At 69.2% G+C, this 113,599-nt stretch carries 100 protein-coding genes, 1 tRNA gene, 1 pseudogene and 1 riboswitch (1 of these 103 cut by a window edge); of the genes and pseudogenes, 61 read left to right on the top strand and 41 right to left on the bottom strand.

Going from position 1 to position 113,599, the window contains the following annotated elements; genetic code table 11:
• A pseudogene (locus BLQ50_RS18870) lies at positions 1–226 on the bottom strand (hypothetical protein); the annotation flags it as partial.
• 131 nt (positions 227–357) lie between these two features.
• Here BLQ50_RS18870 and BLQ50_RS14440 point away from each other — a divergent pair.
• The 5 genes from BLQ50_RS14440 to BLQ50_RS14460 all read left to right on the top strand — a co-directional run bounded on the left by BLQ50_RS14440 (position 358) and on the right by BLQ50_RS14460 (position 6,040).
• The gene (locus BLQ50_RS14440) at positions 358–1,776 is read left to right on the top strand and encodes an SLC13 family permease (RefSeq protein ID WP_093185071.1); all 1,419 of its coding nucleotides are present in this window, start codon (positions 358–360) and stop codon (positions 1,774–1,776) included.
• 207 nt (positions 1,777–1,983) lie between these two features.
• Complete coding sequence (locus tag BLQ50_RS14445; RefSeq protein WP_093185073.1) at positions 1,984–2,367, top strand: SHOCT domain-containing protein; 384 nt, start codon at positions 1,984–1,986, stop codon at positions 2,365–2,367.
• Between the two features lie 57 nt (positions 2,368–2,424).
• Positions 2,425–3,960 (top strand): AbgT family transporter, encoded by a 1,536-nt coding sequence (locus BLQ50_RS14450; RefSeq protein WP_093185076.1) that lies wholly within the window; start codon positions 2,425–2,427, stop codon positions 3,958–3,960.
• 39 nt (positions 3,961–3,999) lie between these two features.
• Positions 4,000–5,538 carry a leucyl aminopeptidase gene (locus BLQ50_RS14455; RefSeq protein ID WP_093185078.1) on the top strand — a complete coding sequence of 513 codons (1,539 nt, stop codon included), beginning with the start codon at positions 4,000–4,002 and terminating at the stop codon, positions 5,536–5,538.
• 28 nt (positions 5,539–5,566) lie between these two features.
• Positions 5,567–6,040 (top strand): hypothetical protein, encoded by a 474-nt coding sequence (locus tag BLQ50_RS14460; RefSeq protein WP_093185081.1) that lies wholly within the window; start codon positions 5,567–5,569, stop codon positions 6,038–6,040.
• 63 nt (positions 6,041–6,103) lie between these two features.
• Here BLQ50_RS14460 and BLQ50_RS14465 read toward each other — a convergent pair whose 3' ends face one another.
• Entirely contained in the window at positions 6,104–7,579 is a 1,476-nt protein-coding gene (locus tag BLQ50_RS14465; RefSeq protein WP_093185083.1) for an MFS transporter, read from the bottom strand.
• A 53-nt stretch (positions 7,580–7,632) separates the two neighbouring features.
• Between BLQ50_RS14465 and BLQ50_RS14470 the strand changes: the two genes are divergently transcribed.
• Positions 7,633–8,202, top strand: a complete 570-nt coding sequence (locus BLQ50_RS14470) for a TetR/AcrR family transcriptional regulator (protein ID WP_093185086.1) — start codon at positions 7,633–7,635, stop codon at positions 8,200–8,202.
• A 69-nt stretch (positions 8,203–8,271) separates the two neighbouring features.
• Here the strand turns inward: BLQ50_RS14470 and BLQ50_RS14475 are convergent.
• The 3 genes from BLQ50_RS14475 to BLQ50_RS14485 all read right to left on the bottom strand — a co-directional run bounded on the left by BLQ50_RS14475 (position 8,272) and on the right by BLQ50_RS14485 (position 11,719).
• Positions 8,272–8,345, bottom strand: a tRNA-Pro gene (locus tag BLQ50_RS14475).
• A 135-nt stretch (positions 8,346–8,480) separates the two neighbouring features.
• Positions 8,481–9,416 carry a metallophosphoesterase gene (locus BLQ50_RS14480; protein ID WP_093185088.1) on the bottom strand — a complete coding sequence of 312 codons (936 nt, stop codon included), beginning with the start codon at positions 9,414–9,416 and terminating at the stop codon, positions 8,481–8,483.
• Positions 9,416–11,719 carry a transglycosylase domain-containing protein gene (locus BLQ50_RS14485; protein ID WP_093185091.1) on the bottom strand — a complete coding sequence of 768 codons (2,304 nt, stop codon included), beginning with the start codon at positions 11,717–11,719 and terminating at the stop codon, positions 9,416–9,418. Before BLQ50_RS14485 ends, BLQ50_RS14480 begins: the two co-directional genes overlap by 1 nt.
• Before the next feature lie 121 nt (positions 11,720–11,840).
• On the opposite strand from BLQ50_RS14485, the gene sp36 reads away from it, so the two are divergent.
• On the top strand, positions 11,841–12,008 hold the full coding sequence (sp36, locus tag BLQ50_RS14490; protein ID WP_093185093.1) for a Sp36 family protein: 168 nt from the start codon (positions 11,841–11,843) through the stop codon (positions 12,006–12,008).
• The gene (locus BLQ50_RS14495) at positions 12,005–12,481 is read left to right on the top strand and encodes a RidA family protein (RefSeq protein WP_093185096.1); all 477 of its coding nucleotides are present in this window, start codon (positions 12,005–12,007) and stop codon (positions 12,479–12,481) included. The genes sp36 and BLQ50_RS14495 overlap by 4 nt, the downstream gene beginning before the upstream one ends.
• A gap of 94 nt (positions 12,482–12,575) precedes the next feature.
• On the opposite strand, the gene BLQ50_RS14500 is transcribed toward BLQ50_RS14495, so the two are convergent.
• Positions 12,576–13,211, bottom strand: coding sequence for a Crp/Fnr family transcriptional regulator (locus tag BLQ50_RS14500; RefSeq protein WP_093185523.1), 636 nt, complete (start codon positions 13,209–13,211; stop codon positions 12,576–12,578).
• 150 nt (positions 13,212–13,361) lie between these two features.
• The gene (locus tag BLQ50_RS14505; RefSeq protein WP_139185843.1) at positions 13,362–13,772 is read right to left on the bottom strand and encodes a hypothetical protein; all 411 of its coding nucleotides are present in this window, start codon (positions 13,770–13,772) and stop codon (positions 13,362–13,364) included.
• Between the two features lie 112 nt (positions 13,773–13,884).
• Here BLQ50_RS14505 and nth point away from each other — a divergent pair, with 112 nt between their 5' ends.
• On the top strand, positions 13,885–14,607 hold the full coding sequence (gene nth, locus BLQ50_RS14510; RefSeq protein WP_093185101.1) for an endonuclease III: 723 nt from the start codon (positions 13,885–13,887) through the stop codon (positions 14,605–14,607).
• Between the two features lie 44 nt (positions 14,608–14,651).
• Here nth and BLQ50_RS14515 read toward each other — a convergent pair whose 3' ends face one another.
• Both BLQ50_RS14515 and BLQ50_RS14520 read right to left on the bottom strand, forming a co-directional pair.
• Positions 14,652–15,557, bottom strand: coding sequence for an alpha/beta fold hydrolase (locus BLQ50_RS14515; RefSeq protein ID WP_093185103.1), 906 nt, complete (start codon positions 15,555–15,557; stop codon positions 14,652–14,654).
• The gene (locus tag BLQ50_RS14520) at positions 15,554–16,354 is read right to left on the bottom strand and encodes a response regulator transcription factor (RefSeq protein ID WP_245701259.1); all 801 of its coding nucleotides are present in this window, start codon (positions 16,352–16,354) and stop codon (positions 15,554–15,556) included. Before BLQ50_RS14520 ends, BLQ50_RS14515 begins: the two co-directional genes overlap by 4 nt.
• 154 nt (positions 16,355–16,508) lie before the next feature.
• On the opposite strand from BLQ50_RS14520, the gene BLQ50_RS14525 reads away from it, so the two are divergent.
• Positions 16,509–17,243, top strand: coding sequence for a hypothetical protein (locus BLQ50_RS14525; RefSeq protein WP_093185106.1), 735 nt, complete (start codon positions 16,509–16,511; stop codon positions 17,241–17,243).
• 32 nt (positions 17,244–17,275) lie between these two features.
• Here the strand turns inward: BLQ50_RS14525 and BLQ50_RS14530 are convergent, their stop codons facing one another.
• The gene (locus tag BLQ50_RS14530) at positions 17,276–17,659 is read right to left on the bottom strand and encodes a DsrE family protein (RefSeq protein WP_093185108.1); all 384 of its coding nucleotides are present in this window, start codon (positions 17,657–17,659) and stop codon (positions 17,276–17,278) included.
• Positions 17,660–17,807: 148 nt separating this feature from the next.
• Between BLQ50_RS14530 and BLQ50_RS14535 the strand changes: the two genes are divergently transcribed.
• The 6 genes from BLQ50_RS14535 to BLQ50_RS14560 are packed head-to-tail and all read left to right on the top strand — an operon-like array spanning position 17,808 to position 22,664.
• The gene (locus tag BLQ50_RS14535; RefSeq protein WP_093185111.1) at positions 17,808–18,434 is read left to right on the top strand and encodes a heme-binding beta-barrel domain-containing protein; all 627 of its coding nucleotides are present in this window, start codon (positions 17,808–17,810) and stop codon (positions 18,432–18,434) included.
• A 1-nt stretch (position 18,435) separates the two neighbouring features.
• Positions 18,436–19,551, top strand: coding sequence for a CAF17-like 4Fe-4S cluster assembly/insertion protein YgfZ (gene ygfZ / locus BLQ50_RS14540; protein ID WP_093185115.1), 1,116 nt, complete (start codon positions 18,436–18,438; stop codon positions 19,549–19,551).
• Between the two features lie 50 nt (positions 19,552–19,601).
• Positions 19,602–20,708 (top strand): FUSC family protein, encoded by a 1,107-nt coding sequence (locus BLQ50_RS14545; RefSeq protein WP_245701261.1) that lies wholly within the window; start codon positions 19,602–19,604, stop codon positions 20,706–20,708.
• 27 nt (positions 20,709–20,735) lie between these two features.
• On the top strand, positions 20,736–21,071 hold the full coding sequence (locus tag BLQ50_RS14550; protein WP_093185117.1) for a DUF2516 family protein: 336 nt from the start codon (positions 20,736–20,738) through the stop codon (positions 21,069–21,071).
• Position 21,072: 1 nt separating this feature from the next.
• Entirely contained in the window at positions 21,073–21,525 is a 453-nt protein-coding gene (gene dtd, locus BLQ50_RS14555; RefSeq protein WP_093185529.1) for a D-aminoacyl-tRNA deacylase, read from the top strand.
• The gene (locus BLQ50_RS14560; protein ID WP_093185120.1) at positions 21,522–22,664 is read left to right on the top strand and encodes a glycosyltransferase family 4 protein; all 1,143 of its coding nucleotides are present in this window, start codon (positions 21,522–21,524) and stop codon (positions 22,662–22,664) included. The genes dtd and BLQ50_RS14560 overlap by 4 nt, the downstream gene beginning before the upstream one ends.
• A gap of 212 nt (positions 22,665–22,876) precedes the next feature.
• Here BLQ50_RS14560 and BLQ50_RS14565 read toward each other — a convergent pair whose 3' ends face one another.
• Genes BLQ50_RS14565 through BLQ50_RS18690 form a run of 3 tightly spaced genes read right to left on the bottom strand, consistent with a single transcriptional unit; the run spans position 22,877 to position 23,694 of the window.
• On the bottom strand, positions 22,877–23,335 hold the full coding sequence (locus BLQ50_RS14565) for a hypothetical protein (RefSeq protein ID WP_093185122.1): 459 nt from the start codon (positions 23,333–23,335) through the stop codon (positions 22,877–22,879).
• Complete coding sequence (locus tag BLQ50_RS14570; protein ID WP_093185125.1) at positions 23,311–23,541, bottom strand: hypothetical protein; 231 nt, start codon at positions 23,539–23,541, stop codon at positions 23,311–23,313. The genes BLQ50_RS14565 and BLQ50_RS14570 overlap by 25 nt, the downstream gene beginning before the upstream one ends.
• A 12-nt stretch (positions 23,542–23,553) precedes the next feature.
• Positions 23,554–23,694, bottom strand: coding sequence for a hypothetical protein (locus BLQ50_RS18690; protein ID WP_175559144.1), 141 nt, complete (start codon positions 23,692–23,694; stop codon positions 23,554–23,556).
• Between the two features lie 525 nt (positions 23,695–24,219).
• Here BLQ50_RS18690 and BLQ50_RS14575 point away from each other — a divergent pair.
• Together BLQ50_RS14575 and BLQ50_RS18400 are read left to right on the top strand one after the other, a co-directional pair.
• Complete coding sequence (locus BLQ50_RS14575) at positions 24,220–25,359, top strand: glycoside hydrolase family 183 protein (RefSeq protein ID WP_175559145.1); 1,140 nt, start codon at positions 24,220–24,222, stop codon at positions 25,357–25,359.
• 410 nt (positions 25,360–25,769) lie between these two features.
• A complete protein-coding gene (locus BLQ50_RS18400) occupies positions 25,770–25,979 on the top strand; it encodes a hypothetical protein (protein ID WP_139185844.1) in 210 nt (69 codons plus the stop codon).
• Positions 25,980–26,300: 321 nt separating this feature from the next.
• Here BLQ50_RS18400 and BLQ50_RS14590 read toward each other — a convergent pair whose 3' ends face one another.
• The 4 genes from BLQ50_RS14590 to BLQ50_RS14605 all read right to left on the bottom strand — a co-directional run bounded on the left by BLQ50_RS14590 (position 26,301) and on the right by BLQ50_RS14605 (position 33,072).
• Positions 26,301–27,935: a fucose isomerase gene (locus BLQ50_RS14590; protein ID WP_093185135.1), complete on the bottom strand. Its 1,635-nt coding sequence runs from the start codon at positions 27,933–27,935 to the stop codon at positions 26,301–26,303.
• The gene (locus BLQ50_RS14595) at positions 27,932–30,481 is read right to left on the bottom strand and encodes a GH116 family glycosyl-hydrolase (RefSeq protein ID WP_093185138.1); all 2,550 of its coding nucleotides are present in this window, start codon (positions 30,479–30,481) and stop codon (positions 27,932–27,934) included. Before BLQ50_RS14595 ends, BLQ50_RS14590 begins: the two co-directional genes overlap by 4 nt.
• Before the next feature lie 3 nt (positions 30,482–30,484).
• Entirely contained in the window at positions 30,485–32,002 is a 1,518-nt protein-coding gene (locus BLQ50_RS14600) for an FGGY-family carbohydrate kinase (RefSeq protein WP_342672067.1), read from the bottom strand.
• Positions 32,003–32,082: 80 nt separating this feature from the next.
• Positions 32,083–33,072 carry a LacI family DNA-binding transcriptional regulator gene (locus BLQ50_RS14605; RefSeq protein WP_093185140.1) on the bottom strand — a complete coding sequence of 330 codons (990 nt, stop codon included), beginning with the start codon at positions 33,070–33,072 and terminating at the stop codon, positions 32,083–32,085.
• Between the two features lie 149 nt (positions 33,073–33,221).
• Between BLQ50_RS14605 and BLQ50_RS14610 the strand changes: the two genes are divergently transcribed.
• The 5 genes from BLQ50_RS14610 to BLQ50_RS14625 all read left to right on the top strand — a co-directional run bounded on the left by BLQ50_RS14610 (position 33,222) and on the right by BLQ50_RS14625 (position 39,270).
• Positions 33,222–34,346, top strand: coding sequence for a glycoside hydrolase family 172 protein (locus tag BLQ50_RS14610; RefSeq protein WP_093185534.1), 1,125 nt, complete (start codon positions 33,222–33,224; stop codon positions 34,344–34,346).
• A 430-nt stretch (positions 34,347–34,776) separates the two neighbouring features.
• The gene (locus BLQ50_RS18695; RefSeq protein WP_175559146.1) at positions 34,777–34,920 is read left to right on the top strand and encodes a hypothetical protein; all 144 of its coding nucleotides are present in this window, start codon (positions 34,777–34,779) and stop codon (positions 34,918–34,920) included.
• A 1,051-nt stretch (positions 34,921–35,971) separates the two neighbouring features.
• Positions 35,972–37,342 carry an ABC transporter substrate-binding protein gene (locus tag BLQ50_RS14615; RefSeq protein WP_245701263.1) on the top strand — a complete coding sequence of 457 codons (1,371 nt, stop codon included), beginning with the start codon at positions 35,972–35,974 and terminating at the stop codon, positions 37,340–37,342.
• A gap of 73 nt (positions 37,343–37,415) precedes the next feature.
• The gene (locus BLQ50_RS14620) at positions 37,416–38,387 is read left to right on the top strand and encodes a carbohydrate ABC transporter permease (RefSeq protein WP_093185143.1); all 972 of its coding nucleotides are present in this window, start codon (positions 37,416–37,418) and stop codon (positions 38,385–38,387) included.
• Position 38,388: 1 nt separating this feature from the next.
• The gene (locus BLQ50_RS14625; protein WP_093185146.1) at positions 38,389–39,270 is read left to right on the top strand and encodes a carbohydrate ABC transporter permease; all 882 of its coding nucleotides are present in this window, start codon (positions 38,389–38,391) and stop codon (positions 39,268–39,270) included.
• Positions 39,271–39,872: 602 nt separating this feature from the next.
• Here BLQ50_RS14625 and BLQ50_RS14630 read toward each other — a convergent pair.
• A complete protein-coding gene (locus tag BLQ50_RS14630; RefSeq protein WP_093185148.1) occupies positions 39,873–40,313 on the bottom strand; it encodes a hypothetical protein in 441 nt (146 codons plus the stop codon).
• A gap of 205 nt (positions 40,314–40,518) precedes the next feature.
• Here BLQ50_RS14630 and BLQ50_RS14635 point away from each other — a divergent pair, with 205 nt between their 5' ends.
• The gene (locus BLQ50_RS14635; protein ID WP_175559147.1) at positions 40,519–40,818 is read left to right on the top strand and encodes a PspC domain-containing protein; all 300 of its coding nucleotides are present in this window, start codon (positions 40,519–40,521) and stop codon (positions 40,816–40,818) included.
• Between the two features lie 53 nt (positions 40,819–40,871).
• On the opposite strand, the gene BLQ50_RS14640 is transcribed toward BLQ50_RS14635, so the two are convergent.
• Positions 40,872–42,251 (bottom strand): serine hydrolase domain-containing protein, encoded by a 1,380-nt coding sequence (locus BLQ50_RS14640; RefSeq protein ID WP_093185157.1) that lies wholly within the window; start codon positions 42,249–42,251, stop codon positions 40,872–40,874.
• A gap of 156 nt (positions 42,252–42,407) precedes the next feature.
• On the opposite strand from BLQ50_RS14640, the gene pgi reads away from it, so the two are divergent.
• Together pgi and BLQ50_RS14650 are read left to right on the top strand one after the other, a co-directional pair.
• Positions 42,408–44,066, top strand: a complete 1,659-nt coding sequence (gene pgi / locus BLQ50_RS14645; protein ID WP_093185160.1) for a glucose-6-phosphate isomerase — start codon at positions 42,408–42,410, stop codon at positions 44,064–44,066.
• 133 nt (positions 44,067–44,199) lie between these two features.
• Positions 44,200–45,174, top strand: a complete 975-nt coding sequence (locus BLQ50_RS14650; RefSeq protein WP_093185162.1) for a YwiC-like family protein — start codon at positions 44,200–44,202, stop codon at positions 45,172–45,174.
• 50 nt (positions 45,175–45,224) lie between these two features.
• On the opposite strand, the gene BLQ50_RS14655 is transcribed toward BLQ50_RS14650, so the two are convergent.
• Positions 45,225–45,464 carry a DUF1049 domain-containing protein gene (locus tag BLQ50_RS14655; RefSeq protein WP_093185164.1) on the bottom strand — a complete coding sequence of 80 codons (240 nt, stop codon included), beginning with the start codon at positions 45,462–45,464 and terminating at the stop codon, positions 45,225–45,227.
• A gap of 273 nt (positions 45,465–45,737) precedes the next feature.
• Here BLQ50_RS14655 and BLQ50_RS14660 point away from each other — a divergent pair, with 273 nt between their 5' ends.
• From BLQ50_RS14660 to BLQ50_RS14675, 4 genes are all read left to right on the top strand, one after another.
• Complete coding sequence (locus BLQ50_RS14660; RefSeq protein ID WP_093185167.1) at positions 45,738–48,308, top strand: ATP-dependent Clp protease ATP-binding subunit; 2,571 nt, start codon at positions 45,738–45,740, stop codon at positions 48,306–48,308.
• Between the two features lie 107 nt (positions 48,309–48,415).
• Entirely contained in the window at positions 48,416–49,204 is a 789-nt protein-coding gene (locus tag BLQ50_RS14665; RefSeq protein ID WP_093185169.1) for a Crp/Fnr family transcriptional regulator, read from the top strand.
• Positions 49,205–49,325: 121 nt separating this feature from the next.
• Positions 49,326–49,613 (top strand): heavy-metal-associated domain-containing protein, encoded by a 288-nt coding sequence (locus BLQ50_RS14670; RefSeq protein ID WP_093185172.1) that lies wholly within the window; start codon positions 49,326–49,328, stop codon positions 49,611–49,613.
• A gap of 202 nt (positions 49,614–49,815) precedes the next feature.
• Complete coding sequence (locus tag BLQ50_RS14675; protein WP_093185174.1) at positions 49,816–51,840, top strand: heavy metal translocating P-type ATPase; 2,025 nt, start codon at positions 49,816–49,818, stop codon at positions 51,838–51,840.
• Positions 51,841–51,991: 151 nt separating this feature from the next.
• Here the strand turns inward: BLQ50_RS14675 and fucO are convergent, their stop codons facing one another.
• From fucO to BLQ50_RS14710, 7 genes are all read right to left on the bottom strand, one after another.
• Complete coding sequence (gene fucO / locus BLQ50_RS14680; protein ID WP_093185177.1) at positions 51,992–53,143, bottom strand: lactaldehyde reductase; 1,152 nt, start codon at positions 53,141–53,143, stop codon at positions 51,992–51,994.
• 136 nt (positions 53,144–53,279) lie between these two features.
• On the bottom strand, positions 53,280–53,930 hold the full coding sequence (locus BLQ50_RS14685) for a uridine kinase family protein (protein WP_093185180.1): 651 nt from the start codon (positions 53,928–53,930) through the stop codon (positions 53,280–53,282).
• 49 nt (positions 53,931–53,979) lie between these two features.
• Positions 53,980–54,666: a LutC/YkgG family protein gene (locus tag BLQ50_RS14690; RefSeq protein WP_093185539.1), complete on the bottom strand. Its 687-nt coding sequence runs from the start codon at positions 54,664–54,666 to the stop codon at positions 53,980–53,982.
• The gene (locus BLQ50_RS14695) at positions 54,663–56,285 is read right to left on the bottom strand and encodes a LutB/LldF family L-lactate oxidation iron-sulfur protein (RefSeq protein ID WP_093185183.1); all 1,623 of its coding nucleotides are present in this window, start codon (positions 56,283–56,285) and stop codon (positions 54,663–54,665) included. Before BLQ50_RS14695 ends, BLQ50_RS14690 begins: the two co-directional genes overlap by 4 nt.
• Complete coding sequence (locus BLQ50_RS14700) at positions 56,282–57,103, bottom strand: (Fe-S)-binding protein (protein ID WP_245701267.1); 822 nt, start codon at positions 57,101–57,103, stop codon at positions 56,282–56,284. Before BLQ50_RS14700 ends, BLQ50_RS14695 begins: the two co-directional genes overlap by 4 nt.
• Before the next feature lie 181 nt (positions 57,104–57,284).
• Positions 57,285–58,061 carry an ABC transporter ATP-binding protein gene (locus tag BLQ50_RS14705; RefSeq protein WP_093185186.1) on the bottom strand — a complete coding sequence of 259 codons (777 nt, stop codon included), beginning with the start codon at positions 58,059–58,061 and terminating at the stop codon, positions 57,285–57,287.
• A 200-nt stretch (positions 58,062–58,261) separates the two neighbouring features.
• The gene (locus tag BLQ50_RS14710) at positions 58,262–58,774 is read right to left on the bottom strand and encodes a MarR family winged helix-turn-helix transcriptional regulator (protein WP_093185188.1); all 513 of its coding nucleotides are present in this window, start codon (positions 58,772–58,774) and stop codon (positions 58,262–58,264) included.
• Between the two features lie 124 nt (positions 58,775–58,898).
• Between BLQ50_RS14710 and BLQ50_RS14715 the strand changes: the two genes are divergently transcribed.
• Positions 58,899–59,786, top strand: coding sequence for an alpha/beta fold hydrolase (locus BLQ50_RS14715; RefSeq protein ID WP_093185191.1), 888 nt, complete (start codon positions 58,899–58,901; stop codon positions 59,784–59,786).
• Positions 59,787–59,887: 101 nt separating this feature from the next.
• Here BLQ50_RS14715 and BLQ50_RS14720 read toward each other — a convergent pair whose 3' ends face one another.
• Positions 59,888–60,202 carry a DMT family transporter gene (locus BLQ50_RS14720; protein WP_093185193.1) on the bottom strand — a complete coding sequence of 105 codons (315 nt, stop codon included), beginning with the start codon at positions 60,200–60,202 and terminating at the stop codon, positions 59,888–59,890.
• A 10-nt stretch (positions 60,203–60,212) separates the two neighbouring features.
• A riboswitch (guanidine-III (ykkC-III) riboswitch) is annotated at positions 60,213–60,273 on the bottom strand.
• A gap of 89 nt (positions 60,274–60,362) precedes the next feature.
• Entirely contained in the window at positions 60,363–60,905 is a 543-nt protein-coding gene (locus BLQ50_RS14725; RefSeq protein WP_093185196.1) for a cupredoxin domain-containing protein, read from the bottom strand.
• Between the two features lie 111 nt (positions 60,906–61,016).
• Between BLQ50_RS14725 and BLQ50_RS14730 the strand changes: the two genes are divergently transcribed.
• Entirely contained in the window at positions 61,017–61,286 is a 270-nt protein-coding gene (locus tag BLQ50_RS14730) for an HPr family phosphocarrier protein (protein WP_093185197.1), read from the top strand.
• Between the two features lie 74 nt (positions 61,287–61,360).
• Here the strand turns inward: BLQ50_RS14730 and ptsP are convergent, their stop codons facing one another.
• Both ptsP and BLQ50_RS14740 read right to left on the bottom strand, forming a co-directional pair.
• Positions 61,361–63,034, bottom strand: a complete 1,674-nt coding sequence (gene ptsP / locus BLQ50_RS14735) for a phosphoenolpyruvate--protein phosphotransferase (RefSeq protein WP_093185200.1) — start codon at positions 63,032–63,034, stop codon at positions 61,361–61,363.
• The gene (locus BLQ50_RS14740) at positions 63,031–64,392 is read right to left on the bottom strand and encodes a PTS transporter subunit EIIC (RefSeq protein WP_093185202.1); all 1,362 of its coding nucleotides are present in this window, start codon (positions 64,390–64,392) and stop codon (positions 63,031–63,033) included. Before BLQ50_RS14740 ends, ptsP begins: the two co-directional genes overlap by 4 nt.
• 246 nt (positions 64,393–64,638) lie before the next feature.
• On the opposite strand from BLQ50_RS14740, the gene BLQ50_RS14745 reads away from it, so the two are divergent.
• From BLQ50_RS14745 to BLQ50_RS14760, 4 genes are all read left to right on the top strand, one after another.
• Positions 64,639–65,394, top strand: a complete 756-nt coding sequence (locus BLQ50_RS14745; protein ID WP_093185205.1) for a GntR family transcriptional regulator — start codon at positions 64,639–64,641, stop codon at positions 65,392–65,394.
• Between the two features lie 97 nt (positions 65,395–65,491).
• On the top strand, positions 65,492–65,737 hold the full coding sequence (locus BLQ50_RS14750) for a PTS sugar transporter subunit IIB (RefSeq protein ID WP_093185207.1): 246 nt from the start codon (positions 65,492–65,494) through the stop codon (positions 65,735–65,737).
• Between the two features lie 49 nt (positions 65,738–65,786).
• A complete protein-coding gene (locus BLQ50_RS14755) occupies positions 65,787–66,059 on the top strand; it encodes a PTS sugar transporter subunit IIB (protein WP_093185210.1) in 273 nt (90 codons plus the stop codon).
• The gene (locus BLQ50_RS14760) at positions 66,056–66,517 is read left to right on the top strand and encodes a PTS sugar transporter subunit IIA (protein WP_093185212.1); all 462 of its coding nucleotides are present in this window, start codon (positions 66,056–66,058) and stop codon (positions 66,515–66,517) included. Before BLQ50_RS14755 ends, BLQ50_RS14760 begins: the two co-directional genes overlap by 4 nt.
• 27 nt (positions 66,518–66,544) lie before the next feature.
• Here BLQ50_RS14760 and BLQ50_RS14765 read toward each other — a convergent pair whose 3' ends face one another.
• Positions 66,545–67,591, bottom strand: coding sequence for a LacI family DNA-binding transcriptional regulator (locus BLQ50_RS14765; RefSeq protein ID WP_093185215.1), 1,047 nt, complete (start codon positions 67,589–67,591; stop codon positions 66,545–66,547).
• 137 nt (positions 67,592–67,728) lie between these two features.
• On the opposite strand from BLQ50_RS14765, the gene BLQ50_RS14770 reads away from it, so the two are divergent.
• Positions 67,729–69,246: a UxaA family hydrolase gene (locus BLQ50_RS14770; protein WP_093185217.1), complete on the top strand. Its 1,518-nt coding sequence runs from the start codon at positions 67,729–67,731 to the stop codon at positions 69,244–69,246.
• Between the two features lie 77 nt (positions 69,247–69,323).
• On the opposite strand, the gene BLQ50_RS14775 is transcribed toward BLQ50_RS14770, so the two are convergent.
• From BLQ50_RS14775 to uxaC, 6 genes are all read right to left on the bottom strand, one after another.
• Positions 69,324–70,367 (bottom strand): LacI family DNA-binding transcriptional regulator, encoded by a 1,044-nt coding sequence (locus tag BLQ50_RS14775; RefSeq protein ID WP_175559149.1) that lies wholly within the window; start codon positions 70,365–70,367, stop codon positions 69,324–69,326.
• 33 nt (positions 70,368–70,400) lie between these two features.
• Entirely contained in the window at positions 70,401–71,651 is a 1,251-nt protein-coding gene (gene nagA / locus BLQ50_RS14780) for an N-acetylglucosamine-6-phosphate deacetylase (RefSeq protein ID WP_093185222.1), read from the bottom strand.
• 42 nt (positions 71,652–71,693) lie between these two features.
• The gene (locus BLQ50_RS14785; RefSeq protein WP_093185225.1) at positions 71,694–72,488 is read right to left on the bottom strand and encodes a 6-phosphogluconolactonase; all 795 of its coding nucleotides are present in this window, start codon (positions 72,486–72,488) and stop codon (positions 71,694–71,696) included.
• A 37-nt stretch (positions 72,489–72,525) separates the two neighbouring features.
• A complete protein-coding gene (locus tag BLQ50_RS14790; RefSeq protein ID WP_093185227.1) occupies positions 72,526–73,746 on the bottom strand; it encodes an extracellular solute-binding protein in 1,221 nt (406 codons plus the stop codon).
• Between the two features lie 323 nt (positions 73,747–74,069).
• Positions 74,070–75,311 (bottom strand): D-mannonate dehydratase ManD, encoded by a 1,242-nt coding sequence (gene manD / locus BLQ50_RS14795; RefSeq protein WP_093185230.1) that lies wholly within the window; start codon positions 75,309–75,311, stop codon positions 74,070–74,072.
• A complete protein-coding gene (gene uxaC / locus BLQ50_RS14800; protein ID WP_245701294.1) occupies positions 75,298–76,812 on the bottom strand; it encodes a glucuronate isomerase in 1,515 nt (504 codons plus the stop codon). Before uxaC ends, manD begins: the two co-directional genes overlap by 14 nt.
• Positions 76,813–77,161: 349 nt before the next feature.
• Between uxaC and BLQ50_RS14805 the strand changes: the two genes are divergently transcribed.
• The 12 genes from BLQ50_RS14805 (at position 77,162) to BLQ50_RS14860 (ending at position 96,787) form a co-directional block, all read left to right on the top strand.
• On the top strand, positions 77,162–78,181 hold the full coding sequence (locus BLQ50_RS14805; RefSeq protein WP_245701270.1) for a LacI family DNA-binding transcriptional regulator: 1,020 nt from the start codon (positions 77,162–77,164) through the stop codon (positions 78,179–78,181).
• Positions 78,182–78,276: 95 nt separating this feature from the next.
• Entirely contained in the window at positions 78,277–79,506 is a 1,230-nt protein-coding gene (locus tag BLQ50_RS14810; RefSeq protein ID WP_093185238.1) for an extracellular solute-binding protein, read from the top strand.
• A 12-nt stretch (positions 79,507–79,518) separates the two neighbouring features.
• On the top strand, positions 79,519–80,655 hold the full coding sequence (locus tag BLQ50_RS14815; protein WP_093185241.1) for an ABC transporter ATP-binding protein: 1,137 nt from the start codon (positions 79,519–79,521) through the stop codon (positions 80,653–80,655).
• Positions 80,652–81,623, top strand: a complete 972-nt coding sequence (locus BLQ50_RS14820; protein ID WP_093185243.1) for an ABC transporter permease — start codon at positions 80,652–80,654, stop codon at positions 81,621–81,623. Before BLQ50_RS14815 ends, BLQ50_RS14820 begins: the two co-directional genes overlap by 4 nt.
• A complete protein-coding gene (locus BLQ50_RS14825) occupies positions 81,623–82,570 on the top strand; it encodes an ABC transporter permease (RefSeq protein WP_093185246.1) in 948 nt (315 codons plus the stop codon). The genes BLQ50_RS14820 and BLQ50_RS14825 overlap by 1 nt, the downstream gene beginning before the upstream one ends.
• A 1-nt stretch (position 82,571) precedes the next feature.
• Entirely contained in the window at positions 82,572–84,125 is a 1,554-nt protein-coding gene (locus BLQ50_RS14830) for a mannitol dehydrogenase family protein (RefSeq protein WP_093185248.1), read from the top strand.
• A 161-nt stretch (positions 84,126–84,286) separates the two neighbouring features.
• Positions 84,287–86,020, top strand: a complete 1,734-nt coding sequence (locus BLQ50_RS14835; RefSeq protein ID WP_093185251.1) for a cation:proton antiporter — start codon at positions 84,287–84,289, stop codon at positions 86,018–86,020.
• Positions 86,021–86,095: 75 nt separating this feature from the next.
• A complete protein-coding gene (locus BLQ50_RS14840) occupies positions 86,096–87,412 on the top strand; it encodes an MFS transporter (protein WP_093185253.1) in 1,317 nt (438 codons plus the stop codon).
• A gap of 5 nt (positions 87,413–87,417) precedes the next feature.
• The gene (locus BLQ50_RS14845) at positions 87,418–87,777 is read left to right on the top strand and encodes an ArsR/SmtB family transcription factor (RefSeq protein ID WP_093185541.1); all 360 of its coding nucleotides are present in this window, start codon (positions 87,418–87,420) and stop codon (positions 87,775–87,777) included.
• 385 nt (positions 87,778–88,162) lie between these two features.
• Positions 88,163–94,036 carry a rhamnogalacturonan lyase family protein gene (locus BLQ50_RS14850; RefSeq protein WP_245701272.1) on the top strand — a complete coding sequence of 1,958 codons (5,874 nt, stop codon included), beginning with the start codon at positions 88,163–88,165 and terminating at the stop codon, positions 94,034–94,036.
• A gap of 221 nt (positions 94,037–94,257) precedes the next feature.
• Positions 94,258–95,244 (top strand): aldo/keto reductase, encoded by a 987-nt coding sequence (locus tag BLQ50_RS14855; RefSeq protein WP_093185256.1) that lies wholly within the window; start codon positions 94,258–94,260, stop codon positions 95,242–95,244.
• Between the two features lie 157 nt (positions 95,245–95,401).
• Entirely contained in the window at positions 95,402–96,787 is a 1,386-nt protein-coding gene (locus BLQ50_RS14860) for a PAS domain-containing protein (RefSeq protein WP_093185258.1), read from the top strand.
• A gap of 105 nt (positions 96,788–96,892) precedes the next feature.
• Here BLQ50_RS14860 and BLQ50_RS14865 read toward each other — a convergent pair whose 3' ends face one another.
• Both BLQ50_RS14865 and BLQ50_RS14870 read right to left on the bottom strand, forming a co-directional pair.
• Positions 96,893–97,594, bottom strand: coding sequence for a FadR/GntR family transcriptional regulator (locus BLQ50_RS14865; RefSeq protein ID WP_093185261.1), 702 nt, complete (start codon positions 97,592–97,594; stop codon positions 96,893–96,895).
• A 129-nt stretch (positions 97,595–97,723) separates the two neighbouring features.
• Positions 97,724–99,004, bottom strand: a complete 1,281-nt coding sequence (locus BLQ50_RS14870; RefSeq protein ID WP_093185263.1) for an MFS transporter — start codon at positions 99,002–99,004, stop codon at positions 97,724–97,726.
• Positions 99,005–99,266: 262 nt separating this feature from the next.
• On the opposite strand from BLQ50_RS14870, the gene BLQ50_RS14875 reads away from it, so the two are divergent.
• The 5 genes from BLQ50_RS14875 to BLQ50_RS18405 all read left to right on the top strand — a co-directional run bounded on the left by BLQ50_RS14875 (position 99,267) and on the right by BLQ50_RS18405 (position 104,777).
• Positions 99,267–100,595 (top strand): ABC transporter substrate-binding protein, encoded by a 1,329-nt coding sequence (locus BLQ50_RS14875; protein ID WP_093185266.1) that lies wholly within the window; start codon positions 99,267–99,269, stop codon positions 100,593–100,595.
• Positions 100,596–100,756: 161 nt separating this feature from the next.
• Entirely contained in the window at positions 100,757–101,713 is a 957-nt protein-coding gene (locus tag BLQ50_RS14880; RefSeq protein WP_245701274.1) for a carbohydrate ABC transporter permease, read from the top strand.
• Entirely contained in the window at positions 101,710–102,648 is a 939-nt protein-coding gene (locus tag BLQ50_RS14885) for a carbohydrate ABC transporter permease (RefSeq protein ID WP_093185269.1), read from the top strand. Before BLQ50_RS14880 ends, BLQ50_RS14885 begins: the two co-directional genes overlap by 4 nt.
• A gap of 24 nt (positions 102,649–102,672) precedes the next feature.
• Complete coding sequence (locus BLQ50_RS14890) at positions 102,673–103,326, top strand: hypothetical protein (protein WP_245701276.1); 654 nt, start codon at positions 102,673–102,675, stop codon at positions 103,324–103,326.
• A 1,148-nt stretch (positions 103,327–104,474) separates the two neighbouring features.
• Complete coding sequence (locus tag BLQ50_RS18405; protein ID WP_139185845.1) at positions 104,475–104,777, top strand: hypothetical protein; 303 nt, start codon at positions 104,475–104,477, stop codon at positions 104,775–104,777.
• A gap of 97 nt (positions 104,778–104,874) precedes the next feature.
• On the opposite strand, the gene arfA is transcribed toward BLQ50_RS18405, so the two are convergent.
• Entirely contained in the window at positions 104,875–106,452 is a 1,578-nt protein-coding gene (gene arfA / locus BLQ50_RS14900) for an arabinosylfuranosidase ArfA (protein WP_093185276.1), read from the bottom strand.
• Between the two features lie 443 nt (positions 106,453–106,895).
• Between arfA and BLQ50_RS14905 the strand changes: the two genes are divergently transcribed.
• The 7 genes from BLQ50_RS14905 to BLQ50_RS14935 all read left to right on the top strand — a co-directional run.
• Positions 106,896–108,440, top strand: coding sequence for a Gfo/Idh/MocA family protein (locus BLQ50_RS14905; RefSeq protein ID WP_093185278.1), 1,545 nt, complete (start codon positions 106,896–106,898; stop codon positions 108,438–108,440).
• Positions 108,437–109,663 (top strand): Gfo/Idh/MocA family protein, encoded by a 1,227-nt coding sequence (locus BLQ50_RS14910; protein ID WP_093185280.1) that lies wholly within the window; start codon positions 108,437–108,439, stop codon positions 109,661–109,663. The genes BLQ50_RS14905 and BLQ50_RS14910 overlap by 4 nt, the downstream gene beginning before the upstream one ends.
• Entirely contained in the window at positions 109,660–110,700 is a 1,041-nt protein-coding gene (locus tag BLQ50_RS14915) for a DUF6807 domain-containing protein (protein WP_093185283.1), read from the top strand. The genes BLQ50_RS14910 and BLQ50_RS14915 overlap by 4 nt, the downstream gene beginning before the upstream one ends.
• The gene (locus BLQ50_RS14920) at positions 110,700–111,464 is read left to right on the top strand and encodes a cupin domain-containing protein (protein ID WP_093185286.1); all 765 of its coding nucleotides are present in this window, start codon (positions 110,700–110,702) and stop codon (positions 111,462–111,464) included. The genes BLQ50_RS14915 and BLQ50_RS14920 overlap by 1 nt, the downstream gene beginning before the upstream one ends.
• Before the next feature lie 63 nt (positions 111,465–111,527).
• Positions 111,528–112,526: an acetylxylan esterase gene (locus BLQ50_RS14925; protein WP_093185289.1), complete on the top strand. Its 999-nt coding sequence runs from the start codon at positions 111,528–111,530 to the stop codon at positions 112,524–112,526.
• Between the two features lie 167 nt (positions 112,527–112,693).
• Positions 112,694–113,083: an FHA domain-containing protein gene (locus BLQ50_RS14930; protein ID WP_245701277.1), complete on the top strand. Its 390-nt coding sequence runs from the start codon at positions 112,694–112,696 to the stop codon at positions 113,081–113,083.
• 3 nt (positions 113,084–113,086) lie between these two features.
• Positions 113,087–113,599 carry the 5' portion of a PP2C family protein-serine/threonine phosphatase gene (locus BLQ50_RS14935; protein WP_093185292.1) on the top strand. 342 nt of this gene lie beyond the right edge of the window, so the window shows 513 of its 855 coding nt (coding positions 1–513); it begins with the start codon at positions 113,087–113,089; the stop codon falls past the right edge of the window.

Below are 113,599 nucleotides of genomic sequence, written 5' to 3' on the forward strand. Positions count from 1 at the left end.
AGCACGGGACGTCCCGCAAGAGACGGATCCGGCGTCCATGACTGAGGGCCACCGTCCCGCACCGCCGGCACCCTTGCCGCTCCCAGGGCGTCTCGATAGTCATCGTCAGTTCACCGCCCGAGCGGACGACGGCAACCACATGGACGCCGTCCAGATCGACGATCGTGTCCGAGCGCGAGCAGTACGAATCGGACGTGGTGCAGCAGGTCACAGTAGGCTTGGTCAACGTCGAGGTCCTCGTGGAGCAGTGGCTTAGTCACTACTGATCCTGAGGGCCTCGACCTACGTCACCACGGACCCCGTGCGCATCGGCGCGTCACGCTCCTCCCACCGCAACTCTGATGAGCCCTCAATCAGGTGTTCTCCGGCTTCGGCGACCCGGTGATCGTGTTCATCGCAGCACTCTTTGTGGTCAGCGATGGGCTCGATGCCTCCGGGGTGACGGCGTGGGCGGGTCAGCACCTGGTCGAGAAGGCGGGGGACTCCCGGCGCAAGCTGGTTGTGCTCATCATGGGCTTGGTGGCCCTGGTCACCGCGCTGATCAGCGTGAACGGTGCCGTCGCGGCGCTGCTGCCGATGGTGGTGGTGACCGCCGTCCGGCTCAAGCTCAGCCCGTCGCGATTCCTCATCCCGCTCGCCTTCGGCGCACATGCCGGCTCCCTGCTCGTCATGACCGGGACGCCGGTGAACGTGCTGGTCTCGGAGATGGCGGTGTCGGTCGGTGAACGGTCTTTCGGGTTCTTCGAGTTCGCGTTGGTGGGGATCCCGCTCGTCGTCGGGACGATCCTCATCGTCGTGTTCTTCGGCCCGCGCCTGCTCCCCGAGCGGGTGGCCGACTCGATCCCGCGTGACCTGAGCCAGCACGCCCGGACCCTCGAGCTCCAGTACTCCTTGCCCAAGGACATCGACCTGATCAGCCGGGAGGCGGGCGCGACCGAGGTCGTTGTCGCTCCGCGCTCGGACCTGATCGGGCAGTCGGTGTTCCCGGGCATGGTCACAGAGAGCGGCGACCTGGTCATCGCGGCGATCCAGCGCGCCGGCGAGGACCGTGGCCGCACCGTCCTGGTGGCTGGGGACACCCTGCTGCTGCGCGGCTCGTGGGATGCGCTCGACATCAACACGATCGACTCGGACGTGATCGTGGTGGACGCCCCGCAGAAGATCCGCCGCCAGGCGGTGCCCATGGGCCCCAAGGCCAAGGCGGCGCTGGCGATCGTGCTGGGCATGGTCGTGCTGCTCGCCACGGGGCTGGTTCCCGCATCGGTCGCGGCGCTGTTGGCTGCCTGCGCGATGGTCCTGCTGCGGGTCCTGACCGTCTCCGAGGCGCACCGGTCGGTCTCATGGACCACGTTGTTGCTGGTGGGCGGCATGATCCCGCTCTCGGTCGCGATCGAGGTGACGGGCGTCGCGGACGCCATCGCGACGGGCCTGATCGATGTGATCGGCGCGGAACGCCCCCACCTGCTGGTCCTGGGGATCGCGGTCGTCACAGTGGTCCTGGGGCAGCTGATCAGCAACATGGCGACGGCCCTGATCATCGCCCCGATCGCGATCGCGGTCGCGGTCGACGCCGGCATCTCCCCGCTGCCCCTGCTCATGGCTGTGACGGTCGCCGCTGCGGCGTCGTTCCTGACCCCGGTGGCGACGCCAGCCAACACGATGGTGATGGGGCCGGGCGGGTACCGATTCAGCGACTACTGGAAGCTCGGGCTCCCGCTCGCGGTGTTCTTTGTCGCCGTCGCGACCCTCTTGGTCCCGCTCATCTGGCGCTTCTAGGCGACGACATAGGCGCTTCCAGACGGCGCACCAGCGGCACTTCTAGGTGGCGCCGGTGACACTCGCCGATAACGAGAGGCCAATGCGTCAATTCCGCGCCATCGGGTGCGTAGTATCACGCCATACGGCGTGGGTACCAGGGCGCCCAACGTAGTCTGACGACGATTTGAACAGAGCCCTGTCACACCTTGAAAAGGACGGTCCTTCGTGAACTTCTGGAACTTCTTCTGGCTCCTCTTCGTAGCCTTTGCATTCATCGCCTACCTCTCCATCCTGCTCTCGGTCGTCCGCGACATCTTCCGTGACGACAAGCACAGCGGGCTGTGGAAGGCCGTCTGGTTCCTCTTCCTTGTCTTCGTGCCGTTCCTGACCGCCCTGGTCTACCTCATCATCCACTCGCGTGACATGGCCGAGCACCAGGCCAAGGCGCAGGTCAACGCACAGGCCGAGGTGCAGGACTACATCCGCCGCGCCGCCGGACGCAACGCGGCTGGTGAGCTTGCCGAGGCGGCGCAGCTGCTCAAGGACGGCGTCCTCTCCGAGGCGGAGTTCGCCCAGCTCAAGGCCAAGGTGCTCGCCGACGCATCCTGATTGACCAGTCCCCGCCGGCTTGACTGCGTCGGCTCGCACAGAACGAATGGAGCGGAGATGTCTAAGACTCCGGTGGCCGCGGATACGTCCAAGGCAAAGAGATCCCCGCTGCAGGCTGTGCTCGACGGGGTCGAGGCGGTGGGGGACAAGGTTCCTCACCCCGCGATCATCTTCGTCGTCCTCATCGGGATCGTCATGGCGGGCTCGCAGATCTTTGCGTGGACCGGGGCGAGCGTCACGTACGAGAATGCGAACATCGTCACCGACGAGATCGAGACGATCACGGTCTCGGTGCGCAGCCTGCTCGACGCGGACGGCATCAAGTTCATCTTCACCTCGGCGGTGGACAACTTCAACAACTTCGGCGTGGTCGGCGTCATCCTCGTCGCCATGCTCGGTGTGGGTCTCGCCGAAGAGGTCGGGCTCATCTCCGCGATGATCCGCCGTCTGGTGATCCTCACCCACCCCCGCCTGATCACCTTCATGGTGGTCTTCCTCGGTGTGCTGTCCTCGGTCGCGACCGACGCCGGCTATCTCGTGCTCATCCCGCTCGGTGCGGCGATCTTCCACAGCCTTGGCCGCCACCCGCTTGCCGGCCTCGCGGCCGCCTTCGGTGGTGTGGCCGCCGGATTCGGCGTCAACATCCTCATCACGCCCTTCGACGGGATGGTGACCGAGGTCGCCAACGAGGCACTGCACACGGTCAGCCCACTGACCCTGGACGTCACCGCGAACCTCTACTTCGGCATCGTCTCGACCCTCTTCGTGGCGATCGTCTGCACGATCATCACCGACAAGTTTGTCGAGCCGCGCCTGGGCGCCTACGAAGGCGCCCCGCCCGAGCACACCGACGCGCTCGACGACGACGAGAAGCGCGGCCTGAAATTCGCCTTCCGCGCCATGATCGTCTCCGTGCTCGTCCTGCTCGCGCTCGCCCTCCCGACGGGAGCCCCCCTCAAGGGCTCCTTCCTCAGCGCGATCATCTTCGTCGTCATGGCGGTCTTCCTGGCCACAGGTATCGCCTACGGCTACGGTGCCAAGACGATCAAGAGCTCGACGGACATCATCAACCCGATCGTCAAGACGTTCTCTGGCCTGGCCGGGCTGATCTTCCTGCTGCTGATCATCAGCCAGTTCATCGCGTACTTCAACTACTCCAACCTGGCCACGGTCGGCGCGGTGAACATGGCCGACGCGTTGGAGGAGTCCAACGTGTCGAGCTTCTGGCTGCTGCTCGGCTTCGTCGCGATCGTGCTCCTGGTCGATGTCGTGATGCCGGGCGGGCTGCCCGCCTGGGCCATCCTCGCCCCGATCTTCGTGCCGCTGTTCTGGAACCTGGGAGTAGGCCCGGACGTCGTGCTGGCCGCCTACCGCGTGGGCGACTCCCCGATGAACGCGCTCACCCCGCTCATGCCGTACTTCGCGCTGATCGTGACCTTCGCCCAGAAGTACCGCCCCAAGGCCGGCGTGGGCACGATCGTCTCGCTCATGCTGCCGTACTCCACGGTGCTCATCGTCACCTGGACCGCGCTGTTCCTGGCCTGGTTCGGCCTCGGGCTGCCCTTCGGCCCCGGCGACATCCCGCACCCATAGACATCTGTTTAGCCTTGTCAACACAGTGAGGACGATTCGATGACCGCAGGTCAGCACAGGCTCATCCCGGAGACCTTCTCCCCGGCCCCTTCGCGCGAGGTCCTGGAGGGGCTCGTGGTCTCGGTGGTCGAGGCCGTCGGCGCAGACGTCCAGGCCGCCGGGTACCCGGTTGCGATCGGCGGCGCGATCCCCGCCGAGATTGGCCTGGACTGGGCCGAGCTGGGCCACGTCGGCTTCGAGGGCAAGGTCGGTCAGACCTTCGTCCTGGCTCGCCACGACGCCACCTCGGTCGTCGCCGTGGGCATCGGCGAGGCCGATGCCCTCGACGCGGCTGCCCTGCGCGACGTCGCAGCAGCGTTTGCGCGCGCGGCCGCCCGTTACGAGACGGTCGCCCTCGTGCTGCCGGAGGCGCCCGCGGTGCCCCTCGACGTCGTCGGGCAGGTCGTGGTGGAGGGTGCGCTGCTCGCGCGCTACCGCTACAACGCGCTCAAGACGGCACCCAAGGACGTCGCGCTGACGTCCGTGGAGATCGTGGCCACGACCGACCGCCAGGCGGTCGTCACCGGCGCCGAGCGCGGGATGATCATCTCGGCCGCCGCGTCGCTGTCCCGTGACCTGGCGAACACCCCGCCCGGACACCTCACCGCCGCAGACCTGGGCGACCTCGCCCTCGCGATCGGCCCTGAGCACGGCGTCGAGGTGACCACCTTCGACAAGGCGCAGCTCATCGAGCTGGGCTGCGGCGGGCTGCTCGGCGTCAACGCCGGGTCGACCGACGAGCCGCGGATGATCCAGCTGCGCTACACACCCACCGATGCCGACGGCGTCCGGCTCGCCCCGAGCGGGACGCTCGCGCTGGTCGGCAAGGGCATCATGTACGACTCCGGCGGCATCAGCCTCAAGCCGTCCGACCCGATGCACCTGGCCATGAAGATGGACATGTCGGGTGCGGCCGCGGTGCTCGCGGCCCTGACCGCGCTGCGCGGGCTCGGCTGCACCACGGCCGTGACCGCCTTCCTCATGTGCACCGACAACATGCCCTCGGGATCGGCCACCAAGCTCGGCGACGTGCTCACGATCCGCAACGGGACGACCGTCGAGGTCAAGAACACCGACGCCGAGGGCCGCCTGGTCATGTCCGACGCGCTCGTGCTCGCGGCCGAGGAAGCCCCGGACGCGATCATCGACATCGCGACGCTGACCGGCGCCGCCCTCGTGGCGCTGGGGTCGGCGACGGCAGCGGTCCTGGGCAACAACCAAGACCTCATCGACCAGGCACGTGCTGCCTCGGCCACGAGCGACGAGCGGATCTGGCAGCTGCCGCTCGAGCACCGTTACCGCGAGCAGCTCAACTCCGATATCGCCGATATCTCGAACATGGGCGGCAAGTTCGCTGGTGCGACGACGGCGGCGCTCTTCCTCGCGGAGTTCGTCGATGGCATCCCGTGGGCCCACATCGACATCGCGGGGACGATGCAGTCGGACACTGACGACTCGTGGCGTTCGCGCGGGGCGACTGGCTTCGGTGCGCGCCTGCTGATCGACCTGGCACTCAACTTCCGCGTGCCGACCGCCTGAGAGCTCGCAACACAACTGGAGGACCACGATGAACCGACACCATCTCTCCCGGCTGCTACCGCTCGGCGTGGCGGTCGCGCTGATCGCTCTCGCCGGCTGCGGGAGCGACCACCCGGACGACTCCTCCACGAGCGAGACCAGTGCGGCCACCTCGCTCTTCGTCACGGGTCCGCCCGACGGCGTCTCGGTTCCGGCCGATACGGCCGCCGGAGCGGGATGGGCGAAGGACCGCAAGGGCGAGATCTGGGTCCTCACGTACGGGAGCAGCACCAACCCGCGGATCGCCGTGAGCGCGACCGCAGACGGCCAGACCGTGACCGTCGTGATCGCCGAGGCATACCCGGGGAAGCCGGCGACTGCCGACTTCGTCCCGTCGACGTCATACGTCGCGGTGCCCGAGAGCGTGGACAGCGAGACCCCGGTCACCGTCGTGCTGGGTGATCTGGGCACCGCTGAGATCAAGGACCTCGCGAGGCCCGGTTGGGTCCTGAGCGGCTCCTGAGGCACGACGACGGCCCACCGGATTTTTCCGGTGGGCCGTCGTCGTGCACTGGGAAGGGCTGGATCAGCCCATGTGGACGACGTCGGGTGAGTCGAGGAGGTCCTTCTTGGTCACCTTGATGAGGAAGAAGGAGATCGGCGCAGCGCACAGGATGAGCGCTCCAGCCCATACGAAGGCCACCGAGTATCCGTCCACGAGCGCCTCGAGGGGCTCGGCGCCGGCGGCGACCGAGGTTGTGACCGCAGCGGCGTAGAACGCGGTGATCAGCGCGGTGCCGATCGAGCCGCCGATCTGCTGGGCGGAGGAGACCGCGGCGCTCGCGACGCCGGCGTCGTGCTCGTCCACCCCGGACAGGGCGACGTTCTGCAGCGGCACGAAGAGGCACGCGAGGCCCATGCCGAGCATGATGACGCCGGGCAGCACCTGGGTCGCGTAGCTGCCGTCCACGGTCACGAAGGTGGCCAGGTAGAACAGGCCTGCGGCCGCGATGATCGGCCCGACGGTCATCGGCAGACGCGCGCCCACCTGCGGGAGGACCTTGGACAGGATCGGCGCGCAGATCATGATGGTCACGGTCATCGGCAGCGAGGCGACGCCGGCCATGATCGGGCTGTAGGCCAGGACGATCTGGAAGTAGAACGTCAGGAACAGCAGGCCGCCGAGCAGTGCGGCACCGACCAGCATGGCGACCAGGAACGCGCCGCCGCGGGTCTTGTGCGCCACGACCCGCAGCGGGAGCAGCGGGTGGTTCGTGCGAGCCTCGACCCACACGAAGACGAGGAGCAGCACGACGCCGAGCGCGAGGAAGCCGAGCGTCTCGGCGCGCACCCAGCCGTTCTCGGCCTGGGCGAAGCCGAAGACGAGGGACGCCAGCCCGGCGACCACGAGGATCGTGCCGGGGAGGTCGTAGCGGGTGTCGCCGTGTGCGCGGCTCTCGCGGATGAGCGGCCAGCCGGCGATCACCGCGACCGCGGCGATCGGGATGTTGACGAGCAGGCACCAGTGCCACGAGGCATATTCGGTGAGCACACCGCCCAGGAGCAGGCCGATCGCGGCACCTCCGCCGGCGATCGCGCCGAAGACTGCGAAGGCCTTGATCCGGTCCTTGCCCGAGGGGAAGGTGATCGTGAGGATCGCCAGCGCGGCGGGAGCCAGCAGGGCGGCGAAGGCGCCCTGCAGCCCGCGGGCGGCGAGCAGCATCTCGGTCGAGGTGGCGAGGCCGCCGATCCCGGAGGCGACGGCGAAGCCGATCATGCCGAGCATGAAGGTGCGCTTGCGGCCCCAGTAGTCGGCGATCCGCCCGCCGAGCAGCAGCAGGGAGCCGAAGGCGAGGGCGTAGATGGTGACGACCCACGTGCGGTCGCCGTCGGACATGCCGAGGTCGATCTGGGCGGCTGGGAGGGCGATGTTCACGATGGTCCCGTCGAGGACGACCATGAGCTGGGTGAGAGAGATGACGGCGAGGAGCCACCAGCGGCGCGGGTGGTTGGCCGGGTGATCGGCCGCCTCGAGGGGCGATAGAGGTGCTGCTGAAGTCATGAAGTCGATAATCCTTTACGGAACGAACTAGTTGGTTGGGTTAGAATAACAGCATGAGGATCGACGGCAAGGCCACCAAGGCGCGGATCCTCGATGCCGCGCGCATCGAGTTCGCCGAGCACGGGCTCGCCGGGGCGAGGGTCGACCGTATCGCCGCGGCAGCGCACGCCAACAAGGAGCGGCTCTACGCCTACTTCGGGGACAAGCGTTCTCTCTTCCTGGCGACGATCGAGGAGAACATCGACATGCTCGCCGACGCCATCATCTTCACCCCGGAAGACCTTCCGGGCTTCGCCGGAGCAGTCTTCGACCACGTCAGCGCGCACCCCGAGCACGCCAGGATACTCTCCTGGGCGCGGTTGGAGGGGGAGGGGGATGCGATCGCAGCGGCCAAGCGCATACTTCAGGGCCGCGACGGGCACACGGTCGCGGCGGCGCAGGCCGACGGCGCCGTCGACCCTCGCTGGCACGAGGACGACCTGATCACGATGCTGTTTGCGGTCGCGACGGGCTGGGAGCAGACTCCCGGACTGTTCGCGAGCGAGGGCAGCGGCGACAGCGACATTCGGGCCCGCCGCCGCGAGGGCGTCGTCCTGGCTGCCTGCAAGATGGTCGCGCCGTAGCGCCAGCCCCCGCTCCTGAATGAGAAGAACCCCCGGTCCGTAGGACCGGGGGTTCTTCTCATTAGCTCGTCGGGGTGACAGGATTTGAACCTGCGACCTCGTCGTCCCGAACGACGCGCGCTACCAAGCTGCGCCACACCCCGAGCTGCTTCAGCGCGCACGCCATGACTTCGACGTGTGTGTTGGAGCCTGATCAGAATAGCGGACAACGGGCCCCACACGAAACTGGCTGGTCCGTGTCGGTGCGCCCGGCAGGTCAGCGGCGGGCCGCAGGTGGGTCAGCGCGCCGTCAGAGTGAGCAGCGTCGCCTCGGGGCGACAGGCGAAGCGGACCGGGGCGTAGGGAGAGGTGCCCAGCCCGGCGCACACGTGCATCCAGGTCGACCCGTTCCCGCCGGGGGCGTCCGGGCGCGGCCCGGGCCAGCCGTGCAGGCCTTTGGCCCGCTTGCGGTCGAGGTCGCAGTTCGTCACGAGGGCGCCGTAGAACGGCACGCAGAGCTGCCCGCCGTGGGTGTGCCCGGCAAGGATGAGGTCGGAGCCGTCGTCGTGCATCTGGTCGAGGACGCGTGTGTACGGGGCGTGCGTGACACCCAGGTGCAGATCGATCGCCGGGCCCGACGGCGCGGCCCCGCCGGACAGTGCGGCCGGGAACTCGTCCCGGTCCAGGTGTGGGTCGTCGACTCCGACGAGGGAGATCCGGCGGCCGTCGGCCATCACGGTGTCGCGGCGGTTGGTGAGGTCCTTCCAGCCCGCCGCGGTCATGGTCGCCGCAAGCTCTGCTGCTGGGAGTGGTACGGGCTCGACCGACCGGGCCACCCTGGCGTCGACCCGGAGGTAGCGGGTCGGGTTCTTGAAGGACGGCCCGTAGTAGTCGTTGGACCCCATGACGAAGGCCCCGGGGAACTCGAGCAACGGCGCGAGGGCGAACTCGAGGAAGGGCAGCACGTCGACGTGCGCCATGTTGTCGCCGGTGTCGACCACGAGGTCCGGCTGGAGGTCTGCCAGGGACCGGACCCAGGCGATCTTCGACTCCTGCGACGGGGTCAGGTGCAGGTCGGAGATGTGCAGCACCCGCAGGTCCGGTTGCCCCGGCGGGAGCACGGGGACGGTCACCTCACGCAGGGTGAACATCGAGGTCTCCAGGTGGGCCCAGGCGAGCGCACCGACCCCGGCCGCCGCACCGAGACCCAGTGCGGTCAGCAGGGCACGCGGCATCAGTTGTTGTTCCCGTGGTTCCCGCGGTTCCCCTGGCCGGATGCATCAGCCGGCGGCGCGGCAGGATCAGCCGGCGGTGCCGCCGGGTCGGCCGGCGGGGCTGTGGTCGCGTTGGGGTCGACCGGGGGCACGATCACGGGCAGCTTGCCCAGCTGGGCTTCGGCGATGTCCGGGAAGCCGATGTCGGGCGTGCCTTCCAGGACCGTGTCCATGTACCGCTTCCAGGTGGGGGCGGCGATCGAGGAGCCGTAGACGTAGGAATAGGGCTTCCCTGCGATCGTGATGTGCTGCATCGGGACCTTGCGGTTGGGGTTACCCATCCAGTACGCGGTCGACAGCGCGGGGGTGTAGCCGACGAACCACGCACTGCCGTTGTCGTTGGTCGTCCCTGTTTTGCCTGCGGCCGTGTGGCTGGCCAGGACCGAGGCCTTCGCGCCGCCCTGGGGGGAGAGCACCTGCTGGAGCGCGTAGTTCACGGCGTTGACCGTTGCGGTGTCCAGGACCGGCTTGCAGTTGGCCTGGGGGACCGCGTGGTCGGAGCCGTCGGCGTTCGTCACGGATGCGATCGCGACGGGATCGCAGTATGTCCCGCCCGCGGCGAAGGTCGCGTAGGCGCTCGCCATGGACAACGGAGTGGTGTACTGCGTTCCCAGAACCATGCTCATCACTGTCTCGACGGGGGCGCCGTTCGCAGCCCGGAATCCGACCGCGTCGGCCATCTCGGCGATGTTGCACAGGGAGAGCTTGCTCTCCATCGACGCGAAGGCCGTGTTGATCGAGAGCGCCGTGGCCTGCAGCACCGTGCGCATGCCCTTGCCCACGCCGTCGGAGTTGCGCGGCGTCCACGGGTCGGTCCCGGCGAGATTCATACACGACTTGGGTGTGCCAGTGAAGTTGGCGGCCGTCCAGGTCTGCTGGCTCGCGTTGACCGTCTCGCGGAGGGTGTGGCCCGAGTGGAGCCACTCGGCCAGCACGAAGGCCTTGAAGGTCGACCCGGCCTGGAAGCCGTTTGACCCGCCGTGCTTCGCATCGGTGTTGTAGTTGACGAAGGTCGAGCCGGCCGGAGCGGGCTCGGCGGTCGAGAAGTCGCGGTTCTGCGCCATGGCGAGGATCTTCCCGGTCCCGGGCTCGACGCTGACCATCGCGTTGGCGATCCCGTTCGGGTCGTCGACGGGGACCGCGGTGCGCAGCTCGGTGTCGGCCACGGCCTGCTTTCCCAGGTCGATCGTCGTGACGATCGTCAGGCCACCACGTTCGAGCAGATCCCTGCGCGCCGTTTCGGTGTCGCCGAAGGCTGGGTCCTGCAGGATCACCTTGGTGACGTAGTCGCAGAAGTACGCCGCTCCGGCTGCCGCGACGCAGCCTCGGTTGATCGGCTGGACGTTGAGGGTGTCGACCAGGGGGGTCGCGCGAGCCGTCTCGTACTCCTCCTTGGTGATGTACCCCTCCTTGTACATGTTGGCGAGCACCACATTGCGACGGCGCTCAGAGGCGGCCGGGTCGTTCGTGGGATCGAAGGCCGTGGGGCGCTGGGTGATCCCGGCGATCGTGGCGGCCTCGACGATGGACAGGTCCGCAGCCGACTTGCCGAAGTACCGCTTGGCCGCGGCCTCGACGCCGTTGACGTTGAGCCCGAACTGGGCGATGTTGAGGTAGCCGGCGAGGATGTCTTCCTTGCTCATCCGCTTCTCGAGGGAGATCGCCAGCTTGGCCTCGCGCAGCTTGCGGTCCATCGTGCTTTCTTGGGCCTCGGCAACGCCTGCCTTGTCGCCGGCGGAGTTGGCCTTCTCGATGAGCACGTTCTTGACGTACTGCTGGGTCAGGGTCGACGCGCCCTGCTGGCCGGTGCCCTTCTTGATCTGGTTCATCACCGCGGCGCGGGTCATGCCCTTGGGGTCGATCCCGCCGTGGGAGAAGAACCGGCGGTCCTCGGTCGCGATCACCGCGTTCTGCAGGTAAGGGGAGATGCTTGCGAGCGGAACGACCTCCCGGTTCTCCACGTAGAACGTCGCGAGCAACGTCGTGCCGTCGTTGGCGTAGATGTAGGAGGCCTCCGCGAGCGCCCCCGGCTCGAGGTCGGTCGGCAGGTCGTAGAAGGCCTGGGTGGTCCCCTTCGCGACTGCGCTCGCTCCCGCGGCGACGGGGATCACCAGTCCCGCGGTGAGGACCCCACCGACGCCGGCGAGCATGACGAAGGTCAGCAGCAGCGCCATCGCCTGGAAGACGTTGACCGAGTGCCGGGAACGGGTTGCCGGAGCCCCGGAAGACAGCGGTGTGTCCTCGCCGAGCGCAGAGTTTTCCATGAAGACAGAGTACGGGAGCGGTTTGTGACAAGGCAGGCGGGACCTGGTGTGACGGTGGGTAGATTGTGTGAGCGTGAGACGGGGACTGCCGGGGCGCAGCACGACGTACTACCCTCAGGGCATGGCACAGACGTGGGAGTACTCGACAGTTCCGCTCATGATTCACGCGACCAAGCAGATCCTCGACATGTGGGGATCGGACGGCTGGGAGCTCGTCCAGATCGTGGCCGGCCCGGACGGAAACGGCCTCGTGGCGTACCTCAAGCGGCCCACGGGCGAGGGCGCATGAGCTCGATCGCGGCCCGCCTGGCGGAGCTCGGCATCGTGCTGCCCGGCGTGGCAGCACCCGTTGCCGCCTACGTCCCGGCCGTGCGGACCGGGCGACACGTGTGGACCTCGGGCCAGCTGCCCTTCGTCGACGGTCGCCTGGGCGTCACCGGAAAGGTGGGCGACGGTGAGGGGTTGGTGTCGACCGAGGTCGCCGCGGGCCTGGCCCGCACGGCGGTCCTCAACGCCCTCGCGGCCGTCGCGGCCGAGATCGGTTCCCTCGACAAGGTCACCCGGATCGTCAAGGTCACCGGCTTCGTGGCAAGCGACCCGTCGTTCACGGGTCAGCCCGCAGTGATCAACGGCGCGAGCCTCGTGCTCAAGGAGATCTTCGGAGCAGCCGGGGTGCACGCCCGCAGTGCGGTCGGGGTCGCGGTCCTGCCTCTGGACTCTCCGGTCGAGGTCGAGCTGGTCGTCGAGGTCGCAGAGGGCTGACGCGGCGGCGTCGGGCAGGAAGCTCCGCACACATGAGAAGAGGCGGCGTACCCGGATCGGGTACGCCGCCTCTTCTCATGTGCAAAATGGGCGGCTAGCGGGCGCGGCGTTCCAGACGGTCGATGTCGAGGAGGACGACGGCGCGTCCCTCGCGGCGGACCCAGCCGCGTCCGGCGAAGTCGGCCAGGGCCTTGTTCACGGTCTCCCGGGACGCGCCGACAAGCTGGGCGAGCTCCTCCTGGGTGAGGTCGTGGGCGACGCGGATGCCCTCGTCGACCTGCTCGCCGAAGCGGGTGGACAGGTCGAGCAGCGCCTTGGCGACCCGGCCGGGGACGTCGGAGAACACGAGGTCGGCGAGGGCCTCGTTGGTGCGGCGCAGACGGCGGGCCAACGCGGTGAGCAGGTGCTTGGCCACGCCGGGGTTCTCCTCGAGCGCAGCGACCAGGGCCGAGTGGCCTAGCTCGTAGACGACCGAGTCGGAGACGGCGCTCGCGCCGAGGGACCGGGGGCCCGGGTCGAAGAGGGAGAGCTCGCCGAACATCTCGCCGGGGCCGAGCACCGCGATGAGGTTCTCGCGGCCGTCACCGGAGCTGCGGCCGAGCTTGATCTTGCCCTCACGGATCACGTAGAGACGGTCACCGGGCTGCCCCTCGGTGAAGAGCACATCGCCGCGCGCCAGCTCGACCTTGGTCATCGAGGCCAGGAGCGCGCGGGTCTCGGTCTCTTCCATGGTGGCAAAAAGGGGTGCGGAGAGCACTACATCGTCGTTGTCCACGTGGAACGTCCTTCACGGAGTAGCTGGAGTTCTAGCGCATCACAGTCTGCCTTATGTGCGCTGACTCACGGTACATTGCACGGCCCCGTTGGTCGTACCGCCGCGCTAGGGCGCGGCCGAGAGGTGGAGGGCGCGGAAGTCGGGGTCCTGGCACAGGCGTTCCACGAGTGCGTCGGTGGCGATCATGAGAGCGCGTCGGACCGCGGCCTCGTACGTTGCGAGGGACTCCTCGGCTGTGCGCAGCCGCGGCAGGTCAGTTACCAGCATGGCAGCCCCGGGCGCCTGGGCGATGCCCATAAGGACATTGTGGCTGACGGCCGGCGAGCTCGTGCCGAGGGCTGCGGCGTGCTGGCCCAGACGATCAGGCAGCACGGCGCGCGCTACTGTGAGGTCGAGTCGGGCTCGGACCAGACGGCGCCAGTGCGCGATCTGGGTGATCTCGTGCCGCAGGCTCGCGCAGGCCAGGCGAAGGTCGTCGGCGCCCATCGCGTGGATCGACCGTGGTGTGGGAGTCACGTGGGGGTACCCCTCTCGACATGCCTTTTCGGTACCATGTTTTTCGGCAGCAGTCCGTGGTTTCTTTAGCAACCATGCGCAGGTGGAGGCGGCAGTGGAGGCGGTAAGAGCGGTGCGGTCGGGCAAGACCGCGAGCGTCCCGGCGCGGGACGCCCCCGAGGTGGCGCTCGTGCGTCGTGCCCGGCGGATCGACCGTGAGCTCGCGAAGGTCTACCCGGATGCCCACTGCGAGCTGGACTTCACCACGCCGCTTGAGCTCCTGGTCGCGACAGTGCTGTCCGCCCAGTGCACCGACAAGAGGGTCAACCTGGTCACCCCAGCGCTGTTTGCCCGCTACCCCGACGCGCAGGCCTACGCCGCCGCAGACCCGTCCGACCTGGAGGAGGCGATCCGCTCGACCGGGTTCTTCCGACCCAAGGCGCGGGCCCTCGGCGGGATCGGCGTGGCGCTCGTCGACCGCCACGACGGCCAGGTGCCGACCACCCTCGAGGAGCTTGTGAGCCTGCCCGGGGTGGGCCGCAAGACGGCCAACGTGGTGCTCGGTGATGCCTTCGGTGTTCCGGGGATCACCGTGGACACCCACCTCGGGCGGCTGGTGCGCCGGTGGGGCTGGACCGTGAACGAGGACCCTGTGCGGGTCGAGCACGAGGTCGGCGCGCTCATCGAGCGCAAGGAATGGACGCAGTTCTCCCACCGGACGATCTTCCACGGGCGCCGGGTCTGCTTCGCCCGCCGGCCTGCCTGCGGGGCCTGCCCGATCGCCCGGCTGTGCCCCTCGGTGGGGATCGGGGAGATGGACCCGGTCGCCGCGGCCGCGCTGGTCAAGACCAGCTGAGCAGTGCGCCGGCTGATCAGTTCAGCCGGCCGAGCCGGGAGGGCTCAGAGCGAGCCGAGCCAGTCCAACAGGAGCGAGTTCACCATCTCGGGTGCCTCTTCGGGGAGGAAGTGGCCCGCCCCGGCGACCATCTCGAAGCGTAGGTTCCGGCACAGCGCGGAGCTGTCGACGTCGGCCAGGGCTGGGCGCACGATCGTGTCCAAGGCACCCTGGATCTGCAGCGCGGGGATGGCGACCGGGGTCCGCACAGCCGAGAGGAAGCGGCGGCCACTGACCGACGGCATGGCGCGGGAGTACCACCGGACGGCCTCGAGGGCGCTGTGCGCGGCGAACGGCACCCGCATCGCGTTGGCGTAGGTCTCCACGACGTCGTCGGGCCAGACGAATGCCGGACGGGTCCGCAGGATCTGACCGAGCAGGCCCGCCTGGGTGAGGCTGCGCTCGGGAAGGTTGGGGAGCTGGAGGTAGGCCAGACGGCTCAGCGCAGTGCGGGTCAGTGCCGTGCGCAGCGGCACGTGCATCCGGGCCGGGTGCGGGGAGGAGATGGCCGCGACCGCCTCGGTGAGCGCGGGCTGCAGGGCAGCCATCGACCAGGCGACCGCACCGCCGAGGCCATGCCCGACGACGATCGCCCGGTCCGCTCCCAGGGAGCGGATCACCCCGGCCGCGTCCCGGGTGCGGGTAGGCAGGTCGTAGCCGAGCGGCGGTTTGTCGGACGCGCCGGTCCCGCGCAGGTCCATCGCCGCGACCCGGTACCCGGCCTCGCCCAGCGCCGTGATCTGGTGGCGCCAGGCCCACCAGAACTGCGGGAAGGAGTGCAGCAGCATGATCAGCGGTGCGGAGGCGTCGGACGGGCCGCTCAGGGCGACGTGGAACCGCGCACCGTTCGCCGGGACGAACTCGTGGTGCCAGTCGCCAGGGATCAGAACGTCGGTGAAATCAGTTGTCACGCTGGCGAACCTACCGGAGCGGTCGAGGCATCGCCCAGCCCGTCGGTCGTGATCGCGCCCGTACCGGTTGCCGCGACGCCTGCGGCAGCCCCCACAGCCTCAGCGGCCTGAGCAGCCCGGCGGTCCTTGAGCGGGTCGAAGCGGTAACCGACGTTGCGGACCGTGCCGATGAGCTGGTCGTACTCCGGCCCGAGCTTCGCGCGCAGGCGCCGGACGTGGACGTCGACGGTCCGGGTGCCCCCGTAGTAGTCGTAGCCCCAGACCTCCTGGAGCAGTTGCGCGCGGGTGAACACCCGGCCAGGGTGCTGCACGAGGTACTTGAGGAGCTCGAACTCCTTGTAGGTGAGGTCAAGGGGGTTCCCGCGCAGACGGGCGGTATAGCCGGAAGCATCGATCATCAGCTCGCCCGAGGAGATCTCCTCGGGCTGATCGCCCGATCCGTTGTGGGAGCTGCGCTCGCGGGCCAGCCGCAGTCGCGCCTCGACTTCGGCGGGAGTCGCGTTCTCGAGCAAGAGGTCGTCCGCGCCCCACTCGGCCGTGACGACCATGAGCCCACCCTCGGTGAGGATGAGGATCAACGGCACGGTCAGGCCGGTCGCGCGCAACAGGCGGCAGGTCGTACGCGCGCCGGCCAGGTCGCGGCGGGCGTCGAGCAGCACGACGTCCGAATCAGGGGCGTCGACCAGTGCGGACGGTTCCATCGGGAGGACCCGGATGCGGTGCGTGAGCAGACCCAAGGCCGGGAGGACCTGCGCCGACCCGCCTGCGGAGGGTGTCAGCAGCAAAAGCTCGGCCACGATTCCCACCTTCTCTCAGACTGGCGCTCACGGTACCGCGACCAGACAGATGCTGGATGACCCGACCGGATGGTGGCGAGCTGTCGGGCACGATTGTTCCACGTCGCACGCGGCAGTTGGGGGACGGTGGGGTCCGTCTGGGACACTCTCTGGTGTGAACCTCTCTACGCGCGCCGTCGCCTCCGCCTGCGCTGCCGCTGCGATCGCCGGCGGCGCGTACCTCGGCGCAGTGCCGTTGCTCGTAGTCCTCGGGGCGCTCGTAGTCCTCTTCGCCGCCGGATGGGCGCCGCTGCTAGGGCTGCCGGTGCCTGGTGGGACGTTCTTCGTCGTCGTGCTCCCCGGGCTGGGTGCGCTGGCCGCGGCGCAGGTGACCCAGAGCGAGCCGTGGCTGGCCAACCTCCCGCTCGTCGTCGCGATGGGTGTCCTGCTGGCCTTCATCAACGAGCTGCTGCGCGGGGACGGACGCGAACGTCTTGTCGAGTCCCTCGTGGGCGGCGTCAGCGGCATGGTCGTCGCGGTGAGCGCGGCGGGCTGGATCAGCGCGTACAAGACCGATGACGGCATGTCGCTCGTCGTGCTGAGCGCCGTGTCGCTCGCGGCGGCGTCGGCGGCGTCAGCCGCACGTCTGCATGGCTGGCTGACCCTCGTAGCGACGATCGTCGGCTCCGTGGTGGTGGCCATCGCGGTTGCCCTGGTCATGCCCGACCTCGCGTGGCTCGACGGCCTGTGGACGGGGCTCGTCGCGGGGGCCCTCATCGGGTCGCTCCAGCTGCTCTTCGACAAGCTGCCCGAGCTGCGCCGCCCGCGCGCCGCGCTCGCCGCGATCGTGCTGCCGGTCGCGGTCGGTGGAATCCTCGTCTACGTCGTCGGCCGAATTCTCGTCGGCTGACCGGCGCTGGACTGCGCCAGAGTAGACCGGCGTCAGTAGACGAGTGCCTGCGTCCCCGGTGCCATGATCTCCTCGACGAACTTCGGCGCACCGGCGATGCGGACGCCGGGCAGCAGATCCGCCTGGGTCAGCCCACGCCGCACGGCGCACTGCGTGCAGACCGTGAGCGTGCCGGCCTCGATGATCGCCTCGATGAGCTCGGCCATCGGCGCCGCGTGCTCGAGCACCAGGTCGCCCGCCCGGCCCGGGACGGCGAAGAACGTGGAGTCGCCGGTCAACCACAGGCTCACCTCGACGCCGGCCGCGAGGGCCGTCGCAGCCACCGTGAAGGCCTGGTTGGTCGTCTCGGGCGCCCCGGCCCCCGCGGTCGACTTGATGACCAGGCGTTGTGATGGAGTCGATGAAGGTGCACTCATGCGGTCAGAGTAGCGCGACGTAGGATGCTGGCATGGATGTTGATGTTCTCGAGATGATCTTCCTCGGCCTGCTCGTGGCGGCCACCGTGACGATCACCTGGTTCGCCGGGTTTGTCGTCTACAAGCTCTTCAAGGGCCAGCGTTAGTCATGGCGTTCGCCTTCCCGGAGGGGCTCGCCCCGGAGGTCTACCCGCTGGCCTGGCTCGTGGGGTCCTGGCGCGGGGAGGGCGTGATCTCCTACCCGGGGATCGATGACGCCCCCTTCGTCCAGGACGTGACCTTCGACCACGACGGCGGGCCGTACCTGCGGTACGAGTCGACGATCCGGCTGCTCGAGCCGTCCGTCCCCGAGACCGTCCCGGCCGAGTGGGCCGACGCCGCCGAGAAGGCGAGCGACGCACCCGAGGCTGCCGCGTCGTCGGGCAGCGCGAACGGCGGCGTGACGCCGGAGCTGACGATCTGGTCGACGGAGACCGGGTACTGGCGGATTCCCCCCGAGCGCCCGGACGATCTGCCCGAGGGCAAGACGCCGCTCGAGGTGCTGCTCGCCGACCCGGCGGGCCGGGTGACGCTCTACGTCGGCGCCATCGGCGACGCGCGGGTGGATCTGGTCAGCGACCTCATGGCCCGCACGGCAAGCTCGGTCGAGGTGACCGCCTCGAGCCGGCTGTACGGCCTGGTCGAGGGCGACCTCATGTGGGTGTGGGAGCTGGCCGCCTTCGGCCACCCCCTGCAGTCCTACGCCTCCGCACGGCTCACCCGATTGGACGGCTGACATGCCCGGACCCAGCCCCATCCTCGCTCGCCACGGCGCCGTCGCGGCCTCGGCCGCAGGCATCGACGCCGGCGTGGCCTGGCACTACGGCGACCCTACGGCTGAACAGCGCGCCCTGGAACGCCACGGCGCCTTCGTCGACCTCTCCCACTACGGCGTGGTCACTGTCACCGGCCCGGACCGGTTGACCTGGCTCAACTCGATCACCTCCCAGGACCTCACGACGCTCGGCGTCCGGGAGTCGACCGAGACGCTCGTGCTGTCCCCGCACGGCCACATCGAGCACGCCGCCGGCGTGGTCGATGACGGGGAGACCACCTGGCTGCTGACCGAGGGCAGCCACGCGGGCGACCTCGCCGCCTGGTTGACCAAGATGAAGTTCATGATGGCCGTCGTCATCACCGACGCGACCGAGCAGTGGGCCGTCATCGGGGAACCGGTCGACGCCGAGGGCACCGACGACGAGCCGATCACCTGGCGCGACCCGTGGCCGCGCACCCTGCCTGGCGGCACCCGTTACGGCCTGCCCGACGACGAACACCCCGGCAGCGAGCGTCCGTGGCGCCTCGTCGTGGTTCCGCGCCCGTCCCTGCCCGACGCCGTCGCCGCCCGTGAGGCGGCTGGCTGGCGGCTCGCCGGGACGTGGGCGAGCGAGGCACTGCGGATCGCGGCCTGGCGGCCGCGGCTGGCGACCGAGGTCGACCACAAGACCATCCCGCACGAGCTCGACTGGCTGCGCACCGCGGTCCACCTGCACAAGGGCTGCTACCGCGGGCAGGAGACGGTCGCCCGCGTGCACAACATGGGACGCCCGCCCCGGCGTCTGGTCATGGCGCACCTGGACGGGTCGGGACACCTCACACCCGAGGTCGGCGCCGAGGTCAGCGCCCAGGAGCGGGTCGTGGGGAAGGTCACCTCGGTCGCGCGCCACCACGAGCTCGGTCCGATCGCGCTCGCCGTGATCAAGCGCAGTGCCCCCACCGACGTCGACCTGCTGGTGGCCTGCGACGGCGGCGACGTCGCCGCAGGCCAGGAGGTCGTCGTGCCCGGGGAAGGCGTGTCGGTGGACCGCCCGGCCCCGCGCGGGCCGGTCGCCCGTGGCCTGAACCCGCGGTGACCACGGCCGGGCAGGGCCGGCAGGGTAGGAGCGCTCGCGACGGTCGGTCCATGGAGGACTCCTTCGTCATGTCGCAGCTGTCCCGTGCGGGAGTGCAGGTGCGCAGCCGGGTCCGCCAGGGCAGCACCCGGGTGAGGGCCGGGTTCTGGCCGATCATCGTGGTGGCGGTCGCGGCCAGCGTGTCCTACGGGCTGTCGCTGCAGGTCCTCGGCCACGCCTACCCCTTCTTCGCTCCCGTATGCGTTTGGATCTGCCTCGGCTTCACGACCGACCGCAGCATGCGCCGGGTCGCCGAGCTGGGCATCGGCGTCACCGTGGGTGTCGGCCTGGGCGAGCTCATCGTCCGAGCGATCGGTGCGGGAGCCCTGCAGATCGGGCTCGTGCTCGCGCTCTCCGCCCTTCTCGCCCGGTTCATCGACCGCGGAGCGCTGCTCACCACCCAGGCGGGTGTCCAGGCCATCGTCATCGTCGGGCTTCCGCTCGCCTCGACCGGGGGCGGGTTCGGGCGCTGGACCGACGCCCTCATCGGCGCGGCGGTCGCCTTCCTCGTCGCCGCCTTCACCCCGGGTGACCTGCGCCGCCAGCCGCGACGGATCGGCGGCGAGGGGCTCGTCGAGCTGGCCCGCACCCTCGAGGCGGTGGCCAACGGTGTGCGCAGCGGGCTGCCCGCCGACCGCGAGGCGGCCTTGCTGCGCGGTCGCGCGAGCGAACCGGCCCTCGACGAGTGGCAGTCGGTGACCCGCGAGGCCCTCGAGAACTCCCGGATCACGGCGAACGGACGCAAGTACCGCGCCGAGCTCGTGGAGATCGGGCGCAGCGCGATTCTGGTCGACCGCACGATGCGGACCGTCCGGGTGATCGCCCGGCGCGCACTGTCCCTGCCCACGGGGCAGGCCGTCGAGCACCTCGCCGTACTGCTCGACGATCTGGCAGCCGCAGCGCGCGAGCTCGCCGAGGCGGTCGCCGCGGGCAAGGACACCAAGTCCGCCCGCGCGCACATTCTCCAGATCGCCGCCTCGGCGGACCCGGGGGCGCTGGGCAGCAGCGACTGGCAGGTGCAGTCGCTCATCCTCATCCTGCGGTCGGCGATCGTCGACCTGCACGAGGCGTCCGGCGCCAGCCCAGAGGAGGCACGTGCCGCGCTCGCTCCGATGTGACCGGCCCGCTGCCCTAGGCTGTGGGACATGTTCGCCTCGCTGCAGCAGTTCCTGCTGGCCCTGATCACCGTCGTCCTCCTGGCTGTCGAGGTGTATTCCCTGGTCGATGCCCTCCGCCGCCCCGCCGCGGCGTTCGTGAGCGCTGGCAAGCGCACCAAGAACTTCTGGTCCGCGCTCCTGGCGATCGCCGCGGTGCTCGGCTTCATCGGCCTCACTCCCCCGCTCGGCGGCGGGTTCTTGGGCCTGGCGGTCCTCTTCGCCGTCATCCCAGCGATGATCTACCTCTCCGACGTCCGGCCGGCGCTCGGTGGCCGCCGCCGCCCGCGCGGGGGCGGGCCCTCCGGTTCCCGCGGGGGGTGGTGACATGCGCGCCGTCGTGCAGCGCGCCTCCCGCGCCAGCGTCACGGTCGCCGGCGACGTGCTCGCCTCCTTCGACGGCCCGGGCCTTGTGGCCCTAGTCGGGGTCACGCACGACGACGGCGCGGAGCAGGTCGCCGCGATCGCCCGCAAGATCGCCGAGCTGCGGCTCTTCGCGGCGCCTGCCGACGGGTCCTCCGGGGTCGGTGAGCTCAGCGCCCTCGACATCGGCGCTCACATCATCGTCGTGAGCCAGTTCACGCTCTACGCCGACACGAAGAAGGGTCGTCGACCGTCGTGGAACGGGGCGGCTCCGGGGTCGGTCGCCGAGCCGCTGGTCGACGCTGTCGTGGCGGACCTGCGCGGACGCGGGCTGAGCGTGGGGACCGGGCGTTTCGGGGCGGACATGCAGGTGGAGCTTGTCAACGACGGGCCTGTGACGATCATCCTCGACGCATGAGCGGGGGAGGCGTTCTGCGCGTGGGGCTGGTCATCGACGACTCTCTCGACCGGCCCGACGGCGTCCAGCAGCACGTGCTGACCCTCGGGGCGTGGCTGACCGGGCAGGGGCACGAGGTGCACTACCTCTCGAGCACAACCGTGAGGACCGACCTGGCGAACATGCACTCCCTGGCGCGCAACCTCCGGCTGAAGTTCAACGGGAACCGGCTCGGCATCCCGCTGCCGGCGCCCGCCCGCCCGATCACCGCGCTGCTGGGCTCGGTGGACTTCGACGTGCTGCACATCAACATGCCCTACAGCCCGCTGCTCGCCGGCCGGGTGATCACCCGCGCGCGCCCCGGCACCCGGGTGGTGGGAACCTTCCACATCCTGCCGTGGACCCGGCTGACCCGGTGGGGCACCCGGCTGCTCGGGCTCGTCCAGCGCCGCCAGCTGCGCCGCTTCACCCGCGTCATCGCGGTGTCCGCGCCCGCGGCGGTCTTCGCCGCGGACGCCCTCGGGGTCGCCCCGATCGTCATCGGCAACCCGGTGGATGTTGCGCGGTTCGCGCAGGCGCGGGACGTGGAGCTCGCGCGGGAGGGCGCTGCGAACGAGGCGGCACCCGTGCGGATCGTGTTCCTTGGTCGGTTGGTCGAGCGGAAGGGGGCCGGTGAGCTGCTGCGCGCCGTCGCGTCGATGCGCGCCCTCACCCAGACGCCGGTCCAGGTGGTCCTCGGCGGCACCGGACCGCTGCGGGAAGAGCTGGAGACCTTCGTCGGAGGGCATGGCCTGGCCGACTGCGTCGAGTTCATCGGCTACGTCACCGAGGAGGACAAGGCCGCGCTGCTCGCCGGGGCGGACGTCGTCGCGCTGCCGTCCACGGGCGGGGAGAGCTTCGGCATCTCGGTCGTCGAGGCGCTCGCCGCGAGTCGCGGGGTTGTGCTCGCGGGGGACAACCCCGGCTACCGCACGGTCATGGAGGGCCTTGAGGACCAGCTGATCGACGCGACCGACACTCCCGCCTTCGCCACCCTGCTCACCCGCTATGTGGACGACGCCGCGGCGCGCACGCAGGCGAGCGCGCGTCAGGTGGTCCACGCCGGGCGCTTCGACGTGAACGTCATCGGGGCGCAGGTGCTTGGGGTGTATCGGGGCTGAACGCGAGCCCCGGACGATCAGCTCAACTTCGTCGGGAGCAGGAAAGACGCCAAAGGTGAGTACCCCGTCGGGCCGCTCGCCGCGCTCGCAGCGGGTCGGACCCGGATCTGGCAGCGCCCTCGCCCAAGAGGTGTCGACGGGGAGGGACGGCGATTGAGGTCAGATCCAGGATTCATCGGCTACTGTGGGCTGGCCGAGCCTCACCTAGGGCGTCAGGCCGGCTCAATGGCTGAGTCGTCGCCGGACCTCGTCGCGTCGGCGTCTGCGACGCGACGCATTCGGACGATGCCCCAGCCGACAAGGGCTGCGGCGAGGTCGGTGCGTGAGAGGGCCGCGATCGTCACCGTCTCCCGGAACTGGATGCTCCGCTCGGTGGTCCAGTGTGATCCGGCGATGTCGCCGGTGAACAGCCTTGCGAGGATGGCTCCGGTGACAGCGATGCCGACGGCTGAGGCAACCTCGGTGGCAGTGTCGGTGAGCGCTGCGCTAATCGTGGTCTGGACCTTCCGCAGACCACGGAGCATGTTGGTCCCAGCGATGACGCCGACCACGCGCATCTCGGCGACGACGAGCACGAGCGCAAGAGCGACCCACACGTATCCAAGACGGCCCATCAGCCCGTAGGCGGCGAGGCCGAGCACGACGGTCACGGCGCTGAGCCAGGCCGCCATGCAAGGCCGACCCGACGCACGAGAGGAGTGATGAACGCGCCTCCGGCGACGAGGACGACAACCTGCGGCAACATGTAGCAGAGCCCGGCGGTCGCGACCCCGGCCACGGCCCTGAACGCCAGGCCGCTCGAGACGAGAAGGTGGCGGGCCGCGCGCTCGCGGAGGACGAAGAGGCCCGCCGCGACGACTGCCGCAGCAGTCGTCACCCAAGGGGCCCACTACCCGGTGCCCTCGTTGACGAACAGCGTCGGCGCGACTAGCGCCAGCACGAACACGCACGCCGTCGGGCCGACAACGAGCCCGACCAGCCTCACTGTCGAGATGAGGCGCTGCGCGTCGAGCTCGGCGGGATCGACCAAGCGGAGGCCGAAAGGCTCGTCGCTTTTGCATACCAGGTCTGCCCGTACTCGAACGCTGTTCGTGGGAGCTCCGACATGGAGCTGGAGGTCACCGTGGCCGATGGTGTGTGCGGGAGGCCTGGGCGTGCTTGTCGGTCGTGCCTCCCGCTGCGGTGTGCCGCGGGAGTCTGGTTTCCTCGTCACCATGTGGGACCCCCTCGGCAGGTCCCACTGCTCCATTGTGATTGAAATCGATTTCGGCTAAAGTTGGCCCCAGGCAACGAGGCGCCTAAGCGATCAGGGGGATGGGCCTGGCGCGCATCAGGCGGATCGGCCCAGGTTGGCCCTGGGATCCGGCGCGCGCTCCATCGAGAGACCCGGCGCCGGGAGGTGCGTCGTGTTTGATCGCACGGCACACGCACTCTCGTTGTGAAATCGATTACATCCGGTTCGATGGCGAACAACGCCACGTCGTCGCGCCCATCACAAGGAAGTGAGAGGGGCATGAGGACATCTCGAAGCAGCAGGAGCAGACCCACCAGACGCATGCGCGCAGGCGACGGAGCCGTCGCCGGACTCCTTGCCGTCGGCGTCATGGTGGCCGCAGCCGGATCGTCGACGGGTGAGGCCGACCAGCCGGGACAAGCAGGACAGGCATGGTCCGGGGGATACTCCCATCCGAGCGCGGTCCGTCTCGTGAGCCAGCTCACCGGGGCTAAGGGGCTCACCAATACCATGGACACGTGGCGGATCGGAGGGACCGACCTCGGTCTCATGTGGGACAATGGAGCCGGCGAGGTCCTCTTCGCCGTGGGCGACACGTTCGGAGACTGGAGCGGTGACGGAGGAAGCGGCGGGGACTGGCGGTCCAACGCACTCCTAAGATCCGACAACCAAGACTTCCGGGAGACCGGGATGACGTTCTCCTCAGCTGCGACGACGGAGTCTGGCTCCGCCAAGGAGATCATCCCGTCGCTCAAGGTCCCCGGCGTCGAGCACACGAGCATCCCCACAGGCGGCATCGCCGTCGACGGACGCCAGTACCTCGCGTTCATGTCGGTCAACAGGTGGGGCGACCCAGGGGAGTGGTTCACCAACTACTCCCGCATCGCGTACTCCGACGACAACGGGACGGCCTGGAACGCGACCGACGGCCCGCAGTGGGACAACGACCCGCAATGGGGCGACAAGTTCCAGATGGTCGCGTTCACCCACGGCCAGGACGACGGCTACGTCTACATGTACGGCACCAAGAACGGACGCTTCGGAGCCGTTCATGTCTCACGGGTTCCCGCGGCCTCGATCCTCGACAAGGCCGCTTACACCTACTGGGACGGCACCTCCTGGGGCGAGGACGAGACCGCCGCCGCCGAGCTGGCGCCTGCACCGGTCACGGAGATGTCGGTGCAGTACAACGACTACATCGGCCGATGGATGATGATGTACACGACCGACTCCCAGGAGGAGGGCATCTACGACCTCCTCTTCCGCACCGCGGAGCGCCCTGAGGGGCCGTGGTCCGACGTGACGGTCGTGGGCACGTCAGTCGACTTCCCCGGGCTGTACGCGCCGTACCTGCACCCGTGGAACGACGGGCCCGAGGTCCACTTCACGATGTCCATCTGGGGCCCGTACAACGTGTTCCAGTTCGCCTTCACCCTCGACGAGGACGGCAAGGTCGTCTAGCCGAACCTCATCGAGGACCCGCATCTGGCCAGGTCCGCGGACGTGAGGCACCCGGTGTGGGTCTGCCAGGGCTCGTGCGGCGTCGACACCAACCCCGGCTGGGCGTACGGCGGCATCTTCCAGGCCTGGATGCGCGGGTCCTCGGGTCGGATCGGAATGCACCAGGAGGTCGCCGTCGTCACGACAGAGATTGCGGCCAGCCCAGGTACAAGCGCTACCAGGTCGCCGTCAACTCCGGCGACCGCGAGAGCATCCAAGCCTACGTGGGCGCGAGCCCGCAGGGTTATCGCTGGGTGCAGGCGAGCGGGTTCTCGCTCGTGCAGACAGCTCCAAGCAGTCCTCAGACCGCCACAGTCATCTCTCCGACGAGGCTGGTCACTCCGACCTGCGGTGTCGAGACGAGCGTCGACATGCCGCAGGACGTGGCTGGGGTCGCCTACACGTCCTCGCGGGAGGGCGCGACTGTCACAGCCGCCGCGACACCGACAGCAGGCTACGTGCTCGGAGTAGGAGCGGAGGCGAGCTGGACCTTCGACGTGGTCGCGATGCCGTGCGCCACGCTGGACCCGCAGGAGACCCCGGGCACGACGCCTCCGGCTGCGACGAGCCCAGTGCGGTGAACCCGGCAGCTGCAAATCCTGGCACGACACCACCGGTGACGAGTGCGGGTGGGGCGGCGGGCGGCCTGACAGCGACAGGCGCAGGTGTGACTGCCGTGAGCATCGTCGCGGCGCTCCTCCTGCTGGCAAGTCTGTGGCTGCGACGCCGGGCAGCACGTCCCTGAGGGGCTGACCCGTTCCAGCCCCCTCACGGTCCGGGGAGGGCGCCGTCGTCTGTGTCGGGTCGAGACCCCGGCGACGCCCACGGCCGTCCGACGGGCACGACGAAGCCCCGGATCCATGCGGCTCCGGGGCTTCGCATTGCGGCCTCAGCCCGGACCGTCAGACAGAGACGTCGCCGACCAGGTGGACCTTGATCCCCATCGTGTCGAACATCGCGGCCTTGGCGACGAGAGCCTTGTCCGCAGTCGCGGCGTCGGGGGCGTAGACGAGCTGGGCGTGGTTGGCCTTGTGGCGCGCCATGAACTGGTTGCGGCTGATGCCGTGCAGTACCACGTGCGCGATCGGCCACTCTGGGTTGGTCGCGTCCTTGCGCCGCTGCGTCTCAGCCTCGGGCAGCTCTGCGACGGTTCCGCGGAACAGGTCGGCCTGGAGGACATCGTCAGCGATGTAGACCCGGGACAGGACGATCTCTCCTGGACGGCTCACCCCGTTGACGGTCGAGCCCCCCGCAGGGAAGAACACGGGGTCCTGGCGCCACCCCTCGGCCTTGTCCCAGCCACCGAGGTGCGAGGCAGGGACGGAGCCGGAGATCTCGTAGACCCAGACGAACTCGTCGGCGTAGTCCTCACCCCAGCGCACGTCATGGAGCGTGTTGTCCGGGACCAGGCCCATCGCTGTCCACACCCGGTCAGTGACCAAGGTGTCGACGGCCACGCCCTCGTCGGCTTCGTTGAAGTGGGGGAGGGCGCGTCCCGCGTAGAGCTCTCGCGCGCCGTCGCGCGAGCGGACCGGGGGCCGCTGCGTCGAGTTGAGCATGCCCTCGGCCAGGTCGGAGGCAGGGACGAGGTCCTTGAGCCCTTGCTGGTACTGGATACCGACCGCGTCGAGGCCGAAGTCGTCGGAGATGCGCAGCGCAGCGACGTACATCTTCATCTGCCACTGCACCTGCGTGCGGGTGAGCTCGGTCGCGTCATCGGAGCCGAAGATGAACGTCATGCCTTGCTCGATGAGCCAGTCGAAGGCGGCATCGGCTTCCTCCTCGCTCACGGTGAGCATCTCTGCATACAGCGCCGACTGGGACAGCCGTTCCTTGTAGATGCCTGTCGGGTTGAGCAGCTCGTCGTCGAAGATGCCGTTGTACATGCCCATGCAGCCCTCGTCGAACACGCCGACTATCGCCTTCTCGGCGAGAAGCTGCTCGCCGAGCGCGACGCCCAGCTCCCGCTCCGGGCTTGCGGGCAGGTCGGGGAGCGGGCGCACGTGCGAGGCATCGTGCGTAATGCGACCGGTATCGATCCACTCCGCGAGGCCCGCCCGGAACCAGTCGTCGGTGAAGTCGACCGACCAGATTGTCGAGTACTCGGTGCCCATCTTCGTCATGCCAGCGTTGAGACCGAGCAGGCCGACAAGCCCGGGCCAGTCACCGACGAAGTTGGCGACGGTGAGGATCGGACCCTCGTGCGTGCGCAGGCCTGCCAGGACGTGGTGGGAGTACTGCCAGACCGCTTCGGCCACGATGAGCGGTGCGTCGACCGGGATGTTCCTGAAGACCTCGAGGCCCATGCGCTGGCTCGAGATGAACCCGTGACCCGTCGTCGGGTCGACGGAGTTCGCACGGATGACGGTCCAGCCGAGGTCCGCGAAGGCCGCCGTAACATCGGCCTCCATATGCGACTGGATCGACCAGCCGGCCACGTTGGCCGACTCCCGGAGGTCGCCGCTCGCGATGAGATAGGCGGTCCGGGGCGTCGTCGTGGGACGCGCGGTCCGCTCGGGAAGGACGTAGCTGCTCATGAGTGCTCCTGATGTGTCGGATCGGTGGCCGCACGCGACGCCGAGCAGGCGTCACCGGCCCAGAGGTGGACGGGGCCCGAGATCTCGTGGCCCCGGAGAAGGAGACGGTCTGCCCGGAGCGAGCCGCCGTCGACGTGGATCGTCAGGGTGTCGCCGTCGACGTCGACGCGACCCCAGGCGTTCCCCGTCGTGAACAGCGCGCGCAGCGGCTCAGGGCCGATCGGGTCAAACGACAGTGTGCGGCTGGGCGCGTCCCACTGAGCGCCGGTGAACGCGAGCAGCAACCCCCACGAGGCGAGCGAGCGAGCGTAGTGGTTGCCGCACTCGATCTCGTTCCACGGGCTGCGTGCGTGCCCGTCATAGCGGGCCCGCAGCGTCCGCTCGATCGTGAGCGCGGCGTCGGGCAGGCCGGCGAACGCCAGGGTCGTCGCCACCTGGTGCTCGACCCCGGTCCACACCTCGTCGGAGTAGACGAAGGGGATCGCCGGACGCCCGCCCCGTGGCCAGGACGCGAGCAGGAGGCCCCCCTCGCCGTCGACTGCATACACCCTCTGGGTGCTCTCGTGGCGAGTGAGGTCCTCACGGAAGTTGTGCCTGACGATAGCCTCGAGCGCGCTGCGCACATGCTCGACGGGCAGGATCGGCCCGAGACCGTTGACGTAGGCGTGGAACTGACCGAGCAGCTGGTCCGAGAGCACCCCCTCGCCGTACTGGTAGCGGTGCGCGTCGACGTCCTTGACCACCTGGCGGTAGTACTCGCCGTTCCAGAGCAGCTGGTCCATGCCACGCGCAGTGCGTGCGGCGATCGCGTCCCAGGCATCGGCGCGCTCGATCTCACCGAGGTGCCTCGCCATCCGGACACCGGCTCGCAGGGCTGCGAGGAACATCGAGTTCGCGAGGGGTTCGATCCCGTGGAACTCGATGTCGTACGTGTTGTGCAGCTGGCCGTCCAGCAGCCCGTCGCCATCCCGATCCCACTCGCGGACCGCGTGGTCAAGGGTTTGCGCCGCCGCGGGCCACAGCTCGCGCAGGAACGTGTCGTCGCCGCAGAACCGCCACTCGCGGTGCAGGCGCAGGAACGTCCCGAGCTGGCCGTCTACCGCAGGGTCCATGAACCACCGAGGGCCGCCGAACACGCGGTTCGACCGGAAGGTCTGGGCGCCGTCGGAGCCGGTCTCGAGCAGGAGCTCCACCCGCCTGGCGCTGCGTTCGAGCGACGGGAACAACCATGCGACGGTCTGCGCATAGGACCACACGTGGGTGCACGTCCCCTCGCACGACCCACCGTGGTCGAAGGACCCCTCCCACGCCGCCATGATCGGCCCCTCGCCGAGCTCGGTGTTCGGAGTCTCGACCACGAACACCGTGGTGGACCGGACCGCCGCGATGTTGGCCCCGACGGCATCGGCAACCACAGGGTCGAGAGTCCCGCCGTAGAGCGTCTCGACGAACGTGTCAGTCGCCTGCTCGAGTTCGCGCAGCCCACCGTGCAGGTACGTCGCAGCCGACCACGCGTCGGGCCACAGAGTCGCATAGTGGTTGCGCACGACCTCGTCGCGGTGCGGGTCGTCGAGGACGATGTGCCCCTGCCAGGCTCGGCGCCGGTTCGGGAAACTCCACGCGAGCACGAACTCGAACGCCCTGACCTCACCAGGCGCAAGGGTGTGCACGATCCCGAGAGAGCCTGTGCGTATCCGCGGCAACGTCTCGAAGAGCTCGTCCTCAGTGAGGTCCGTCCGAGTGTCGCCAGGCTGTGCAAAGAGTCCGCGCGGGCGGTCCTCGAGCGTGAGCCGAGGCTCGGCGTCGAGCCGTCCGTCCGCGGTCAGGTCGTCCCAGAACAGTCTGGGCCCGTCGGGCCAGAAACCTGTCACCCACTGCGGTTTGGCAGTGGTCGACGGATCCGTCGTCGTGAGGGAGAGCGTCCCGTACCCGGGGTCGTTCTCAGGGAGCCGGATACCGAAGTCGAGTCCTCGCACGTCACCCTCCTCGTGCCACCGCACGGTCTGCTGGGCACGCATGCCAAAGGGTCCCTCGCCCCGGCCAGCGGTGTGGCTCACGCTCCCCACGACGGTGACGTCGACGGGGACCGGGCTGGGGTTGTGCACGGTGTAGCGCAGCACGGCGCCGGGGATACTCGACGCATCGGGGTCGAGGGGGACGAGCGGTGTGAAGGCCCGCAGCGAGACCTCGACGGGGAGGTCGCCATCGGTGAAGTCAACGTCGACGACCGGGTACTCTCCGCGCATCGTCGACCCTGCGAGACGGGGCAGACCAGCTAGCCTATCGAAGCCGTACCCGGCGTCGAGGTCGTGCGGCCCGTTGAGACGTGCCTCGAGCACGCGTGTGACCGGTGTGCCACCGGCCGGTGCCGCATGGATCGCGAAGAACGAGTACGGATTGAACCGGCCCTTGTCGGGAAGGTTCTCGAGCTCCCAGTCGCGGAGCTCCCCGCGCGCTCCGAGCGAGACGTTGCCCGTCCCGATGCCGCCGAGCGGGAACGCCGCACGGTCGGCCGTGTGGGGGATCGAGCGTGAACGGTCCGTCATGGTCTACTCCTGCCTTTGGTGTGTCGCGAGCTCGTGCACGACGGGGACTGTCGCCTCGTACAGGTGCAGGAACCGGTCGAAGAGCGTGTCGTAGGTTGCGGCGAGGTCGCGGTCGGGGGTGATGCGGGTCGTCACCGGGTTCCACCGGACGATGTCGGGCTCATCACCGGGAGCCGCGACGGCGCTCGCGGCGAGGAACGCCGCCCCGTAGCTCGCCCCGATCGTCGTCGCGGGGACCTCCTGGACCAGACCGGTCACGTCAGAGACGATCTGGAGCCAGAGCCAGCCCTGGGTCCCGCCGCCTACGGCGACGATGCGCCGAATGTCTGCGCCTGCCGCCCGCATCGTCTCGACGTTGTGCCGGACTGCCAGCGCGGTGGCCTCGAGCGCGGCACGGAAGAGGTCGCCGCGTGTGTGGGTAAGCGTGAGTCCTGCGATGACGCCTCGAGCGTCGGGGTCGAGGATCGGCGTGCGCTCGCCAGCGAAGTACGGCAGCACGACGAGCCCGTGGGCTCCGGGTGGGGAGGCAGCCGCCTCGGCGAGCAGCTGGGGGAAGTCGGCGGACGTGAGGTCCTTGAGCCAGGCCGTGAGGGCGCCCGAGGTGGCGAGCCCTCCGGCGAGGTTGCGTGTGCCCGGGAAAGCGCCGACCGTCGTCCACATCGATGGTGTGCGCAGCGTCGTCCGACCCGTCGCGACGAGGAACATGGTGGTTCCGTACATGAGCATGAGGTCGCCCTCGCCGTGCGCGCCGACGCTTACCGCTTCTGTCCATGCGTCGATGGTCCCGGCAATGACCGGGACGCCCGCAGGGATACCTGTCGGGGCCGAGGCCTCAGGAGTGACGGTGCCCGCAATCTCACCGGCCCACATGAGTCGTGGTGCCTCCAGGCCCGGTGCGTACCTGTCCCACCAGGCGTCGTGCCACCCCTCGGAGTCGATGTCGTAGAGCGGAGACATCTGGCTCGCCGACTGGTGGTCGAGCACGTAGGCACCTGTGAGCTTGCGTGCGAGCCAGGACGCAGGCATGAAGAGACGACGTGCCCGCGCGTACGCCTCGGGCTCCTCGTCGTGGACCCAGACGATCTTGGGGCCACCGGCCTGGGACGTGAGCATCGAGCCGCCGACGCGGGTGATCGCGTCCTCGCCGAGCTCAACTGTCATGCGCTCCGCTTGGGCTGTGGCGCGGGTGTCAACTCCGTAGAGGATCGCGGGCCGGACAGGCTCGTCGTGCTCGTCGGCGAGCAGGACGCACGGCCCCATGCCGCTGACGCCGACGGCAAGGAGCTCGACGTCGGCTCCGGTGAGCAGCTCGCGGCAGAGGTCGACGAGTTCGGACCACCACACGGCGCCGTCCATCTCGACGTGACCTGGAGCTGGCCTGGACACCGAGTGCGTGACCGAGGCTGACCGCAGGACTCTGCCGTCCGGTGTGACGAGGACACCCTTGCTACTGGACGTACCGATATCGATTCCGAGAGTGCAGTGCAAGGACACGTCATCCTCCTTGATCAGGTGTCGCACCAACGCCGGTGCAGACTGCCAGATTAGACGAAATCGATTTCAGATGCAATCGCGCTAATTCGCGGTCAGGAGGGGGTAGGTCAGGAGGTGCGAGCGGCCGTCGCCGACTCCAGGGAAGAGGGCAGAACGACGGTGCGGGCAGGCTGGTGATCCCCTGCGATGCGCTCGAGCAGCTGGGTCGCGGCTGTGACGCCCATGTGCCGGGCGGGCAGGCGGACCACTGTCACGGCTGACGGGCTCAGCGTGGTGAAAGGCAGCGAGCCGACGACTGAGACCCCGAAGGCCGGCGGTGTGAGTCCATGTTCGGTGAGAACCTGGATCGCGCCGACTCCCAGTAGGTTGTTGCTCGCGACGACGGAGTCTGGCGGCTCAGGAAGAGCGAGCAGATCCTCCATGGCCTCTCGGCCTCCGTCGACCCGGAAGGTGGAATAGCGCAGCAGCTCGTCAGGGTCGAGGTCAGGCAGCCGCTGGCGAAGGATCGCGCGCCAGCCGTCGGCGCGCTCGTAGGCGGTCTCGACGTCCTGCGGGCCGGTGATGCAGGCGATGCGCCGGAACCCCGTCCGCACGAGGTTCTCGGTCGCGGCCTTGCCTGCGCGGAAGTTGTCCATGATGACGCGGTCGGTGTCGTAGTCGGTCTGTCTGTCGACAGTGACCACAGGCCGACCGGCCGTGAGGATGTCGTCGAGGTCAGATTTGTCTGATGCCGGAGCGAGGATGACGCCAGCCATGTTCTCCGAGAGCGCGATCTGGAGATAGGTCGTCTCCTTCTCGAGGTCGGAGTCGGTGTTGCACAAAACCACCGAGTATCCGGCGCTCTGCGCGACGTCTTCGACGCCGCGGGCGAGCTCGGTGAAGTATGGGTTCTCGATGTCAGGGATGATGAGCGCGATGACCTCAGCGCTCTGCTTGCGCAGCGTCCGGGCTGCTCGGCTCGGGGTGAACCGCAGCTCGCGAGAGGCCTCGCGCACAGCGGCGACCTTCTCGACCGACACTCCGGCGCCGTTGAACACCCGGGACACCGTCGCGGGCGACACTCCGGCGAGCTTCGCGACCTCGTAGATCGTCGCCATGGGAATCCTGCTTCCTCGTCTCGGGCCACGGTTGACACCACCGGGTACCCAGCCTACGATCTTGAAATCGGTTTCAATTTTACGGCAGCCTACTCAATCTGGCTACCGCCAAGCATCGACACGAGGAAGTGCCACTGATGAACGTCCCCATGCCTCCCGACTTGGCCAGCGTATCGCGACTGCGTGGCACTCTCACGCGATCGATCTCACCAGAGAACTTCGACGGCTCCGCCGGAGGCGGCGGCCGTGCGACCGAAGGGACCGGCGCCGAGTGTGCCCGTGACCTCGGCCCCGAGTGGAAGATCTCCCCGAGCGTTGACATCAAGGCCGGGGAGACCTTCGACCTCGCCCGGATCGACGGTCCTGGCCGGATCACCCATATCTGGATCACCACGCACACCGACAACTGGCGCACACTCGTGCTGCGGGCGTTCTGGGACGGTGCGCAGGAGCCTGCGGTCGAGGTGCCCTACGGTGACTTCTTCTGCAACGGCTGGGGAGTGTTCGCCCAGGTCAGCTCTCAAGTCGTCGCAGCCAACCCGCACGGCGGGTTCAACTCCTACTGGCCAATGCCATTCCGCGAGGGCGCGCGGCTCACCGTCGAGAACACGAGCGACGTCGACGTCCGCATCTACTACCAGGTGACGTACGAGATCGGGGGCGACTACTCCGCTGAGGGCTACTTCCACGCGCAGTGGCGGCGCTCGAACCCGCTCGAGGAGCTGGCAACCCACACGATCCTCGAGGGGATCGAAGGGCAGGGGCAGTACGTTGGGACCTACATCGCCTGGGGTGTGAACTCCAACGGCTGGTGGGGCGAGGGTGAGCTCAAGTTCTACCTCGACGACGATACGGATTACCCGACGATCTGTGGGACCGGAACCGAGGACTACTTCGGCGGCGCTTGGAACTTCGACATCCCTGGGCAGGGGTACACCGAGTTCTCGACCCCGTACCTCGGGATGCCTCAGGTCATCAGGCCCGACGGGCTCTATGTGAGCCAGCAGCGCTTTGGCATGTATCGCTGGCACCTGCTCGACCCGATCCACTTCCGTACAGGCATCCCGAAGGTTGACGTCCAGGCCTTGGGCTGGCGCAGCGGATGGCGCTACCTCCCGCTGCGTGACGACATCGCCTCGACGGCGATGTTCTACCTCGACAGGCCCACGGCGCGCCGACCGAAGGCGCCCACGGCCGACGACATGGAGGTTCACCTAGGGACCGCTCCGGTGCCAGACATCGGTGCGACCCCGCCGCGGGATCCTCGGGGCTGACAGAGCCGAAGTAGCTGACATGACCGGACCGAGCTACGACGGAGTGCCCGCCGGGTGAGACCGCGGGCCCCCGCGCCTACGGGTGGCTTGCGTCGACCAGGTGACCACGGTGCTCACCCGCGAGCGACGGCGACCTGGAGCCGAGCTCATGGGTCGGCAACGGGGCGCTGTACGCCACGGCTGTCAGACGGGACAGGGTTCGCCGCGCACGGGTGGAGCGACATCCTCCGAGTCCGAGCTCTGGGACTCCGGACGGGTATCCCAGAGCCAGGGCGCGGAACTGTTCAGGCGCGCGCCGCTGGTCTGGAGCCAGCGGTCTGAGTTAATTGTGAAATCGATACCGAGAAGCGAATGTGGACGACAGCCTTGTCGTGAAACACCGTCCGAGCGCCCTCGCGGCTCGCGTGGACGCCGACAAAGGAGTGCGTACATGATCGATGCCCTCGTTGTCGGCGGCGGGTTTGGCCGCAGCTTCCTCCACCCGTTCCAACTCCATCCAGAGGCGGGCACCGTGGGCCTCGTCGAGCCCGACCTCTGGCTGCGGCGTGAGCCCGTTGGAATGCCGTCCACGTGAACTCGCCTGCGTGGTGCCACGTCGAGCGCACCCTTGCCGTGCTCCGGTCCGGGGGGGGGTGTGCGAGCGCCGTGCCGATGGCCACCAGCCTCGTGGACGTCTTCCGTGGGAGGGAGGCGGCTGCGGCGGCCCGGGGCGCTACATGATGACGGAGGCCTCGCTCTACCAGCGTGAGTATCTCTACACCTGCCACCTGCGGTAGTCCAGGGCGCTTGGACGTCTCGGCTACCTCAGCGGTGCCCGCATGCAGGACCTCGACGGACTCCCGCCCTACTGGATGGGCTATTTGCCGATGCAGCACGCGATCCTTGTCGTGGCACCGTTGCTGGGTTTGGCGGGGGGAGCGGGCCAGCTCCGTCGCCTGTCTGGGTTCAGGCGTACACCGTCCGCAGCGCGAGGGTGACGAGGCCAATCCGTTCCCCATCGAGACCGCCATCTTCACCCTCACGGGCAGGCGCTCCTTGCCGCGCAGATCGCGTTGTCGTTTTCCGAGGACGGCCGCGCCTACGCCGAGAGGTTCGAGGTATACGGCGACTTGAGGGGTGCTCGAGCGGCCCTCGATCGAGGGTGGACCGGCTGTCGTGTATGCGGCGGGTTCGCAGGATCAGGCGGGCCGTGGACGCCCGATCACGCGAGAGGAGGTCGAGGCGTCCGACAGTGCCGATCTCTTGCCGGAGCCGTTGTGCCTGTTGCCCGCCCTCGGTCTATGCCCCGCATGGACTGCCCGCGATCGAGGTTCCGGCTAGGCGCGGTGGATGCCATCCGCACCTTGTGTGCGAGCTCGTCTCGGCCGTTGTCGTCGACCGCGAGCCAGCCATCGGAGCGGCCCGCGCTGCCTCGATCGCGGCCGGGCGTCGCCGCGCACGAGTCGGCGCTGTTGGGCGGTCAGATGCTCGAGATACCCCAGTTCAAGGGCTTGCAGTTGAAATCGATTTCGACTACCGTGGTGCCGGGTCGAGGGTGGCAGCGTAGCGAGCGCCCTCGAAGGGGTGGCCGAATTCCGCGGCCGCAGCGATGGCTCAGAGACGAGTCAGTTCCTGAGGAGGGACACATGAAGAGCAAGACAACACGAATGCGTAAGGCATCAGCCTTCGCCGCGAGCGTCGTGGGAATGTCCATGGTTCTCGCAGCATGCGGCTCGAGCACCCCCGGAGAGTCGGCGAAGACCGACGGCGGGGACGGGTCGGCGACGACCATCGAGTTCTGGCACAGGACGTTCACTCCGGTCGAGAACGAGTGGTACGCGCAGGTCGTCAAGGACTTCAACGCCTCTCAGTCAGCGATCAAGGTCGTGGACACCGAGGTTCCCGCGGATACGTGGGACCAGAAGATGAAGGCAGCACAAGCTGCGGGCAAGGCCCCCGACGTCTACACCTACAGTGGAGCGCTCGTCGAGCAGGTGGATGCGGGCCAGTTCCACGCCCTCGAAGGGATCGTCCCGCAGGACAAACTCGACGAGATACTGCCCTCTGCGCAGTCGATCTCGCAGGTCGACGGCAGCTACTACGCTTACCCGCTCCTCCTGGAGCCCCAGGCAGTCCTGTTCTGGAACAAGGACATGCTTGACGCTGCCGGGGTCGACTCGACCAAGGCTCCCGCGACGTGGGACGACCTCTACGCCGCCTGCGCGAAGATCGTGCCGACCCTCTCCGAGGGGCAGTACTGCATCTCGCCCGCCGCCGACGCGGTGACCCTAGCCTGGGCGTCAGCCGGTCAGCAGTACAACGCCGCGGGGCACCTCGCCCTCACACAGGACTGGACTGCGCCGGACATTGACAACCAGGGCTACCGCGACATCATGGGCTTCTACAAGGAGCTCTACGACCAGGGGTACATGCCGAAGCAGCCGCTCGGGTCCTACCTCGAGGCGAAGGACTACGGCGAGAAGAAGGTCGCCTTCAAGGTCTCCGGCTCGTGGATGATGTCCGAGGTCGGGTCCGACTACTCTGACCTGCTCGACGTGACAGGGCTCGGCCCGGTGCCGACGTCACCGAACGGCGACGGACGCACGACGACGACCGCCGGCAACTTCATGTGGGTCGTCGACGCCAAGTCGGACAATCCCGACGCCGCCGGAGAGTTCCTCTCTTGGGTGCTCGCGGGTGACCCCGAGGTCCTCGTCCCGTTCTTCGTCGACACGCAGTTCACCAAGTCGCCGGTGCGTCAGTCGGTCCAGGATGCTGTCGCGAAGACCGAGGCGGCAGCCGCCGCCCCGTGGTCGAGCGTCATCGTCAACGACATCGCCCCTGACGCCCACCCCGGCGCGACCTACCCGTGGGACATCTCGCTCGCCGTCGGCACGGCGATCGAGTCGGCGATGAAGAGCGCGCAGTCGATCGACGACGCGATCGGTACAGCCTCTGGCTCGATCGACACGATCATCCAGCGCGAGTCGCTCCCTGAGAAGGCACCGAAGCCCTAACCGGTCGGTCGGGCGGGGCAGTATCGCTGCTCCGCCCGACCCCGCTCGCTCGAGACACAGGACGGACGAGGACATGACGACGAGGGAACGACCGGCCCCGCAGGCCGCGCGCGTGGAGTCCAGGAAGACGACACGCGCTGAGACCGGGAAGAAGAATGGACGGAGCAAGAACTTCGAGTATCGGGACAACAAGATCGCCTACCTCATGCTGACGCCCGTCGTCGGCCTGCTCGGCGTGTTCGTCATCTGGCCCGCGGTCTACGCCGTGATCCTGTCCTTCCAGGACTGGAGCTTCTACAAACCCGCAGTGAACGTCGGCTGGCGCAACTACATCAACGTCGCGACGGACCCGCTGTTCCTCGAGACGATCACCCGAGGGTTCAAGTTCGTCCTCATGACCGTGCCGACGATCCTCGTGTTGGCGTTCTTCTTCGCCAGCCTCGTGATGAGCGTGGGGCGCAAGGCCTCGACGACGCTCAAGGTGAGCATCTACATCCCGACGATCATCTCGGGCGTCATCGCCTCGATCCTGTTCGTGCTCATCTACGACTACTCCGGAGGGCTCCTCAATTGGGTTCTCGCTCACTTCGGCGTCGAGAACATCCCGTGGCTCGGTGACCCGGCGTGGGCGCTCCCCGCTATCGCCGTGCCCGCAGTGTGGCTCGGGCTCGGTCTGCCGGCTCTCATCATGGTTGCTGCAATGCTCGATATCCCGACGGAGTACTACGAGGCGGCCTCGATGGAGGGGGCGAATTGGTGGGAGAAGACGCGGTACATCACCCTGCCGCAGATGAAGAACGTGTCGCTATACCTCATCGTCACAGGGTTCGTCGGAGCGATCCAGCAGTTCGAGCTTCCGCTCGTCATGACTCAGGGTGGTCCGCTCTCCTCGACGACCCTGCCTAACCTATTCATCTTCAACCACTTCCGGAACGACATCAACGTCGGGTACTCGATCGCGGCGGCGCTTCTGCTGTTCGTCGTGCTCGGGACTGTCTCGGCGCTCATCTTCCGGTTCATCAACTCCGAGAGGCTGGTGGACTGACGTGACCGTCGCTGAGCAGACCCGTACCACTCGCAGTGCCGCCGGACGTGGGCAGCTCCGGAGCATCCGGTCGGTCCTCCTCCTGGCGGGGAAGGTCGTCGTCGCAGCAGGATTTGTCCTCGCGGCGCTCTTCCCGCTCGCCTGGCTCGTCATCGCGGGCTTCAAGTCACGGACCGAGGTCGTCGCGACCCCGTTCCAGTTCTTCCCCGACGTGTGGCAGTGGCAGAACTACACCCACATCCTCAGCGACCCGGCATTCCTCAGGGCGATGGGGTGGACGATGCTCGGCGCCGTGCTCTTCACGGTTCTCGGGCTCGCCGTGAACTCGCTCGCGGCGTACGCGTTCGCACGGCTCAACTTCCGCTTCAAGAACGCGATGTGGATCCTCGTCATCACGACGATGTTCATCCCGGGCATGACGATCCTCCTCACGAGCTTCATCGTCGTGACGAAGCTCGCGATGCTCGACACCCTGGCGGTCCTCGTGCTGCCCGGGGCTGCAAGCGCCGCCATGGTGTTCTTCATCCGGCAGTTCTACCTAAGCATCCCGTCGAGTCTCGAAGAGGCTGCTCAGCTTGACGGGTGCGGACGCTTCGGGATCTTCGTCAGGTTGTTCCTCCCGCTGTCGAAGCCGCCGTTTGTCGTCATGGGAATCACTGCGTTCCTCGCGTACTGGAATTCCTACGTGTGGCCGATCCTCACGATCACGAGCCCAGACCGGTTCGTCATCCAGCAGTACCTCGCGACGTTCCGGTCTGAGAGGACGACGGAGCTCGGGATGCTCATGGCAGGCTCGGTGCTCGCCGCGGCGCCGGTGGTCATCCTGTTCCTCATTTTCCAGCGGCAGATTATCGGCAACATCAAGATGGCTGGGCTCAAGTAGAGCCCCTCGGACTTGTGTTGGCGGCCATGGAAAACTGCCCACTGACGGCCAGGAGAAGTGCCCGTTGGTGGCCATGAGATCTGCCCACTTCTGGTTCGGAGTCCCTGCCGCTGTGCGGTGTGGGTCCCTTCCTGGGTTGTGATGACGGTGTCTAGTCGCATCGCGTTGCCCGGGAAGGGACCCTGTATGAAGTCTGACGGAGATGTCATGGAGATGCTCGCTGCTTACGACCTGACTGGGTCGTTACGTTCTGCGGACTGACGGGCTGTTCCCATCACACGGTCGCCCGGCATGTGAAGGCACGTGATGCTGGGAAGCCGATCGATGCCCCTGTCTACCGGGGCCGGGTCACGGACGCGTTCTTAGCGAAGATCGAGGAATGAGTGGAGGCGTCCAACGGCAAGATCCGCGCCGGCAAGGCTCACGACAAGCTGGTCGCGATCGGCTATGAGGGGTCGGAGCGCTCGCCGCGGCGGGCGCTCACCTGGGTTCGGGATGCTCGCCCCTTGGGTCAACCGATTCCAGGGTGGCCTGGATCACCCCCGCATTTGCGGGGAAACGCCTCACAGTTCACTCTATCCAGGGCTGAGCATCTCCGCCCCCTACATCCCGGAGTGCGCCGCGCACAGATCGGCGTTCCAGCCGGCCCACGCGGCCGCGGTGACGAACACGTCGCCGGACTCCAGAACTTGGACTACGTCGTCGCCGAGGATGAGCGCCCCGCATGGAGCACCGTCGACCGGCTGGGCGCAGCGAGCGCCGCTGACCTTGGCAAACAGGTCGCCGGCGAGCAGGGTGCCGCCCGTCACGGTCGAGATCGGGGAGACCGGGATCTCGGAGGGGACATGCTCGGCGAGTGCGAAGGACTCGTCGGTCAGGCCCGCGGTGTCGACCAGCTGGCGCACCGCATACTGGCCGGTGACCTCGGGGTAGTGGTCCTCGATCTCCTCCGCGGCGGCCTCGGGGTCTTCCCAGACACCGAGCGGCACGACGACGCCTCCGGTGAGGCGGTCGATGATGACATACAGGTCTGGGCTGGTCATGGTGCTCCGGGGCGTGCGGGGGTGGGAAAACTTGATGAGGACGGGAATCCATCATCCCATCTCCGGGGTCGAGGCCGGCCAGCTGAGCGTCCCGGCCGCGGAACCGCCCGCGGCACCTGCCCGCCGTAGCCACCACCGCGGATCAGGGGCGAGATCAGGGTAATCACGGATGCGCGCGGGCCCCGGGAACCGCCAAGATGGACCCATGAGCACGCCAGACTACGCACACATCCCGCCGCAGCCACCGACCCCGATGGAGAAGTTCTTCGCCTGGGTCCGTCGCCTCGGGCTCGCCCGTCCCACCGACCGGGTCCTCGGAGGTGTCGCCGCCGCGACCGCCCGCCGGCTCGGGATCGATGCCTGGCTGATGCGCCTGATCCTGATAGTCCTGGTGATCTTCTTCGGGCTGAGCGTGTGGTTCTACATCGCGGCCTGGATCGCCCTGCCGGACGAGCGCACCGGCAAGATCCCGCTCGAGGAGTGGATCCGCCCGTCGGGTCGTTGACCCCACCGGAGCGGGGCAACCCGCCGTCGGGCGAGGGCAGCCCAGCCGCGCGCCTACTCGCCAGCCGCCCACTCCGGCGCCGCGAGCAGGCGGAGGTCGTCGCTGCGCAACGGCGGGACGTGCCAGCGCACCTCGACGACCGAGCTGCCGGGCAGCGCCCGCAGGAGCATCCGGTGCGGTGAGCTGGTGACGACGGCCGTCGCCTCCCACCCGCCGTCACCGGTAGCGCGCCCCTGAGCCGCGATGGGGAGGACCGACGACCCGACCGGGACCAGGGTCCGTCGCCAGTCGTCGGAACCGACCCCGAAGCTCAGGCCGTCGACGTCGACCGTCCATCCGGCGCCGTCGGGACGCATCGTCCCGTGAGCGAAGGGCGTGTTCGACGATGCCGGGGCTAGCGGGATCTCGGCCCGCGCCAGCTCCTGCGCGAGGGCTGCCTGGGCCGGCGCGTCCTCGGCGAGAGAGGCGGGTGCCAGTGCGGGCAGGAGCGTCTCCCACACGGCGTCGAGCTCAGCCTGCAGGTCATCGGTCGCGCTCGTGAGCGCGACGACGAGCCCCTCGTCGGGCAGGACGAGGCAGAGCTGGCCGCACGCGCCGTCGGCCCGGAATCCGTGCCTGCTGCGCCACATCAGGAAGCCGTAGCCCTGCTGCCAGTCCGGGGGCGAGGGGCGCGGCGAGGTGGGGATGTGCACGGAACTTGCGAGGTCGACCCAGCCCTCCGGGAGCACGCGGGCCCCGCCGAAGGAACCTCCGTCGAGCAAGGTCTGCCCGAGCGCGAGGATGTCGCCGACCCGGGCGTGCAGACCCGTGAAACCGAGGTCGGCCTCACCCGCCTGGGTCCACCAGCGCGGGCCGATCCCGAGCGGCTCGAAAAGCCTCGGGCGCAGGTACTCCCCGACTCTCTGGCCGGTCAGCCGGGTGATCGCGGCGGAGAGCAGGAACGGACCCGACTGGTTGTACGTGAAGACCGTGCCGGGCTCATGCTCGGGTTCCCTCGCGAGCAGGCCGGCGACGGGGTCGGGACCGAAGATCGGCTCCACCAGGTCTTCCTCATGACCGGTCGCCATGGAGAGCAGGTCCCGAACCCGCATCTGCGCGGACCGGCCGGGAGCCTCGACCTCGGGGAAGTACTGGGCGATCGGGGCGTCGAGGTCCATCAGCCCCTCCTCGACCGCGAAGGCAACGGCGGCCGCGAGGAAGGTCTTTGACAACGAGTACACGAGCGTCGCGTCCTCGAGCCGGTACGGGGCCCACGCACCCCGCGCGACGACGCGCCCGTGCCGGGCGACAGCGAGGGCATGCGGGTCGGACTCGAGCCGTTCGAGACGCTCGACCAGCGCCGAGAGCGCGCCGGACGGGATGCCCATGCTCTCCGGGGTCGCCGCGGGCAGGGACATCGGTCGAGCGGCGCGCGTGGCGCTGACGTCAGGCATGGTGCCAACCTAGCAACGTCGCCCAGCTGCCGGATCAGAGCCGATGACCGTGACCAAGGCCCTGCCCGCGCGTGCTGGGACCGACTACCCTCAGGAAAGGTCGTGTCCCTCTGTTCGGCGCGCCCTCTCCTGATCCGACTTGAAGGGTGACGCCCCGTGTCCTCATACGACCTCTCCGCTTCAGCTGCCTGGAGCGCGCTGCGCGACGAGCACGCGACCCTCGCCGCCACGAACCTGCGCGCGCTCTTCGCCGCGGACCCCTCCCGCGGTGAGCGGCTGACGGCCGACGCCGGCGAGCTGCACCTGGACTACTCCAAGAACCTCGTCACCGACGCGACGATCGACGCCCTTGTCGCGCTCGCGGAAGAGGCCGGCCTGGAGGCCAAGATCGCCGCGATGTTCGCCGGCGAGCGCATCAACGTCACCGAGGACCGCGCTGTCCTGCACACCGCGCTGCGCCTGCCGCGCGAGGCTGTGCTCGTCGTCGACGGCCAGGACGTCGTCGCCGACGTGCACGCCGTGCTCGACTCGATGGGCACCTTCGCCGACAAGGTCCGCTCGGGGGAGTGGACCGGTCACTCCGGCAAGCGCATCACGACGGTCGTCAACATCGGGATCGGCGGCTCCGACCTCGGCCCCGTCATGGCCTACGAGGCGCTGCGCGACTACGCCGACCGTGGCATCGAGTGCCGCTTCGTCTCCAACATCGACCCGACCGACGTCTTCGAGAAGGTCCGCGACGTCGACTTCGAGTCCACGCTCTTCATCGTCGCCTCCAAGACCTTCACTACGCAGGAGACGCTGACCAACGCGCGCATGGCGCGCGACTGGCTCATCGGTGCCTACGACGGCGACGCCTCCGCCGTCGCGAAGCACTTCGTCGCGGTCTCCACGAACGCCGAGCGGGTCGCCGAGTTCGGCATCGACATCGCGAACATGTTCGGGTTCTGGGACTGGGTCGGTGGGCGCTACTCCTTCGACTCCGCGGTCGGCCTGGCGATCATGCTCTCGATCGGCCCGGACGGCTTCGCCCAGATGCTCGACGGCTTCCACCAGATGGACGAGCACTTCCGGACGACGCCGTTCGCGCAGAACGTCCCCGTCCTCATGGGGCTGCTCAACGTCTGGTACAACAACTTCTACGGGACCGGCTCGCACGCGGTGCTGCCCTACAGTCAGTACCTACACCGCTTCCCGGCGTACCTGCAGCAGCTGACCATGGAGTCCAACGGCAAGTCCGTGCACCTGGACGGCACGCCCGTGGGCGCGAACGCGGCGGGCGGCTTCGCCGGGCAGACCGGTGAGATCTTCTGGGGCGAGCCGGGCACCAACGGCCAGCATGCCTTCTACCAGCTGCTGCACCAGGGTACGAAGATGACCCCGGCCGACTTCATCGGCTTCGCGGTGCCCAACCACGACCTCGGCGAGATGCACGACCTCTTCATGTCGAACTTCTTCGCCCAGACCGCCGCGCTCGCCTTCGGCAAGACGGCCGAGGAGGTCGCCGCCGACGGGACGCCCGCCGCGATCGTCGAGCACAAGGTCATGCCCGGCAACCGGCCGACCAACACGATCCTGGCCGAGAAGCTCACGCCCTCGGTCCTCGGTCAGCTCGTCGCGCTCTACGAGCACATCACGTTCACCCAGTCGGTCTTGTGGGGGATCAACGCCTTCGACCAGTGGGGCGTCCAGCTCGGCAAGGTGCTGGCCGACCAGCTCGCCCCCAAGCTCTCCTCGGTCGACGCGCCCGAGGCGGACTCCGACGCGTCGACCAACGCGCTGATCACCCGGTACCGCACGCTGCGTGGTCGCTGACCGGGACACTTTTTGATCGCGGCTCGCGCGGGGCGATGACCTGGTCGGTCACCGCCCCGCCGTGCGTCAATCGGGCCGGAGGTCCCAGAGGCATCCAGCGAGGCGCTGGCACCATGGCGGCATGGATCCTGTGATGCCCCGACAGGCGGCCGGGTCGACCACCGGGCCGCCGAACCGGCAGGCGTCCGGGCAATCCAGGCCGACGGCCAGACCGCCCGCCAGGCCGACAGGCCGCCCGCGGCCCAAGCGCCGCCGGTCTCCTGGCTGGGTCCCCGACCAGCACGGCGCGTGGGCCATGCTCGTCGTCCCGTTTGTCGTCGGGATGCTGGCCGCCGGCCCCGCGCCGGTGCACCTGCCGCTCGCCGTGCTGTGGGTGGTGGGCTACTTCGACTTCTACGCCGTCGGGCTGTGGCTGAAGTCGCGGCGGAAGACGAGATACGTCCCGCCCGTGCGCGCCTACTCGATCGCGCTCGTTGTCCCCGCGGCCGCCGTGCTCGCGCTACGACCCGGGCTCGTGGTGTGGGCGCCGGCCTTCGCACCGCTCGTCGTGATCAGCCTGTGGTGCTCCCACCGGCGCCGCGACCGGTCGCTGCTCAACGACGCCACCACGGTCCTGGCAGCCTGCCTCATGCTCCCCGTCGCCTTCTTCGCGGGCATCCCGGCGCCCGCCCTACCCGGATCCACCCCAGCTGGCTCCGTCCTACCTGGATCGGCGCTGCCCGGATCTACGCTGTCCGACGCCGGTGGTTGGCTAGGGCAGGCCGGTCCAGCCAACTGGCCCCAGGTCTGGGTGGCGACCGCCCTCGTCCTGGTCTACTTCTTCGGGACGGTTCTCTACGTCAAGACCCTCATCCGCCGACGCGGGGACCGCGGGTTCTTGGCAGTGTCGGTGGGTTACCACGCCGTCGTGACGGTGGCTGCGGCGGGGCTGACGGCCGCCGTCGGGCAGGCATGGGGGCCCGTTGTGGTCGTGTTCGCCCTGCTCGCCGCGCGATCGTGGTGGGTCCCGCGGACCGCGGCCAAGCCCATCCAGTTCGGCCTCGGTGAGTTCGCAGCGTCGGTCGTGGTCGGCGCACTGGCCCTCGGGGTCGTCGGACTCCTCGGCTGACCCCGCCCGCCGTCAACCCGCGCACCGTATAGGGCTGGGGCCGGGGGGGACTACTTTTTGGCGCGGTGCTTGCGGCTCGTGCGGAAGGATCCGGCGACGACACCGAGGAAGAAGAGGATCGCGAGCAGGAGCCACGTCGGGGTGGTGAGGGTCATCCAGAACAGGTGGACGCGGAGATCGCCTGTGTTCTGCAGGACGAAGACTGCGACGAGAACGACGATGAGGATCCCCAGCCAGCGCTGCTTGAGGAAGACGGCCAGCGAGCTCTGCGTAGGGGTCGGTTCAGACATGGGAGTTCCTCCGGGGTGGTGATCGGTCGAGGGGCCCCGATCCGTTGCCCAATTCATACCAAACTTGGCCGCCGCGCGCCGCGGATCCGGCCGCGCCACGCCGTCGGGCAGGCGCGAGCGGGTCGCGCGCGGAGCCGGAGTGAGGGGACCAGTCTTCACGCCTGCGGCGAACAAGGGCATATCGAGAGGGACTGACCCGTTGGTGGCTACTAGAGTCGATGCGGTCAGGCCTGGGAGCCTTCCAGTTCCGGCCCGCACCTGTGAGGAGCGCACATGTTCGAGAGATTTACCGACCGAGCCCGTCGGGTGGTTGTCCTTGCCCAAGAAGAGGCACGGATGCTCAACCACAACTACATCGGGACCGAACACATCCTGCTCGGCCTCATCCACGAGGGTGAGGGTGTAGCAGCCAAGGCACTTGAGTCCTTGGGCATCTCACTCGATGCGGTGCGCTCACAGGTCACCGAGATCATCGGCGAGGGCCAGCAGGCCCCCTCCGGTCACATCCCCTTCACGCCCCGCGCGAAGAAGGTCCTCGAGCTGTCCCTGCGCGAGGCGCTGCAGCTCGGCCACAACTACATCGGCACCGAGCACATCCTGCTCGGTCTCATCCGCGAGGGCGAGGGCGTCGCCGCCCAGGTCCTCACGAAGCTGGGCGCCGACCTCAACCGCGTCCGCCAGCAGGTCATCCAGCTGCTCTCCGGCTACCAGGGCAAGGAGCAGGTCGCTTCGGGCGCACCCTCCGAGGGAACCCCGGCCGGCTCGGCTGTGCTCGACCAGTTCGGTCGCAACCTGACCCAGGCTGCCCGCGAGGGCAAGCTCGACCCGGTCATCGGTCGCAGCAAAGAGATCGAACGCGTCATGCAGGTGCTCAGCCGCCGCACCAAGAACAACCCGGTGCTCATCGGCGAACCCGGCGTCGGAAAGACTGCCGTCGTCGAGGGCCTCGCGCAGGACATCGTCTCCGGCGACGTCCCCGAGACGCTCAAGGACAAGCAGCTCTACACCCTCGACCTCGGCTCCCTCGTGGCCGGATCTCGGTACCGCGGTGACTTCGAGGAGCGCCTGAAGAAGGTGCTCAAGGAGATCCGCACCCGCGGAGACATCATCCTGTTCATCGACGAGATCCACACCCTCGTCGGAGCCGGTGCGGCCGAGGGCGCGATCGACGCGGCCTCGATCCTCAAGCCGATGCTCGCCCGTGGTGAGCTCCAGACCATCGGCGCGACGACCCTGGACGAGTACCGCAAGCACATCGAGAAGGACGCCGCCCTCGAGCGCCGCTTCCAGCCGGTCCAGGTCGCCGAGCCGTCCCTGGCGCACGCGATCGAGATACTCAAGGGCCTGCGCGACCGCTACGAGGCGCACCACCGCGTCTCGATCACCGACGGCGCGCTCGTGGCCGCGGCCACGCTCGCCGACCGCTACGTCAACGACCGGTTCCTGCCGGACAAGGCGATCGACCTGGTCGACGAGGCCGGCGCGCGCCTGCGCATCCGCCGGATGACCGCTCCGCCGGAGCTGCGTGAGCTCGACGACGAGATCGCCGAGGCGCGCCGCAACAAGGAGTCTGCGATCGACGAGCAGGACTTCGAGAAGGCCGCTGCGCTGCGCGACACCGAGAAGCAGCTCACGCAGAAGCGTGCCGACCGCGAGAAGGCCTGGAAGTCCGGGGACCTGGACACCGTCGCCGAGGTGGATGAGGATCTCATCGCCGAGGTGCTGGCCATGTCGACCGGTATCCCGGTGTTCAAGCTGACCGAGGAGGAGTCCTCGCGCCTGCTGAAGATGGAGGACGAGCTGCACCGGCGCGTCGTCGGGCAGGACATCGCGATCAAGGGGATCTCGCAGGCGATCCGTCGCACGCGGGCCGGCCTCAAGGACCCCAAGCGTCCGGGTGGTTCGTTCATCTTCGCCGGTCCGACCGGTGTCGGTAAGACCGAGCTTGCCAAGGCGCTCGCGGAGTTCCTCTTCGGTGACGAGGACGCGCTCATCCAGCTCGACATGTCGGAGTACTCCGAGAAGCACACGGTCTCGCGGCTCTTCGGCTCGCCTCCCGGCTACGTCGGGTACGACGAGGGTGGCCAGCTCACCGAGAAGGTCCGCCGCAAGCCGTTCTCCGTCGTGCTCTTCGACGAGGTCGAGAAGGCCCACCCGGACATCTTCAACTCGCTCCTGCAGATCCTCGAAGACGGTCGCCTGACCGACTCCCAGGGCCGCGCCGTGGACTTCAAGAACACCGTGATCATCATGACCACGAACCTTGGAACCCGTGACATCGCCAAGGGGATGCAGACCGGCTTCAACGCCGGCGGCGACCTGGGCACGACGTACGAGCGCATGAAGGCCAAGGTCAACGAGGAGCTCAAGCAGCACTTCCGGCCCGAGTTCCTCAACCGCGTGGACGACACGATCGTGTTCCCGCAGCTGACCCAGGACGAGATCGTCCAGATCGTCGACCTGATGATCGCGAAGCTGGACGGCCGTCTGCAGGACAAGGACATGGCCATCGAGCTGTCGACTGCCGCGAAGACGCTCCTCGCCGAGAAGGGCTACGACCCGGTTCTTGGTGCGCGTCCGCTGCGTCGTGCGATCCAGCGCGAGATCGAGGACGTGCTCTCGGAGAAGATCCTCTTCGGCGACATCAAGGCCGGCCAGATGATCCTGGTCGACGCCGAGGGCGAGGGAATCCTCGGAGAGTTCACCTTCCGCGGGGTCCCCAAGGAAGATCACAAGAGTGGTCCGGTCGCCGCCGCCGCGGCGCTCGTGATCGGCGACGGCCCGGTGGACATCACCAAGCTGCCGCCGACCGGTGGCCTCGCGGCCACCGCTGGCGCGGAGTGATCCGACTCGGCTGACCGACTGCGTTGACGAAGGGCCCCGGACCACCTGGTCCGGGGCCCTTCGCCGTGCGTCCTCCAGGACGCGTGCATGGGGCCTAGGCTCGGGTCATGTCCCCCGACCCGCGTGACCCGACCCGACCGGGCCCGTCCGGGCGGCGCCAGATCCCGTTGCGCGCGGCGTGCGCGGAGCCGCACAGCTGCCCCGCCCCGGTCCGGATGCGCGTGCTGCAGCGGGTCCCGCTCTTCGCCGGGCTGTCCGACGACGAGCTCACCGGCATCGATGCGCGCATGACCTCCCTTGCCTGGGCCACCGGAGATGCCCTCTACCGGGCGGGCGACCCCGCCGAGCATCTCTTTGTCATGGCCGCGGGGCGCGCCAAGGCCTGGCGGGGAACGCCCGACGGCCAGGAGATCGTCGTCGACCTGCTCGCCCCCGGTGACCTGTTCGGCGGCCTGCAGGTCCTCGGCCAGCTGCGGCACACCGAGACGGTCCAGGCGCTGTCCACCACGTGCGCGCTGCGGATCGGCTCCGCGGCGTTCCGGGAGCTGCTCGGGGACTACCCGCAGGTGGCCCTGCGTGCGCTCGACGACACCGCCGCGTTGCTCACCCAGGCGCGGTCCGACGTCGCGCAGGTCTCCTCTGCGACCGTGGCGCAGCGGGTCGCCGCGCGGCTCGTGCGCCTGGCGGACAAGTTCGGTCGTGACCTCGGCGACGGTCGCGGCACGCTCATCCACCTGCCGTTGACCCGCCGAGACCTCGCGGGCATGACCGGGTCGACGCCGGAGTCCGTCTCCCGGGTCATGAGCGCGCTGCGCAAGGACGGCGTGATCGACTCCGGGCGCGGGTGGACCGCAGTCGTCGACCGGGACCGCCTCGCCGCGCTTGCCGAGGGCTGATGGCGCAGGGTGGGCAGGTCTGTCGTTAACTGATCTGCGTCATGGTCGGCGCTGGTCGCCTCCCCTACTGTCGTGATTACCCCCCCACCATTCGTGGGACGAATCAGAGACGAGGACGACCATGACTACCACTGGACTTCCCACCCCGGCCGCAGCGACGGCCACATCGACCACTGCGACCGTGACTGCGACCGTGCGGACCACCCTGCGCGCCGAGGGTTTCTCCTGCCCGTCGTGCGTGGCGAAGATCGAGAAGCAGGTCGGCCGCGTGGCTGGAGTGACCGGCGTCAAGGTCCACTTCGCGTCTGCGCGGATCGAGATCGACCACGACCCGGCCGCAGTGAGCGTCGAGGACCTCATCGCCGCCGTCGCCAAGGCGGGCTACACCGCGACCGCATCGGCGTTCTAGCCGCGGAGCGCGACGCACCGGGGGTAGCGGGCGCCCCAACGGGCGACCGCCTCACCGGGTGAGCCCATGACGAAGACGAGCGCAGCACGAGCGCTCACCGGTGCGACCGGCACGGCTCCGCGATCTCCTGGAGCCGGCCGGCCACACCACCCAAACACTCAGAATACGGACCCACGGGCCCTGACCAGACGGAGGATCGACCATGACGAGGATCGCGCGGCTGTGGCAGGGATGGAAGATCCCTGTGGTGTCCGGGGCGCTGATCCTCGCGTCCCGGACCGCTACCGGGGTGTTCGACGCCGAGATGGTCGGCGCGATCGCGATGTCGGGCGCGGCCGTCGTGGCCGGGACCCCGATCGCGGTGAAGGCGTTCCGCGCGGCGATGGCGCGCGTCGTCGGGATCGATCTGCTCGTGACGATCGCGGCGATCGGGGCCCTGATCATCGGGGAGCGGTGGGAGGCGGCCGCGGTGACGTTCCTCTTCGCGGTTGGGCATGCGCTCGAGACTGCGACCCTGAACAAGACGCGATCCGCGCTCGCCGAGCTCATCGCCGTCGCGCCCGACACGGCGGTCGTCCTGCGCGACGGCGTCCAGGTCGAGGTGCCGGCCGCGGGGGTTGCCGTCGGGGAGACGGTCCTGGTCAAGAACGGAGCGAAGGTCCCCGTCGACGGGGAGGTCATTGCCGGCACCGGTGCGCTCGACGAGGCGTCGATCACCGGGGAGTCGCTCCCGGTCGAGAAGGTCGCCGGGGACAAGGTCTTCGCCGGGACGGTCTCCCATGGCGGGTTCTTGCAGGTCCGCGCGGTCGGGGTGGGCGCCGATACCACCCTGGCCCGGATCATCCACCGCGTCGAAGACGCCCAGGACGCCAAGGCGAAGGCCGCGCGGTTCATCGACTCCTTCTCCGCCTGGTACACCCCCGTGATCATCCTGCTCGCCGTCGTGTTCGGCGTGGCCACCCAAGACGTGGTGCTCGCGCTGACGCTGCTGGTCATCGGATGCCCGGGTGCGCTGGTTATCTCGATCCCGGTGGCAGTGGTCGCGGGGATCGGGCGCGCGGCCAAGGACGGAATCCTCATCAAGGGCGGGGAGTACCTGGAGACCTCGGCGAAGGTCACGGTCGTCGCCGTGGACAAGACCGGCACGCTGACACGCGGCCGTCCGGTGCTCACCGATGTGGTGGTGCTGGGTACCGCCCACCACGAGGCCGGGGCATCTGCGGTAGCCGCCGCCGTCTCGGCGTCGGGCATCGACGCGGGGCGCAGTGAGGTCCTCTACTGGGCAGCGGCGGCGGAGTCCGGGTCCGAGCACCCTCTGGCGCGACCGATCCTGGCCGCCGCAGCCGCCGCGGGGATCAACGCGCCCGCGCTGGCCGACCTCACCGAGTCCGTCCCGGGTAAGGGCATCGTCGCGCACACCGGCGGACGGCGCGTGCTCGTGGGCAACGCCGCGCTGCTGGACCAGTTCGCGGTCGTCGACCTCGCGGGCGCCGACGCCGCGTCCGCCGAGCTCACCGCGGCCGGGCGCACGGCGATGATCGTCGCGGTCGACGACGAGGTGGTCGGGGTGATCGCCGTCGCCGACGAGATCCGCCCGGACGCGGCCGAGATGGTCCGGCGGTTGCATGCCAGCGGGATTGAGCGGGTCATCATGCTCACCGGGGACGCCCCGCTCGTGGCGCAGGCGGTTGCACGGGCGACCGGGGTCGACGAGGTCCGGGCGAGCCTTCTGCCCGAGGACAAGCTGGCCATTGTCGAAGAGCTGCAGCGCCAGGGGCACGTCGTCGCCATGGTGGGCGACGGCGTCAACGACGCTCCGGCGCTGGCGCTCGCGGACATCGGGGTCGCGATGGGGGCGGCCGGGTCGGCCGTCGCGGTCGAGACCGCGGACATCGCCCTCATGAGCGACAACCTGCTCCTGCTGCCCGAGGCGATCCGGCTGGCCCGACGCACGGTGTGGACGATGCGCCAGAACATCGCGATCGCGCTGGTCACCGTCGTGCTGCTGCTGACGGGGGTGGTGCTGGGCGGTGTGACGATGTCCCTCGGGATGCTGGTGCACGAGGTCTCGGTGCTCGTTGTCATCGCCAATGCGATGCGGCTGCTGCGCCGCCGCGGGGGAGCGATCGCCCCGGCCGGGTCAACGGGGACGACGCCGAGGCGCGCGACCGGCGCGGCTGGCGCTGCGACCGATGGTGATCGGGTGGCCGAGAAGATGGCGGTGTGACCGCACCCTGACCGCAACGACGACGGGCCCTGGATCTGTCGAGGGCCCGTCGTCATTGCGCGCGTCATTGCGTCCGTCATTGCGGCTGACTGCCGCCGCGGTCAGGCGCACGGTGCGCCAGTCCTCGCGAGAGAGTCGGCGACCGCCCGGCTCAGAACACCGAGCGGTACAGCGCGCGGACGTCCTCACGGGTGGCCGGGCGCGGGTTGCCGCTCGCGCACACGTCGGCCAGCGCGGCGTCGGTCAGGGCATCGAGGCCCTCGGCGCCGACGCCCACCTGACGCAGGCTCGAGGGATTGCCGAGGCTGCGGGCGAGGTCCCGCACGGCCTCGACCGCTGCCTTACCGGCGGCCTCGAGGGAGAGGGAGGCCGCCTCCGGGACGCCGAGCGCGACGGCGACGTCGCGCAGCTTCTCGCCTGTGTGCTCGGCGTTGTACTCCATGACGGTCGCGAGCAGGATGCCGTTGGCCACACCGTGCGGGGTGCCGAACTGCGCGCCGAGCGGGTGCGCCATGGCGTGCACGAGGCCGAGTCCCACGTTGGAGAACCCCATCCCGGCCATGTACTGGCCCAGTGCCATGCGCTCGACGGCATCCGGGTCGCCCGCCGCGGCGGCGGGCAGCGACTGGGCGATGATCTCGATGGCCTTGAGGAGCAGGGTGTCGGTCAGCTCCCACGCGCCCACGGTCGTGTAGCCCTCGATCGCGTGAGTGAGGGCGTCGAGCCCGGTCGCGGCCTTGAGGTCGGCCGGCATCCCGTCCATCATGTCCGCGTCGACGATGGCAATCACCGGGATCGCGTGCGGGTCCACGCAGACGAACTTGCGGGCGTTCTGGGCGTCGGTGATGACGAAGTTGATCGTCACCTCGGCCGCGGTGCCGGCCGTCGTGGGCACTGCGATGATCGGGACGCTGGGGCACCCGGTCGCGGCCACGCCCTCGAGGCTGCGCACGTCGGCGAACTCCGGGTTCGCGGCGACGATGCCGATCGCCTTGCAGGTGTCCTGCGGCGAGCCGCCCCCGATGGCCAGCAGCACGTCGGCCCCCGAGGAGAGGAACCGATCGACGCCGGCTCGGACGTTCTCGATCGGCGGGTTCGGCTCGACGTCGCTGAACACCTCGTAGGGGAAGCCGACGGCGTCGAGCAGGGCGGTGACCTTCGCGGCGACCCCGGTGTCCAGAAGCACCTGGCCGGTGACCACCAGGGCCTTGGTGGCACACTGGGCGACGAGCGCCCCGGGAATCTCCTTGATCGCACCCCGGCCGAAGTACGCGGTCTGGTTGAGGATCATGCGCTGGACCATGGTGACTCCTGCGTGCGGCTGCGGCGATGCACGGCGGGCGTCGCCACACTGCAGGCGCCTCGTCCTCACTCTTGAACGTAGCGGGCGGGACAGCGTTGCCCACAGGTCGAACGTCCCACGGCGGCCAGGCGCGTGGTCAAGCCTGGGTCACTGATGCGTGCAGCGCGCGGACGTCCCGCTCGGCCTGGGCGACGCGGACGGCCCGGCAGCCCTGAGACACCCACCGCCGGACGGACGCCGGCTCGTCGCGCATGAGGCCCCAACCCCGCCGCACGAGGGTGAGCGGTGGTTTGCGGGACTCGCCCAGGTCCCGCAGGAGCCGGAACCAGAACGTCACCAGACGCGGGCGGGTCACGCAGATGGCGTCGGCGAGGATGCCTTCCGCGCGGCAGGCGGCCACCAGCTCGGAGGCGAAGATCCCCTCGGCGACGATGATCCGCTCGCCGGTCACGTCCGCGTGGGTGGTGCCGGTGCGTCGCGACGTGGGGATGTCGTAGAGCGGGAGGTCCGCGTGCCCGGTTGTGCACAGCTCGATGAGGACGGCGAGGGCGCCGGTCGCGTCCCAGCTGTCGGGGGAGTCCCAGTCGGCGATGCCGAAGCGATGCGGCATGCCGGGGTGGTCGTGGTCGTGGTAGAAGTCGTCGAGTGCGAGCGAGGCCAGGCCCAGCCGCCTGACCAGGCTCGACTTCCCCGAACCGGACGGTCCGGTGAGCAGCACGACTCGGGTGACGGGCACCCGGGTTCCCGCGGGGAGGTCGAAGAGGCTGTCTGGCGCGTCGGGGCTCACCCGGTCATTCTCCCAGACGAGAACCGACGGTGGCCAACGGTCGGCGCGGTCAGCCCACGATGATGACGTGCAGCGTGCGCGGTCCGTGCACGCCCTCGACGCGGGAGAGCTCGATGTCGCTCGTCGCGCTCGGGCCGGAGATCCAGGTCTGGGGGCGTTCGGGGTGCTCGGCGAGGACAGCCACGCCCTCGGGCACGGAGCCGGTGACCTGGTCTGCGCGCACGACGCACACGTGGACGTCGGGCACGAGAGTGATGATCCGGCGGCCCTGGTCGTCGGCGCCGTCGAGCACGATGGTCCCGGTGTCGGCGATGGCCACCCGGGCCGCAGTGACCACGGCGTCGACCTCGTCGAGCTCGAGCGCTGTCATCGGCGCCTCGCGGGAGTCGGTGAGCACCGCGGTCCCGGACGGCAGCCCGTCCACCCAGTGCTTCGCCAGCCCCGCGGGCACGACGACGGCCCGCCCCCGGGCGCTCGCGGCGGCGGACTCGGCAAAGAGGGTGCCGAGGATCTCGCCGACCAGGGCCGTGACGGCCTCGTCGGTGACCACGCGGTGCACGTGGGCCTTGTAGTCCTCGAGGCGATCGACGAGCAGGTCGATCGCGCCAGGGGAGCCGGGGGCGTGGTCGCCGGTGCGGCGGTAGTCGCGGGCGACCGGGGCGAGCGCCTCCTGGTGGCCGGTCACGCCGTCGAGCGCCACACGGATGTGGTGCAGGATGTCGCTGCGTGCGCTCATGACGCGTCCTCGGGGGTCGTCGGAGCAGGGGCGGAGGTCGGCCTCGCGCCGGGCGCCCCGTCGTCGTGCGTCCTGGCCCACCACTGGCGGAAGGTCTCCTTGGGCGGGGCGGGGATGTCCCGCGCGCCGGTCCAGAGCGAGCCGGGGAAGGGCAGGGACGAGATCCGCTTCTTCTTGCCGGCCATCAGGCGCAGCGCGGCTGTGCCCTTCTCAGCCGTGGCGAAGCGCTTGGAGTCGGCCATGACGAAGGATGCCGCCTTCATCGCCGCGCCCCAGGCCGTGGGGTGGTGGCGGGCCTTGTCCTCCTCGACCGTGCGGGCGCGCAGGTGCACAAGCAGGGACGGGATGTCGATCTTGACCGGGCACACCTCGTAGCACGCCCCGCACAGGGTCGAGGCGAAGGGCAGGGTGTTGTTCGGGTCGGAGTGGCCGGTCGAGCCGGTGAGCTGGGGGGTGAGGATCGCGCCGATCGGACCGGGGTAGACCGAGCCATAGGCGTGCCCGCCGACCCGCTCGTAGACGGGGCACACGTTCAGGCACGCCGAGCAGCGGATGCACTTGAGCGCGGCCCGGCCCACGTCGTCGGCCAGGGCGTTGGAGCGACCGTTGTCGAGCAGGACGAGGTGGACGTTCTGCGGTCCGTCGCCGGGGGTGACCCCGGTCCACAGGCTCGTGTACGGGTTCATCCGCTCCCCGGTCGAGGACCGTGGCAGCAGCTGCATGAACACCTCGAGGTCTGCGAAGTCCGGCACGATCTTCTCGATGCCCATGACCGTGATGAGGGTCTCGGGGAGGGTGAGGCACATGCGCCCGTTCCCCTCGGACTCCACGACGGTCAGGGTGCCGGTGCTCGCGACGGCGAAGTTCGCGCCGCTGATCGCGACCTTCGCGGCCAGGAACTTGCGGCGCAGGTGCGCCCGGGCGGCCATGGCGAGCTCGCGCGGGGCGTCGGTCATCCCGGCGGGGGTGTGCTCCATCCGCTCGAGGAAGATCTCGCGGATCTCGGAGCGGTTGCGGTGGATCGCGGGCACGAGGATGTGGGAGGGCATGTCGTCGGAGAGCTGGACGATGAGCTCGGCGAGGTCGGTCTCGAAGGCCGCGATGCCTTCTGCGGCGAGGGCCTCGTTGAGGCCAATCTCCTGGGTGGCCATGGACTTGACCTTGACCACCTCGGTCTCGCCGGTGGCCTTGATCAGGTCGGTGACGATGCGGTTTGCCTCGGCCGCGTCGCGCGCCCAGTGGATGATGCCGCCGCGGGCGGTGAAGTTCTTCTCAAATTCCTCGAGCAGCGCCGGGAGGTCGGCCAGGACGGCGATCTTCAGGTCCGATCCCGCCGTGCGCAGCTCCTCCCAGTCGGGCACCTCGTTCACGACGGCAGCGCGCTTGGCGCGGATGGTCGACGTCGCGTGGGCGAGATTGCGGCGCAGCTGGGTGTTGCCCAGGGCAGCGCGCGCGGCGTCGGGAAAGGTCTTGCCCCAGCGCAGCGGGGCGTCGGGGTGCGGGACGTCGTCGCCGATACGGGTGGGGTTCCCCGGATCGGGCTGGGCCGACGCCGGGCCCGGCCGGGGCGCTCCGGCGGCCGGGGACGCGAGGCTTGGCATGCCCAGGAAGGTGCTCATCGGGTGCTCACCTCGATCGTGGTCGCCGAGCGATCGGCGGTCGGGTCACCCACGGTCGTGGGCTGCGCGGGCTCCGCGCGGGTGCTCGCGAGGATCTCGGCGAGGTGCATGGTGCGCACCCCGGCGCGGGTCCGGGTCAGCCCGCCACCGATGTGCATGAGGCAGGAGTAGTCCCCCGCGGTGAGCACCTCGGCGCCGGTCGACCTCACGTGGGTCATCTTGTCGCCGAGCATGGCGATCGACGTGTCGGAGTTCTTCAGCGCGAAGGTGCCGCCGAATCCGCAGCAGGACTCGGCGTCGCCCAGCTCGACGAGGTCGATGCCCTCGACCGCGCGCAGGAGCTGGAGGGGGCGGTCGCCCACGTGCAGCATCCGCAGCGAGTGACACGTGGGGTGGTAGGTGACGCGGTGCGGGAAGTGCGCCCCGACGTCGGTCACCCCGAGCACGTCGACGAGGAGCTCGGAGAGCTCGTAGGTCTTCGCGGCGACGGCCTCGGCCGTGGCTGCGAGCTTGTCCTCGCCCAGGCGCCGGCACACCATCGCCTGCTGGTGGCGGATGGACCCGGTGCACGAGCCGGAGGGGACGACGATCGCGTCCCACTCGTCGTCCAGGACCGGGGAGAACGCCTCGACGTGGTTCTTGATGATGGGCAGCGCGTCTTTGAAGTACCCGGTGTTGACGTGCATCTGCCCGCAGCAGGTCTGGCTGGGCGGGAAGACGACCTCGTGGCCGAGGCGTTCGAGCAGCCTCACCGTGGCCTGAGGGGCCTGGGGGAACATGGCGTCGGCGAGGCAGGTCGCGGCGAGAGCGATGCGCACGGTGCTCCTTGGGGGAGGCGGGTTGCTGACAGAATCCACGATAACGCATGTGGCCGGAATCAGGATAGCGCTTTCCGCAAGTTCAGTCAGTGGGTGTGCCCGGCGCATGCGGAAACGACTCAGCCCGGCGTCCACGGACGCCGGGCCGAGTGTGCTGGAAGGGTCGGTGACCGGAGCAGGCCTAGGCGAACGTCCCCGTGGTCTCCGGGAAGACCAGCGCAAGCTCGCGCGTCACGGCGTGCTTGGGGGTGTTCAGCAGCTCCTGCACGCTGCCGGTCTCCACGAAGGTGCCGCCGTCGAGCACGTGGACGGTGGGGCACAGTCGGTTGATGAGGTCGAGGTCGTGCGAGGCGACGAGCAGACCGATGTTGTTCTCCTCGACGATCTCCGCCAGGCGCCGGCTCACCGCGTCCTTGAGGGACTGGTCGAGGGCGGTCGTCGGCTCGTCGAGCAGGAGGATGTCGGGGCGGGTGGACAGCGCCGCGGCCAGTGCGAGGCGCTGTCGCTCGCCGCCCGAGAGGGACGAGATGGTCCGCTTGAGGAAGCGCGGCTCGAGGAACATCACCGCGATCGCGCCCTCGGCGCTCGCACCCGTCGCACGACCGGCCTTGCGGGCCTTGGCCAGCTCACCCTCGATCGCCTTCTCCACGGTCTGGCGCCCGTCGAGACCGCTGAAACCGTTCTGGGCGACGGACCGGACCGCCACCCCGAAGCGCTTCTTGTCCCGCATGCCCAGGCGTCCCACGGTCGCGCCGTCGAAGTTCACTCGACCGCCGCGTGCCTTGAGCTCCCCGGTCATCGTCTTGATGAGGGTCGTCTTGCCGACGCCGGAGCGGCCGATGATCCCGATCGCGCCGGTGCTGGGGGAGACCAGCAGGTCGATCCCGTTGATCGACGGTGTGCTTCCGTAACCGGCCACGAGCCCGTGCGCGGACAGGCTGGACGTCTTCGCGGTCATCATTCTCCTGTTCGGGGCCGAGCCCCTTGATCAAACCTGATCGGCTGCAGACCTCGCTGCCCAGGAGGTCAACGAACGAGAGCGCCTCTACGCTCCCACGATATGCCGTCGATCGCACCGGGATGTGCCACGTGGTCCTGGTTGACGCTGTCTGGGCCTGGTAACCACGGCGAAACGCTGACCGGGATGATCACCAACCGCTACCTCGACACTCGATCTGTCGCTGGTGTTCTGTCAGAGGGGGCGAGCCCGGCGATTGCTCGAGGTCGTGACGTGCTCTCTTGGTCGGACGGCGCCGCGAGTGATCTCAGCACTTCCTCGAGTGATTCAAGCCTGGCGGCGCCGACCTGCTCCGCTAGGCGATTGCGGAGTTGATCGAACGCCTCCGCACCTACCGACATCATTTCGTAGCCTCGAGCCGTGACGATGAGTGTCTTCCGGCGGGCGTCAACCGGGTCGCTGTGACGCTGGAGATACCCGAGATCTTCGAGAGCGGCAATGGATTTCGCTGCGGCCTGCTTGGAGACGTTCAGACTCCTCCCCAGCTCGGATGCGCTTTGGGCTCCCTTGTCGATCGCCTGCAAGGCGAATTCATGCGTGGCTGTCACTCCCGGATGTCCCTGGCGTTCGAGTTCGACTATGACCTCATCGACCAAGATGTTGAAGCCGCTGAGAAGAAGCTTCGCCAGCTCGGCTCCTCGGGAGTGGTCCATGGGACAAGGATAGCCGTCCACCACCACTAGACAACCGGGTTGTCTGATTGCTAGACTGACAACCTGGTTGTCGATCGGGCGTGTGTCCAAGGGCACATATCCAAGAGAGAAAGTGAATGACCTCATGAGCACTTCTGGCACTCCCGCCACCATCCCGGACGTGGATCACCACCACGTCGACGTGAACGGCACGACCCTGCACTACGTCTCGGCCGGGACCGCAGGCACCCCGATCCTGCTTGTCCATGGCTTCCCCGAGTCGTGGTGGGCGTTCCACAAGCTGATCCCGCTCCTGGCCGAAGCGCACCAGGTGTTCGCCGTCGACCTGCGCGGTTTCGGAGATTCCGCTACCGCATCCGAGGGTTTCGACAGTGCCGTGGCCGCTGAGGATCTTCACCAGTTCATCCAAGCCCTCGGGGTGGGACCCGTGCACCTGGCCGCCCAGGACATCTCCGGCGGAACCGCATTCCGCCTCGCCGCAACTCACCCGGACGATCTACTCAGCTTCACCGCGACCGAGATGGGTCTAGCCGGCTTCGGGCTCGAAGGCTTGGCCGACATCACCCACGGTGGCTCGTGGCACATCGGCGTTCTCGCCTCCCCAGGAATCGCCGAAATGCTCTTCGCCGGACGCGAGCGCGAGGTCCTCGGACAGTGGGCCTTCCCGTCCATGACCGTGGCGAGTGGTTCCATCACCGGCGACGATGTCGACGAGTTCGTGCGGACCTACTCCCGCACGGACGGGTGGCGTGGTGCGATCGGGCTCTACCAGTCGATGCTCGTCGAGGGAGACGCCCTCAAGGCCCTTGCAGAATCGAGCCCGCTCACCGTTCCAGCACTTGCGGTCGGCGGATTCGGAGGACCGTTCACTGTTGGAACCCTCAGCCAGGTCGTCACGGGGGACGTCGAATCGGTCCAGCTTGATGGCGTCGGGCACTACGTCGCTCTCGAAGCTCCCGGCGCGCTCGCCGACGCGATTCTCGCCTTCACCGGCCGCGTCGACGCTTCCTAGGTCGATGACCTTCAACCCGACGACGCATGCCACGATCCCGGATTCGGCGTCGACGAGAGAAGCGTGGGCATGGCTCGCCCCAATGTCCGCGGTCAGTACACCTAGTCGATAACCTTCAGCCCGACGACGCATGCCACGATCCCGAGCAGCAGCAGGATCCGCACGAGCGAGGCGGCCTCGGCGCCGGTGGCCATCGCGTAGGTCACGGTCCCGACCGCGCCGATGCCGACCCAGACGGCGTAGGCCGTCCCGGTAGGCAGCTCGCGCATGGCGTAGGCGAGACCGGCCATGGAGACCACGAGGCCCGCGCCGAAGATGATGGTCGGGGCGAGCCGGGTGAGGCCTTCGCTGCGGCCGAGCGCGGTGGCCCAGACGGCCTCGAAGACGCCGGAGACGACAAGAATGATCCAGGACATGGGTACCCTCCACGCGCCGTCTTGTCGCTGACCGGGTACGGCGCCTCGTCCGGGGTGCCGGGTGGCGGGGTGCTGTCGATCAGGAAACCGGCGGGCCGGTACGTCTGATCAGTTTCGACGATACGCCATCGGGGCGCCTCCGACGCAGGTGACTCCGCGCCTACTCCCCGCCCGTGACCTCGATCGTCAGCGTCATCCCGGCTGCGCGGTGCCCGCTCACGCTGCACCAGCCGTCGAGGTTCGCCTCGATCACGCCCAGGTCCAGTGTCGCGGACTTGTCCCGGGGGAGCAGGTCGGTCGACAGGTCGTTCTCGAAGACGAGGTCGTGCGGCATGGAGTCGGCGTTCTTGGCTTCGATGATGACGTGCGTGCCCGGCTCGACCTCGATCACGGAGGGCTCAAACCGCATGTCCTTCATGACCACAGACACGGTGACGGCCCCGTCTGCAGCCACGGATGTCGCGCCGGGTGCCGGCGAAGGATCTGAGCTGCATCCCGTGAGGGCGGCGGTGAAGACGGTCACGCACACTGCGACCCGGCCGCGTGCGGTCGCGTGTCTGGTGTGGACGTCGCGGCGGCCTCGTCGGCGTGGGGATCGACCGATCTGGCAGAGGCGGTTTGCTGGGCACAGGTCTGTGGAGTGACGGACATCGCGGTGGAACACCACTCCACTGTAGGTGCAGACCCTGAGGATCGCGGCCATGGACAACGCCACGGACAGGACCGCAGGACACGGGACCTTCTACCCGCCGTTGATTGGTCTAGTCCACTACGATGGTCTAGTCCACCTTGATCGGATCCCGGGAGATGTTTCATGGAACGCACCGTCACCGTCGCCATCCTCGAAGGGCTGCACGCCCGCCCGGCCGCCTTGTTCGTCCAGGAGGCGAGCAAGCAGCCCGCATCTGTGACCCTCACCGTGCCCAACGAGGAACCGGTCGACGCCGACTCGATTCTTGGTGTGATGACGCTCGGTGTCGCCGCAGGGATGCAGGTGGTGCTCAGCACGGAGAAGGACGACGACGCCGCGCAGGCATCGGTTGACGCCCTCGCCGCGTTCCTGGCCCAGGAGACCATCCGGTAGCACCACGCGCGCCGCGACCACAGCGACGGCCCGTCCCCACCGTGGGGGACGTGCCGTCGCTGCGCTGCCGGGTCCTACAGCCCCAGCTCGTCCAGGATCGGAAGCTCGGCTCGCACGGCCGCTCGCGCCGCGGCCGCGCTCGGCTGGTCGAGCGCGAGCCGGGCCAGGCGTGCGCACTCCTCCGACGACGTCGCGGCCAGGACCGCGGCGACATCTGCGAGCGCACGCGGCGTCATGGACAGGGACGACACCCCGAGCCCGACGAGCACCGGAGCGAGCGCCGGATCCCCGGCGGCCTCCCCACACACGCTCACCGGCCGGTCGTTGACCGCCCCGCCCAGGCACGACGCCTCGACGAGGGCAAGGACTGCCGGCTGCCATCCCGTGGACAGCTCGGCAAGACCCGCGAGCTCCCGGTCGGCCGCCATCGTGTACTGCGTGAGGTCGTTCGTCCCGAGGGAGGCGAACGTCGCGTGGGCGAGGATGAACCGCGACTGCAGGGCGGCGGCGGGGATCTCGATCATCACCCCCGCACGGTTCAGCCCGTGCGCGGCGCACCGCTCGACGAAGTGGGCCGCCTCGTCGGGGGTGGCGACCATGGGCGCCATGACCCACACGTCGGCCTCGGTCGCCGCCGCGGCGGCCGCGATCGCCTCCAGCTGGCGCTCCAGGACCTCCGGATGCCCGACGGCGGTGCGCAGCCCGCGGATCCCCAGGGCCGGGTTGGGCTCGTGGTCGGCTGTGACAAAGGGCAGCGGCTTGTCTGCGCCCGCGTCGAGCGTGCGCACCACGACCTTGCGCCCCGGGAAGGCGTCCAGGACCCCCCGGTATGCCGCGACCTGCTCGGTGACCGACGGCTCCTCGGTGCGTCCGAGGAAGCAGAACTCGGTCCGGAAGAGGCCGACGCCCTCGGCTCCGGCCTCGACGGCCGCGGCTGCGGCCTTGGGGTCGGCCACGTTGGCGAGCAGCGCGACGTCGTGCCCGTCCGCCGTGCGCCCGTGCCCGTCGAAGGTGCGGACCGTACCCGCCGTCTCCCGGGTGCGCGCGATGGCCTCGGGCGAGGGTGAGATCTCCACGATGCCGAGTGCGCCGTCGAGCAGGATCGTCTCGCCGTCGGCGAGACCCTCTGCGCCGGAGACGGCGACCACGGCCGGGATGCCCAGCGCGCGCGCGAGGATCGCGGTGTGGGACGTGGGGCCACCGCCGCTCGTGACGATCCCGACGACCTGCTCGGGGTCGAGGGTGGCGGTGTCGGCGGGTGCAAGATCGCCCGCCGCGAGGATGAAGGGATGCCCCGGGGATGGGACGCCTGGCGAGGGCCTGCCCTGCAGGGACGCCACGAGACGGTCCCGCACGTCGCGGGCGTCTCGTGCGCGCTCGGCCATCATGCCGCCGAGCGCCTCGAGCTGACCGGCCAGCACGCCGGCGGCGTCCCACACGGCACGGGCGGGGGTGGCCCCCTCCTCGCGCACGCGCCGGGTGGCGTCCTTGATGAGCGTCTTGTCACCAGCCATCGCCGCCGTCATCGTGAGGACCTCGGCGGCGGTCCCGGTCACCGTGCTCGCCCGGGCGAGAAGCTCGGCCTGCACCGCCGAGACGGCGGTCGCGAGCTGCGCGACCGCCGTCTCGGTGTCAGCCCCCGCGGCCCGCAGGGCCGCGGAGGGCTCCGGCACGGGGGCCGGCATCGTGTGCACGACGCCGACCACCCGGCCAGGGCTGACGGGAATGCCGGTCAGCACTCGGGTCACAAGGCGCTCTCTTCGGTGACCTTGTCGCCTCCGGCGCTCCGGCGTCCGGCGCGGGCCGCGGCCTTGGCGTCGGCCTCGGCGTCGGCGATGTCCGCCGGGTCAGCCGTCGGGTCGATGCCCACAGTCATCGTGCCCTCTTCGCGCCCGGGGGTACGCAGGTTCCACTTGGTGATGACGAAGCGGAAGAGGAAGTAGTACAGGACCGCGTAGCCGAGGCCGATGAGGATGATCAGTATGGGCCGGTCGGCGATGCGCCAGTTGAGCAAGAAATCGATCGCACCGGCCGAGAACCCGAATCCGGACCGCAGCTCGAGGGCGTTGACCAGCGCGAGCGCCGTTCCCGTGAGGACTGCGTGGATCGCGTACAGCGGGTAGGCGACAAACACGAAGGCGAACTCGAGGGGCTCGGTCACGCCGGTGACGAAGGCGACGAGTGCGGCGGAGCCCATGATGCCGGCGATGACCTTGCGGTTCTCGGGCCGGGCGGTGTGCACGATGGCCAGGGCCGCCGCAGGCAGCGCGAACATCATGATCGGGAAGAACCCGGTGAGGAAGATGCCGGCGGTGGGGTCGCCGTGCAGGAAGCGGGCGATATCACCGTGCCAGACCCCGCCCGAGGCGTCGGTGTAGTCGCCGAACTGGAACCACGGCATCGAGTTGAGGAGGTGGTGCAGGCCGAGCGGGACGAGCAGGCGGTTGAGCGTGCCAAACACGAACCCACCGAGGACGGCCGAACCGGTCACCCAGTCGCCCAGGGCGCCGAAGGCGGCGTCGAAGGCCGGGTAGATGAACGCTCCGACGACGGCGATGAGGACAGCGGCGCCCGCCGTGACGATCGGCACGAAGCGACGACCGCCGAAGAAGGCGAGGTAGGGCGGCAGCTTGATGCGGTGGTACTTCTGGTAGAGCAGCGCCGCGGTCAGGCCGATGACGATGCCCCCGAGGACGCCGTAGTTGATGAGCGCCTGTGTCTCGCCCTCGGCGGGCTTGCCGAGCACGTAGGGCGAGAGTGTGTCGGAGACGCCCTTGAAGACGAGGTAGCCGATGAGCGCGGCCAGGGCCGTCGAACCGTCTGACTTCTTGGCGTAGCCGACCGCGACGCCGAGCGCGAAGAGCATGGCGAGGTTCGCGAACAGCGCGTCGCCGGCCGCGGCGAACACGTCGGCGACGGGTTGCATCCACGAGATCTTCGCGGAGAGGCCGTCGGCTCCGAGCATGTCTGCCTGCCCGAGGCGCAGCAGCAGCGCGGCTGCAGGCAGCGACGCGATGGGGAGCATGAGGGATCGTCCGACCCTCTGCATCTGGGCGAAGCCGGGAATCGGCTTTTTCACCTTCTTGGTCTTGGCGACCGTAGACATAGCACTCCTTGGGTTCTCGGACGCCGCCCGCGTCGTCGCGGGCGCGCGTCCGGTAGTGATGGTGCTTCGAGGATGTGCACGACGCGTAGGCCATCATTGGTCAGTCGAGTCGCAGATGCTCCGTCCACCCTCGCATGTGACGAAGTTGTCTGGACCACTTGCCAACACAGTGGTCTAGACCTGATGATGTGTCAAGCGTTACACCGAAATCCATCAGAGCATCCATCAGATCAGAGGAGGTGAGTCATGGCTGAGTCGCAGGCTGGGGACGCCCACGCCCACAAATACCTCGCGGTACGCGCCTATCTCACGGAGCTCATCACGACCGAGCTCGAGGCCGGAGACCCGGTTCCTTCCGAACGGACGCTCACTGAACGCTTCAGCGTCTCGCGGATGACCGTCCGACAGGCTCTCGACGCCCTCGTCGCCGAAGGGGCCCTGGTGCGCGAGCAGGGCCGCGGTACCTTCGTCGCCCGCCACTACGCGGACTTCGAGATGCGTCTGACGACCTTCGGTGAGGAGGCCCGACGACGCGGCCTCGACCCTGGGACCCGGGTCCTGGAGTTCGAGCAGGCGCCGGCCACGGCCCGTGTCGCGGCCGAGCTGGGGGTGGACGAGGGGGCGGCGATGCACCACGTGGTGCGGCTGCGCACCGCCGACGGTCGGCCCATGGGGCTCGAGCACTCGTGGATCCCAGTCGCGCTGATCCCCGACCTTCTCGACGACGGCGTGCCCGAGAGCCTGTACGCGGCGCTGCGCGACCACGGACTGGCCCCGACCTGGGGCGAGGACACGCTCACCGCAGCGGAAGCGACGCCCGTCGAGGCCGAGCTGCTCGGGCTCGACGGCCCACGGGCAGTCATGCGCACCCAACGGCGCACCTTCGCCGGTCAGGTCGCCCTCATGCTCTCCAAGTCGACGTACCGGGGGGACCGCTACTCCGTGTTCGTGCCGCTGCGCGAGGCGCGTCCGCTCCTCGTTCCCCGCCCGAGCCGCGCCTGAGCGCGTCACCCAGCATCAGTCCCAGACCCATCGCCCGACCCGGCGTCGTCCACGACAAGCCGACGAACACCCAGCGACTTCAGAGAGGAAGTCCCGCATGACAACCACCGACAACGAACGGGCCGCCGCCATCCTGGCCGCACTGGGAGGTGTTGACAACATCGTCGAGATCGACCCGTGCACCACCCGGCTGAGATCGGTCGTCAAAGACCCCGATCTGGTCGACGTAGCGGCACTGCGTGCCGCCGGCGCCTTCGGCGTGATGATGAACGGCCGCGTGGTCCAGGTCGTCGTGGGTCCGGAGGTCGACACGATCGCCTCCGAGCTCGCCGACCTCATGTGACCCTCACCCCAACGTTTGGCCGGCCTGCGCGTCCCGCGTGGACCGTGAGATGTCCCGGTCACGGCCGGTGCACGAGTACAAGGAGCACACCATGAGCATGGCAGCGCAGATCCTCGCGGCGCTCGGAGGCGACGAGAACATTCTCGACCTGGAGCCCTGCATCACCCGCCTGCGGGTCGAGGTCGAGGATCCGAGCCTGGTCGACGACGCGGCCCTGACCAGGGCGGGCGCCGTCGCGGTCGTGCACTCTGGCAATGCGATCCAGGTCATCGTCGGCCCGGAGGCCGACAACATCGCCTCTGACATCGAGGACCTCCGGTGAGCGCGGTCCCGCTGTCGGTGCTCGCCCCCGTGGCGGGCAAGACGGTGGACATCTCCGGGGTGGACGACCCGGTCTTCGCGGCAGGGCTCGTCGGCCCCGGGCTGGCGATCTTGCCCGACGCCGAGCTCGGCCGCCAGGTGGTCGCGCCGGTGAGCGGCACGATCGTCAAGCTTCACCCGCACGCCTTTGTCGTGAAGGTCCCGGACGGCCGTGCCATCCTGGTCCACCTCGGCATCAACACCGTCCAGCTCGACGGCGCCGGGTTCACGCTGCACGTCGCCCAGGGCGACGCGGTCACCCAGGGGGACGTGCTCATCACCTGGGACCCGACCGAGATCGAGCGCGGCGGCAGGTCCTCGGTGTGCCCCGTCGTCGCCCTCGGCGCGACCCCGGACGTCATCACGGCCGTGGACTCCGCCGACGTGACCGCCTCGCAAGAACTGTTCACCTGGTCCTGACCCCACCCATCTCCACCTGCCCTCCTCTCAGCGGAGTTTGTGGGGGGTTGGGGCGGTGGAGGCTCGGATGATCAGGCGGGACGTGACGGTCCGGGACTGGGGTGGGTCCGTGAGCCTGGCCATCCGGTCCAGGAGCAGGTCCGCGGCGAGCTGGCCGAGCTCGTCCGAGCGGCCCTCGATTGTCGTCAGCGCGGGCCGAGCCATCCCGTCGGGCAGGGCGTCGTCGCAGCCGATGATGCTCAGCTCCCCGGGCACGTCCACGCCCCGGTCGGCGCAGCGGGACTGCAGGCCGAGGGCCATCAGGTCGTCGTAGCAGATGACGGCGCCGTAGCCGGAGGCCAGGACACGGTCGGCCACCTGGCGGCCACCGTCGAAGGTGGGGCGGTGCGGTCCCCAGGTCGTGAGCATGATGCCGGAGGCTGCTGCGGCGTCGTGCAGGGCGCGTTCCTTGGCCTGGCCGGACCAGGAGCCGGCCGGGCCGGCGAGGTAGAGCACGCGGGTGTGCCCGAGCGCGGCGAGGTGCTCGATCGCGCCGGTGAATCCGGGGGCGACATCGATCACGGCGCTGTCCAGCCCGGCCAGCTGGCGGTTGGCCAGGACCACCGGGACCCGGGCGGCGAGGGCGCGGATCTCGTCGTCGGGCAGGCGGGAGGAGACGAGGATGATGCCGTCGGCCTGGCTCGTCATGCGGCGCGCGATGCGCAGCTCGGCGGCGGGGTCCTCGCGGGAGTCGCCGATGAGCACGCCGTGATCCTGGGCTTGCGCGGCCGACTCGATCGCGGCGAGCAGCGGGGCGAAGAAGGGGTTGGTGACGTCGGGCAGGATGACGCCGACATTCGCCGAGCGGCCGGTGACCAGGCCGCGGGCCGTGCGCGACGGCGTGTACCCGAGAGCGAGGGCCACCGCGCGGACCCGCGCAACAGTCTCGGGGAGCACCCGTTCGCCGCCGTTGAGCGCGCGCGAGACGGTCGCGATCGAGACGGCGGCGGCGGCGGCCACGTCTTTGATGGTGGCGGGCTTGGACGGGGCGCGGACGACTCCCGACGCGGGTGGGCGGTCGGTCAAGGAAGCCATCGGATCCTCGCTTCTGGTCTGGGTGCGCGGGTCAGGGGTCCGGGTCCGAATGTGCTCCGGGACTGGTCTGTCTCCCCTGAAGACGCTAGCATGTAAACGTTTCCGCACGCTCTCGCCCAACCTGATCGAGGACCCTCATGTCCCCCGAGCTCACCCCCACAGACCTCGCCCCCGGCGTCCCTGCCGGAGCCGCCCTTCTGCTGCTCCCGAGCGACGACGTCGCGGTCACCATCCGCGACCTGCCCGGCATCCCGCGCGGGCACAAGGTCGCCATGCGGTCGATCACGACCGGCACGCAGGTGCGCAAGTACGGGCAGTCGATAGGGGTGGCGACCCGCGACATCGTCGCGGGCGAGCACGTCCACTCCCACAACCTCGGGATGGACCTCGCCGAGCGTGAGCACGAGTTCGCGACCGTGCACCACGAGCTCACCGCTCCGGCGGGCCCCCGGCCGACCTTCCAGGGCTACCGCCGGGCGAACGGACGGGTAGGCACCCGCAACTACATCGGCATCCTCACCTCGGTCAACTGTTCGGCGAGCACCGCCAAGATGATCGCCGACCAGTTCCGCGGCCCGGTCCTGGACGAGTTTGATGACATCGACGGCGTCATGGCACTGACGCATTCCTCCGGCTGCGGGCTGGTGCCGGTCAGCGAGGGCGCGCGGATGCTCGTGCGGACGCTCAAGGGTTACGCCGAGCACCCGAACTTCGCCGGGATCCTCGTCGTCGGGCTCGGCTGCGAGATGATCGCGGTCGGCTCGCTGATCGACGGCCTGGACCTCTCCCCGGACACGGTCCTGGAGCACCTGACGATCCAGGAGTCCGGGGGTATCCGCGCGACCGTGCGCCAGGGGGTCGCCGCGATCCGCGGGATGCTGCCCGAGATCAACAGCCGCCGCCGAGAGACCTGCGACGTCGGAGAGCTCGTGCTCGGGCTCAACTGCGGCGGCTCGGACGGCTACTCCGGGATCACCGCGAACCCCGCCCTCGGCTTCGCCTCCGACCTCCTCGTCTCCTACGGCGGGGCGTCCGTGCTCGCCGAGACCCCCGAGGTCTTCGGGGCCGAGCACCTGCTCACCCGGCGCGCGGTGACCGAGGAGGTCGGCCGCAAGCTGCTGCGCCGGATCGACTGGTGGCAGAAGTACGCGGCCGACGGCGGGGGCTCGCTCGACAACAACCCCTCGCCCGGGAACAAGGCCGGTGGGCTCACCACGATCCTGGAGAAGTCCCTCGGCGCGGTCGCCAAGGGCGGCCAGGCGGATCTGGTCGAGGTGTACGAGTACGCCGAGCCGATCACCGCGAAGGGCTTCTCCTTCATGGACACCCCCGGCTACGACCCGGTCTCGGTCACCGGGCTGATCGCCGGCGGGGCGACCGTCGTGTGCTTCACGACCGGGCGCGGCTCGGTCCTGGGGGCCAAGCCGACGCCGTCGATCAAGCTGGCGACCAACTCCGAGCTCTTCGCCCGACAGGCCGAGGACATCGACATCAACTGCGGGCGGATCGTGGACGGCTCCGCGACCATCGAAGAGGTCGGCCGGGAGATCTTCGCCGAGATCCTCGCGGTGGCCTCCGGGAAGGTGACGGTGTCCGAGGACCTCGATCTTGGCCAGGACGAGTTCATCCCGTGGCAGCTGGGGACCGTGACCTGATCGGCTTGTCCGCCGAGGGGGGCGGCGCGACCGCAGCGGGCAGGTCGACGGTGACCAGGACGCATCCCGGACCAGGCTCAGGTGGAGCTGCGGCCGATCAGGCGGCTGGCGAAGCGTAGCCGCTGGGCCGGGCGCTGGGGCGCGTCGATCATGTCCAGCAGGAGCCGGACCGCGGCCTCGCCGATCTCCTGGCCCGGCACCTGCACGGAGGTCAGCGGGGGGTAAGACATCTCGGACATGAGGGAGTTGTCCACGCCGACGACGGCGACGCCGCCGTGTCCGACGACGCCGCCCACCGGCACGTCGAGCTCTCGCAGGCGCGCCACGAGCCCGAGCGCGATGAGGTCGTCATAGGCGATCACGGCGTCGTACCCGGCCGCCACGATGTCGTCGCCCGCGCGGGCTCCCGACTGCAGCTGTGGTTCGAAGGGGCCAAGCTCGACGAGGGCGACCCCGCGCGCGGTGCATGCGTCCCGGACCGCGGACCGACGCTCCTGGGCGGACCAGGACCTGGCCGGACCGCCCAGATAGCAGATCGTGGAGTGGCCGAGCGCGGCGAGGTGGGCGACGGCCTGGCCCATGCCGGTGTCCTCGGCGATCGCGACCGAGTTGAAGCCGGTGATCTCTCGGTTGACCAGGACCGTGGGGACCGAGGAGCAGACCGCGCGCAGCTCTTCATCGGTCGACCTCGGGGAGACGATGATCATGCCGTCGACCAGGCGTGACATGTCGGCGATCCGGCGCAGCTCCTCGGCCGGCTGCTCGTCGCTCTCGGACAGGATGACGCCCACCCCGTGCTGGGTCGCGCAGGCCTGGGCGCCCTTGATGACCGGCGGGAAGAAGGGGTTGGCGATGTCCGGGACGACGACGCCGAGCATCCCGCGACGGCCCGCACGCAGGGACTTCGCGGCAGCATTGGGCTGGTAGCCCATCGAGTCGGCGACCCCTTGGACGATCGTCCGCGTCGCGAGGCTGATCCGGGTCGAGCCGGCGAGCGCGCGGGAGACGGTCGAGATGGACAGTCCGGTGATCTCGGCGATGTCCCTGAGCGTCGCGGGCCCAGCACTCGTCCCCGGAGTTCCCGGTGTTCTCGGGACGTGCGGAGCTCCTGGGATGGTCATGTCGGCTCGCTCATTCATGGTGTCGTCATGATGTCACGCGTCGTCGGGTTTGCCATGTATCCAGTCGCCGCCGATCATCGTCGCCGCGACGGCAACGGGGCCCGCGTTGCCCTTGCGGGGAGCGGGGTCGAGGACGACGAGGTCCGCGAGGGCGCCGCCGGTCAGCGCCCCGATGCGGTCACTCATCCCCAGGACGCGGGCGGGCGTGGTGGATCCCATGGCCCACGCCTCGGCGAGCGGCCACCCCAGGTCGGACACGACGCGGGTGATCATCTGTGGGAGCAGGGTCGTGCTCCCACCGAAGCAGTCGTCGCCGATGACGACGGCGACGCCGCCCTCGACCTTGCGCGGCAAGGCGTCCCCGCCGAAGACCGTGCCCTCGGGCAGCCCGGCGCCGTCGACCGCGTCGGAGACGATGCACAGGTTGTCGCCGAAGCACTTGCGAGCGATCTCGAGGAGCTCCGGCGGCAGGTGCGGGCCGTCGGCGATCACCTCCGCGGTCATGCCGGTCTGGGACAGCGCGACCTCGAGCAGGCCGGGGACGCGGTGCCGGTTGAGCCGGTGCACGCTGCTCTGCCCGCTCCACAGGTGGGTGAAGTGGGAGGCGCCGGCCTCGCGGGCGGCTGCGACGTCGTCGCGCCCGGCTTCGCTGTGGCCCACGGAGGCGACGACGCCCCACGAGGTGATCTCCCGGATGAAGTCGGCCGCACCGGGGAGCTCGGGCGCGATCGTCACGATCCGCAGGACGCTGCGGAAGGCGCGTAGCGCATCGAGGTCCGCGGCGGACGGTTCCCGCAGGAGCGCCTGCGGGTGGGCGCCGCGTTGGTGCGGGGACAGATAGGGGCCTTCGAGGTGCACGCCGAGCAGGCGGCACCCGGGCGGCTGGGTCGGTGAGCCCTCGACTGCGGGACGGATGCGGTCGAGGGCCGCGAGGAGCTCGTTGAAGGGCCGGGTGATGAAGGTCGGCACGACCGACGTGACGCCCCGCGCCGCAAGATCAGCGCGCATGCTGGTCAGCTCGGCGGCGGTGGCCTCCTCGAAGGACTGCCCGGACATCCCGTGCATGTGCAGGTCGACGAGCCCGGGGGCGATGGTCGCCCCCGGGAAGTCGGTGCGGCGCACGCCGGCCGGAAGGTCCGCCCGGGCGCAGACGTCGACGATCCGGGCGCCGTCGACCACGACCGCGTGGTCGGTCAGGACGACATGGTCGACGAGCGCCGCGCCCGCGCGGCGCAGCGGGTCGCCGGTCACGATGCGGTCCGCAGTCAGGGCGTGGAGTGTCATTTCACCTCAGGGGTCGGGTGCGGACGGTGAGCGGTCGTTACATCACTGCACGGGCGATGCGAGCGTCGCCGCGTAGTCGCTGTAGGACTCGGGCTCGAGCAGGAGGAACGCGCGGGAGTGGTTGCGCAGCGCCGTGGCCGGCACCGCGGTGCTCACGTCCTCGCGCAGCGTCGCCGAGACGGCCGCGGCCTTGCGCTTCTCGGGCACGGAGACGACGAGCGTCCCTGCGGACAGCAGCGCCGGGACCGTGACGGAGAGGGCCTGCCGGGGGACGTCGTCGAAGGTGGGGAAGTGCCCTTCGTTGACCTGCTGCTGACGAGACGTGTCATCGAGGTCGACCACGCGTACCCACTGGGGGTCGTCGAAGAGTGCAAGATGGGGTTCGTTGAACGCGATGTGCCCGTTCTCCCCGATCCCCATGGCGATCACGTCGAGGGGGGCCTCGCGGAGCAGTGCGTCGTAGCGGGCGGCCTCCGCCTCGGCGTCGGGCGCGTCGCCGTCGATGTAGTTGACCTGGGCCGGGTGGAAGCGTTCCTCGACGCGCTCGCGGATCCACTTGCGGAAGCTCGCGGTGTGGTTGGCGTCGATCCCGACGTACTCGTCGAGGTGGAACACGGTCACGACGTCCCACGGCAGGTCGTGCTGGGAGAGGGCGGCCATGATCGGGTACTGGGAGTTGCCGGTCGCCACGACGGCACGGGCGCTGCCGTGGTCGGCGACGGCGTCACGGATCGCCTGGGCGAACGCCGCGGCTGCGGCCTCGCCCAGCCCTTCCACGTCCGGGTAGACGTGCGCGCTGAGCTGGTCGACGATGAATGTGTGGGTGGGGCTGTTCATGATTCTTCCTTTACGGCGGTGTCTAGACAGGTGGAGGTCAGTACTTGCCGGAGCCGATCTCGCGGTCCCAGATGTCGAAGGCCTTGACGAGGTTGTCCGAGTTGAGCTGCGTCTCGACCGGAACGCTCGCGATCAGGGCGTCGAGCTCGGGCCGGGCGAACTCGGAGATGAGCGCCTGGGTCTCCTCGGAGGCGAGGTCCAGGGTGGCGCTCTTGATGGCCGGGCCGGGGTAGATGTACCCGAAGTCGAAGGCGTGCGCGTTGTTCTCCGGTGCGAGGGAGTACTCGATGAGCTCGACGATCTTCTCGACACGGTCGGCGGACGCCCCGCGCGGGATCGCAAAGTAGAACCCGTCTCCGACCCAGGTGAAGTCGTCGAAGGTTGCGATCTCGATCCCGTCCGGGATCCGCCCGTCGCTTCGGGACTCGATGTCCCAGCCGAGGGAGATGGGGGTCATGGACCACGAGCCGTCGGCGATGTTGCTGACTACCTGGCCGGTCCCGGTCGGGTAGGTGCCCACGTACTGGTTGAGCTCCTTGAGGTACGCCCAGGTCTTGTCCCACCCGTCGACCGGGTCGGAGGGGTCGTCGTCACCGAGGGCGTAGGGCAGGCCCTGCAGCCAGGTGCGGCCGGGGCCGGAGTTTGCCGGACGGGCATAGCCGAACTCGCCCGGGTGGGCCTTCGCCCAGTCGAGCACGTCCTGCGGGCTGGTGGGGATGTCGGCGCCGGTGATGGTCGCTGAGTTGTACCAGACGAGCGGCCCGTTCGGGGTGTAGCTGTACAGCACGCCGAAGCCGTCGGCGAGCTCTTGCTGCTTGCGCGCGGAGTCGAGGTAGCCGGACTGGTTGCTCAGCTGGTCGGCGTAGTCGGTCGCGATCGGGATCCACAGGTCCTGGGAGACGCCCGCGGCGAGGCCGTCGCTCCCGGTCAGGACGACGTCGATCGAGAGCTGGCCGGAGTCGACCTGCGGCTTGATGGTCCCGACGATGTCGGGCGCTCCACCCGTCTCCCAGGTCACCGACGAGATGACGTCGGGGTGCTCGGCGATGAAGTTGTCCACGATGCGCTCGGTCACCCGTTGGGCGCCGCCGACATCGAGGATGTTGATCGCGATGGGGCCGCTGGACGAGCTGGCGCTCGACGAGGTGCCGTCGGTCGCTTTTGGTTCTGTGGGGCTGGACGGGGCTGTGCACCCGGCGACGAGGAGGCTGAGGACGGTGACCGAGAGTGCGGGCATGAAGATCGTCTTTGATCGCATGATTTCCACTTCGTGACGGCGGGTCCTACGCGGTGACGAAGCGTCACTGCAGGACTGGACACCCCGACTGTACAAACGTTTGCGCACAGGCGCAATAGTCTGGGACATCGAGATTCTCAGCGGAATGGCGGAGCGTAGGACGAGCACGGGTGTCGCAAGCGCACTTCCCGGACCGCCATTGTGCAAACGATTGCGCGAATGCCCGTCGGACCTACGAGTGCCCGTCGGACCTACAAGTGCCCGTCGGACCTACAACAAGGGCGAGGGCGCAGGGAGAGGACAAACGCTCGCGTCCCCTCCTTGCGCCCTCGCCCTCCCGGGGTCTACCAGTCGTGCACGGTCCCGTCCTGCAACCGGTTGACCGGCAGGTACGCCGGCGTGTACTCGAATGTTGCCGCGGCGTCCTCGTCGAGGTCCACGCCCAGCCCGGGGTTCTCGCCCGGGTGCAGCAGCCCGCCGGTGAAGGTGTAGCTCGTCCGGAACACCTCGAGGGTCTCGGCGGAGTGCTGCATGTACTCCTGGATGCCGAAGTTGTGGATGGCCATGTCGATGTGCAGCGCGGCGGCCATCCCGACGGGGGAGATGTCGGTCGGCCCGTGCATGCCGGACTTGATGCCGTAGACCGCGGCGAAGTCGAGCAGCTTCTTCATCGCCGTCACGCCACCGGTGTGCGTGACGGCGGACCGCACGTAGTCGATGAGGCGCTCGGTGATGAGCGTCTGGTAGTCGAAGACGGAGTTGAACACCTCGCCGATCGCGATCGGCGTCGTGGTGTGCTGACGGACCAGGCGCAGGGCGTCCTGGTCCTCGCCGGGGGTGCAGTCCTCGAGCCAGAAGAGGTCGTAGGGCTCGAGCGACTTGCCGAGCTTGGCCGCCTGGATCGGGGTCATCCGGTGGTGGCCGTCGTGCAGGAGCGGCAGCTCGGGACCGAACTCGTTGCGTACGGCCTCGAAGACGGTCGGCACATGGCGCAGGTAGGCGCGGGTGTCCCAGGCCTCCTCGACCGGGAGCGGGCGGCCGTCGACGACGTTGCGCTTGGCCGGCTCGTAGTCGTACCGCGCGCCGGGCTTCTGGTCAGAGGCGACGCCGTAGACCTGGCCCAGGCCCGGCACGCCGGTCTGGATCCGGATGGCCTTGTAGCCGAGCTCGAGGTGGTTGCGGATCGAGTCGAAGAGGGCCGGGATGTCCGAGCCGGAGGCGTGCCCGTAGGCCAGCGCCCCGGTCCGGGACGCGCCACCGAGCAGCTGGTAGAGCGGCAGGCCGGCGACCTTCGCCTTGATGTCCCACAGGGCCATGTCGACCGCGGCGATCGCGGCCATCGTGATCGGCCCGCGGCGCCAGTACGCCCCGCGATAGAGGTACTGCCAGGTGTCTTCGATGTTGTTCGCCTCGCGGCCGATGAGCAGTGCGGCGACGTGGTCGGTCAGGTAGCTCGCGACGGCGAGCTCCCGTCCGTTGACGGTCGCGTCACCCAGCCCGACGACGCCGTCGGAGGTGGTGATCTTGAGCGTGACGAAGTTCCGCCCGGGGCTGGTGACGACGACGCTCACGTCAGTGATCAACATGGGGTTCCGATCCAGGAGTAGAGAGGGCGCGTGGTGCGTACGCGGCGAGCGGCAGGTTGTAGGCGAGGTCGACCGCGGTCTCGACGGCTTCGTCGAGGTCGAGGCGGTGCTCGGCGACCAGTCGGGCCAGGTATCCGGCGTCGATTCGGCGGGAGAGGTCGTGCCGGGCCGGGATCGAGGCGAAGGCCCGGGTGTCGTCGACAAAACCGGTCGTGTTGTAGAAGCCGGCGGTCTCGGTCGCGGTGTCCCGGAAGCGGCGCATGCCGTCGGGGGAGTCGAGGAACCACCACGGCGCACCGAGCTTCATGGCCGGGTAGACCCCTGCCATCGGGGCGAGCTCGCGGGAGTACACGGTCTCGTCGATCGTGAACACGATGATCCGGAAGCCGGGGTGATGGCCGAACGCCTCGAGCAGCGGGCGCAGCGCCCGCGTGTACTCGACCGCGACCGGCACGTCGTATCCCTTGTCCGCGCCGAAGGTCCCCAGCATGGCCCGGTCGTGGTTGCGCAGCACCCCGGGGTGCAGCTGCATGACGAGCCCGTCCTCGGCGGACATGGCCGCCATCTGGAAGAGCATGTGACCGCTGAACGCCTGCGCCGCGACCGCGTCGACGGGCGCCCCTCCCAGGGCGAGGTCGAAGATCCGGCTCGCTTCGGCGTCGGACAGCGGGGTGGTGTCGGCGAGCAGGTGACCGTGGTCGGTGGCCCGCGCGCCGGCCGCGATGAAGGCCTGGCGACGCTGGCGCAGGGCCGCCAGGAACGTCGCATAGGAGACGACGTCGATGCCCGACGCCGCACCGAGCGCGGCGATGTCGGCGGCCCAGCCGGCGTGGTCGAGGTGGAGCAGCGGGTCGGGCCGGAAGGTCGGCACGACCTTGTCGCCCCAGCCCTGGGCGGCGAGGCTCGCGTGGTGGGCGAGGTCGCTGCTGGCCGAGTCGGTCGTGGCCAGGACCTCGATGTTGAAGCGGTCGAAGAGCGCTCGCGGCCGGTAGGCGTCCGTGGTCAGGACCTCGGAGAGGTGGTCGTAGATCGCGTCGGCGGTCTCGGCGCTGGGGCGCTGGTGCACGCCGAAGACCTCGACGAGCTCGTGCTCCATCCAGTACCTGGTGGGGGTGCCGCGGAACAGGTGCCAGTTCTCGCAGAAGGTTCGCCAGATCGCGCGGTGGTCCGTGCGGGGGGTGATCGGGCTCGCGGGATCGAGCGGTGCGCCGCCCATGTGGGCGACGCCGTCGGGGCTCGTGCCCTGGGACACGATCATCCGCACGAGGTAGTGGTCGGGGATGATCAGCAGCTCGGTCGGGTCGCCGAAGAGCGGGTTCTCGTCGAGCACCTGGGCATCGACGTGGCCGTGCATCGAGACGATCGGGAGGTCCTTCGTCGCGGCATAGATCTCCCGCGCGAGCGGCCTGGTGACCGGGTCGGCGGGCAGCGCCCGGTCCGGGTGGAGCGTCCAGTGCTCGGGGTCGCCGGCTCGGGTCGTGGTGGTGGTCGTGGTGGTCAGGGTGGTCTGTGCAGATCCCGCTGTGGGGAATTCTGTCACGTGCTGTGCAGTCAAGTCCGCCTCCTCGTTGAAACAGACTGCGATCGTTTGCAGTTCATGGTGCACGGGTCTGGCCGCGAGCGCAACCCTGAAATATCGCGGAGTGGTCGCAGTCGCACGTGGTCTATAACGAATCCGCATCGTCGACTTGACGGATGACCACAATCGTTTGCAGACTGTTCCCGACGGCGCAGTGTGGCGTGGGTCATACCCGGTGATCCCGGGTGGTCCAGGTCGCTCAGGCGTCGAGGCTGCGTCCCAGACGCAGCTCGCAAGTCCCGAGACAGGCCCGAGACGAGGAGGTGGACCCATGGCAACAGGACCGATGGCAACAGTGCGTGACGTAGCCGCGATGGCACGGGTGTCTATCTCGACCGTCTCCCGTGCCCTGTCTGCCCCGGACATGGTCAACGAGGTCACCCGGCAACGAGTGATCGACGCAGCCCGGGAGCTGGACTACCGTCCCAACCCGGCTGCTCGGGGACTGCGCGTGGGCAAGACGAACAATCTTGGACTCCTGATCCCCGACCTGGAGAATCCCTTCTTCGCCTCGGTGACCAAGGGCGTGCAGAGCAGGGCGCGGGCGGCCGGCTACGCCGTCTTCGTCGCGGACTCCGACGAGGACCCCGCGCAGGAGATCGAGCTCATCGGCAACCTCGCCACCCAGGTCGACGGCATCATTCTCGCCTCACCCCGGGCGCCGAGCCAGGACATCCTCGACGCCACGGCAGGCAAGACCGTCGTCATGCTCAATCGTGAGGTCGGGGACATCCCCTCCATCACGATCGACAACGCCGACGGGGTCCTCCAGGCGGTCAGCCACCTGCGAGCCCTCGGGCACCGCACGATCGCCTACGCGAGCGGACCCGTCCACTCGTGGTCCGGTGAGGAGCGGCGCAAGGGGATGGTGGCTGTCGCTGAGCAGTTCCCCGACCTCACCGTTGTCCAGCTCGGCAACTTCCGTCCCTACTTCTCCGGCGGCTACCCTGCCGCGGACATCGCGGTCGCGAGCAGCGCGACCGCAGTCATCGCCTACAACGACCTCATGGCGCTGGGCATCATCGACCGGCTCCGTCAACGGGGTATCTCCGTCCCCGACGACATGTCCGTCGTGGGCTTCGACGACGTCCCTGTCGCCTCCCTCGTCTCCCCGGCCCTCACGACGATCCAGATCCCGCTCGCGGGCCTGGGCCGCCGCGGCGTCGACCTCCTGGTCGAGCGCCTCGAGGGTGCGGTCGACGTGACCACCCGATCCGAGGTTCCTGTCGAGCTCATCATCAGGAACTCCACCTCCGTGCCAGCCGCGAGTCCAGCAGCTAGCACTCCGTAGAACAACCAGCAGTCACCTTTGGTGGGCGGCAACGATGCCACCCGTCTTCCCACCTGCGGACATCGCTGTCTGCAGGAAAAGAAAGGTATGTCCAGATGCGCTATCCCAAGAGACTCCAGCTCGCCGCCGGCGTGCTCACCCTCGGCCTCGTCGTCTCCGCGTGCTCCGCCCCGAGCACCAGCTCGGGCAACACGACGACGGCTCCCGGGGCCTCGGCTGCTCCCGCCGGGGTGCCGGACAAGCCGTCCGCCCCCGTCACGCTGAACATCCTCGACGTGGCCGGCAACCAGAAGCTCACCGGTGGCATGGTCGACGCCTTCGTCGCCGAGCACCCGGACATCATCTCCGCCGTCACGTGGGAGAGCGGTGGCGCCCCCGACCTCGTGGGGACGATCAAGCCGCAGGTCGACAGCGGCAAGCTGCAGATCGACCTGGTGCTGACCGGGACCGACGGGCTCTCCGCCGGGATCGGCCAGGACCTGTGGATCCCGCTCGTCAAGGACTTCGGCGACCGGATCGACAACCAGGCGAACTACATCGAGCCGGCCGCGAAGATGCAGGAGCTCGCCGAGGGCTACGGAGCCGTCGTCACCTACTACCCGTCCGGGCCGCTGCTGCAGTACAACCCGGACGCCGTGACCGACGTCCCGAGCACCCCCGAGGAGCTGCTCGCCTGGGCCAAGGCGAATCCGGGCAAGTTCGGCTACGCCCGTCCCGCCAACTCCGGCCCCGGCCGCACCTTCCTCCAGGGCCTGCCGTACATGCTCGGCGACACCGACCCGAGCGACCCGGTCAACGGCTGGGACAAGACGTGGGCCTACCTCAAGGAGCTCAACCAGTACGTCGACAGCTACCCGACCGGGACCGGCCAGGTCATCACGAACATCTCCGACGGCACCTGGAGCATGATCCCGACCACGACCGGCTGGGAGATCGAGCCCCGCGCCGACGGCCGCGCCCCCAACACCCTCGAGGCCGCCGCCTTCGACGACTTCACCTGGGTCACCGACGCGCACTACGCCGTCATCCCCAAGGGCCAGACGGACGACAAGACGTCCGCGATCCTGCTGCTCCTGCAGTACATGCTTACCCCCGAGGTGAACGCGATGGCCTACGACCACGGCTACTTCTACCCCGGCCCGGCCATCAAGGGCGCAACCCTCGACCTCGCCCCGCAGGCCAGCCAGGACGTCATCACCGAGTTCGGCCGTGACTGGTACGACGCGCTCATCGAGGAGAAGCCGAAGGCGACCCCGCTCCCCGCGGACCAGCTCGTCATCGCCTTCGACACCTGGGACCGCGAAATCGGCGCCGGAAAGTACTGAGAGGCATACCTGATGGCAATCACGGCTAGCGCGTTCGAGTCACTGGAACTGAAGGATGTCGGACGAAGCTTCGGAGGGCATGACGCGCTCGTCGGCCTCAACCTGACGATCCGAGCAGGGGAGTTCATCGCCCTGCTCGGGCCGTCGGGTTGCGGGAAGTCCACCGCGTTGAACTGTCTCGCCGGGCTGCTCCCGCTCACCCACGGGACGATCAGCATCGATGGCAAGAGGGTCGACACCCTCCCGTCGGAGAAGCGTGGCTTCGGCATGGTCTTCCAGAACTATGCGTTGTTCCCGCACCTGAGCGTCGAGAAGAACGTCGCCTTCGGGCTGCAGATGCAGGGCACTCCCAAGGCGGAGCTGAAGGCCCGGGTGGCCGAGGCGGTCGCCCTGGTCAAGCTCGAGCAGCACACCAAGAAGCTGCCCGGCCAGCTCTCCGGCGGTCAGCAGCAGCGCGTCGCGATCGCCCGCGCAGTGGTGCTGCAGCCCAGGCTCGTCCTCATGGACGAGCCGCTGTCCAACCTCGACGCCAAGCTGCGTCTGGACATGCGCACCGAGATCCGGCGTCTGCACCAGTCGCTCGGGCTGACCACCTTCTACGTCACCCACGACCAGGAGGAGGCGCTCTCCCTCGCGGACCGTCTGGTCGTCCTGCGCGAGGGTCGGGTGCAGCAGATCGGAACCCCCGCCGAGCTCCACAACAAGCCGTCCAACTGGCACGTCGCGGACTTCATGGGCTACCGCAACCTCATCGACCTCACGGTCGAGGCGGTCTCCGGCGAAGACGTACGGGTCAGCGGTGCGGGCTTCTCGCTCAACGGTCACGCCGCCCAGCAGGTGCACAAGGGGGAGTCCGTCCGTCTCGCCATCCGTCCCGAGGACCTCACGGTCGTCGAGCCGGGCGACAGCGTGCGGGACGGCAACACCATCAGCGCCACCGTCGCGGTCGTGGAGTACCAGGGGCGGGAGTTCGCCGTCGGTGTCCAGACCGCCGAAGGTCAGACGCTCCACGTGCGCTCGGCGCACGCACCGCAGATCGGCGACCGTGTGACGCTCACGGTGTCGGCCTCCCGGGCGCTCGTCTACCGCTCGAGCCTCGACGAGGACTCGGCCGGGTCCACGCCCGAGCTGGAAGAGGTGCGGGCATGAGCACCGCCGTGGATTCCCGCCGACCGGGCGGGGACTCGGCCGGTGCACCGCGAGGCGCAGGTCAGCGCAAGAGCTCGGCGAGCCTGCGTCACCGGCTCGCCGAGCGGGGCATCGACAAGAGCCTCGTCATGCTCGTGCCGGCTGCGGTGTTCTTGATCGCGCTCTTCGTCTACCCCTTCACCTATGGCATCGGGCTGACGTTCCAGCCCTCGCTGCTCCAGCAGGAGAAGTGGGGCGGGGGGATCTTCGCCAACTACCTGGCGTTCTTCAAGGACCCCTTCGTCTTCGACTCGATCTGGCTGACCATGCGGCTCGCGCTGCCGGCCGCCCTGATCAACGTGCTCGCCTCGATCCCGGTGGCCTTCAAGCTGCGTGGGAAGTTCCGCGGCAAGCGCTTCATGACGACGCTGCTCGTGCTGCCGATCACCCTGGGCACCGTGCTCACCGCGCAGGGCCTGCTGATCTTCGCCGGACGCCAGGGGTGGCTCAACCGCTTCCTCATGGAAGTTGGGATCATCGACGCACCGCTCCAGCTCGTCAACAACTACATCGGTGTGCTGTTCTCGCTGATCATCACAGGCTTCCCCTTCGCGTTCCTGCTCATCTCCTCCTACCTGTCGGGGATCGACCCGTCGTTGGAGGCAGCCGCGAGGACGCTCGGTGCGGACTGGAAGCAGCGGTTCCGCCGCGTCATCCTTCCGCTGCTCGCACCCGGACTGGCGACGACGTTCATCCTCACCTTCGTGCTGGCGTTCTCGGTCTTCCCCTCCGCCCGCCTCGTCGGTGACGCGATGGGCTCGACCCGCGTGATGTCGCTCATGGCGTTCCGGGCCTTCGGGGAACAGAACGACTACCCGATGGCCTCGACCATCGCGATCATGATGGGTGTCGTAGAGCTCGCCGTGATTGCGCTCGTGCTGCTGTGGAGGTCCTTCCTCTACAAGGGATCGACTGGAGGTAAGGGCTGATGGCCACCGATGTGATCGCTACGACACCCACCGCAGGTCCGCAGACCCCCGGATCCGAGCGCGCGCGCAAGCGTGCGACCCGGGCCGCACGGTCGGGGCGGGCCCCGGGCGAAAAGGCCTTGGTGGCCGCGCCCAGCACCTGGTTCGTCTGGGCCGGGATGGCGGCCTTCCTCATCTTCCTGCTCGGGATACTCACCTCGGTGATCGTCGACTCCTTCGGCAAGTCGTGGTTCAGCACGTGGCTGCCGGAGGTCTTCACCCCCCAGTGGTACGCCAAGTCGTGGGAACGGTTCGACCTCACCCACGTCATCGGGGTGACACTCACGGTCGCCGTGAGCGTCGTGGTGCTCTCCGTCCTCATCGGGGTGCCGGCCGCCTACCTGCTAGCCCGGCGAGACTTCCCCGGCAAGAAGCTCCTCAGCCTGCTGTTCCTGCTGCCGATCCTCATGCCGCCGATCACCTTCGGCATCCCGCTCGCCACGGTTATGTACAACCTGGGCCTGGGACGCACGATCTGGGCGGTCATCCTGGTAAACCTCGTGCCGTCGGTGCCCTTCGTCATCATGACGATGACGCCGTTCATCGAGCAGATCAACCCGTCGATCGAGAACGCCGCCCGGATGTGCGGGGCGAGCATGCGTCAGGTGTTCACGAGGGTCCTCGCGCCCCTGCTGATCCCTGGGATCCTCGCCGCGGCGATCCTCGTCCTCGTGCGCACGGTCGGCATGTTCGAGCTGACCTTCCTGGTCTCCGGCCCGCAGTCGGACACGCTCGTCGTAGCCATCTACCGGGCGATGACCAGCGCAGGAGGCGGTGAGGCCCGCCAGCTCGTCTCGGCCATGGCCGTGATGTACACGATGACGATGATGATCATCCTCGTCGTGGCCCTGCGGTTCGTGAACCCGACGCAGCTCGTCGCTCGCGTCAAAGACTCCCGAGAGGACTGAAGTGACACCTGTTCGACTCAGCCAGGCCACCCTCGACCAGGCGCTCGCGCGACCGCAGGTGAGCGGGCCGGTCGTCGACCCGACCGCCGTCACCGTGGGGATCGTCCACCTGGGGATCGGTGCCTTCCACCGCGCCCACCAGGCGGTCTTCACCGAGGATGCCGCTGCGGCGACCGGGGAGACCGGCTGGGGGATCCTCGGGGTCACCCAGCGCTCGGCCTCCGTGGTGGACCAGCTCGCGCCACAGGACGGGCTCTACGGGGTGCTCACCAAGGGCGCGGACTCGTCCTCGCTGCGGATCATCGGATCGCTGCGCGGCGTCGCCTATCCCGGGACCGACACGTCCCTGGTGCTGGCGACGCTCGCGGCGGCCATGACCCATGTGGTCACCCTGACCGTCACAGAGAAGGGCTACCGGGCCGATGGGGACGGCGCGCTCGACCTGTCCGACGACGACGTCCGCGCCGATCTGGCGGCTCTCGTCTCGCAGATGCGAGGAGCTGGGGAGACGAGCGACCTCGCCGCCGGGCGTTCGCCGATCGGTCTGCTGGTGCGCGGCCTGGCCCTCCGCCAGGCCGCGGGCGGTCCGCCGATCACCGTGATGACCTGCGACAACATGGTCGACAACGGCCATGTTGTGCAGGCACTGGTCGGCCAGTTCGTCGAGGCCGGCGCCGTGCTCAGCGCGCAGGGAGACCCGGCCGACTCAGCCGCGGAGCTGGAGCGGTGGGCCGACCTGCGCACCTGGCTCGCGGAGTCGGTCACCTTCCCGTGCACGATGGTCGATCGGATCGTCCCGGCCACGACCGAGGCGCACCGCGCCGAGGCACAGGCGCTGACCGGGCTGCGCGACGACGGGCTCGTCGTCGCCGAGCCGTTCATGCAGTGGGTCATCGAGGACTCCTTCGCGGGGCCTCGGCCCGCCTGGGAGCGCGCTGGTGCGACGCTGACCAGCGACGTCGCGCCCTATGAGCAGGCCAAGCTGCGGATGCTCAACGGGACGCACTCGATGCTGGCCTACCTCGGCGCGCTCAAGGGCCACCGGCTGATCGCCGACGCGGTGACCGACCCCGAGCTCGAGGCGGTCGCCCGCACCCTCCTTCTCGACGATGTCATCCCGACTCTGCAGGCGCCCCCCGGCCTCGACCTGGCCGCCTACGCGGAGTCGCTCATCGAGCGGTTTGCGAACCCGAGCACCGGGCACACCACGATCCAGGTCGCCATGGACGGGTCGAAGAAGCTGCCCTTCCGCCTGCTCGGGACGGTGGCCGACGCGCTCGCGGCGGGCCGGGTGCCGCTCGGTGCGGCGACAGCCGTCGCCGCGTGGATCGCATTCGTCACCCGCGGCGCGACGCTCTCGGGGGAGCCGCTGATCCTCGACGACCCGATGGCTGACGACCTCCGCGCCGCGGCCACCCGCGCAGGCAGCGACCCCGACGCCCTCGTCGAGGAGTTCTTCGCCCTCGACGCCGTCTTCCCCCCGGCCATCGCCACCCACCCCGCCTTCCGCACCGCGGTAGCGGCGGCCCTGACCCCTCTCCTCGCCCCCGCCTGACCCCCACCGCCCCTTCCGTCTCCCGCTGAGTGCACGAATATGCGCGTGTCGCGCCGGGGCGTGTCGCGTACACATTCGTGCACTCAACGGAGGGGTGGGGCGGGAAGGGGGACGGGTGGACGGTCCGGAGGTCGGTGGGGGGAAGCGTTTAGGGTGGCTGGATGGAACACGCGATCCTCGGCGTTGTCGGCATCCTCATCGTGGTGGGCGTGGCTGCCTTCGCCTCCCGGTTGGGCGTGGCCGCCCCGCTGATCCTCGTGGTGGTCGGGATCGTCTGCAGCTTTATCCCTGGGGTCCCCGAGATCGACTTCATCTCCCCCGAGATCATCCTTGCGTTCGTGCTCCCGCCGATCCTCTATTCCAATGCAGTCACGGTCCCGCTCGTGGACTTCCGTCGCAACCTCAAGGCGATCACCGGGCTCTCGGTCCTCCTCGTCATCATCTCCGCCCTGGCCAGCGGCGCATTCCTGTACTGGTTGCTACCGGATCTTTCCCTCCCCGCCGCGATCGCCCTCGGCGCGGTGATCAGCCCGCCTGACGCCGTGGCGGCGACGGCGATCGGCAAGAAGCTCGGCCTGCCACCCCGCCTGGTGACGCTGCTCGAGGGCGAGGGGCTGGTCAACGACGCCTCCGCCCTCGTGCTGTTGCGTTCCGCTGTCGCCCTCACGGCCGCGACGGCAGAGTTCAAACCCTGGGAGGTCGCGGGCGACTTCGTCTACGCCGTGGCCGCGGCGATCGCCATCGGCCTCGTCGTCGGGTACGTCACGGTGTGGGCGCGCTCGCGCCTCAACGACGCAGTGCTCACCACGAACATCTCCTTCGCAGTGCCCTTCGTCGCCTTTATCCCGGCCGAGGAGATCAACGCCTCGGGCGTGCTCGCCGTCGTGGTGGCGGGGCTGTACACCGGGCACCGCAGCGCGACGATGTTCTCCGCCCAGGACCGGATCAGTGAGCGCACCAACTGGCGCACGGCGCAGTTCGTGCTGGAGAACGGCGTCTTCCTGCTCATGGGGGTTGAGCTCAAGACGCTGGTCCAGCAGGTGCAGATGGCCCACCTCGGGGTATGGCACGCAATCTGGGTGGGCCTCGTGACGACCCTGCTCCTCGTGGTCGTCCGCGGGATGTTCATCGTGCCGCTCATCGCTGTGCTCCGCAAGGACCAGCGGCGGGCGGCGCAGGTCGGCCCGTACCTGGACAGCGCGCTCGAGCGCCTCGATCTCATGGACGCGGGCACCGAGCGCGCGACCGAACGCTCGACCCGGGTCCGGCGGTTCATCTCGCGCAAGCGCGCCGACGCGGACTTCCTCACCTCCGAGGGACTGAGCTGGCGCGGTGGGGTGGTGCTGGCCTGGTCGGGTATGCGCGGGGTGGTTACTCTCGCGGCCGCCCAGTCGCTGCCCCAGGACCTCCCGTACCGGGCCGAGCTTGTCCTCGTGGCCTTCACCGTGGCGATCGTGACGCTGCTCGGCCAGGGCCTGACATTGCCGGTCGTCATCCGATGGCTCGGGGTCGTGGGCTCGGACCGGTCCGTCGACCGAGCCGAGCTGGCCGGTCTGTATCAGGAGATGGCCACGATCGGGCTGGCCACGCTCGACAACCCGGGCCTGCGCCGGGACAACGGCGAGCCCTTCGACGCCGACGTGGTCGAGCGGGTCCGGGAAGACAGCCTGATGATGGGTGAGGCCGTCGCCGAGCGCAGCGGGGACGACGAGCACCGCCCGCACGAGCAGCGCCGCGAGCTGCGGCTGCGCGTGCTGCAGGCCGAGCGTGCAGCCTTCCTCGACGCCCGCGCGACGGGGACGTACAGCTCGCGAATCCTTGAGCGTGCCCAGCGCATGCTCGACCTCGAGGAGTCCCGCCTCATGCAGCTCGACGGGGAGCACGGGCACCACTGACCGCGCCGGCGGGTCGCACGCGGCTCGTCTATCTGCATACTTGCGAAATTACGCAAGGAGGCGAAGAGTGGAGGGGTGGCGCATCCGCTGACCAACCCCGTCTACCGCCGGCTCTTCGCCGCGCAGGTTGTCTCGCTCGTGGGCACGGGGCTCGCGACGGTCGCGCTGAGCCTCTTCGCCTTCGACCTTGCGGGTGAGACCGGCGGCTCAGCGGGACAGATCCTGGGGACCGCCTTCGCGATCAAGATGGTCGCCTACGTCACCGTCGCCCCGCTCGCGGCGACGGCCCTGGCTCGCCTTCCCCCTCGTTCGGTCCTGGTCGCCGCAGACCTGGTGCGCTGCACGGCGGCCATCATGCTGCCGTTCGTGAACCAGGTCTGGCAGGTCTACCTCCTCGTCGCTGTCCTCCAGGCCGCGTCGGCGACGTTCACCCCGACCTTCCAGGCGGTCGTCCCGCGGGTGCTGCCCGCGCCCGGGGAGTACACCGCTGCGCTGTCCCTCGCCCGCGTGGCCGAGGACCTCGAGGCGGTCTTGTCCCCGGTCCTGGCGGGCGCGTTGCTCCTGGTCGTGGCGACCCCGACGCTCTTCGTCGGGACCGCGGTCGGCTTCGCGGCGTCGGCCCTGCTGGTGCTCTCTGTGTTTCTGCCCAAGCCGGTCCCGCACGCCGTGCCCGACGCCGGCACGAACGCTGGGGAAGGGCGCCTCTCCTTCGGCGCGCGGATGCTGGGCGGGCTGACGCTGATGCTGCGGTCGACCCCGCTGCGGGCGTCCGTCGTGCTCAACCTGGCCGTCGCCTCGGCAGGCGCGTTCGTGCTGGTCCAGACGGTGGTCATCGTCCGGGAGACGTACGGTTTCGGTGCCTCGGCCGTGCCGCTCGCACTCGCCTCGAACGGTCTGGGCTCGATCCTCATGGCGGCCATGCTGCCGCGGGTGCTGGCCGCCCGGTCCGAGCGCACCGTCATGCTCTCCGGCGCTGCGATCCTGGTGGTATCGATGGCGCTGGTGCCGGTCGTCCTCGGCGCTCGGCCGCAGTCGGGGCTGGTGGCCCTGTGCGGGCTGTGGGCTCTCGTGGGCGTGGGATGGGCCGCGGCCGAGACCCCCGTGGGTCGCCTGATCCAGGCTGAGATCCCCGCGGCCGACCTGCCCGCCGCCTTCGCGGCCCAGTTCTCCCTCTCACACGCATGCTGGCTGCTGACGTACCCGCTCGCGGGGTGGCTGGGGTCGCGCAGCCTGACGTCGGCCGCGTGGGTGCTCGCTGCGATCGCGCTGGTGTCGTCGGCCGTGGCCGCGGTGATGTGGCTGCGGGCGGAGCCAGCTGCCGGGCCGGGCGCGGGCGGCGGAGGCGATCTCGATGCATCTCTCGGCACGGACCCCAGGTCCGTGACAGCATGATCAAGATGAGCACCGACCTGCGCGCCGAGCCCGACGACGTCGGCCTCGAGGGGCCAGGCAACGTCGGCATGGACAAGGCTGTCGATGTGCTGCGGTTGCTCGCGGACCGGACCCGCTTGGAGATCCTCGTGCTGCTCAGCGGTGGTGAGCAGGCCGTGGGGGCGATCGCTGCGGAGGTCGGTCGGCCGGTGCCGGGGGTCTCCCAGCACCTCGCCAAGCTGCGCAGCGGTCGCCTGGTGACCACCCGCCGTGAGGGGACGACGATCTTCTACTCCCTGAGCAGCGAGCACGTCGAGGCGCTCGTGACGAACGTGATCCAGCACAGCGAGCACATGACCTACGAGGTCCCGCCGCACCACCGCTGAGCGAGGCCGGTCCCGCCACATCTGCGCCATCTATTGACAGCGAATGTCCACTCTGTCAGGGTCAGTTCAGGCCGGGAAGCGCTTCCCGGACGAGGTGATCTCCGCGGGCGGATTCAGGGACGAATCCGCCCACGATGTTGAATCGATTCAATCATGGTGGTGCATCACGCACCGCGGGCTGAGATCGACCACGCACGGGTCACCACCGCTACCCGCGCGACCCGCACCATCACGTCCGCCGACGACCGTGGCAACAGCGCCACGGTCACCTGCCCGAGACCCGGGACACAGGGGTCGGTTCGGACGTGGACACCCCTGTCGCAGGCATGTACGGCGAGCCTGCGTCGGAACTCACCCATCGAGCTTCCACGAGCAGGAGATCTTCATGGACCGCACCACCCCTCCCGCGGCGCACAGCCCGGGAACTACTCGCGCGGGGTCTTCCCGCGCCGAGGCGTCTGCGCAGCTGCGCCGTAGCCTCATGCGCACGGTCGCGGGCGTCGCCGCCTTCTCGACCGCGCTGACCGGCTTTGCCGTCATTCCGGCCCACGCCGCCGACCCGACCACCCCCGCACCCACCGTGCGGATCTTCGACTTCGGCACCGCCACCAGCCCTGTCGCCGCCGGCGCCGACGGGGTGCACGAGACCCTCACCTACACCGCGGACCGCGGCTTCGGCGTCGTCCCCGACTCCGGCGTGGCCCTCGCATCGCGCGACCGCGGGGCCACTCAGAGTGACGCCGATCGCGACTTCGTCATCGGCACCGCCTGGTCGTTCCTCGTCGACGTGCCCAACGGCACCTACGACGTGACCGTGACCTCGGGTGACACCCTGACCGGCACGAGCACGACCAAGACCAACGTCTCCCTCGAAGGAGTCGCCGCGGGTACCCTGCAGGCTCGCCAGGCCGTCGTCAGCGAGACCTGGCGCGCGGTCGTGGCCGACGGTCAGCTCTCGGTGCACTTCACCGGGACCGGAGTCGGCGCGTACGTGAACTCCGTGACGCTCGCCCCGGTGCCCACCGATCCGGGCACCGACCCGACGACGGATCCCACGACGGACCCGCCCACCGACCCGACGACCCCTCCGGACCCGGCCGACCCGCTCGATCCGGCCCTCAAGGCACCCGCCTGGGTCCGGATGGCTCAGGTCACCGCGGACGCGGTCACCGTGCGCTGGGACCAGGTGGCCGGCGCGACCGGCTACGTGCTCAGTCGCTCCGACGCCCCGGACGGGACGTTCACCGAGGTCGGACGCACCGGGGAGAGGATCTTCACGCTCGTCGACGACGCCGCGGACACGGCAGCGGTGAGCTTCTACCGGGTCGACGCGATCACCGCCACGGGCCGCTCCCCGCACTCCGCGGTCACCGCGAGCCCGCTCGCGGACGCCGCGGCCCTGCCCGATGGCGGGGTGGCGCGGTACGACTTCGGCTCCGGCGCCGTCGCCCCGGGGTACACCGCCCTCGACGCGGCCTCGGCCTACACCGCCGAGACCCGGGTCGGCTTCGTCGAGCCGGGCAAGGTCACAGCGACCGACCGCGGGGCCGGCGCGAGCGACCCGCTGCGCACGGACTTCGTGACGATCGGTGACACCGAACTTGTGGTCGACCTGCCCAACGGCGACTACACCGTCTCCCTCACGGCGGGCGACTCCGCGGGTGCGACGACCATCGCCGTGACCGCCGAGGCGATGGCCAAGGTCCAGTCCACCTCCAAGGCCGCCGGGGAATACCTCGAGATGTCCTTCGACGTAGCCCTTGTGGACGGCCAGCTCAACCTCGAGATCGACGGCGCCGCCGCCAACCTCAACGCCCTGACCATCACCAAGAAGGCCGACCGCACGGCCGCGGCCACGCCGACGGCCTACATCACCGGTGACTCCACGGTCCAGAGCTACACCTCCGAGTACATGCCGCAGGCCGGCTGGGGCCAGATGATCGACCGGTTCTTCTCCGACGGGGTCGCCTTCAAGAACCACGCGATCGGTGGCCGCTCGAGCAAGAACTTCATCTCCCAGGGCCGCCTTGACGAGGTGCTGCGGGAGATCAAACCGGGCGACTACCTGTTTGTCCAGTTCGGCCACAACGACAACTCCTACGGGGTCGACGACCGCTACGCGGGCCCGGCCGACTACGAGAACTACCTGCGGACCTTTGTCGACGGCGCCGTCCAGCGCGGGGCCACCCCGATCATCGTCACGCCCGTCTCCCGCCGCAGCGTCGACGCCACCGGAAAGTTCACGGTCTCCTTCCCGGAGTACGTGGACGCCGCGAGCGACCTTGCCGCGGAGCAGGGCGTGCCGCTCGTCGACCTGTCCCGGGCCAGCCGTGAGTACCTCGACACCCTCGGCTTCGAGGCCGCGAAGTCGGTGTTCCTGCACGTGCCGGCGGGTGTCTACGCCGGTCGACCGAGCGGGACCGCGGACGACACCCACTTCCAGGAGTACGGCGCCATCCAGATGGCCCGCCTCATCGCCGGGGAGATCAAGGGCCTGGACATCGCCCTCGCCGGCCTCGTCGAAGAGGTCGACCTGCCCGACACCGTCCCGGCCGCCCCCGCCTCGGTGGTCGCGGGAGACGTGTCCAACGCGGGCGCGCTGATCAAGTGGACGGCGCCCGAGGGCGCGGACATCTACAAGGTGTTCCGCAAGGACGCTGCCGCAGGTGACGAGTCCTACACGCTCGTCGGCACCTCCACGATCGCCCAGCTCGCCGTCGGTGGCCTCGCCGAGGGCGCGTCCTACGACTTCCGGGTCGTGGCGGTCAACGGCCGCGGAGACTCCACGCCGTCGCTGCCGGTGCGGGTCACCACGTCCAACGCGCTCTACAAGTTCGACATGCAGCTCGCCGGCAACCCCGTGATGCCCGGCTACACCGAGGTGAACCAGAACTCCAAGTACACCGCAGCGATCGGCTACGGCTTCCTCGACGCCACCGGACTGACCGGACGCGACCGCGGGGTGGGCTTCACGCCGCCGCCGAACGCGCTGCAGCGCGACTTCCTGCTGCCCAGCCCCACCCAGGTGTTCGCCCTCGACGTGCCCAACGGCACGTACGCGGTCAAGACTTACAACGGTGACTGGATCGGCTCGAGCCGCACCAACATCACCCTCGAGGGCAAGGACTACGGGGCCTCCAACGCCGGGACCGCCGCGGTCTCGGAGAAGATGAGCTCCCCGGTCCTGGTCACTGACGGCCAGCTCAACCTGTCGATCTCCGGAACGGGCGCACGCCTCAACGGGGTCGAGGTCACCCCGCTGCTGCTGGCCCCCGGCCAGCTCGCCCTCGACGACCTGACGATCTCCGGCACGGATGTCGCCGTCGCGCTGTCCTGGCAGGGTGTCGACGCCGCCACCTCCTACCGGGTGTACCGCAAGGCCGCCACGGCCGCGGCGGCCGTGCTCGTCGCCGAGCAGGACGGGACCTCCCTCGTGGACGGTGGGGCCGCCGTCGGGCAGGCCTACACGTACACCGTGACCGCGGTGGACGTCACGGGCATGGAGTCCGTCGCGTCCAACCCGCTCCAGGTGACCACGGTCGACCCGGACACCACGGTCCTCGCGGCGCCCACCGGCCTGACCCTGGGTGCGGTCGGCAAGAACGACGTCACCTTCACCTGGGAGCCCGCCGACGGCGCGCTGTTCTACTCCGTCTACCGGGCGACGACCGCGGGCGGGGAGGCCACCTACGTGGGCACCTCACCGGCGGCGACGTACACCGACGCGACCGTCCTGACGACGGTTCCGTACTTCTACGAGGTCACCGCCGTCAACGCCGGTGGTGAATCGGCCCGCTCCGCGCAGCTGGAGTCCACCGCGGACACCGTGCTCGTGCGGCAGATGGAGTACCTCGACCGCGCACCGGTCGCCGTGTCCATCGACGCCGGGGTGTACCTCGGCTGGCGGATGCTCGGCCTGGACCCCGAGGGCATCGCCTTCGACGTCTTCCGGGACGGCACCAAGATCACCACGACACCGGTCACCGCCTCGACCAACTACGTCGATCCGACCGGCACCGCGGACTCGGTCTACACCGTGCGACCGATCGTCGCCGGGGCGCAGTCCGCCGCGACGGCAGAGTTCGGCGTCTGGTCGGGCGGATCGCTCGACATCCCGCTCGACAAGCCGGCCGACGCCTACACCAAGGACGGACAGCCCTACAGCTACTACGCGGGCGACACGTCCGTGGCCGACCTCGACGGCGACGGGCAGTACGAGTACGTCGTCATGTGGTCCCCGAACAACAGCAAGGACAACTCCCAGGCCGGCTACACCGGCACCGTCTACATCGACGCCTACACCCTCGAGGGCACGAAGCTCTGGCGTATCAACATGGGCCAGAACATCCGCGCCGGCGCCCACTACACGCAGATGATGGTCTACGACTTCAACTCCGACGGCACGGCAGAGGTCATCCTCAAGACCGCCGACGGAACCGTCGACGGCGCGGGCACCGTGATCGGCGACGCGAGCGCCGACTACCGCAACTCCGGTGGCTACGTGCTCACCGGACCAGAGTTCCTCACCGTCTTCGACGGGCTCACCGGTGCGGCGATCGACACGATCGCCTACACCCCGCCCCGCGGCGACGTCGCGGCCTGGGGCGACGCCTACGGCAACCGGGTGGACCGATTCCTCGCCGGCGTGGCCTACCTCGACGGGGAGCACCCGAGCGCGATCTTCAGCCGCGGGTACTACACCCGGGCCGTGATCGCCGCCTACGACTTCGACGGGACCTCGCTCACCCAGCGCTGGGTCTTCGACTCCGACGTCGAGGGCGACCAGTACCGCGGGCAGGGCAACCACAACCTGTCCGTGGCTGACGTCGACGGTGACCAGAAGGACGAGATCGCCTTCGGCTCGATGACGATCGACGACAACGGGAAGGCCCTCTACACGACCGGCCTGGGGCACGGCGACGCCGCGCACCTGTCCGACCTCGACCCCTCCCGCCCTGGCCTCGAGGTGTTCGCGGTCCACGAAGAGGCACCGAGCTCCAAGGGCATCGGCGCGACCATGCGCGACGCCGCGACGGGCGAGATCCTGTGGTCCATGCCCGGAACCAAGGACGTGGGCCGTGGCGCCTCGGGAGACATCGACCCCCGGTACGCCGGGGCCGAGTCCTGGGCCGTGACCACGGACGGGGCCTGGAACAGCAGGTCCGGTCAGATGCGGGCCGTCGACGGCACGCTGATCACCGACACGATCCCGGCCGCGAACTTCCTCACCTGGTGGGACGGCGACCTCCTGCGGGAGATCACCGACCACGACTTCGACGACGTGACTCGCGTCGGGGTGCCGACCGTCTCCAAGTGGGACTGGAACACCGGCACGTCGGTCCGCCTGGAGACCCTCACCGGGACCCGGACGAACAACGACACGAAGGGGAACCCGGCGATCCAGGCGGACCTCTTCGGAGACTGGCGCGAGGAGCTCGTCTACCGCACCGACGACTCGACCGCGCTGCGGATCTTCACCACGACGGACGTCACCGAGCACAAGCTGCGCACCCTCATGCACGACCCGGTCTACCGCCTGGGCGTCGCGTGGCAGAACGTCGCCTACAACCAGCCCCCGCACACGAGCTTCTTCCTCGGTGAGGGCATGACGACGCCGGCGGCCCCGTCCATCAGCTACGTCAACGCACCCGTCACGCCGCCCACCGGACCCGTTCCGGCCCGGGGCACGCTGAGCAACGACAACGGCTGGGACACGGGCCTGCTCGACGGCGACTACACGGTCACCATGAACATGTGGTGGGGCCAGAACGCCACGAGCTTCACGCTCTTCGAGAACGGCCGCGCCGTGAAGACCGTGCCGCTCACCGACGCAACCCCGGCGGCTCAGAAGGCATCGGTGGCGATCACCGGAAAGCCGAACGGCACGTATGTGTACACGTGCGAGCTGAGCAACGCCGGTGGCACGGTCGGCGGACCGCAGGGCTCTTGCGGCGAGCACACCGTCGTCGTGCGGGACGCGAGCCCGGCGACCGGGACGCTCTCCCATGACAACTGGGACGGCGACGGCAGCTACACGGTCTTGATGAACATGTGGTGGGGGTCGAACGCGGCGACGTACCGCCTGTACGAGAACGGCGCCCTGCTCGACACCCAGTCGCTCGCGACGTCGACCCCGGCCGCGCAGCACGCCGCGACGGCCGTAGCAGGGCGGGCACCGGGGGCGTATGAGTACCGGGCCGAGCTCGAGAACGCCGCGGGCATCACCCAGACCCGGACCCTCACGGTGACGGTCCGGTAGCCGGCCCGTCGCGCTGCGACGCACGGCAGGAACTCGTGGGGCTCATCGGCGGCAGCAGCCGTCGGTGGGCCCCACGGGCGTGCCCGATGCGCCCAGGACGGGCCGCGCGGGCGTGCCCGATGCGCCCAGGCCGGGCCGCGCGGCGTCGGCCGTGGGTGCACACCCGTGATGAAGCCGTGGCCCGACGTGCACACAGGCCCATGACCTGCCACTGTGAGCAGATGAGCGTCAATCTGAGCCCCCTCGGACTGGGAGCCTCGCAGCTGGGCAACCTGTTCCGCACGACGACGGACGTCGAGGCCGCCGGCACCGTCGAGGCTGCCTGGGCCGGTGGGATCCGCTACTTCGACACCGCCCCCCACTACGGTCTGGGCCTGTCCGAACGGCGCCTGGGCGCCCACCTCGCGCAGTACCCGCGAGACGACTACGTCGTCTCGACCAAGGTCGGCCGGCTGCTCGTGCCCTCCCCGGAGACGGCCGGAGAGCAGGACACCGACTTTGTCGTCCCGGCGAGCCTGCGCAGGGTCTGGGACTTCAGCCGAGACGGCGTCCGGCGCAGCCTCGAGGACTCCCTCGAGCGCCTCGGGCTGGATCACGTCGACGTCGTGTACCTGCACGACCCTGACGACCACTGGGACGATGCGTCCCGCCAGGCGATCCCCGCCCTCGTGGAGCTGCGGGACGAGGGCGTCGTCCGCGCGATCGGCGTGGGCATGAACCAGACGCCGATGCTCACCCGCTTCGTCCGTGAGACCGACATCGACCTGGTCATGTGTGCCGGGCGCTACACGCTGCTGGAGCAGGGCGCGCTCGCGGACCTGCTGCCCGCTGCGCTCGAGCGGTCGGTCGGCGTGGTCATCGCGGGGGTGTTCAACTCCGGGCTGCTGGCCCGCCCGCGACCGGCCGCGGGTGCCCGCTACAACTACGAGGCCGCGCCGGCCGACCTGCTGGTCAAGACGAACCAGATCGCCGATATCTGCGAACGGCACGGCGTCACGCTGCCCGACGTTGCGCTGGCCTTCGTCCGGGCGCACCCGGCGGTCACGTCGACCGTCGTGGGGGCCCGCGGCGTGGGCCAGGTCGAGTCCTTCCTGACGCATTCCCACACGGCCGTGCCGGTCGAGGTGTGGGAGGAGCTGCGCAGCGAGTGGCTGATCGACCCGATGGCTCCGGTCCCGCACACGATGCTGCCCGACATCCAGCTCTGACCGGGGCGCCCTCCCGGGCGCCGGCGCAGGCCATATGCCGCGCTCCGGCAGAAAGGTCGTTCTGGTCCTCCTGTGACGTCGACCACCTGCCGTCGTGTTGCTCCGTCGCACCTGGGGTCAGGCGAGAGACTGGTACGGCCCGCGACCAAGGAGCGCCATGGCCTACCCCCAGCCGTCCACCGGGAACATCCTCACGGTGGGCGTCGACGAGCTGTTCTTCTCCACGACCGACCGCCGCGGGGTCATCCAGAGCGCCAACTCCGTGTTCTTGCGGATGTCGCAGTTCGCGCGCGAAGAGATCGTTGGCGCCGCGCACAACATCGTGCGCCACCCGGACATGCCCGGCGGGGTGTTCCGCATCATGTGGGACCGCCTGCGCGCAGGCCTCCCGATGGCCGTCTACGTCATGAACCGCTCGCGCACAGGCGACACGTACTGGGTGTTCTCCACGGTCGTCCCGATCGGCGACGGGTACCTGTCGGTGCGCAGCGCCCCGTGCGCCGGCGGGCTGTGGCACGCGGTCGCCACGCTGTACGACGACGTCCGCGAGCTCGAGCGTCAGGTCCAGTCGGGCGGGGCGAACCGGGCCGCGGCCGCCGAGGCGGGGGCCCAGGCCCTCGGCGCGGGGCTCGCCCGCCTCGGGTTCCCGACCTTCGACTCCTTCGTCCGGTACGTCGTTCCCGCGGAGGCCGCCGCGCGCGCGGCCCTGACCGCCGACGCCGCGCCCCGCCCCCCGCTCGCGGGGGACCTCGCCGCGATGGTCGACGGCGCCGACGCCATCACCCACGAGCTCGCCGCGCTGCTCACCCGGCTCGACGTCTTCAGCTCTCTCGCCTCCGCGCTGGGCGACGCCGCGACCCAGGCGCGCGCCACGATCGCGAGCCTGCGCGAGGTCACCGCGGTCGCGGCCGGCGCGTCGGCGACGGTGGCCGACTCGGCCCCTGTGCTCGGGCGCGCGGCCGCCGGCATGTCCACGGTCGCCGACGAGGCGGCCGCCTCGATCGAGCTCATGGCCACCGAGCTCGCCCGGGTCAGACGCGGGCTCCTGGAACTCCGGTTCCGGATCGGGCTGACCCGGCTGCACAACGACATGGCGACGGTCTTTGCCCTCGAGGTTGCCGCGGGTGACGCACGGGGGGCCGACCTTGCCGACCTGCCCGTGCTGTCCCGGGCGCTCGCGGAGGAGGTTGCCTTCCTCGAGACCACCCTGACCGGAGTCAACGCCGCGTTGCGCACGGTGAGTGCGCGGATCGAGGAGGCGGCGACGTCGCTCCAGGTCTTCCAGCGTGACATGGCCAGGTGGCGGTTGCTTGTCCCGCGCTACGGCGCGACGCAGGTGCTTGGTCCTTTCATCGGGACGATCGACTCTCAGCTCGACGTCGGCCATGCCCGGATGGCGGGCCTGCGTCGCCTCGCCGCGCAGTGCGTGGCACAGGCGCATCCCTTCGATCCCGGGCCCACCCACGCGGCGATTCATCGGATCACCCTGGCCGGGGAGCGGCTCGTGGCGATGGAGGAACCGGCACGGTCCTGGGGATTCTGACCGCTCACCGACATCGCGCGGAGCCGGCCGCTGAGCGTACGAAATTGCGCGTGTCGCGGCGGCGGGTCGCGTACATAGTCGTGCACTCAGCGGGGTTCTGAAGAGTCAGGGGGCGGGGAGGTCGGGGTGCGTGCTGACGAAGTCTTCGACCTCGAGGAGGTGGTTGGCCATGCGCAACCGGGCCCGCTCGGGGTCACCGGCGACCAGGGCGGCCAGGATCGTCTCGTGCTCGCTGTGGGTGCGGTGCTCGACGCCTTCTTGGGTGAGCCCACGCCACAGCCGCGCCCGGACCGTACGGCTGGCCAGGGTCTCGATGAGCGCCCCCAGGACGGGATTCCCCGAGCTCGTCGCGATCACCCGGTGGAAGGCGATGTCCGTCTCGAGCAGGAGGTCGTGGTCGATCTCGTCGGCGGCGAGCAGCCGAGCGGCCTCGTCGAGCGCGCCGCGCGCCCGGGCGAGCATCGTGGCGTCCATCCTGAGCGCGGCAAGCCCGGCGGCCTCGGTCTCCAGGACCCGGCGGACCCCGTGGAAGGACGATGCGTCGTCGTCGCCCTGGAGGTCGACGACGAAGGAGAGCGGCGCGAGCAGCAAGCCCGGGTCGAGGCTCGTGATGTAGGTGCCGTCGCCCTGGCGGCTGTCGACGATCCCGAGGGTCGCGAGCGCCCGCAACCCCTCACGCAGCGACCCGCGAGAGACGCCCAGGTCGATTGCAAGGTCCTTCTCGATGGGCAGCCGATCCCCAGGGGAGAGGCGGCCGTCCAAGAGCATCGACTTGATTCCGTCGACGACCTGATCTGTACGTGACATAGGTGAGAGTATGTCGCAGAACCCTCCGGCTCCTCCGGCTCCTCCGGCTCCGAGCGGGTGCTTTCTGCGTGTCTGCCAAGCTTCACCCGCCCGTTCTTCGACGCCGGACGCGGGCGGCCTGGTCTCCGATCACTGGACCGGCTCCTCGCGCTCGCGCTCGCCGACCTCCCCAACCGGCTCGATCTGCTCGGCCTGCCGGCCTCGTAGCCGCAGGAGCGCGAGCCCGACGCCGCAGGTAGCCAGGAGCCCGAGCCCGCCGGTCAGCACAAGGCCGCCGCGCACCCCGAGATGCTCGGTGAACCATCCCTGCAGCAGGCCGCCGGCCGCATGCCCGCCGAGCAGGAGCGGCATGTAGAAGGCCATGACACGCCCGCGCACCCGCGGCGACGCGGTGAGCTGGACGTACGTCCCGGCGCTGGTCAGGAAAAACATCGTCGCCGCACCGACCGCGGCGAGCATCACGAGGAAGGCCCAGTGCGTCGGCGACAGCGCGGCCACGATCTCGACGCCGGAGAAGACCGCCGCTCCCACCACGACCGTGCGGACCCGAAGACTGGTCATACGTGCGGCGGTGATCGCCCCGATCAGACCGCCGACGGCACCGATCGAGTTGTACAGCCCGAAGCCGCTCGACCCGGTCTCCCACTCGAAGTCGGCGAAGGCGGCCAGCACGACCGGTCCGTTCATGCCGAAGGCCCCCATGAAGCCGGCCAGGATCACGACCCACATGAGGCGGGGCCGGTCCATGATGTAGCGGAAACCTTCCTTGAGCTGCCCGGGGGACCGCGTGATGGTGGGAACCGGGTGCAGCTGGTCCACCCGCATGGATGCAACGAGCGCGACCACGACGAGGCACAGGGTTGCGTTCGCGGCGAAGGCCCAACCCTGGCCGACCTGGTTGATGAGCACTCCGGCCAGCGCAGGTCCGACCAGGCCGCTGAGCTGGTTGAGCGCGTTGTTCGTGCTGATGGCGGAGCGGAGCTGGCCGTCCCCGACGAGCTCGTTGACCAGGACCTGGCGGGCGGGCTGGTCGAAGACCGCGACGCATCCGGAGGCCAGGGCGAAGAGGTAGAGGAGCGGGACCGTGACCAGGCCGCCGATGGTCAGTGCGGCGAGGGTTGCGGCCAGGACCGCTGCGGCGGACTGGGCCGCCATGACGAGGTGGCGCTTGTTGTGGCGGTCGGCGATCACACCGCCGAGCGGGCCGAAGGTGAGCAGCGGGACGAACTGCAGCGCGACGATGATCCCGACCGCAGCCGGGCTCCCGGTGAGCTTGAGCACGAGCCAGTCCTGGGACAGGCGCAGCATCCACATGCCCGTTCCGCCGAAGAACTGGGCGATGAGGAAGAGCCGGTAGTTGTGGTTGCGCAGGATCGAGCGGACGGGTGGATGGTCGAGCGAGTTGGGCATGTGCGGTCACCTAGCAGTGAATGGATTCAACGATCGAGGGTCGGTCGTCCGGGTTTGGTGAGACGAGTTGGCGCGAGATCTGGCCGTCAGGAACCGCGAAAATTCGCAGCTTCGGGGGAATCGTTGGCGAACGACGGTGTTCGGGGCTGGACTTTTCACGCAACAACGGTATTGTAACGATTCACTTCCATCGTTGAACGCGCAGGGCGGCGCGGTTAACCTCGGGAATGCGCTTTCATTCACGATGAGCAAGGAGGCTCAGATGTCGATCAAGCGATCAGCCCTCAAGGGTATCGCCGCCGCAGCGTTCGCGGCACTCGCACTTTCCGCATGTTCAGGTGGCTCGGGAGAGGCAGCTCCCGCTCCCTCCGCGACCCTCGACGTGGCCAAGGATGTCACGATTTCCTTCGCCTGGTGGGGCAACGACGACCGCGCCGCCAAGTATGAGGAGTCCATCGCACTCTTCGAGACGAAGTACCCGAACATCAAGGTCCAGACCAGCTTTGCGGCCTTCCCGGACTACTGGACCGCACGCAGCACCGAGGCCGCGGGCAGCTCGCTCCCCGACGTCTTCCAGATGGACCTGTCCTACCTGCGCCAGTACGGCTCGACCAACCAGCTGCTCAACCTCGACGGCCAGGTCGGCGACGGCAAGGCGCTCGACGTGTCCGGCCTCGACGAGGCGCTGCTCGGCTCCGGCCAGCTCGACGGCTCGCAGTTCGGCATCCCGACGTCGACCAACACGCTCGCGCTCTTCTACAGCCCGAATATCCTCGACCAGCTCGGCATCGAGCCCCTCACGGGCGACTACACCTGGGAGGACTACAACGACTTCGTCAACAAGGTCTCCGCGGCCGGCGCCTCGTCCGACCCCGTCCTCTACGGCAGCGGCGACTACACGCTGACGTTCTGGTTCTTCATCCAGTGGCTCATCCAGCAGGACATCGAGCCCTTCACCGCCGAGGGTGAGCTCAACTTCACCCCCGAGCAGATGACCGAGTGGCTGAACTCGGCCGAGTCCATCCGCACCCCGGTCGACTCGACCTACCCGATCGCTCGCGGCAAGCAGCTCGAGCCCCTCGGTGGGTTCACCGTCAACGAGGTCGCCGCAGAGTTCAGCTGGGACAACTTCCTTGCGGGCTACTCCGCCGACTCGGGCACCGACAACATCCAGATGCTCCCGATCCCGTCGGGCGCCGATGGCAAGAAGCACATGTTCTTCAAGCCGTCGATGCTGCTCTCCGCCTCGGCGAACTCCAAGGAGCCGGCCGCGGCCGCGACTCTGATCAACTTCCTCATCAACGAGCCTGAGGTCGGCCGCATCTTCGGAACGTCCAAGGGTGTCCCCGCCGTCGCAGCACAGCGCGACGCGATGAACGTCGAGGCCGGCTCGATCGACGAGCGCGTCATGGCCTATGAGGAGTCTGTCGCCGGTGACGTCACGGCCTCAGCTCCGCTCCCGGTCTTGGGCTTCGGCTCGATCGAGGCCGAGTTCAAGCGCCTGGGTGAAGAGTTCGCCTACCGCCAGATCACAGTCGACCAGTTCGTCGAGCAGTGGTTCGCCGAAGCGGCGATGACTGTCAACAAGTGACCTGAGGCCCCATCGCCTCCGGCCATCTCGCGTGACGGGTGAACAGCGACCTCCGGTCGCTGGATGTGAACGCTCGCACCGGCGTCGGGCATCATGCTCGACGCCGGCGCGGCCCCGTACGCAGCAGCACTGACAACAAAACGACTGATCGGATTCCCATCGTGTCCCTCACTGACGAGGCGACCGGAACTCGCGCTGTCACCTCCACGAAGAGCTCGCCTGCGCGACGCTCTCGGAGGGCAGCCGAGGCCCGCGCTGGTTACGCGTTCCTTGCCCCCTGGTTGCTAGGTTTCTTCCTGCTCACGGCGGGACCGATGCTGGCGTCGCTCTACCTGGCATTCACGAACTACAACATGTTCGCCCCACCGAAGTGGGTCGGCCTCGACAACTTCATCCAGCTCTTCAACGACCCGCGGTACATCCAGTCGGTCAAGGTGACCGGCATCTACGTGCTGGTCGGAACCCCGATCAAGCTCGCCTCCGCGCTCGCCGTGGCGATGCTGCTGAACAACCGGCGCCGTGGACAGGGCGCCTACCGGTCCATCTTCTACGCTCCCTCCCTCATCGGGGCGAGCGTGTCGATCGCGATCGTGTGGAAGGCCATGTTCATCGACGACGGCATCGTCGACCAGATCGGCCAGTTCTTCGGACGGGACGCCGGCGGCTGGGTCGGTGACCCGAGCATGACCATGCCGATGATGATCCTGCTGACCGTCTGGCAGTTCGGTGCGCCGATGGTCATCTTCCTCGCCGGGCTCAAGCAGATCCCGACCGAGCTCTACGAGGCCGCCGAGATGGACGGAGCCGGCTCTGCCCGCAAGTTCCTGCGGATCACGCTGCCGATGCTCTCCCCGGTGCTGTTCTTCAACCTGCTGCTCGAGACGATCCACTCGTTCCAGATCTTCGGGTCCGCGTTCATCATCTCCAACGGGACCGGTGGTCCCGCCGGATCGACCATGTTCTACACCCTGTACCTCTACCTTCGCGGCTTCACCGACTTCCGGATGGGCTACGCCTCGGCGATGGCCTGGGTTCTTGTGGTCGCCGTCGGCCTCATCACCTTCATCTTCTTCAAGACGTCGAAGCAGTGGGTCCACTACTCGGGGGAGACGAAATGACCGCCACGACGCCACACCTGACCAAGCTCACCCCCGTCACTGGAGCCTCGGCGCCCGACGACCTCGAGGTGAGTGCCCAGCTGCGCAAGGTGCACAAGCGCAAGAAGACCGTGAAGTCGGTCCTCTTCCACATCTTTGTGCTCGCCGTGACCGTGGTGATCCTCTACCCGGCCGTGTGGATGCTCATGTCCTCGCTCAAGCCGACGAGCGACATCATCGGCAACATCAGTATCATTCCAACGCACGCGTCCTTCGACAACTTCGCCAAAGCGCTCAGCGGGATCGGCGGGGTGTCCTTCTGGACGTTCTTCGGCAACTCGCTGTTCCTGGCTGTCATGTCCGTCGTCGGCATCACGCTGTCCTCGACCATCACGTCCTACGCCTTTGCCCGGATCGACTTCCCGGGCCGCGGCATCTTCTTCACACTGATGATCGCGACGCTGCTGCTGCCGTTCCACGTGGTGATCATTCCGCAATACATCATGTTCAACGAGCTCGGCCTGGTGAACACATTCGTGCCGCTGCTGATCGGCAAGTTCCTCGCGGCCGAGGCGTTCTTCGTCTTCCTCATGGTCCAGTTCATGCGCAACCTGCCGCGTGAGCTCGACGAGGCAGCCCGCATCGACGGCGCCGGTCACGTGCGGATCTTCCGGTCGATCATGCTGCCGCTCATGAAGCCGCCGATCATGACGGCATCGATCTTCGCCTTCATCTGGAGCTGGAACGACTTCTTCGGTCCGCTGCTCTACCTGAAGAAGCCCGACCTGTATTCCCTGCCGATCGCGCTGCGCCTCTACGTCGACCAGACCTCGGTCTCCGACTACGGGGCACAGATGGCCATGGCCGTCCTCGCGCTGCTGCCGGTGCTGCTGTTCTTCATCATCTTCCAACGGTTCATCGTCGACGGCGTCTCGACCCAGGGCTTGAAGGGCTGAGCGATGTCGGCAAGAGTCGTCACCATGGATCCAGCCAGCAAGGACGCCCGCCGGGAGACCAGCAAGGACGTCCGCCGTCGCAAGAAGTCAGCGGATTCGGTCCCGGGAAGCTTTGGGAAGTTCGCCCTCTTCTCCGAGGTGCTGCTCACCGGTGTGTACGTCATGGTGCTGAGCCTCGCCGTGGTGACGGCTCTGCCGGCCGTGACGGCCGGCGTCGGGCACCTGCGGCGCCACCTGCGGGGTGAGCGCGACGGCGTGGCCGAGCTCTGGGAGGACTTCAAGGCCGCCTGCTCGGGGGTCTGGGTGGTGGCCGTCGGGTCGATCGTGGCCTTCTGTCTCGTGGGGCTCAACCTGTGGGCCGTGAGCACGGAGGCGCTCCCCGGCGGGGCTGTCGTCGGTGTCGTGAGCGCGGGCCTCGGCGTCACGCTCAGCGTCGGGCTGCTCCGGGCGGCGAGCGTGTGGACGCCGGGCGACCGATGGTTCTCCCTTGTTCGTCGAGGTGTGCGGGAGATCGGCGCGGACCCGGCCGGGTCGGCCATGCTCTTCGCCGCAGTCGTGATGTGCGTGGTACTCGTATGGATGCTCAAGCCGTTGGTGATGATCGTCGGCGGACTGGTCGCGTTTGCGGTGGTGGGCGTGGAGTTCCGCACGGCGCGCCCCGCGCGCGGCGAGCGGTAGGACGCAGCCGCTCTCTTGGTTCGTCTCAGCCCGTGCGTCACAGGTCCCACCGAGGCCCCTGACCGCCGAGTGCGTGCATTTGATGGTCGTGCGTGCATTCAAAGTCACGCACGACCATCAAATGCACGCACTCGGCGGTGCGTTGGGCGGACGGGTGCGGAGTGAGGGAAGTCGCTGGGGGCCACTGGTCGGCCTCGGGATGGGAGTGGAGCGGAAAGAGCTGTTTCACAGGGTCCGGCAGGCGGTCGTCGTCCACAACGGTGAGCGAACGACCGGCGGCGAGGCCGGATCGGCCCTGAGATCAGTGCATGGACATAACTCCCGTCGAACCGTCGACGCCCCCCGCAGATCTCCTTGACCCGTCGCATGACCACCCGACACCCATGTACGAAGATCGGACGGGCGGGTCCTCCGTGTCGCCCGGGGGCCTCCCCGGTGGACGGCCACGCGATCCTGGCGCGGAGCACCGTCGACGTCGTCCACCTCCTGCTGAGGAGAGCCTCGTGTCCTCGGGCCTGCTCCGTGCACGCGACTTCCCGAGCGATCTCGTGGCACGTGAAGTCCGTGCCCAGCGGTGGGTGCGCGTGCGACGTGGCGCCTACCTGCAGAGCGGGGATGGTTTGACGGCCTCCGTTGATCCGGTCGACAGTCACCGATTACACCTGGCGCGGATCGCTGCGGTCGATCGGCAGGCTCCTGCTCCGCCGACGTTCAGCCACGGGTCGTCTGCGCTTCTGTGGGGTGCCTCCTTATGGCGAGTCCCCCAACACGTTCACGTGACGCAGTCGAGCTCGGCATCTGGTCGGCGTGGGCGCGACGTCGTGCGTCACAAGTTGGATCTTCCGGCCGACGACGTCGAGCGACGGTCGGGTGTCCTGCTCACGTCGCGGTTGCGCACACTCGTCGACTGCATCACGACGATGCCGCCGCTGTCTGCCTTGGTCGTGGCTGACTCGCTCCTGGCGCAGGGTCTCGATCGTGAGTCAGTGGCTGTCGCGCTCGATGAACGCGGCAGTCGCAGGGGTGGGCGTCGTGCGCGGATGGTTCTGGCGGAGGCCGATGGAGCGTCGGAGTCTCCGGGCGAGAGCGCCTTGCGCTTCTTCCTCTGGGCGCATGGCTTCCCGCGCCCGGAGCTGCAGGTGAGGGTCGTGACCCGACTCGGGACATTCTGGGCAGACATGGGGTGGCGCAGGTGGAACCTGCTCATCGAGTACGACGGACTCGTCAAGTACGGGACGTTGTCTGGAGGGTCCGCCTCTGACGTCGTGGTGCAGGAGAAGCGCCGTCAGGAGGCGATCGAGGACGAGGGATTCCGCGTCCTGAGGGTGACCAAGTACGACCTCGAGCGCCCGCGGCAGCTGGTGGAGAGGATATTGCGATACCTGCCGGCATCCGTGTCCGTCAACCTCTCACCCGTCCCCGAGCTCCTGTTGCCGGCGTCCTGGCGCTGAGGTCATGACCCACCACCCCGCGGAAACCTCTGGGTGGGGAGGCGCCGAGGCGAGCTCGGCGCCTCCCAGGGTTCGGTACGTTCCCGGCGATGGTGCGTCAGGCGCGCTTGGCGGTTCCGTGCCAGGCGGACCATGATTCGGGTGCCAGGGTCAGGGTGACCGTGCCGTTCTCCGAGGCCGGGGCGGTGCGGGTGGCGGTCGAGACGAGCTCGGCCGCTTCCTTGCCCTCGCGCATGCCGACGTGGTCGGCGAGCAGCTCGAGGCCGCCGTCGAGGGCCACGGCGAGGCCCGAGTAGCTGATCGTGACCGTGGCCGGTGAGGTCGAACGGTTCACCAGGAACAGGGACAGCGCGCCGGCCGCACCCGCCTCGCCGGACTCGTCCCACGTCGCCGCAGCGGTGACCAGCGGCACGTCGCCGTGCGCCTTGGTGGTCACCTGGGGAACGTTGACCCGCAGGTCCAGGACGGAACCCTGGGCCAGGCGAGCGGTGTTCGCGAAGGGGTGGAACGTCGTCTGGCGCCAGGCGTCGCCGCCGGGCTCGGTCATGATCGGGGCGATCACGTTGACGAGCTGGGCGAGCGCGGCGACCGGCACGCGGTCGGCGTGGTTAAGCAGGGTGATCATGAGGTCACCGACGACGACGGCGTCGAGGGCCGAGTAGATGTCCTCGATGATCCGCGGGGCGTCACGCTGAAGGGGGAGGTTCTTCTCGCCCGGGAAACGGGTCTCCAGGTACCAGACGTTCCACTCGTCGAAGGAGATGGTGATCTTCTTGTCCGAGCGCTTCTGGGCGGCGATCGAGTCGGCCGAGGCGACGACCCGCTCGATGAAGCGGTCCATCGCGGTCGCCGAGCCGAGGAAGCTGGCGCGGTCGCCGTCCTTCTCCTCGTAGTAGGCGTGCATGGAGATGTGGTCGACGATGTCGTAGGTGTAGGAGAGCACCGTGCGCTCCCACTCCCCGAAGGTGTCCATGTACATCGAGGAGGAGCCACACGCCACGAGCTCGATGGTCGGGTCGGTGAGGCGCATGGCCTTGCCCGCCTCGGCCGCGAGCTTGCCGTACTCGTGGGCGTCCTTGTGGCCGATCTGCCACGGGCCGTCCATCTCGTTGCCCAGGCACCAGAGCTTGACGTTGTACGGCTCGGCGCGGCCGTTGGCGATGCGCATGTCGGCCCACTTGCTGCCGGCCACGCCGTTGCAGTATTCGAGCAGTCCGACGGCGGCCGCGACGCCGCGCGTGCCGAGGTTGACGGCCATCATCGGCTCGATCCCCTCGCGCTCGGCCCACTGCAGGAACTCGTCTGTCCCGACGATGTTGGGCTCGACCGTGCGCCAGGCGAGGTCGATGAACGGCTTGCGGTTCTCGACCGGGCCGACCGCCTCTTCCCAGACGTAGTTGGAGACGAAGTTGCCACCCGGGTAGCGGACCATGGAGACGCCGAGCTCCTTGGTCAGGTCGGCGACGTCGCGGCGGAAGCCGTGCTCGTCGGCCGTGGAGTGCCCAGGCTCGTAGATGCCGGTGTAGACAGCGCGACCCAGGTGCTCCACGAAGGAGCCGAAGAGGCGGCGGTCGATCGCGCCGACCTGGAAGTCGGGGTGCAGCGTAATCGTCGCGGTGACCGGGGTGGACTGAGCGGCGCCGTCGTTGGCGCCGGTCTCTGCGGTGTATTCCATCGTTGTAATGCCTCCGTTGCGAAAATCCACGTGAAGGAGTGGCTTGGCGAAAACGGTACCCGATACTTCCGAAATTCGAAACGATCTGAGCGCACTTTCTTTCGCGGGCGGACGCCCTCCGGGAGCGCGTCAACGCTTCGCCGAACTCGTGAGCCGGCCGTCGACCTCGTGAGCGACGGGCAGTCTCCGGCGAGAAGCGGGCTGGCTCACGAGTTCGGCGCGCCGCCCGCGAGGTCGGAGGGTTGCCGGGGGGAGGAGGGAACTTGGGCGTGTCACCGGTGGGCGATTCGGGAAAGCGCTACCCGATCCCCCCGTCGGCAGGCTATGGTTGTAACGATTCAAAAGAGGTGTCGATGTCGACACCCAGCACCCACCCACCCAGCACCCACCCAGCACCCACACCGCAGTTCACCGTCGAAACGCGCCTGGAGCAGTGAGAGTCCGTGACCTCCGAGAACACCACCCCCACCCGTCGCCGCTACGCCGTCACCGGCCTCGGCCACCGCAGCTCGATGTACGTGAGCGCGATCCTCGGCGAGCACGCCGACGTCGCCGAGCTCGTGGCCTTCTGCGAGCCGAACCCGACTCGTCTCGCGGCCTACACGGCGATCGCCGCGGCCGCCGGAGCCGGCGACATCCCGGGCCACACCCCCGACGCCCTCGAGCAGATGATCCGTGAGCAGCGCGTCGACACGGTCATCATCACCACCCCCGACCACACCCACGCCCAGCTCGTGGACCGCGCCCTGCGCGCGGGGGCCGACGTCGTCGTCGAGAAGCCGCTGACCATCTCCGCCGAGGGCTGCCGCATGATCAACACGGCCGTCGAAGAGACCGGCCGCAACGTCGTCATGACGTTCAACTACCGCTACGCCCCGCGCAACAGCGAGCTCAAGCGTGTCATCGCCTCCGGTGAGATCGGCGAGGTCACCTCGGTGCACTTCGAGTGGGTCCTGGACACCGTGCACGGCGCGGACTACTTCCGCCGCTGGCACCGCGAGAAGCGCAACTCCGGCGGGCTGCTCATCCACAAGTCCAGCCACCACTTCGACCTCGTCAACTGGTGGATCGGTGACGCCCCCGAGCGGGTCTACGCCCGCGGCGGGCTGAAGTTCTACGGTGACACGTCCGTCGTGGCCCGCGAGATGGCCGCAGCGGATGCGGCCGCCGGGCTGCCGCCGCGTCCCGCGCGCGGGACCGGCAGCGCAGACGGCACGCGCGGCTGGGAAGGGCGCGCGGGAGACCGGTGGTCCCTCGACCTGCGTGCCGACGAGCGCCTCGCCGAGCTCTACCTCGAGGCTGAGCATCACGACGGATACATCCGTGACCAGGACGTCTTCAGCCCCGGCATCACGATCGAGGACAACCTTGCGCTCCTGGTGGACTACCGCCGCGGCGCGACGCTCACGTACTCCCTCAACGCCCACGGCCCGTGGGAGGGCTACCGCGTCACGGTCAACGGGACGAAGGGCCGCGCCGAGCTCGAGGTCGTCGAGCGCGGCTCGATCGCACTCGACGAGCGCGGCCGCTCGATCCTTGACCCGTCGGCCACCCCCGGCGCGTGGGAGGGCGACGACGTGCGCCCCTTCGGCGACACCCTCACCGTGCAGAAGCACTGGGAACGCGCGCGCCGGGTGGACATCCCGGCCGGCATCGGCGGCCACGGCGGCGGCGATGCGATCCTGCTGCAGGACGTCTTCCGCGCTCCCGTCGACGGCCCGCGTCCAGACCCGCTCGGTCGCCCGGCCGGCTACGTCGACGGCGTGCGCGCCGTCGCGGTCGGCATCTCCGGCAACGCCTCGCTGGTCAGCGGCCTGCCGGTGATCGTCGACGAGCTCAACCTGGGCATCGACATCACAGTCCCCCGCCCGGGCGCCCTGCCCGACGCCGCGGTGCGCCCGACCGCGCATACCGCGCCGACTGCGCTGACCCCCGTGACCCCAACCCTGCCCGACGCCGCCCGCTCACCCGAACAGGTCACCTCATGACCCGCGCCTACCGGGCCGCGATCGTCGGGACCGGCGGGATCGCCCATGCCCACGCTCAGGCCCTCGCGGACGCGGGCCGCCGGGTGCGCCTGACCCACGCGATCGACGTCGACCAGGCCCGCGCGACGGCATTCGCGGCCCAGTGGTCGGACGGCGCCGAACCGGACGGCGCCATACCGGTCCTCGCCTCGACCGACCTCGCGGACGTGCTCGCCCGGACCCGCGAGGCGGGGGAGCCCCTCGACCTCGTACACATCTGCACCCCGCCGCAGTCGCACTTCGTGCTCGCCGCGCAGGTGCTGCAGGCCGGCGTCGACGTGCTCCTGGAGAAGCCGCCGACGCTCTCCCTCGTCGAGCTCGACGAGCTGATCGCGATCGAGCGGGAGACCGGCGCGCACGTGGGCGTCGTCTTCCAGCACCGCTTCGGTGCCGGCGCGCAGCGGTTGCGCACGTTGATCGAGGCCGCGCCGTCCCCGATCGGACGGCCGCTCGTGGCGCTGTGCAACACGCTCTGGTACCGCGACGCGGAATACTTCGCCGCGCCGTGGCGGGGCCGGTGGGACACAGAGGGCGGCGGCCCGACGATGGGGCACGGCATCCATCAGTTCGACCTGCTGCTCTCGGTGCTCGGCCCCTGGGCCGAGGTCACCGCGATGGCCGGCCGACAGGCCCGCGACACCGACACCGAGGACGCGTCCATGGCGATCGTGCGGTTCGCCAGCGGCGCGCTCGCGACCATCGTCAACTCGGTCGTCTCCCCGCGCCAGACGTCATCGCTGCGCTTCGACACCGAGCTCGCCACGATCGAGCTCGAGCACCTCTACGGCTACACCGACGCCGACTGGACCTTCACCCCGGCCCCCGGCCACGAGGAGCTCACGGAGCTGTGGACCAGCGATCCGGATGCCGCGGCGTCGAGCCACTCCTCCCAGGTGATCGCGATCCTCGACGCCCTCGACGCCGGGCAGCCCCCGCCGGTGACGGCCACGGACGCCCGCGGCACGATCGAGCTGGTCGCCGCGCTCTACGCCTCGGCCTTCACCGGGCGCCCCATTCGCCGCGGTGAGATCGATGCGGCACACCCCTTCGCAGCCGCGATGAACGGCACCGGCGCCCCGTGGGCGGCGCAGCCCGCGGAGGCTGAGACCTCCGCACCCGCCGACGTCACGCCACCGACGCCGCCCGCCTCTTCGTCCACCCCCGCTCCCGAGGAGACCCGATGACCCGCCTCACTTTGTCCGACGACGGCGCGGCCCTCACGGTCCACCTCGCCCCCGCCCCCGCGCCTGGCGCGGCCACCGCGGCTGCGACCGAGCTCGTCAGGTACGTCTACCGCCCCACCGACATCCAGCTCGAGTCGCCCAAACCGTACTTCCACCCGATCCGCACGGCCGGGGGGGACCTGGTCAGCCTGTTCCGCCCGCACGACCACGTGTGGCACAAGGGCATCGCATGGTCGCTGCCCCACGTCGGCCCGCACAACTTCTGGGGCGGCCCGACCTTCGTCGAAGGCGAGGGCTACGTCCAGCTCGACAACGACGGCTCGATGGTCCACGAGGGCTTCACCGCCGCGCGGGTCGACGACGACGGCGTCTTCGTCACGCAGTCGCTGGCCTGGTTCACCCAGGCGGGCGAGCGCGTGGTCAAGGAGGTGCGCTCCTTCTCCGTGACCCTCGCGACCGCGACCGTCCCCAGCACCGACCCCGGCACCATCACCACCCCCGCCGCCTGGGTCCTCACCTTCTCCTCCACGATGACCAACGTCTCCGGCGGCGACCTGCCGATCGGCAGCCCCACCACCAACGGCCGCGAGAACGCCGGCTACGGCGGCCTGTTCTGGCGCGGCCCGCGCTCGTTCACCGGCGGTACCATCCTCGCCCCCTACTTCGCCGGCGGCGAAGAGATCCGCGGCCAGCGCGCACCGTGGATGGGCTTCACCGGCACGCACGACGAGAGCGCCCGCCAGTCCACCCTCGTCATGGTCGACGACGCGGCCAACCCCCGCGGTCCGGCCTCGCCGGGACTCGACCCCGAGTGGTTCGCCCGCAACGAATGGTTCGCCTGCGTCTGTGCGACGCCGTTCTTCAGCGAGGAGATCCCCTTCGCCCGCCAGGACTCCCTGACCTTCCGCTACGCGGTCGTCGTGGCCGACGGCGGCGCGGATGCCGCGCGCGGCGCCGACCTCGCCGAGGTGGGTCGCGGCGCGCTCGAGCAGGGCGCGGCGAACCAGACCACGCCCACGCAGGGCGCGCCGGCCTGATGGCTTCCCTCCCGCCAGCGCACCCGTTCCCGGGCGGCACGAGCGTCTCTCACCTGCGCGTCTACGACTGGCCGACGACGGACGGCGCCGGCGTGGTGGGTGGCGGCACCCCGCACCTGCACACCGCCTCCGACGAGGGCTACGTCGTGCTGCGCGGCTCGGGTGCGGTCCAGACCCTGGGCCCCGACGGGTACGCCGAGCACCGCCTGTGGGAGGGCACTGCGCTGTGGTTCCAGCCCGGCGTCGTGCACCGGCTGATCAACGACGGCGACCTGGAGATCCTCGTGATCATGTCCAACGCGGGCCTGCCTGAGGCGGGGGACGCGATCATGACCTTCCCCGCCGAGGTGCTGGCCGACGTCGGGCGATACCGGGCGGCGGCCGCGCTGCCGGCCGCGCGGCCGGGCGCAGCCGACGACCCAGCAACCGACGACGCCGCGCTCGCGGCGGCTGCGCGGGCCCGCCGGGACCTCGCGGTCGAGGGCTTCGGCGCGCTGCGCGACCGGGTCCTCGCCGAAGGCCCCGGGGCGCCCATGCAGGAGCTGTACGACGCCGCGGCGCGCCTCGTCCGCGACCGGGTGCCCGGGTGGCGCGCAACCTGGGAGGCGACCGTCGCCGCCGCCGCGCGGACCACCGACCAGGCGCTGACCGACCTCGCCGCCGGGGTCGCCCCGCACCTGAGCCGCGCCCAGGTCGCCTCGACGCCGGCCGACCCCGGGCTGCGGTACGGCATGTGCGGGCGCCTGACCACCTGGCACCCCTGAGCCCCACGCTCGGACCCGACCCGCCTTCTCCGACCCGACCCCACCCCCCAGAAAGACACCGTCATGGTTCAGTTCGACCTGTCGCTCCCTGAGCTCGAGGCCTACCGGCCCACCCGTGAGGAACCGGCCGACTTCGAGGAGTTCTGGCTCCGCACCCTCACCGAGCAGGACGCCGCGCACCCGCTCGAGGCGACGTTCGAGCGTGTCGACACGGGCCTGAGCGAGGTGATCACCGAGGACGTCACGTACACCGGCTTCGGCGGTCAGCCGATCAAGGCGTGGCTGCACCGGCCCGCCCGCGGGACCGGCCCGCTGCCGACCGTCGTGACCTACATCGGCTACGGCGGCGGGCGCGGGCTGAGCCACGAGCACGTCCTGCACGCCGTCGCCGGGCGGGCGCACCTGGTCATGGACAACCGCGGACAGGGGAGCGGTCACGAGATCGGCAGCACAGGGGACGCGGGATCCACCGGCGCGCACGCCGCCGGGTTCCTCACCTCTGGGATCGACTCGCCCGAGACCTACTTCTACCGGCGGATCTTCACCGACGCCGAGCGCGCCGTGCGGGTGGCCCGCGGCCACGCCCACGTCGACCCGTCCGACGTCATGGTCTCGGGCGGGTCCCAGGGTGGTGCGCTGAGCCTGGCGGCGGCCGCGCTCACCGAGCTGCGGGACGGGCTCGGCCATCCGCCGTTGCGCGCCGCGATCGTCGACGTGCCTTTCCTGGCGCACGTGCGCCGAGCCTCGGTGCTGACCGACGCTCACCCGTATGCGGAGCTCATCCAGTACTTCCACACCCACCGCGACCTCGTCGAGCAGGCCTTCGGGACGTTGAGCTACTTCGACGGCGTGAACCTGGCCGCGCGGATCACCGTGCCCGGGCTGTTCTCGGTGGGCCTGATGGACCAGATCTGCCCGCCGTCGACCGTGTACGCGACCTACAACCACTACGCGGGGGAGAAAGAGATGGTCGTCTACCCCTACAACGGGCACGAGAACGGCGGACCGTTCCAAGACGCCGAGCACCTGCGGTTCGCGGCTGAGCGGCTGCGATCTGCCTAGCTCGCTGCTCTCCCGGCCGCACTGCCTCCGCGGGATGTCGGGTGAAACGACATCTGGTACCTGCTGATCTGGGCGATTTGCTCTCGCCGCGCAGGGTATCCTACTGAGGTCCGTGCCCACTTGCGGGTCTGACCTGGGGACTCGCAGAGAAAACGAGAGGGGCCGGCGTGAGTGAGCTGCGCAGCGGCGCAAGTCCAACCGTGGGATCGGTCAACGGTCCCCACGTCGTGCTGCGTTTCTCCGACGGACGCCGTGTCCCCCTGCGCGGGATGACCCTCATCGGGCGGCACCCGCAGGCCGTGGGCGAGGAGATCATCACCGACCTGGTCAGCCTGGACGACCCGGGACGATCGGTGTCCAAGACCCACCTGCTCGTGGGGATGGACGCGCGCGGGCTCTACGTACAGGACCGTCACTCGACCAACGGCACCATCGTCACCCTCCCGGACGGCCAGCAGATCCTGTGCGCCGCCGGTCAGACGATCCGCGTCCCGGGCGGCTCGACGGTCTCCTTCGGAGAATTCAGCTGCATCCCCGACTTCCACCAGAACGGCTGAAGCATGTACACCGCGTGGGGATCGGCCACAGACACCGGGCGTGTGCGCACCCTCAACGAGGACGCGCTCGTGGCGCTCGCGCCGATCTTCCTCGTGGCGGACGGCATGGGCGGGCACGACTCCGGCGACGTGGCGAGCCGCATCGTCGTCGAGGAGTGCTCGGTGCTCGCGGGGCGCCCCTTCGTCACGATCGACGACCTCCAGCAGTGCTTCTCGCGCGCCTCGACCCGCATGCGCGGGGTGCTCGCCGGCCGCAACGGCGGCGCCACCGTCGCCGGTGCGGCGATCGCCATGCACGACGGCGCCGCGTACTGGCTGGTCTTCAACATCGGTGACTCCCGGGTCTACCGGATGGTCGACTCCGTGATCGAGCAGGTGACCGTGGACCACTCCGTGGTCCAGGAGCTCCTCGAGGCCGGCGAGCTGAGCGCCGTCGAGGCCTCCGTGCATGCCGACCGCCACGTCGTCACTCGTGCGCTGGCCACCGACTCCGCCTCGGAGCCCGACTACTGGATG

The organism is Sanguibacter gelidistatuariae, assembly GCF_900096585.1.
Lineage (GTDB): Bacteria > Actinomycetota > Actinomycetes > Actinomycetales > Cellulomonadaceae > Sanguibacter > Sanguibacter gelidistatuariae.

Excerpts from the sequence above, each read along its gene's own strand:
- BLQ50_RS14450 (WP_093185076.1), top strand. The coding sequence starts at position 2,425 with ATGTCTAAGACTCCGGTGGCCGCGGATACGTCCAAGGCAAAGAGATCC.
- BLQ50_RS14455 (WP_093185078.1), top strand. The coding sequence starts at position 4,000 with ATGACCGCAGGTCAGCACAGGCTCATCCCGGAGACCTTCTCCCCGGCC.
- BLQ50_RS14460 (WP_093185081.1), top strand. The coding sequence starts at position 5,567 with ATGAACCGACACCATCTCTCCCGGCTGCTACCGCTCGGCGTGGCGGTC.
- BLQ50_RS14465 (WP_093185083.1), bottom strand. The coding sequence starts at position 7,579 with ATGACTTCAGCAGCACCTCTATCGCCCCTCGAGGCGGCCGATCACCCG.
- BLQ50_RS14470 (WP_093185086.1), top strand. The coding sequence starts at position 7,633 with ATGAGGATCGACGGCAAGGCCACCAAGGCGCGGATCCTCGATGCCGCG.
- BLQ50_RS14480 (WP_093185088.1), bottom strand. The coding sequence starts at position 9,416 with ATGCCGCGTGCCCTGCTGACCGCACTGGGTCTCGGTGCGGCGGCCGGG.
- BLQ50_RS14485 (WP_093185091.1), bottom strand. The coding sequence starts at position 11,719 with ATGGAAAACTCTGCGCTCGGCGAGGACACACCGCTGTCTTCCGGGGCT.
- sp36 (WP_093185093.1), top strand. The coding sequence starts at position 11,841 with ATGGCACAGACGTGGGAGTACTCGACAGTTCCGCTCATGATTCACGCG.
- BLQ50_RS14495 (WP_093185096.1), top strand. The coding sequence starts at position 12,005 with ATGAGCTCGATCGCGGCCCGCCTGGCGGAGCTCGGCATCGTGCTGCCC.
- BLQ50_RS14500 (WP_093185523.1), bottom strand. The coding sequence starts at position 13,211 with ATGGAAGAGACCGAGACCCGCGCGCTCCTGGCCTCGATGACCAAGGTC.
- BLQ50_RS14530 (WP_093185108.1), bottom strand. The coding sequence starts at position 17,659 with ATGAGTGCACCTTCATCGACTCCATCACAACGCCTGGTCATCAAGTCG.
- BLQ50_RS14535 (WP_093185111.1), top strand. The coding sequence starts at position 17,808 with ATGGCGTTCGCCTTCCCGGAGGGGCTCGCCCCGGAGGTCTACCCGCTG.
- ygfZ (WP_093185115.1), top strand. The coding sequence starts at position 18,436 with ATGCCCGGACCCAGCCCCATCCTCGCTCGCCACGGCGCCGTCGCGGCC.
- BLQ50_RS14545 (WP_245701261.1), top strand. The coding sequence starts at position 19,602 with ATGGAGGACTCCTTCGTCATGTCGCAGCTGTCCCGTGCGGGAGTGCAG.
- BLQ50_RS14550 (WP_093185117.1), top strand. The coding sequence starts at position 20,736 with ATGTTCGCCTCGCTGCAGCAGTTCCTGCTGGCCCTGATCACCGTCGTC.
- dtd (WP_093185529.1), top strand. The coding sequence starts at position 21,073 with ATGCGCGCCGTCGTGCAGCGCGCCTCCCGCGCCAGCGTCACGGTCGCC.
- BLQ50_RS14560 (WP_093185120.1), top strand. The coding sequence starts at position 21,522 with ATGAGCGGGGGAGGCGTTCTGCGCGTGGGGCTGGTCATCGACGACTCT.
- BLQ50_RS14565 (WP_093185122.1), bottom strand. The coding sequence starts at position 23,335 with ATGGCGGCCTGGCTCAGCGCCGTGACCGTCGTGCTCGGCCTCGCCGCC.
- BLQ50_RS14575 (WP_175559145.1), top strand. The coding sequence starts at position 24,220 with ATGCGCGCAGGCGACGGAGCCGTCGCCGGACTCCTTGCCGTCGGCGTC.
- BLQ50_RS18400 (WP_139185844.1), top strand. The coding sequence starts at position 25,770 with ATGCCGCAGGACGTGGCTGGGGTCGCCTACACGTCCTCGCGGGAGGGC.
- BLQ50_RS14590 (WP_093185135.1), bottom strand. The coding sequence starts at position 27,935 with ATGAGCAGCTACGTCCTTCCCGAGCGGACCGCGCGTCCCACGACGACG.
- BLQ50_RS14595 (WP_093185138.1), bottom strand. The coding sequence starts at position 30,481 with ATGACGGACCGTTCACGCTCGATCCCCCACACGGCCGACCGTGCGGCG.
- BLQ50_RS14605 (WP_093185140.1), bottom strand. The coding sequence starts at position 33,072 with ATGGCGACGATCTACGAGGTCGCGAAGCTCGCCGGAGTGTCGCCCGCG.
- BLQ50_RS14610 (WP_093185534.1), top strand. The coding sequence starts at position 33,222 with ATGCCTCCCGACTTGGCCAGCGTATCGCGACTGCGTGGCACTCTCACG.
- BLQ50_RS18695 (WP_175559146.1), top strand. The coding sequence starts at position 34,777 with ATGATCGATGCCCTCGTTGTCGGCGGCGGGTTTGGCCGCAGCTTCCTC.
- BLQ50_RS14615 (WP_245701263.1), top strand. The coding sequence starts at position 35,972 with ATGAAGAGCAAGACAACACGAATGCGTAAGGCATCAGCCTTCGCCGCG.
- BLQ50_RS14620 (WP_093185143.1), top strand. The coding sequence starts at position 37,416 with ATGACGACGAGGGAACGACCGGCCCCGCAGGCCGCGCGCGTGGAGTCC.
- BLQ50_RS14630 (WP_093185148.1), bottom strand. The coding sequence starts at position 40,313 with ATGACCAGCCCAGACCTGTATGTCATCATCGACCGCCTCACCGGAGGC.
- BLQ50_RS14635 (WP_175559147.1), top strand. The coding sequence starts at position 40,519 with ATGAGCACGCCAGACTACGCACACATCCCGCCGCAGCCACCGACCCCG.
- BLQ50_RS14640 (WP_093185157.1), bottom strand. The coding sequence starts at position 42,251 with ATGCCTGACGTCAGCGCCACGCGCGCCGCTCGACCGATGTCCCTGCCC.
- BLQ50_RS14650 (WP_093185162.1), top strand. The coding sequence starts at position 44,200 with ATGCCCCGACAGGCGGCCGGGTCGACCACCGGGCCGCCGAACCGGCAG.
- BLQ50_RS14655 (WP_093185164.1), bottom strand. The coding sequence starts at position 45,464 with ATGTCTGAACCGACCCCTACGCAGAGCTCGCTGGCCGTCTTCCTCAAG.
- BLQ50_RS14660 (WP_093185167.1), top strand. The coding sequence starts at position 45,738 with ATGTTCGAGAGATTTACCGACCGAGCCCGTCGGGTGGTTGTCCTTGCC.
- BLQ50_RS14665 (WP_093185169.1), top strand. The coding sequence starts at position 48,416 with ATGTCCCCCGACCCGCGTGACCCGACCCGACCGGGCCCGTCCGGGCGG.
- BLQ50_RS14670 (WP_093185172.1), top strand. The coding sequence starts at position 49,326 with ATGACTACCACTGGACTTCCCACCCCGGCCGCAGCGACGGCCACATCG.
- BLQ50_RS14675 (WP_093185174.1), top strand. The coding sequence starts at position 49,816 with ATGACGAGGATCGCGCGGCTGTGGCAGGGATGGAAGATCCCTGTGGTG.
- fucO (WP_093185177.1), bottom strand. The coding sequence starts at position 53,143 with ATGGTCCAGCGCATGATCCTCAACCAGACCGCGTACTTCGGCCGGGGT.
- BLQ50_RS14690 (WP_093185539.1), bottom strand. The coding sequence starts at position 54,666 with ATGAGCGCACGCAGCGACATCCTGCACCACATCCGTGTGGCGCTCGAC.
- BLQ50_RS14695 (WP_093185183.1), bottom strand. The coding sequence starts at position 56,285 with ATGAGCACCTTCCTGGGCATGCCAAGCCTCGCGTCCCCGGCCGCCGGA.
- BLQ50_RS14705 (WP_093185186.1), bottom strand. The coding sequence starts at position 58,061 with ATGACCGCGAAGACGTCCAGCCTGTCCGCGCACGGGCTCGTGGCCGGT.
- BLQ50_RS14710 (WP_093185188.1), bottom strand. The coding sequence starts at position 58,774 with ATGGACCACTCCCGAGGAGCCGAGCTGGCGAAGCTTCTTCTCAGCGGC.
- BLQ50_RS14715 (WP_093185191.1), top strand. The coding sequence starts at position 58,899 with ATGAGCACTTCTGGCACTCCCGCCACCATCCCGGACGTGGATCACCAC.
- BLQ50_RS14720 (WP_093185193.1), bottom strand. The coding sequence starts at position 60,202 with ATGTCCTGGATCATTCTTGTCGTCTCCGGCGTCTTCGAGGCCGTCTGG.
- BLQ50_RS14725 (WP_093185196.1), bottom strand. The coding sequence starts at position 60,905 with ATGGCCGCGATCCTCAGGGTCTGCACCTACAGTGGAGTGGTGTTCCAC.
- BLQ50_RS14730 (WP_093185197.1), top strand. The coding sequence starts at position 61,017 with ATGGAACGCACCGTCACCGTCGCCATCCTCGAAGGGCTGCACGCCCGC.
- BLQ50_RS14740 (WP_093185202.1), bottom strand. The coding sequence starts at position 64,392 with ATGTCTACGGTCGCCAAGACCAAGAAGGTGAAAAAGCCGATTCCCGGC.
- BLQ50_RS14745 (WP_093185205.1), top strand. The coding sequence starts at position 64,639 with ATGGCTGAGTCGCAGGCTGGGGACGCCCACGCCCACAAATACCTCGCG.
- BLQ50_RS14750 (WP_093185207.1), top strand. The coding sequence starts at position 65,492 with ATGACAACCACCGACAACGAACGGGCCGCCGCCATCCTGGCCGCACTG.
- BLQ50_RS14755 (WP_093185210.1), top strand. The coding sequence starts at position 65,787 with ATGTCCCGGTCACGGCCGGTGCACGAGTACAAGGAGCACACCATGAGC.
- BLQ50_RS14765 (WP_093185215.1), bottom strand. The coding sequence starts at position 67,591 with ATGGCTTCCTTGACCGACCGCCCACCCGCGTCGGGAGTCGTCCGCGCC.
- BLQ50_RS14770 (WP_093185217.1), top strand. The coding sequence starts at position 67,729 with ATGTCCCCCGAGCTCACCCCCACAGACCTCGCCCCCGGCGTCCCTGCC.
- BLQ50_RS14775 (WP_175559149.1), bottom strand. The coding sequence starts at position 70,367 with ATGACCATCCCAGGAGCTCCGCACGTCCCGAGAACACCGGGAACTCCG.
- nagA (WP_093185222.1), bottom strand. The coding sequence starts at position 71,651 with ATGACACTCCACGCCCTGACTGCGGACCGCATCGTGACCGGCGACCCG.
- BLQ50_RS14785 (WP_093185225.1), bottom strand. The coding sequence starts at position 72,488 with ATGAACAGCCCCACCCACACATTCATCGTCGACCAGCTCAGCGCGCAC.
- BLQ50_RS14790 (WP_093185227.1), bottom strand. The coding sequence starts at position 73,746 with ATGCGATCAAAGACGATCTTCATGCCCGCACTCTCGGTCACCGTCCTC.
- manD (WP_093185230.1), bottom strand. The coding sequence starts at position 75,311 with ATGTTGATCACTGACGTGAGCGTCGTCGTCACCAGCCCCGGGCGGAAC.
- BLQ50_RS14805 (WP_245701270.1), top strand. The coding sequence starts at position 77,162 with ATGGCAACAGGACCGATGGCAACAGTGCGTGACGTAGCCGCGATGGCA.
- BLQ50_RS14810 (WP_093185238.1), top strand. The coding sequence starts at position 78,277 with ATGCGCTATCCCAAGAGACTCCAGCTCGCCGCCGGCGTGCTCACCCTC.
- BLQ50_RS14815 (WP_093185241.1), top strand. The coding sequence starts at position 79,519 with ATGGCAATCACGGCTAGCGCGTTCGAGTCACTGGAACTGAAGGATGTC.
- BLQ50_RS14820 (WP_093185243.1), top strand. The coding sequence starts at position 80,652 with ATGAGCACCGCCGTGGATTCCCGCCGACCGGGCGGGGACTCGGCCGGT.
- BLQ50_RS14825 (WP_093185246.1), top strand. The coding sequence starts at position 81,623 with ATGGCCACCGATGTGATCGCTACGACACCCACCGCAGGTCCGCAGACC.
- BLQ50_RS14835 (WP_093185251.1), top strand. The coding sequence starts at position 84,287 with ATGGAACACGCGATCCTCGGCGTTGTCGGCATCCTCATCGTGGTGGGC.
- BLQ50_RS14845 (WP_093185541.1), top strand. The coding sequence starts at position 87,418 with ATGAGCACCGACCTGCGCGCCGAGCCCGACGACGTCGGCCTCGAGGGG.
- BLQ50_RS14850 (WP_245701272.1), top strand. The coding sequence starts at position 88,163 with ATGGACCGCACCACCCCTCCCGCGGCGCACAGCCCGGGAACTACTCGC.
- BLQ50_RS14855 (WP_093185256.1), top strand. The coding sequence starts at position 94,258 with ATGAGCGTCAATCTGAGCCCCCTCGGACTGGGAGCCTCGCAGCTGGGC.
- BLQ50_RS14860 (WP_093185258.1), top strand. The coding sequence starts at position 95,402 with ATGGCCTACCCCCAGCCGTCCACCGGGAACATCCTCACGGTGGGCGTC.
- BLQ50_RS14865 (WP_093185261.1), bottom strand. The coding sequence starts at position 97,594 with ATGTCACGTACAGATCAGGTCGTCGACGGAATCAAGTCGATGCTCTTG.
- BLQ50_RS14870 (WP_093185263.1), bottom strand. The coding sequence starts at position 99,004 with ATGCCCAACTCGCTCGACCATCCACCCGTCCGCTCGATCCTGCGCAAC.
- BLQ50_RS14875 (WP_093185266.1), top strand. The coding sequence starts at position 99,267 with ATGTCGATCAAGCGATCAGCCCTCAAGGGTATCGCCGCCGCAGCGTTC.
- BLQ50_RS14885 (WP_093185269.1), top strand. The coding sequence starts at position 101,710 with ATGACCGCCACGACGCCACACCTGACCAAGCTCACCCCCGTCACTGGA.
- BLQ50_RS14890 (WP_245701276.1), top strand. The coding sequence starts at position 102,673 with ATGGATCCAGCCAGCAAGGACGCCCGCCGGGAGACCAGCAAGGACGTC.
- arfA (WP_093185276.1), bottom strand. The coding sequence starts at position 106,452 with ATGGAATACACCGCAGAGACCGGCGCCAACGACGGCGCCGCTCAGTCC.
- BLQ50_RS14910 (WP_093185280.1), top strand. The coding sequence starts at position 108,437 with ATGACCCGCGCCTACCGGGCCGCGATCGTCGGGACCGGCGGGATCGCC.
- BLQ50_RS14915 (WP_093185283.1), top strand. The coding sequence starts at position 109,660 with ATGACCCGCCTCACTTTGTCCGACGACGGCGCGGCCCTCACGGTCCAC.
- BLQ50_RS14920 (WP_093185286.1), top strand. The coding sequence starts at position 110,700 with ATGGCTTCCCTCCCGCCAGCGCACCCGTTCCCGGGCGGCACGAGCGTC.
- BLQ50_RS14925 (WP_093185289.1), top strand. The coding sequence starts at position 111,528 with ATGGTTCAGTTCGACCTGTCGCTCCCTGAGCTCGAGGCCTACCGGCCC.